The organism is Tenacibaculum sp. Mcav3-52 (assembly GCF_022347665.1).
GTDB lineage: Bacteria > Bacteroidota > Bacteroidia > Flavobacteriales > Flavobacteriaceae > Polaribacter > Polaribacter mesophilus.
In genome coordinates this window covers 115,344-210,001 of sequence record NZ_JAKRGE010000005.1, presented here as the reverse complement: position 1 = coordinate 210,001, position 94,658 = coordinate 115,344, and the positions used below count along the sequence as shown (strand labels likewise).

The 94,658-nt window shown below is 31.5% G+C and carries 87 protein-coding genes (1 of these 87 only partly in view); 30 read left to right on the top strand and 57 right to left on the bottom strand.

The features are described from left to right. The first annotated feature begins 421 nt into the window (after positions 1-421). A complete protein-coding gene (locus tag MHM83_RS13865; RefSeq protein ID WP_239180385.1) occupies positions 422-1,261 on the top strand; it encodes a helix-turn-helix domain-containing protein in 840 nt (279 codons plus the stop codon). 104 nt (positions 1,262-1,365) lie between these two features. Further along, the gene (locus MHM83_RS13860) at positions 1,366-2,616 is read left to right on the top strand and encodes a nuclear transport factor 2 family protein (RefSeq protein ID WP_239180383.1); all 1,251 of its coding nucleotides are present in this window, start codon (positions 1,366-1,368) and stop codon (positions 2,614-2,616) included. A 65-nt stretch (positions 2,617-2,681) separates the two neighbouring features. Here MHM83_RS13860 and MHM83_RS13855 read toward each other — a convergent pair whose 3' ends face one another. The 6 genes from MHM83_RS13855 to tsaD form a co-directional block, all read right to left on the bottom strand. Continuing rightward, complete coding sequence (locus MHM83_RS13855) at positions 2,682-4,313, bottom strand: pyruvate dehydrogenase complex dihydrolipoamide acetyltransferase (protein ID WP_239180381.1); 1,632 nt, start codon at positions 4,311-4,313, stop codon at positions 2,682-2,684. A gap of 3 nt (positions 4,314-4,316) precedes the next feature. Next, a complete protein-coding gene (pdhA, locus tag MHM83_RS13850; protein ID WP_047790615.1) occupies positions 4,317-5,312 on the bottom strand; it encodes a pyruvate dehydrogenase (acetyl-transferring) E1 component subunit alpha in 996 nt (331 codons plus the stop codon). 142 nt (positions 5,313-5,454) lie between these two features. Continuing rightward, positions 5,455-6,129 carry a hypothetical protein gene (locus MHM83_RS13845; protein ID WP_239180379.1) on the bottom strand — a complete coding sequence of 225 codons (675 nt, stop codon included), beginning with the start codon at positions 6,127-6,129 and terminating at the stop codon, positions 5,455-5,457. Positions 6,130-6,196: 67 nt separating this feature from the next. Then, complete coding sequence (locus MHM83_RS13840) at positions 6,197-6,862, bottom strand: M15 family metallopeptidase (protein WP_239180377.1); 666 nt, start codon at positions 6,860-6,862, stop codon at positions 6,197-6,199. A gap of 57 nt (positions 6,863-6,919) precedes the next feature. Further along, positions 6,920-8,773 (bottom strand): LTA synthase family protein, encoded by a 1,854-nt coding sequence (locus MHM83_RS13835; RefSeq protein ID WP_239180375.1) that lies wholly within the window; start codon positions 8,771-8,773, stop codon positions 6,920-6,922. 17 nt (positions 8,774-8,790) lie between these two features. Next, the gene (gene tsaD / locus MHM83_RS13830; RefSeq protein ID WP_239180373.1) at positions 8,791-9,819 is read right to left on the bottom strand and encodes a tRNA (adenosine(37)-N6)-threonylcarbamoyltransferase complex transferase subunit TsaD; all 1,029 of its coding nucleotides are present in this window, start codon (positions 9,817-9,819) and stop codon (positions 8,791-8,793) included. Positions 9,820-10,046: 227 nt separating this feature from the next. On the opposite strand from tsaD, the gene MHM83_RS13825 reads away from it, so the two are divergent. From MHM83_RS13825 to MHM83_RS13805, 5 genes are all read left to right on the top strand, one after another. Next, complete coding sequence (locus MHM83_RS13825) at positions 10,047-14,405, top strand: translocation/assembly module TamB domain-containing protein (protein ID WP_239180371.1); 4,359 nt, start codon at positions 10,047-10,049, stop codon at positions 14,403-14,405. A 13-nt stretch (positions 14,406-14,418) separates the two neighbouring features. After that, complete coding sequence (locus MHM83_RS13820; protein WP_047790619.1) at positions 14,419-15,342, top strand: DUF368 domain-containing protein; 924 nt, start codon at positions 14,419-14,421, stop codon at positions 15,340-15,342. Between the two features lie 33 nt (positions 15,343-15,375). Continuing rightward, positions 15,376-16,383, top strand: a complete 1,008-nt coding sequence (locus MHM83_RS13815; RefSeq protein WP_239180369.1) for a DUF368 domain-containing protein — start codon at positions 15,376-15,378, stop codon at positions 16,381-16,383. Continuing rightward, positions 16,364-17,125, top strand: a complete 762-nt coding sequence (locus MHM83_RS13810; RefSeq protein ID WP_239180367.1) for a shikimate dehydrogenase family protein — start codon at positions 16,364-16,366, stop codon at positions 17,123-17,125. Before MHM83_RS13815 ends, MHM83_RS13810 begins: the two co-directional genes overlap by 20 nt. An 86-nt stretch (positions 17,126-17,211) precedes the next feature. Further along, a complete protein-coding gene (locus tag MHM83_RS13805) occupies positions 17,212-19,056 on the top strand; it encodes a DUF349 domain-containing protein (RefSeq protein ID WP_073183411.1) in 1,845 nt (614 codons plus the stop codon). Between the two features lie 34 nt (positions 19,057-19,090). On the opposite strand, the gene MHM83_RS13800 is transcribed toward MHM83_RS13805, so the two are convergent. Both MHM83_RS13800 and MHM83_RS13795 read right to left on the bottom strand, forming a co-directional pair. After that, positions 19,091-19,474 (bottom strand): hypothetical protein, encoded by a 384-nt coding sequence (locus MHM83_RS13800; RefSeq protein WP_239180366.1) that lies wholly within the window; start codon positions 19,472-19,474, stop codon positions 19,091-19,093. 68 nt (positions 19,475-19,542) lie between these two features. Beyond that, positions 19,543-21,213, bottom strand: a complete 1,671-nt coding sequence (locus MHM83_RS13795; protein WP_239180365.1) for a M1 family metallopeptidase — start codon at positions 21,211-21,213, stop codon at positions 19,543-19,545. 91 nt (positions 21,214-21,304) lie between these two features. On the opposite strand from MHM83_RS13795, the gene MHM83_RS13790 reads away from it, so the two are divergent. From MHM83_RS13790 to MHM83_RS13775, 4 genes are all read left to right on the top strand, one after another. Beyond that, entirely contained in the window at positions 21,305-22,105 is an 801-nt protein-coding gene (locus MHM83_RS13790) for an SDR family oxidoreductase (protein WP_239180363.1), read from the top strand. Between the two features lie 125 nt (positions 22,106-22,230). Continuing rightward, on the top strand, positions 22,231-22,884 hold the full coding sequence (fsa, locus tag MHM83_RS13785) for a fructose-6-phosphate aldolase (RefSeq protein ID WP_047790625.1): 654 nt from the start codon (positions 22,231-22,233) through the stop codon (positions 22,882-22,884). Between the two features lie 65 nt (positions 22,885-22,949). Next, entirely contained in the window at positions 22,950-24,629 is a 1,680-nt protein-coding gene (menD, locus tag MHM83_RS13780) for a 2-succinyl-5-enolpyruvyl-6-hydroxy-3-cyclohexene-1-carboxylic-acid synthase (RefSeq protein WP_239180361.1), read from the top strand. A 1-nt stretch (position 24,630) separates the two neighbouring features. Further along, the gene (locus MHM83_RS13775) at positions 24,631-25,041 is read left to right on the top strand and encodes a hypothetical protein (RefSeq protein WP_047790627.1); all 411 of its coding nucleotides are present in this window, start codon (positions 24,631-24,633) and stop codon (positions 25,039-25,041) included. A 1-nt stretch (position 25,042) separates the two neighbouring features. Here MHM83_RS13775 and MHM83_RS13770 read toward each other — a convergent pair whose 3' ends face one another. Then, the gene (locus MHM83_RS13770) at positions 25,043-26,275 is read right to left on the bottom strand and encodes an alpha/beta hydrolase-fold protein (protein ID WP_239180359.1); all 1,233 of its coding nucleotides are present in this window, start codon (positions 26,273-26,275) and stop codon (positions 25,043-25,045) included. Between the two features lie 95 nt (positions 26,276-26,370). On the opposite strand from MHM83_RS13770, the gene MHM83_RS13765 reads away from it, so the two are divergent. The 7 genes from MHM83_RS13765 to ftsY all read left to right on the top strand — a co-directional run bounded on the left by MHM83_RS13765 (position 26,371) and on the right by ftsY (position 31,202). Further along, positions 26,371-27,210, top strand: a complete 840-nt coding sequence (locus MHM83_RS13765) for a 1,4-dihydroxy-2-naphthoyl-CoA synthase (protein ID WP_047790629.1) — start codon at positions 26,371-26,373, stop codon at positions 27,208-27,210. Between the two features lie 84 nt (positions 27,211-27,294). Then, positions 27,295-27,903: a fumarylacetoacetate hydrolase family protein gene (locus tag MHM83_RS13760; RefSeq protein WP_159509482.1), complete on the top strand. Its 609-nt coding sequence runs from the start codon at positions 27,295-27,297 to the stop codon at positions 27,901-27,903. 41 nt (positions 27,904-27,944) lie between these two features. Beyond that, on the top strand, positions 27,945-29,189 hold the full coding sequence (locus tag MHM83_RS13755; protein ID WP_239180357.1) for a competence/damage-inducible protein A: 1,245 nt from the start codon (positions 27,945-27,947) through the stop codon (positions 29,187-29,189). Between the two features lie 165 nt (positions 29,190-29,354). Further along, positions 29,355-29,594, top strand: a complete 240-nt coding sequence (gene rpmB, locus MHM83_RS13750; RefSeq protein ID WP_047790661.1) for a 50S ribosomal protein L28 — start codon at positions 29,355-29,357, stop codon at positions 29,592-29,594. Positions 29,595-29,621: 27 nt separating this feature from the next. Further along, positions 29,622-29,804, top strand: a complete 183-nt coding sequence (rpmG, locus tag MHM83_RS13745; protein WP_013070733.1) for a 50S ribosomal protein L33 — start codon at positions 29,622-29,624, stop codon at positions 29,802-29,804. A gap of 28 nt (positions 29,805-29,832) precedes the next feature. After that, positions 29,833-29,985: a DUF4295 domain-containing protein gene (locus MHM83_RS13740; RefSeq protein ID WP_073183390.1), complete on the top strand. Its 153-nt coding sequence runs from the start codon at positions 29,833-29,835 to the stop codon at positions 29,983-29,985. 263 nt (positions 29,986-30,248) lie between these two features. Further along, positions 30,249-31,202, top strand: a complete 954-nt coding sequence (gene ftsY / locus MHM83_RS13735; protein ID WP_047790632.1) for a signal recognition particle-docking protein FtsY — start codon at positions 30,249-30,251, stop codon at positions 31,200-31,202. Between the two features lie 48 nt (positions 31,203-31,250). Here the strand turns inward: ftsY and MHM83_RS13730 are convergent, their stop codons facing one another. Further along, positions 31,251-31,850: a nitroreductase family protein gene (locus MHM83_RS13730; protein ID WP_047790633.1), complete on the bottom strand. Its 600-nt coding sequence runs from the start codon at positions 31,848-31,850 to the stop codon at positions 31,251-31,253. Between the two features lie 95 nt (positions 31,851-31,945). Here MHM83_RS13730 and MHM83_RS13725 point away from each other — a divergent pair, with 95 nt between their 5' ends. Continuing rightward, positions 31,946-32,302 carry a winged helix-turn-helix transcriptional regulator gene (locus MHM83_RS13725; RefSeq protein ID WP_047790634.1) on the top strand — a complete coding sequence of 119 codons (357 nt, stop codon included), beginning with the start codon at positions 31,946-31,948 and terminating at the stop codon, positions 32,300-32,302. 245 nt (positions 32,303-32,547) lie between these two features. Next, a complete protein-coding gene (locus MHM83_RS13720) occupies positions 32,548-34,059 on the top strand; it encodes an amidase family protein (protein ID WP_239180355.1) in 1,512 nt (503 codons plus the stop codon). Positions 34,060-34,105: 46 nt separating this feature from the next. Here MHM83_RS13720 and MHM83_RS13715 read toward each other — a convergent pair whose 3' ends face one another. Both MHM83_RS13715 and MHM83_RS13710 read right to left on the bottom strand, forming a co-directional pair. Beyond that, the gene (locus MHM83_RS13715) at positions 34,106-35,209 is read right to left on the bottom strand and encodes an SMP-30/gluconolactonase/LRE family protein (protein WP_239180353.1); all 1,104 of its coding nucleotides are present in this window, start codon (positions 35,207-35,209) and stop codon (positions 34,106-34,108) included. Positions 35,210-35,276: 67 nt separating this feature from the next. Further along, a complete protein-coding gene (locus tag MHM83_RS13710) occupies positions 35,277-35,852 on the bottom strand; it encodes a Crp/Fnr family transcriptional regulator (RefSeq protein WP_239180351.1) in 576 nt (191 codons plus the stop codon). A gap of 152 nt (positions 35,853-36,004) precedes the next feature. On the opposite strand from MHM83_RS13710, the gene rimO reads away from it, so the two are divergent. Together rimO and MHM83_RS13700 are read left to right on the top strand one after the other, a co-directional pair. Further along, entirely contained in the window at positions 36,005-37,357 is a 1,353-nt protein-coding gene (gene rimO / locus MHM83_RS13705) for a 30S ribosomal protein S12 methylthiotransferase RimO (RefSeq protein ID WP_239180349.1), read from the top strand. Between the two features lie 43 nt (positions 37,358-37,400). After that, a complete protein-coding gene (locus MHM83_RS13700) occupies positions 37,401-38,159 on the top strand; it encodes a diphthine--ammonia ligase (protein WP_239180347.1) in 759 nt (252 codons plus the stop codon). Here MHM83_RS13700 and MHM83_RS13695 read toward each other — a convergent pair. The 6 genes from MHM83_RS13695 to MHM83_RS13670 form a co-directional block, all read right to left on the bottom strand. Continuing rightward, positions 38,148-38,531, bottom strand: coding sequence for a DUF6122 family protein (locus MHM83_RS13695; RefSeq protein ID WP_206337276.1), 384 nt, complete (start codon positions 38,529-38,531; stop codon positions 38,148-38,150). The genes MHM83_RS13700 and MHM83_RS13695 overlap by 12 nt on opposite strands. A 4-nt stretch (positions 38,532-38,535) precedes the next feature. Next, complete coding sequence (locus MHM83_RS13690) at positions 38,536-39,096, bottom strand: PAS domain-containing protein (RefSeq protein WP_053056780.1); 561 nt, start codon at positions 39,094-39,096, stop codon at positions 38,536-38,538. Between the two features lie 30 nt (positions 39,097-39,126). Continuing rightward, positions 39,127-39,891, bottom strand: coding sequence for a TIGR02757 family protein (locus MHM83_RS13685; RefSeq protein ID WP_047790641.1), 765 nt, complete (start codon positions 39,889-39,891; stop codon positions 39,127-39,129). 1 nt (position 39,892) lies between these two features. Next, positions 39,893-40,444, bottom strand: coding sequence for a CPBP family intramembrane glutamic endopeptidase (locus MHM83_RS13680; protein ID WP_047790642.1), 552 nt, complete (start codon positions 40,442-40,444; stop codon positions 39,893-39,895). A gap of 45 nt (positions 40,445-40,489) precedes the next feature. Beyond that, positions 40,490-41,152 carry an ABC transporter ATP-binding protein gene (locus tag MHM83_RS13675; RefSeq protein ID WP_047790643.1) on the bottom strand — a complete coding sequence of 221 codons (663 nt, stop codon included), beginning with the start codon at positions 41,150-41,152 and terminating at the stop codon, positions 40,490-40,492. 88 nt (positions 41,153-41,240) lie between these two features. Then, the gene (locus MHM83_RS13670) at positions 41,241-43,775 is read right to left on the bottom strand and encodes a DUF5916 domain-containing protein (protein WP_239180345.1); all 2,535 of its coding nucleotides are present in this window, start codon (positions 43,773-43,775) and stop codon (positions 41,241-41,243) included. 243 nt (positions 43,776-44,018) lie between these two features. Between MHM83_RS13670 and sucC the strand changes: the two genes are divergently transcribed. Then, a complete protein-coding gene (sucC, locus tag MHM83_RS13665; protein ID WP_239180343.1) occupies positions 44,019-45,215 on the top strand; it encodes an ADP-forming succinate--CoA ligase subunit beta in 1,197 nt (398 codons plus the stop codon). Between the two features lie 101 nt (positions 45,216-45,316). Here sucC and MHM83_RS13660 read toward each other — a convergent pair whose 3' ends face one another. From MHM83_RS13660 to MHM83_RS13635, 6 genes are all read right to left on the bottom strand, one after another. After that, complete coding sequence (locus tag MHM83_RS13660) at positions 45,317-45,940, bottom strand: hypothetical protein (RefSeq protein WP_239180341.1); 624 nt, start codon at positions 45,938-45,940, stop codon at positions 45,317-45,319. A 32-nt stretch (positions 45,941-45,972) separates the two neighbouring features. Further along, complete coding sequence (gene uvrB, locus MHM83_RS13655) at positions 45,973-47,961, bottom strand: excinuclease ABC subunit UvrB (RefSeq protein ID WP_239180339.1); 1,989 nt, start codon at positions 47,959-47,961, stop codon at positions 45,973-45,975. A gap of 65 nt (positions 47,962-48,026) precedes the next feature. Beyond that, positions 48,027-50,639: a T9SS type B sorting domain-containing protein gene (locus MHM83_RS13650; protein ID WP_239180337.1), complete on the bottom strand. Its 2,613-nt coding sequence runs from the start codon at positions 50,637-50,639 to the stop codon at positions 48,027-48,029. Between the two features lie 11 nt (positions 50,640-50,650). Further along, positions 50,651-53,500 carry a T9SS type B sorting domain-containing protein gene (locus MHM83_RS13645; protein ID WP_239180335.1) on the bottom strand — a complete coding sequence of 950 codons (2,850 nt, stop codon included), beginning with the start codon at positions 53,498-53,500 and terminating at the stop codon, positions 50,651-50,653. 50 nt (positions 53,501-53,550) lie between these two features. Continuing rightward, the gene (locus tag MHM83_RS13640) at positions 53,551-54,399 is read right to left on the bottom strand and encodes an ABC transporter permease (RefSeq protein ID WP_239180333.1); all 849 of its coding nucleotides are present in this window, start codon (positions 54,397-54,399) and stop codon (positions 53,551-53,553) included. A 9-nt stretch (positions 54,400-54,408) separates the two neighbouring features. Then, positions 54,409-55,305, bottom strand: a complete 897-nt coding sequence (locus MHM83_RS13635) for an ABC transporter ATP-binding protein (protein ID WP_239180331.1) — start codon at positions 55,303-55,305, stop codon at positions 54,409-54,411. A gap of 192 nt (positions 55,306-55,497) precedes the next feature. On the opposite strand from MHM83_RS13635, the gene MHM83_RS13630 reads away from it, so the two are divergent. Next, positions 55,498-56,031, top strand: a complete 534-nt coding sequence (locus MHM83_RS13630) for a hypothetical protein (RefSeq protein WP_239180329.1) — start codon at positions 55,498-55,500, stop codon at positions 56,029-56,031. 67 nt (positions 56,032-56,098) lie between these two features. Here MHM83_RS13630 and MHM83_RS13625 read toward each other — a convergent pair whose 3' ends face one another. The 8 genes from MHM83_RS13625 to MHM83_RS13590 form a co-directional block, all read right to left on the bottom strand. Beyond that, complete coding sequence (locus MHM83_RS13625; protein WP_047789269.1) at positions 56,099-56,797, bottom strand: response regulator transcription factor; 699 nt, start codon at positions 56,795-56,797, stop codon at positions 56,099-56,101. A gap of 11 nt (positions 56,798-56,808) precedes the next feature. Next, complete coding sequence (locus MHM83_RS13620; RefSeq protein ID WP_047789268.1) at positions 56,809-58,374, bottom strand: sensor histidine kinase; 1,566 nt, start codon at positions 58,372-58,374, stop codon at positions 56,809-56,811. A gap of 109 nt (positions 58,375-58,483) precedes the next feature. Continuing rightward, positions 58,484-59,074, bottom strand: coding sequence for a dephospho-CoA kinase (coaE, locus tag MHM83_RS13615; RefSeq protein ID WP_239180327.1), 591 nt, complete (start codon positions 59,072-59,074; stop codon positions 58,484-58,486). A gap of 1 nt (position 59,075) precedes the next feature. Further along, positions 59,076-60,005 carry a hypothetical protein gene (locus tag MHM83_RS13610; RefSeq protein ID WP_047789266.1) on the bottom strand — a complete coding sequence of 310 codons (930 nt, stop codon included), beginning with the start codon at positions 60,003-60,005 and terminating at the stop codon, positions 59,076-59,078. A gap of 81 nt (positions 60,006-60,086) precedes the next feature. After that, positions 60,087-60,407 (bottom strand): preprotein translocase subunit YajC, encoded by a 321-nt coding sequence (yajC, locus tag MHM83_RS13605; protein ID WP_047789265.1) that lies wholly within the window; start codon positions 60,405-60,407, stop codon positions 60,087-60,089. Beyond that, positions 60,407-60,874, bottom strand: a complete 468-nt coding sequence (locus MHM83_RS13600) for a DUF1573 domain-containing protein (protein WP_047789264.1) — start codon at positions 60,872-60,874, stop codon at positions 60,407-60,409. Before MHM83_RS13600 ends, yajC begins: the two co-directional genes overlap by 1 nt. A 39-nt stretch (positions 60,875-60,913) precedes the next feature. Continuing rightward, positions 60,914-61,852 (bottom strand): transcription antitermination factor NusB, encoded by a 939-nt coding sequence (nusB, locus tag MHM83_RS13595; protein WP_159492470.1) that lies wholly within the window; start codon positions 61,850-61,852, stop codon positions 60,914-60,916. 77 nt (positions 61,853-61,929) lie between these two features. Then, positions 61,930-63,030: a Glu/Leu/Phe/Val family dehydrogenase gene (locus MHM83_RS13590; RefSeq protein ID WP_239180325.1), complete on the bottom strand. Its 1,101-nt coding sequence runs from the start codon at positions 63,028-63,030 to the stop codon at positions 61,930-61,932. A 155-nt stretch (positions 63,031-63,185) separates the two neighbouring features. On the opposite strand from MHM83_RS13590, the gene MHM83_RS13585 reads away from it, so the two are divergent. Both MHM83_RS13585 and MHM83_RS13580 read left to right on the top strand, forming a co-directional pair. Beyond that, positions 63,186-64,940: an ABC transporter ATP-binding protein gene (locus tag MHM83_RS13585; protein ID WP_239180323.1), complete on the top strand. Its 1,755-nt coding sequence runs from the start codon at positions 63,186-63,188 to the stop codon at positions 64,938-64,940. 82 nt (positions 64,941-65,022) lie between these two features. Then, positions 65,023-65,385: a PUR family DNA/RNA-binding protein gene (locus MHM83_RS13580; RefSeq protein ID WP_047789260.1), complete on the top strand. Its 363-nt coding sequence runs from the start codon at positions 65,023-65,025 to the stop codon at positions 65,383-65,385. A gap of 379 nt (positions 65,386-65,764) precedes the next feature. Here MHM83_RS13580 and MHM83_RS13575 read toward each other — a convergent pair whose 3' ends face one another. From MHM83_RS13575 to MHM83_RS13565, 3 genes are read right to left on the bottom strand one after another with little or no spacing between them, the layout of a single operon-like run. Then, a complete protein-coding gene (locus MHM83_RS13575; RefSeq protein WP_239180321.1) occupies positions 65,765-66,802 on the bottom strand; it encodes a chorismate-binding protein in 1,038 nt (345 codons plus the stop codon). Continuing rightward, the gene (locus MHM83_RS13570; protein ID WP_239180319.1) at positions 66,799-67,650 is read right to left on the bottom strand and encodes an alpha/beta fold hydrolase; all 852 of its coding nucleotides are present in this window, start codon (positions 67,648-67,650) and stop codon (positions 66,799-66,801) included. The genes MHM83_RS13575 and MHM83_RS13570 overlap by 4 nt, the downstream gene beginning before the upstream one ends. Before the next feature lies 1 nt (position 67,651). Further along, complete coding sequence (locus MHM83_RS13565) at positions 67,652-68,068, bottom strand: PaaI family thioesterase (RefSeq protein WP_239180317.1); 417 nt, start codon at positions 68,066-68,068, stop codon at positions 67,652-67,654. A 58-nt stretch (positions 68,069-68,126) separates the two neighbouring features. On the opposite strand from MHM83_RS13565, the gene MHM83_RS13560 reads away from it, so the two are divergent. The 3 genes from MHM83_RS13560 to MHM83_RS13550 all read left to right on the top strand — a co-directional run bounded on the left by MHM83_RS13560 (position 68,127) and on the right by MHM83_RS13550 (position 70,009). Continuing rightward, on the top strand, positions 68,127-68,627 hold the full coding sequence (locus tag MHM83_RS13560; protein WP_239180315.1) for a plasmid pRiA4b ORF-3 family protein: 501 nt from the start codon (positions 68,127-68,129) through the stop codon (positions 68,625-68,627). Between the two features lie 3 nt (positions 68,628-68,630). Next, on the top strand, positions 68,631-69,251 hold the full coding sequence (locus MHM83_RS13555; protein ID WP_159616482.1) for an L-threonylcarbamoyladenylate synthase: 621 nt from the start codon (positions 68,631-68,633) through the stop codon (positions 69,249-69,251). Positions 69,252-69,340: 89 nt separating this feature from the next. After that, complete coding sequence (locus tag MHM83_RS13550) at positions 69,341-70,009, top strand: ceramidase domain-containing protein (RefSeq protein ID WP_173361064.1); 669 nt, start codon at positions 69,341-69,343, stop codon at positions 70,007-70,009. On the opposite strand, the gene MHM83_RS13545 is transcribed toward MHM83_RS13550, so the two are convergent. The 18 genes from MHM83_RS13545 to MHM83_RS13460 all read right to left on the bottom strand — a co-directional run bounded on the left by MHM83_RS13545 (position 70,001) and on the right by MHM83_RS13460 (position 89,496). Beyond that, entirely contained in the window at positions 70,001-70,999 is a 999-nt protein-coding gene (locus MHM83_RS13545; protein WP_173361065.1) for a glycosyltransferase family 2 protein, read from the bottom strand. The genes MHM83_RS13550 and MHM83_RS13545 overlap by 9 nt on opposite strands. A 160-nt stretch (positions 71,000-71,159) precedes the next feature. Further along, positions 71,160-73,001, bottom strand: coding sequence for a PLP-dependent transferase (locus MHM83_RS13540; RefSeq protein ID WP_239180313.1), 1,842 nt, complete (start codon positions 72,999-73,001; stop codon positions 71,160-71,162). Between the two features lie 225 nt (positions 73,002-73,226). Next, positions 73,227-73,595 carry a VOC family protein gene (locus tag MHM83_RS13535; protein ID WP_239180311.1) on the bottom strand — a complete coding sequence of 123 codons (369 nt, stop codon included), beginning with the start codon at positions 73,593-73,595 and terminating at the stop codon, positions 73,227-73,229. A 200-nt stretch (positions 73,596-73,795) separates the two neighbouring features. Next, entirely contained in the window at positions 73,796-74,611 is an 816-nt protein-coding gene (locus tag MHM83_RS13530) for an AraC family transcriptional regulator (protein WP_239180309.1), read from the bottom strand. 111 nt (positions 74,612-74,722) lie between these two features. Continuing rightward, positions 74,723-76,861, bottom strand: coding sequence for an amino acid permease (locus tag MHM83_RS13525; RefSeq protein WP_239180307.1), 2,139 nt, complete (start codon positions 76,859-76,861; stop codon positions 74,723-74,725). A 255-nt stretch (positions 76,862-77,116) separates the two neighbouring features. Continuing rightward, on the bottom strand, positions 77,117-78,142 hold the full coding sequence (locus MHM83_RS13520; protein ID WP_239180305.1) for an OmpA family protein: 1,026 nt from the start codon (positions 78,140-78,142) through the stop codon (positions 77,117-77,119). 254 nt (positions 78,143-78,396) lie between these two features. Continuing rightward, on the bottom strand, positions 78,397-78,951 hold the full coding sequence (locus MHM83_RS13515; RefSeq protein ID WP_239180303.1) for an HD domain-containing protein: 555 nt from the start codon (positions 78,949-78,951) through the stop codon (positions 78,397-78,399). Between the two features lie 97 nt (positions 78,952-79,048). After that, a complete protein-coding gene (locus MHM83_RS13510; protein WP_239180301.1) occupies positions 79,049-79,459 on the bottom strand; it encodes a hypothetical protein in 411 nt (136 codons plus the stop codon). A 99-nt stretch (positions 79,460-79,558) separates the two neighbouring features. Continuing rightward, on the bottom strand, positions 79,559-80,272 hold the full coding sequence (locus MHM83_RS13505) for a hypothetical protein (RefSeq protein ID WP_239180299.1): 714 nt from the start codon (positions 80,270-80,272) through the stop codon (positions 79,559-79,561). A gap of 263 nt (positions 80,273-80,535) precedes the next feature. Further along, positions 80,536-81,267 (bottom strand): GNAT family N-acetyltransferase, encoded by a 732-nt coding sequence (locus MHM83_RS13500; protein ID WP_239180297.1) that lies wholly within the window; start codon positions 81,265-81,267, stop codon positions 80,536-80,538. After that, positions 81,264-81,713, bottom strand: coding sequence for a DMT family transporter (locus MHM83_RS13495; RefSeq protein ID WP_047789591.1), 450 nt, complete (start codon positions 81,711-81,713; stop codon positions 81,264-81,266). Before MHM83_RS13495 ends, MHM83_RS13500 begins: the two co-directional genes overlap by 4 nt. A 51-nt stretch (positions 81,714-81,764) precedes the next feature. Then, positions 81,765-82,367, bottom strand: coding sequence for a Crp/Fnr family transcriptional regulator (locus tag MHM83_RS13490; RefSeq protein ID WP_239180295.1), 603 nt, complete (start codon positions 82,365-82,367; stop codon positions 81,765-81,767). 7 nt (positions 82,368-82,374) lie between these two features. Then, on the bottom strand, positions 82,375-83,319 hold the full coding sequence (locus MHM83_RS13485; protein WP_239180293.1) for an XdhC family protein: 945 nt from the start codon (positions 83,317-83,319) through the stop codon (positions 82,375-82,377). Positions 83,320-83,325: 6 nt separating this feature from the next. Beyond that, on the bottom strand, positions 83,326-83,832 hold the full coding sequence (locus MHM83_RS13480) for a hypothetical protein (protein ID WP_239180291.1): 507 nt from the start codon (positions 83,830-83,832) through the stop codon (positions 83,326-83,328). Beyond that, a complete protein-coding gene (locus tag MHM83_RS13475; RefSeq protein WP_239180289.1) occupies positions 83,822-86,083 on the bottom strand; it encodes a xanthine dehydrogenase molybdopterin binding subunit in 2,262 nt (753 codons plus the stop codon). The genes MHM83_RS13480 and MHM83_RS13475 overlap by 11 nt, the downstream gene beginning before the upstream one ends. Further along, on the bottom strand, positions 86,083-87,480 hold the full coding sequence (locus MHM83_RS13470; protein WP_239180287.1) for an FAD binding domain-containing protein: 1,398 nt from the start codon (positions 87,478-87,480) through the stop codon (positions 86,083-86,085). The genes MHM83_RS13475 and MHM83_RS13470 overlap by 1 nt, the downstream gene beginning before the upstream one ends. A 147-nt stretch (positions 87,481-87,627) precedes the next feature. Continuing rightward, a complete protein-coding gene (locus tag MHM83_RS13465) occupies positions 87,628-88,398 on the bottom strand; it encodes a zinc ribbon domain-containing protein (protein WP_047789597.1) in 771 nt (256 codons plus the stop codon). A 3-nt stretch (positions 88,399-88,401) separates the two neighbouring features. Next, positions 88,402-89,496, bottom strand: a complete 1,095-nt coding sequence (locus MHM83_RS13460; RefSeq protein ID WP_239180285.1) for a Nif3-like dinuclear metal center hexameric protein — start codon at positions 89,494-89,496, stop codon at positions 88,402-88,404. A gap of 101 nt (positions 89,497-89,597) precedes the next feature. Here MHM83_RS13460 and lpxK point away from each other — a divergent pair, with 101 nt between their 5' ends. After that, the gene (lpxK, locus tag MHM83_RS13455) at positions 89,598-90,629 is read left to right on the top strand and encodes a tetraacyldisaccharide 4'-kinase (protein ID WP_239180283.1); all 1,032 of its coding nucleotides are present in this window, start codon (positions 89,598-89,600) and stop codon (positions 90,627-90,629) included. Here the strand turns inward: lpxK and MHM83_RS13450 are convergent. From MHM83_RS13450 to MHM83_RS13435, 4 genes are all read right to left on the bottom strand, one after another. Further along, a complete protein-coding gene (locus MHM83_RS13450) occupies positions 90,626-92,611 on the bottom strand; it encodes a GTP-binding protein (RefSeq protein ID WP_239180281.1) in 1,986 nt (661 codons plus the stop codon). The genes lpxK and MHM83_RS13450 overlap by 4 nt on opposite strands. A gap of 36 nt (positions 92,612-92,647) precedes the next feature. Further along, positions 92,648-93,709: a mannose-1-phosphate guanylyltransferase gene (locus tag MHM83_RS13445; RefSeq protein WP_073183304.1), complete on the bottom strand. Its 1,062-nt coding sequence runs from the start codon at positions 93,707-93,709 to the stop codon at positions 92,648-92,650. 7 nt (positions 93,710-93,716) lie between these two features. Beyond that, a complete protein-coding gene (locus MHM83_RS13440) occupies positions 93,717-94,310 on the bottom strand; it encodes a SprT-like domain-containing protein (RefSeq protein WP_047789602.1) in 594 nt (197 codons plus the stop codon). A 140-nt stretch (positions 94,311-94,450) separates the two neighbouring features. Then, a protein-coding gene (locus MHM83_RS13435; RefSeq protein WP_159611820.1) for an SDR family NAD(P)-dependent oxidoreductase crosses the window boundary here: on the bottom strand, positions 94,451-94,658 show its end. Its footprint extends 473 nt past the window's final position; only the last 208 of its 681 coding nucleotides appear in the window; the start codon falls outside the window, past its right edge; it ends in the stop codon at positions 94,451-94,453.

Below are 94,658 nucleotides of genomic sequence, written 5' to 3'. Positions count from 1 at the left end.
TGATCTTTATTTTCGAGGGCATTATTGTAGTAAAAGCACGTTATACTGAATCAACTCACCTTATTGAATCTTCACTAAAGAAGATGTCACTATAGAAATGCCTACCGCGTAGTTTTTAATCCTTTTCCCGTTATTTTTATAATTATAAAAGAAGTAATTATACTAAATAAGATTTGTACATTGAAATTTGTTTTTTAATATTTACGTTTTAGAAATACGAAATGAGTTTATATAACGAAGTTTATTTTTTATTTGTTCTTTAGGGGTTTTTAATGGTTTTTTAGTTAGCATTTATTTTTTATTGCTAGATAAAACAAAGAGAGTATCTAACTTTATATTGGGATTGTTAGTTTTCTTTGTTACCATTAGAATAGGCAAATCAGTTTATACAATATTTACCCCCAAAGAAGAAAGAAATTTATTGCTCATACAAATAGGTTTATCAGCTTGTTTTTTAATAGGTGTTTCGCTATACTTTTACTTAAAAGCATCTGTATTTAAAAAGAAGGTGATTCCATTAAAATGGATACTTCATTTTCTTTTATTATTTCTAGTAGTAATTATTGTTGGTGTTATAAAGCCTTACTCAAGTAATATTCTTTTTTGGAACGCATATTTTGTTAAGTTTATTTATTTTGTTTGGGGTGTTTATATAGTATTATCAGTATTTATTTTAAAAGATATTTTTAGAAAGGTGTTTTCTAATGTAAGTTGTAACACTTCTGAAATATGGTTATTAGCTTTTTATATAAGTAGTTTACTAATTTATTTAGCCTATATAGTCGGTTACTTTTACTTTATAGGAACTGTTACTTTTTCAATAGTTTTTTATGGATTAATACTACTTTTCCTTTCAAAGAAAAATAGAGAGTCTATTTTTAAAGATTTACCAGAAAAATACTCTGCAAAAAAGATTGAAAGTAAAGAAGCTGATTCTTTAAAATTTCAATTAGATGCTTTAATGAAAGAAGAAGAGTTGTATAAAAATACAGCTATAAAACTGTCTGATATTTCAGTTAAAATAGGAGTGTCTTCTCATAAATTATCGCAATTTCTAAATGATAACCTTGGAAAAAGCTTTGCAACATTCTTGAATGAGTACAGAATTGAGGAGGCGAAGAAACTATTGAAAGAGAATCATAAAATTACTTTAGAAAATATTGGTTTTGAAGCTGGTTTTTCTTCAAAATCAAACTTTTATGCTACCTTTAAAAAGGTTGTTGGGCAAACTCCAGCTCAATATCAAAAGCAGTTTTTATAAGGTTTTTAGTACAGAATTATAATTTAGGACGCCTAAATTATAGGACATCATTAAAAAGGAAGATTGTTTTAAGAGGTTTGAATTCAAATTAAAAACCTTTTAAAATGAAATTTATATGTACAGCAGTAGTGTCTTTCTTTTTTCTGTTTAGTTTTTCACAAGAAAAAGAAGATACTAAAGGGAAACTTCTAGTTAGTATTTATGGAAGTAAACAACAGAAAGTAATTAACTACGGCAAGAGTTTTATGTCTGACGACCGTTTGTTTTATAAAAGTTTAAATCGTCCAGATGTTAATCTACCTCATTCTGATAAAGAATTGATTGAACAGACGCTTAATAATTATATTGAAGGAAGTTCTTTTAATAAAATGAATACTCTTAAAAACTCTTTTTACAAATATGTAACATTTTATTTAACAGGAAAAGATGGCTTTAAACAGTTTAGTACTGAAGAATATTCAAATTTTTTTTCATCAAACAAAAAGGGAGAGTTTAATGGTAGGACAGGAGAGATCATTTCAGTTGATATAACGAATGATATTGCTACGGCAAAAGTTGAAATCTTAATACCTAATCGTAAATGGAGGTTTGTAGATCTTTTTTTACTGAAGAAGTTTGCGAATAATTGGAAAATTATAAGTAAAACCGCAACTAGAGAAGCTTCTTATGAGACAGGAAATAAAATCTTATTTGTGGTTTCTAATACAGATTATTATGTAGGTACTAATATACCAACAGGAAATAGTTTTGATGAAATAGTATTGGCTTATAAAATGTTTACGGAAGCTGCGTTTAATATAGATATTATTAGTCCAAAAGGAGGTGCAATTCCTTTAAAATATGTGGATACATCTGAAAAGAATAAGAAAAAATACTTGTATGATAATGACTTTATCTATGCTTTAAAAACGACTAAAAAAACAACAGAAGTTCATTCGTCTAGCTATAAAGCAATTTATTATGTGGGAGGTGGAAGTGCTATGTTTAATGTACCTAAGAATAAGGAAATACAAAAAATAGCTATGGATATTTATGAAAAGCAAGAAGGTGTTATCAGTGCAGTGTGTCATGGTACTGCTGGAATTGTTTTTCTAAAGAAAAGTGACGGTGAGTATGTGGTAAAAAACAAGCGAGTAAATGGGTTTCCTGAAGATCATGAAAAGAAAGAAAAAGAATATTTTAAAAGTTTTTCTTTTTTAATAAGAAAAACAGTTGAAGATCATAGAGGAAAGTTCTTTTTTTCAGATGTAGCAGATGAACATCTAGAAGTGGATGGAAGGTTAGTAACTGGTCAAAATCCAGCGTCGGTACCTAAATTGGTAAGAGAGGTAATTAATATTATTAACTCCAAATAAAGTAGATTTGATTTCATAAAAAAAACTCACCAAAGGTGAGTTTTTTATTTATAATTTATTGAATATTAAGCTAACATTGTAACTGGATTCTCTAAATAAGTTTTTAAGGTTTGTAAAAACTGAGCTCCAACAGCACCGTCAACCGTTCTGTGGTCACATGCTAAGGTTAACTTCATAGTGTTTCCAACCACTATTTCTCCGTTTTTCACTACTGGTTTTTGTACAATTGCACCTACCGATAAAATAGCAGAATTAGGTTGATTGATAATTGAAGTAAAGCTTTCAATACCAAACATTCCTAAGTTAGATACCGTAAACGTACTTCCTTGCATTTCGTTAGGAGTTAGTTTTTTATTTCTAGCTTTTGACGCTAATTGACGAACTTCAATATCTATTTGATTGATATTCATGTAATCTGTATTACGAAGAACAGGTACAACTAAACCTTCAGGTACAGCAACGGCTACACCTATATTTATATGTTTATTGTATATTGTTACATCATCATTCCAAGTAGTATTAACTTGAGGATGTCTTCTCAATGCCATAGCAGAAGCTTTAACCACCATATCATTAAAGGATACTTTTGTTTCTGGCATCTGATTAATAATCTTTCTAGATTCAATAGCATTGTCCATATCTACCTCTATGTTTAAGTAGAAATGAGGAGCGGAGAATTTAGAATTAGCTAGTGCTTTAGCAATAGCTTTACGCATTTGAGAATTTTTAACTTCCTCTACAGATTCACCTGCTGCAGTAGTAAAATTAGTTACTGCTGATGGAGTTGTAGCTGAACTTGTAGCTACAGGAGCTTCAACTTTAGCAGCTGGACTATAGTTTTCAACATCTTTTTTGATGATGCGACCATTTTCTCCAGAACCTTTAATATCTGCTAAATTAATTCCTTTGTCTTTAGCAATTTTCTTAGCTAAAGGGGAAGCAAAAATACGTCCACCTTTATTATTTGATGCAGTTTCTACTGGAGTAGCTACTGTTTCTGTTTTATTTTCTTCAATTGCTTTAGGAGCTTCTTCTTGTTTTTCAGAAGAGTTGTTATTTAAAGTACCTGCTTTATGAGCTTCTACTAATGATGAAACATCAGTACCAGCTTCACCAATGATAGCTAATAAACTATCTACAGGAGCACTTTCACCTTCTTGAACACCGATATGTAACAAAGTACCTTCATTGAAAGATTCGAACTCCATTGTAGCTTTATCAGTTTCAATTTCAGCTAAAATATCACCTTCTTCAACTTTATCACCTACTTTTTTTAACCAAGAAGCAACGGTACCTTCAGTCATTGTATCACTTAAACGAGGCATGGTTACCACTTTTACTCCTTCAGGAATAGCAGTATTTGTAGATGTTGCTTTGGGCTCTTCAGTTTTAGGTTCTTCTGATTTTGTTTCAGCAGAAGCGGAAGTGTTTCCATTTAATAATGCTGAAAAATCTTCTCCTTCTTCACCAATAATAGCTAATAAACTATCAACAGGAGCTGTTTCGCCTTCTTGAACTCCGATATGTAATAAAGTTCCTTCATGGAAAGACTCGAATTCCATTGTAGCTTTATCAGTTTCGATTTCAGCTAAAATATCACCTTCTTCAACTTTATCACCTACTTTTTTTAACCAAGAAGCTACCACTCCTTCTTCCATTGTATCGCTTAAGCGAGGCATGTTTATAATTGTAGCCATAGTTTACTTAGATTTTATAAATGGATAATCTTCTTGTTCATATACCATATCATATAATTGATTAAGCTCTGGATATGGAGAATCCTCTGCGAATTTTTCACATTCCTTAACCATATCTTTTACTTCTTTATCAATTGCTTTGATCTCATCTTCTGTAGCGTACTCTTTTTCTTTGATGACATCTAAAACTTGAGTGATAGGATCTATTTTTTTATACTCTTCAACTTCGTCTTTTGTACGATAATGTTGAGCATCTGACATAGAGTGACCTCTATATCGGTATGTTTTCATTTCTAAGAAAGTAGGACCATCACCACGACGAGCTCTTTGAATAGCTTCATCTACAGCTTCAGCTACTTTGATAGGGTTCATTCCATCAACAGGTCCACAAGGCATTTCATAACCTAAGCCTAATTTCCATATATCAGTATGGTTTGCAGTTCTTTCGACAGAAGTTCCCATAGCATATCCATTATTTTCTACAATAAATACTACTGGTAATTTCCAGTTCATAGCCATGTTAAAAGTTTCATGTAAAGAACCTTGACGTGCAGCTCCATCACCAAAATAACATAAAGTAACAGCATCGCTACCTTTGTATTTATCTCCAAAAGCGATACCAGCACCTAATGGAATTTGTCCTCCTACAATTCCGTGACCACCATAGAAACGGTATTCTTTAGAGAAGATGTGCATAGAACCTCCCATACCATGAGAAGTACCTGTAGCTTTACCATATAACTCTGCCATAACACGTTTTGGATCTTCACCCATACCAATTGGTTGAACGTGATTACGATAAGCAGTAATCATTTTATCTTTAGTCAAATCCATTGCATGTAATGAACCGGCTAAAACAGCCTCTTGACCGTTGTATAAGTGTAAAAAACCTCTTACTTTTTGTTGAATGTAAACTGCAGCTAGCTTATCTTCGAATTTTCTCCAAAATAGCATGTCTCTATACCAATTGATATAGGTTTCTTTGGTGATTTTCTTCATTATATACTTAGTTGTTTATTTAAATGTTTGTTTGCTTTACTTATTACAAAACGTAGCTACAAAAATAAGTAGTTTTTAGTAATTTAAAAAAAGTTATTACTAAAAGTTGAAGAAAGGTTTTTGGAGAAGTGTAAAGGTGTAATTATTGTTCTTTAGCTACAATTATAGTGGCTTTAGCACCTGTAGCTAAATTCCACTCATTAGATGAAATTAACATACCTGCATCGTTATAAATTTTAAATGCGGCTGTGTTTGGACCAGAGGTACCTTGGTTTAAAGCTACAATTTTTATAGTGTTGATTCCTTTATCTAGAGGAATATTAAAGGACTGATAGCGTTGTCTTAGTATAAGGTTGCTAACAACAGGTACATCATTTATATAGATGGTAACCTTATCTCCGTCAGGATATTGATAATCCCTACAAATAATGTTAACACTTTTTGATTTAGTACTAAAACTCCCTAAGTCCTGATCAATAACAGGATACTGATACATTCCATTTATTTGTTTGAATGATTTTAAGTATTGTTCTTCTGCAATTTTAGCTTTAGTTAAGATTCCTTTATTTTCTAAATCTCTTTGAGCTTGTTTTTTTTGAAGTTCTTTTTGTTGTTCTTTATGTGCAGTTTTAAATCCATTGTTATTGTCAAAATCTAACGCTTTAGGTTTTTTTACTTCTTTAACAGGTGCAGTTATAACACCAAAAGCAGAATTTCCCTTTTTTTTACCATTAACAGAACCATCCATTTGTGCAAGAACATTGGATGTAATGCTACATAAAAAAATGATTACAAGTGTTGGTATTATTTTCATCATTGTAAATAAATCTAAGCAAATATAATGCCGATTTTTAAATGATTTTAAAATAAAGGATTAAAACTAGTTATTTTACAGGAAAATCAAAAAAGGTTTTAGGGAAAGGTTCTCCTCTTAGGGTAAAATGCCACCATTCTTTACTGTAAGGTCTAAAACCATGTTTACGCATCACAGTTTGTAATAGTTGTCTGTTCTTTTTTTGTTGTTTAGTAAGTTTTTCATAGGTGATATGAGATGAAACTCCAAAAAAGTCATACGGACTTCCCATATCTAACTCTTCGCCTGTTTCTAGGCGTATAATTGTTAAATCTACAGTGCTTCCTCTTGAATGACCAGATTTTGAAGAAATATATCCCTTTTTAAATAAATGACGTTTATTAACCTCAGGATAGTATTGTTGTTTCATTAATGTATCATTCATTACTCGAGCCCATTTTACAAAATGATTTACTGCTGTTTGAGGACGGTAAGCATCATAAATTTTTAAACCTAATTTTTGATTTGCTAACTCATCTTGGACTTTTTTTAAAGCTTTAGCAGTAGGGGTGGTAGCTATAAGAATATTTTCTTCATATCCATTAACAGGGACCCCCATAAAGTTGTTAGCATGACAATATCTTAATTCCCCTTGTATTGTAGGAGACACTTCTTTTATATATGTAAAACCTTCAGGTAATTTTTGAGACTGAATGCTTAAAGCGGCAAGTAAAAATAACGATAAAATCCATTTCATAGGGTAAAAGTAATGAAATGGATTTTAACAGTTTCTCTCTTAATGAAAGATTAACTTTTATTTATCTAAAAAATCTTGATAAGCGTTTTGACTAATAGCTCTTCCGAGAGAATCTAAAGGGTGGTAATTACCTTCTTGTATTACAGGTTTTTTGCTTACATAATCGTATACAAAGGTTCCGTTTTTAGAAACTGTACCAAATCCTTTATTAAACACATAATGTGCATATTGATTTTCAGAATTATTAAAAATATTTTTTCCAAATTGAAATTTTTCTGGATTACCTCCTAATATGTCAGTTAAAGTATATGCTAAATCACTTTGAGCGCTAAAATTATTAACAGTAATACCTGTTTTGTTGAGAGCACCACCTAACCAAACCATAGGAATTTGAAATCTTTTAGGGGAGTTAAAATAACCTTTGTGTTTAGGTAATGGATGTCCATGGTCAGATAAAATAATAACCAAAGTGTTATTCCACCAAGGTTGTTTTTTAGCTTTGTGAATAAACTTACCTATAGCTTTGTCTGTATATGCTTGTGCACTTCTGTATAAATTTTCTACAGAACTTTTACCAAATTTATATTCACCAGGGAACTCGTAAGGTTCGTGACTGGTTAATGTTAAAGCTACTTCAAAAAAAGGTTCTTTAAGGGTAGGGGAAGATAAATCTTTCATAAATCGGTCTAAAAAGATGTGATCATGCGCTCCCCATTTCGAATTCCAGTTTTCTTTGTCAAATTCAGTTCCATCAACAATTTTATCTATTTGACCATTACGTAAATAGGTAATCATATTTCCAAAATTACTATCCCCACCATAATAAAAACTAGTATTGTACCCTAATTTTTTCATCTCTTTGGTGAGTATAGGTAGCTTTCTTGCTTTATATGGAATTTTCATGATGCTTTTTGTTGGTTGAGGATAATAACCACTTAAAATAGCGGGAACTCCTTTATCTGTCCTGTCTCCATTTCCATAGAAATTAGTAAACAAAATACCTTCTTTAGCTAGTTTGTTTAGGTTTATAGTAACATCAGGTTCACCTCCTAATGCACCAACTGCTTTAGCAGAGAGACTTTCCCAAATAAGTAAAATGACATTTGGTTTTTTAGTATTTAAGATAGAATCTGTATTAGCTGTTAAAAGCTGATTTTTAGTTTTGTTGATGATGTTTTTAGCAATATCTTTTTTATAGTGAACATACGGGTTTTTGCCGTCGGTTTTATGAGTAATTGTATTAGCAAAGTTCCAGATAAAATTTACCGCAGCATGATTTGCAAACATATTTTTAGAGAAGTATACGTTACTTTGATTAATAGGAATGTTGGCAAAACCACCTCGTATAGGAATTATTAAGCTAGCAATTAGTAATAAAAATATAGGAGCTTCTAAAAAATGCTTCTTATTCAACTTTTTAAGAACTTTGTTCAATATCTTATTAAAACAGTAAATAGTAATTACCGAAAGTAATCCCCAAGCAAAAAGTCCGCCAACTAATTGTAAAGTACTTACAGAAGCCAACATTGCTTTAGGAGTATTAATGTAATTTAAGACAGTAACATCTATACGAACTCCCCAGAATTTATACAAGGAAATATCCGTTAACATAAACAAGTTAATAACTAAAAGAATAGGGAAAGTATACCCTTTAATAATATAACCAATAATTCTTCTAGGAATCCATATTGATAGCAAAATAATTAGAAAAGGAATAGCAGCCAAGTATGCAGCAAAAGAAAAATCTAATTGAATACCATACACGAATGTTTTTAGCGTAGTGATAAAACTTAATTCAGAGGTTTTATCAAAATAATATATTAAAAATAAAAGACGGGCAAGTAAAAAGTATACTACCCATAGAAAATAATATGTAAAACTAAATAAGATTCTATTTTTAAAATTAGTCATTCTAGTATGAAAAAGGTTTACTCTGTAACTTTTAAACGAGCTTTAGCTGTTACAGAAATATCTGAATAATCGTTGTTTAAATATTTTAAATACCCTGCAATGGCAATCATAGCAGCATTATCAGTGGTATACTCAAACTTTGGAATATATGTTGTCCATCCCCAATGTTTTTCAGCTAAAATTAAACGTTTTCGTATTTCTGAGTTAGCAGAAACACCACCAGCAATAGCTATGTGCTTAATACCAGTTTGTTTTATAGTATTTTTAAGCTTATCCATCAAAATTTCAATAATAGTGTATTGAATAGAAGCACAGATGTCATTAAGGTTTTCTTTGATGAAATTGGGGTTTTCTTTTACGTTTTTTTGAATAAAGTATAAGATTCCAGTTTTTAATCCGCTAAAACTAAATTCTAAGTCACCAACTTTAGGCTTGGTAAATTTAAAAGCTTTAGGGTTTCCTAATTGCGCATATTTATCAATTAAAGGTCCACCTGGATATGGCAAACCTAAAATTTTAGCAGATTTATCAAAAGCTTCCCCAACAGCATCGTCAATTGTTTCACCTAAAATTTCCATTTCAAAATGATTGGTAATTTTTACAATTTGCGTGTGTCCACCGCTAATTGTTAAACAAACGAAAGGAAAAGGAGGTATTCTACTTCCTTCTTCATCAATAAAATGAGCTAAAATATGTGCCTGCATATGGTTAACATCTATCAAAGGAATGTTTAACCCTAAGGCTAAAGACTTAGCAAAAGAAGTACCAACCAGTAATGAGCCCATTAACCCTGGGCCACGAGTAAAAGCAATTGCATTTAAATCGTTTTTAGTTATACCAGCTTGTTCAATAGCTTGTTGCACAACAGGAACAATGTTTTGTTGATGTGCTCTTGACGCTAATTCAGGAACTACACCACCATATTTAGCATGTACTTCTTGGTTTGCTACGATATTACTTAATACCTTTCCGTTACAAATTATTGAAGCACTTGTATCATCACAAGAGCTCTCAATACCTAAAATATAGATGTTTTTTGCACTCAAATCTTTTCTGATTTAGAGGACAAAAATATTGATATTACGTTAGATTTTAGTTAAAAAAAACATTTCTTTAAAATAAGGCAGCATTTTTGCTGTTTGCTGATTACTTTTGTTAAATAAGATTATAAATAAAGGAAGTTATTAAAAGATTAGGAAACATAATTGGTAAAATACTAAAGTATACAGTACTTTTTTTACTCTTGCTTTTTATTTTACTATCTCTCCCTTTTGTGCAAAGTCAACTTGCTAAACAAGCAACTAATTGGGTGAATAAAGAATTTAATACTAATATAGTTGTAAAAAAAATTGATTTGTCTTGGTTGGGAAGTGTCCAGTTAAAAGAAATTGAGATTAGAGACCACCACAAAGACACTTTAATATTTGTGAATAATCTAACTACTTCTTTACAAAATGCTAAACGTATATTAGAAAATCAAGTAGATTTAGGAGAAGCTTCTTTAAGTGGCGTTCATTTTTATATGAAAACATATAAAGGTGAAAAGAATGATAACATGTCTATTTTTATAGATAGTTTTGAAGACGGAAAACCTAAAGATAGTTTAGCTGCACCATTTGTTCTTAAAAGTGATAAAATTTCTTTAGATGATTTAACTTTTAAGTTAATGGATGAAAATAAACAAGACCCTCTTGAATTTGCAGCCTATAAAGCAGGAGCCGAATTAGATGATTTTTCTATTATAGGCCCTGATGTTTCTATGAAAATAAGAAACATGTACTTTACTGAAAACAGGGGAGTAAATGTATCAAACCTAGCTACCGATTTTACATATACAAAATCCTTTATGGATTTTAGTAATACAATTTTAGCAACAGACAATGACACAAAATTGCAAGCAGAAGTTAAATTTACCTATAATCGAAAAGATTTTGTAAACTTTAATGATAAAGTTAGGATAAAGGCTAAATTTCAAGAAAGTGTAGTCTCTGTAAGAGATTTAAACAAACTATATAGTGAAATTGGCGGACACGATTTTCTTTATATAAGTGGAGATATTGATGGTGTTTTGAACAATTTTAGTGCTAGTAATGTAAGAGTACACTCAAAAGGAGGTATGAGAATTATTGGAGACATGGGGTTTGTTAACGCAGTTAAAACTAGTAGGGGTTTTGTATTTGATGCGGACTTAGATAATCTTACAGCAAATTATTATCAACTAAGAAATGTACTACCAAATTTATTAGGAAGAACATTGCCAACAGAATTTCAAAGACTAGGAAATTTTACTTTGAATGGAATAGTAAGAGTAACTCCACAACAAATGGATGCTACAGTATCAGTAAAATCAGAAATTGGAACCGCAATTTCTGATCTTCAATTAACCAATATTGATAATATTGATAAATCTGAGTATACAGGAGAGGTAGAGTTTAAAAATTTTGATCTTGGAGTCTTTGCTAATGATCCTGTATTAGGAACTGTTTCATTAAAAGCGGATGTTAATGGGAGTGGGTTTAATGTAGATAATGTAAACACCATAATAATAGGAAAAGTAAGTAGTTTGTTCTTTAATGAGTATGAATACAAAAACTTACAAGTAAATGGACAGTTTCAAAATAAAAAGTTTGACGGTTTACTTAATGCGGATGATGATAACTTTAAGTTGAAATTTGAAGGACTAGCAGATTTTTCATCAGAGATTAACAAATTTGATTTTATCGCTGATGTTGATAGAATTGATTTAAAAAAGACAAATTTGTTTACCCGTGATAGTATTTCTGAATTAAAAGGGAATATTAATTTAAATATTTCAGGAAATACATTTGATGATATTATTGGTAAAGCAACGTTTAAAAACTTAATCTACACAAATCAAAAACAAAGTTACCCATTCAAGAGCTTTGAAGTAAATTCATCAGTAAAAGATAGTATAAAAACTATTGAAGTAAATTCATCAGATATTGTAAAAGGATCTCTTAAAGGTAAATTTTCTTTCGAAGAGTTGTTACCTATCACTCAAAATGCTTTAGGTAGTGTGTATACAAACTATCGTCCGCATGAAGTAGCGCCAAACCAGTTTTTAGATTTTGACTTTACAATTTATAATCAAATTATAGATGTTTTTTTACCAAATATTTCTATAGGAAAGAATACACGATTAAAAGGACGTATTAATTCAGATAAAAACTCATTAAAACTAACGTTTGAATCTCCAGAAATAAACGCGTATAAAAATATAATAGAAGGAGTGGTGTTAAGATTAGATAATAAAAACCCGCTTTATAGTACTCACTTAACTGCAAATAAGGTGAATACAAAATATTATAACATTGAGAAATTAAACTTGTTAAACCGTACCAAAAATGATACGCTATTCTTTAAGTCTGTTTTTAAAGGAGGAAAAAATTATGAAGAAAGTTTTAGTTTAGATTTTTTCTATACAATCAATGAACTTCAAAAATCTGTAGTAGGAATTCAAAAATCGAAGCTATATTACAAGGGGTTTGATTGGGAAGTAAATCCAAATGATGATAAAAATAACAAAGTAACATTTGATTTACAAAAAGATGAATTTACAATCAGCCCATTTATTTTGAAATCGGGAGAACAAAGAATCGATTTCAAAGGAGTTTTAAGAGATAGTACTTACAAAGATTTTCAAGCAGATTTTAATAAAGTTAAATTAGCTAGCTTTTTACCCCCTATCGATAGTTTAAAATTAGATGGTAAATTAAATGGACAATTAGCATTTAAACAAGAAAATGAAACGATAGCTCCAGTTGGTAATTTATACATAGAGAATTTTGACATTAATAATTATTCGCAAGGAAATTTGGCGTTAAATGTTACGGGAGATAATTCTTATGAAAAATACAATGTTAATCTATCTCTAGAAAATAAAAATGCAAAAAACATATCTGCTACTGGTGGAATTGATTTTTCAAAGGATAGGCCAATTATAGATTTAGATATTTACTTGAAAGAATATGATATTGCTGCTTTCAGTCCATTAGGAGAAGATGTATTGTCTAAACTAAGAGGAAAAGTAACAGGAGATTTTACAGCAACAGGTTATTTAAGAAATCCTGATTTTAAAGGAGTTTTAAATTTTGAAAATGCAGGATTAGCTTTTCCGTATTTAAATGTAGATTTTGATCTTAAAGGAAATACAAGTGTTGTTTTAGACAAACAAGAATTTATACTAAAAGACATAATCTTAGAGGATACAAAGTATCTTACACAAGGAGGTTTATCTGGGAGTATTGTACATCAAAACTTTAAAGATTGGTTTTTAAATTTTGATATCAATACACAAAATTTACTGATTTTAGACACACAAGAAACTGAAGAATCTCAGTATTATGGAACAGGTTTTTTAAATGGAGAAGCTAAAATTAGAGGGCTTACTAGCTTTTTAGATATTGAGGTTAACGGAAAAACAAACAAAGGAACTTTATTTGTAATTCCATTAAGTGATGTTAAAACAATTGATAATTACAAGTTAATTAGATTTAAAACAGGAGAAGAAGAAGAAGGAACTAAAGGAAAAGTTATTGGAGATATTAAAGGTCTTGACTTAAGACTTAATCTAGCCGTAACAAAAGATGCTGTAGCACAAGTTGTAATAGATAAAGTTTCAGGAAGTGAGTTAAAAGGAAGTGGAGAAGGAAACCTTAGAATTGATATTGATACACGAGGTAAGTTTAATATGTTTGGAGACTTTACGGTAGATAATGGTTTTTATAATTTTAAGTATGCAGGAATAACAAAACCCTTTATTGTACAAAAAGGAGGAACTATTTCTTGGAATGGAGATCCTTATGAAGCCGATTTAGATATAACAGCAGTATATAGAACCAAAGCAAACCCAGCACAGTTATTAGATAACATTAATTCAAATCGTAAGATTCCAATTGATTTATACACCAAAATTACAGGAGGTCTATTTAGTTCAAAACAAGAGTTTGATATTAAAATACCAAATGCAAACTCAACAGTAAGTTCTGAGTTAGAATTTATTTTAAATGAGAATGACTTAAACACTAAAATGCAGCACTTTTCATTTTTGTTAGCCTTCGGTACATTTTATAATCCAGATGCTATTGGAAGTAGTGCAAGTTCAGGAATTACAGGAACAGCTTCAGAAATAGCTTCAGGAATTTTGACAAATATGTTAAATAGCGATGGAAATAAATTTCAGTTAGGAGTAGGATATACACAAGGAGATAGAGGAGATGTAGACAACCTTAATTCAGACGATCAAGTAGATGTATCTGTATCAACGCAATTAAGTGATAGAGTATTGGTTAATGGTAAAGTAGGAGTTCCTGTTGGAGCTAATACACAAACCAGTGTAGTGGGAGAAGTAAAAGTAGAGGTCCTTTTAAATGAAGAAGGTAATTTAAGAGGTACAGTATTTAATCGCCAAAATGAAGTGCAATATTCCACAGAAGAAGAAGGATATACACAAGGAGTAGGGATTTCTTATCAAGTTAACTTTAATAATTTACGTGACTTGGGGAAAAAATTAGGGTTAAATAAAAAAGAAAAGAAGAAAGAAGTAAAAAAAGATACCTTAAAACCAAAGAAAAAAGGATTGATAAATTTTAAATCAAAAGAGAAAAAATAACCAAACTATTTTTATGAATAGAACTATTAAAGATTACTTCGTAATCATGTTAAAGGGAATTGCTATGGGAGCAGCTGATGTGGTTCCAGGTGTTTCAGGAGGTACCATTGCGTTTATTTCAGGAATTTATGAAGAACTACTAGGTTCTATTAGTAATATTAACTTAAAGTTACTTAAAACTTTAAAAAAAGAAGGTTTTAAATCAGCTTGGAAACAAGTAAATGGTAACTTTTTAGTAACTCTTTTTGTTGGAATTTTTATTAGTATCGTTTCGTTAGCAAAAATGATTTCTTGGTTATTAATGCACCATCCAGTTTTAGTATGGTCTTTTTTCTTTGGGTTAGTATTAGCAAGTGTTATTTACATAGCAAAACAAGTTACTCAATGGAATCTCGCTTCAGGAATTTTACTAATGTTGGGAGCTATATTAGCTTATTACATCACAACGCTAAATCCGTTGGTTTCAGAAAACTCTTCAATGTCATTTATGTTTTTAGCAGGGGCAATAGCAATTTGCGCTATGATTTTACCAGGTATATCAGGATCTTTTATACTAGTATTATTAGGAGCCTATAAACCAGTATTAGCAGCCGTAAACAACCGTGATTTAACAACTATAACAGTTGTTGGTTTAGGAGCGATTGTAGGTTTATTACTTTTTTCAAGAGTTTTAAAGTATCTGTTTGAAAACTATAAAAACCATACTCTCGTTGTCTTAACAGGGTTTATAATAGGGTCATTAAACAAAATTTGGCCTTGGAAGAAAGTATTGACATACAGAACCAATTCACACGGAGAACAAATCCCTTTTAATGAGTTATCTATTTCACCATTTTCCTACGATGGAAATCCACAATTAATGTATGCAATAATCTTAGCCTTAATTGGTTTTGCACTTATTTTATTGCTAGAAAAATTAGCAGTAAAAAAGCACTAGAAAATAACTAACTTAGCGTTCTAATCAAACCGCATGTATAAAGAGCGCACGCTATCACAAAAAATAACCCTTTTTTTAAAAGGCTTGATAATGGGAGGAGCCAACAAGGTACCAGGAGTCTCAGGGGGCATGGTAGCTTTTGTAATGGGGTTTTATGAAGAGCTTATTTATACTTTTCAAAGAATCAATGGTAAAGCTTTTAAACTGTTGTTTAATGGACGTTTTAAAAGTTTTGCAACCTATACCAATTTACAATTTTTAGTTTGGGTAATGGCAGGAAGTATGTTCAGCTACTTCAGTGTATCTCTTATTTTAGATTATTTCTTGAAAAATTACGAACTGTATGTATGGTCATGGTTTTTTGGAATGATTATAGGCTCTATTTATTATATATCGAAAGATTTTAGAGAATGGAAACTTAAAACAGTTTTAGGACTATTTATTGGAGCATCAGTTGGAATCTCTATTAGTTTTATGACACCCGCCACAGAAAATGATAATCTTTGGTTTGTCTTCTTATGTGGTATTATAGGAGTTTCAGGAATGACATTACCAGGACTTTCAGGCTCATTTATTCTTATATTATTAGGAAACTATGTTTTGTTGTTAGTAGATAGTGTAAATGTATTAGGCAATGTAATTACAAATCTATTGTCTGGAAACTTTGAAGTACTGAATGATCAAGTAAAAGTTCGTTACTTAAAAATTATAGGAGTTTTTACAGCAGGTTCAGCTTTTGGGCTTGTGTCTATTTCACATGTTTTAGGGTATGTTTTAAAAAGATGGCATGAAATTGTAACAGCAATTATTATAGGTTTTATTACTGGGTCATTAGGTGTTGTTTGGCCATGGAAAGAAACTATTTATAAAAAAGAAGCAGGTGTGTTTTTGCTTGATCAGAGTGGGAACAAAATTATAGAAAATTACCAGAGATTTATACCCAATTTTAACAATCAAGAAACATGGGTTTCTATAGGATTCATTATTATTGGAATTGCATTAATACTAATTATTGATTTTTATGACCAAAAAAGAAAATAAGCATTTATATGCTTTAGTAGGAAAGAACATTTCGTACTCATTTTCTCGCGGATATTTTACCGAAAAATTTGAAAAATTAGATTTAAAAAATCATGAGTATATCAATTTTGATATTCAATCAATACATGAACTACCTGAAAAAATAAAAGAAAATAAAAAACGCTTAAAAGGAATGAATGTTACGATTCCATATAAGTTAGATGTTTTTAATTTTTTAGATAGAATAGACAAGAAAGCTCTAAAAGTAGGAGCAGTTAATACTATTAAAATAACCAAGAAAGGGAGATTAAAAGGATATAATACTGATGTGTATGGGTTTAAAAAATCATTAAAACCATTAGTAAAGAAATATCATAAAAGAGCCTTGATATTGGGAACAGGTGGGGCATCTAAGGCTGTAGCCTATGTATTTGAAAGCTTAGGAGTGAAATATAAATATGTATCTAGAACTCCTGAAGGAAAAAAGCAAATCTCCTATCAAGATATAGGTAAAGAACTTATAGAATCACATTATATAATTGTAAATTGTACACCGTTAGGTACACATCCAAACGTAGAGAACTGTCCAGATATTCCATATAAATTTTTATCAGATAAACATTTATTATACGATTTAATATATAATCCGTCAGAAACTACTTTTTTACGTAAAGGTAAAGAGCAGGGAGCAACTATAAAAAATGGATTAGAGATGTTAGAGCTACAAGCAGAAAAAGCTTGGAAAATATGGAATAATAGCTAAAATTTTAAAAACTAAAATAAAATTTGCTATTCTCTAAGAATCCTTATCTTTATAATCTAAATCAAAGGAACTTAAACATTGTAGATATGTTAGAAAACAACGAAGAGAAAGTAGAAAAGCCAATCACAGAAGAGCAATCAAAGGTTAGTAGGGAAACTGAAAATGCAGTTAATGAAGTTGAAAATGAAGTAGCCAATGAATCTGAAAAAGCAGATGAAAAGCACGAAATACCTATGCTTGATTATGCTTCGATGGAGCTAGAAAAGTTGGTAGATGAATTAAAAAAATTACTAAAAAGCCATCCAATTCAACAATTAAAATCAAATGTAGATGCTATTAAAACAGCGTTTAACTCAAAGTTTGGGGCTTTATTAGCAAAGAAAAAAGAGGCATTTTTGGCAGATGGAGGAAATTCTATAGATTTTCAATTCTCTAGTCCAACAAAAACAGAATACAATAAGTTATTAGGTGAATATAAATCCAAGCGTGATGCTTACTATTCTCAATTAGAAAAACAATTAAAAGAAAACTTAGAGAGACGAAATAATTTAATTGAAGAGTTAAAGACTTTAATTAAAGATGCTGACCCAAAAACGATGTATAATGATTTTCAAGAAATTCAAAATCGTTGGAAAAGTGTTGGAGCTGTGCCTAAAACAAAGTATAATGATACCTGGAGAACATATCATCATCATGTAGAACGTTTTTACGATTTACTACATTTAAATAAAGACTTTAGAGAGTTAGATTTTAAACATAACCTTGAAGAAAAACTACGACTAATTGAAAGAGCAGAAGCTTTAAATGATGTAGAAGACGTTAATGTAGCTTTTAAAGAGTTACAAGAATTACATCGTATGTGGAAAGAAGATGTAGGACCTGTGTCAAGAGAACATAGAGAAGATGTTTGGGGAAGGTTTAGTGAAGCAACTAAAAAAATTCATGACAGACGTCATCAGCATTACAGAGAATTAAAGTCAAAGCATCAAGAAATGATTGATGCAAAACTAGCTGTTGCAGCAGAAATAAATGCGTACGATACATCAAGCAATAAAACACACAACGACTGGCAAAAAAGTATTGTAGAAATAGAAAAACTACGAAAAAAATACTTTGACATAGGAAAATTACCTTACAGTAAGAGCGAAGCTGTTTGGCAAGAGTTTAAAGCAGCAACTAAAAAGTTTAACTCAGCTAAAAATGCATTTTACAAGCATGAAAAAAGTGCACAAAACGAGAACTTAAGGAAGAAAATGGAATTGGTAGAGCTTGCAGAAAGCTTAAAAGATAGTGAAGACTGGAGTGAAACTACCAATACTATGAAGCGTATTCAAGCAGATTGGAAAAAAATAGGACATGTGCCTAGAAAATTTTCTGACGATATCTGGAAAAAATTCAAAAATGCTTGTAATTACTATTTTGATAGATTACACGCCCATAAGAATGAAGAAAATAAAGAACAATTAGTAGTAGTAGAGGCTAAGAAAGAATTTGTAGAGCAAATTAAAGTTGCTGAAATTTCTACCGAAGAAGATGTAGAAAAAGCCTTAGCAGATTGGAGAGCACTAGGAGCATTGCCAAGAAATGCACGTTATTTGGATGAAAAATTCAACAAAGCAATGGATGCACATCTCGATAAATTGGATATGAGCAGAATTGATATTGAAATGATGAAGTTTAAAGGCGTTGTAGATACATATTTAGCACAAGAAGACTATAGAAAATTAGATAGTGAACAGTTCTTTATTAGAAAAAAAATAGATGAAACTGTACGAGAAATGCAACAGTTAGAAAACAATTTAAGCTTTATTTCAAACGCTACAGAAGATAATCCTTTAGTACAAAATGTACGTAAAGGAATCCAAGAATTTAAAGACCAGTTAGATCTTTGGCAAGAAAAACTAGACTACTTAAAAAGATTAGATTATTAAAAACAATATAATAATCATTAAAAACTCGAGCCTTTTAAGGTTCGAGTTTTTTATTTGTTTTTTTAGTAAGTTGTTTGGCTACTTTGAGTTCAAAATTTGATAGAATGGTAATAATAAAGACTTCAACGATAATATAAATCCATCCTAAGTTAGTAATAGTTTTTCTATGAAGAAATGCTACTCCAATAGAAAGACAGCAATATAGTAGGTTTACAACTGCAATTCCTTTTAAAAAACATCTAAGATTATTGTGGTTTTTTCGGTAACAGTAAAAATCATACATAGTAAAGATCAAAGGAAAAACAGTTAGAAAATACAGACTAGAAGGAGGAATTCCTATGGTGCTTTCAAACTTTACTAACACAACACCCAGTAAAAAAGCAGATAAAAAAGCTCCAAAACCATCTATTAAAAACAACTTTTTAGGGTTTAGGATAACGTTTTTTAAAAGCTTTTTAATCATGAAAAAGATAAAATACAGTTGCTTTATAGAGGTTTTGAGTTTACATAAAAGTTTTTGTCAACCTCAATTGAGTCTCCTTTAATAGTTTTTGTTTGCCAATTATCAGAAGGTTTTAGTAATTCATCTTTTCCATCAACAGTTACTTTTATAGGCATATTAAAACCTCCAACAACATTATTCCAACGATATTTTAAGGTGTTGTTTTCAATAGTATACTCCAGCTCTGGAATCTTCACTGTACGTAAATATTGATCGAATACTTTACTTAAATCAATACCAGATTTTTCAATCATGTACTTTTCGATTTCTTGAGTAGTTACTGTTTTATGATAAAAATCAGCATTCAAACCACGTAAAATTTGACGCCATTTTTCATCATTATTAACTAGTTGACGAATTGTATGAAGCATATTAGCCCCTTTATAATACATGTCTCCAGAACCTTCATCATTAACATTATAATTTCCAATTATAGGAATATCATTTTGAATAGAACTTCGTGTTCCTATAACATATTCAGCAGAAGCTTTTTTACCATAGTAATAATCTAAAAATAAGTTTTCAGAGTAAGCTGTAAAGCTTTCGTGAATCCACATATCAGCAATATCTACATTGGTAATATTATTAGCAAACCATTCATGACCAGCTTCGTGAATAATAATAAAGTCGAATTTTAGTCCCCAACCAGTTCCAGATAAATCTCTACCTAAATACCCGTTTTTATATTGATTTCCATAGGTAACAGAACTTTGATGTTCCATTCCTAAATATGGAACTTCTACTAGTTTAAAGCCATCTTCATAAAAAGGATATTTACCAAACCAGTGTTCAAAAGCTTTCATCATCTTGGGAGCGTCTTTAAATTGCTTTTTGGCTTTTTTAAGATTGTCACGTAACACATAATAATTCATATCTAACGCTCCACCTTCACCTTGGTATTTTTCAGAAAAATGTACATAATCTCCAATGTTTACATTAATTCCGTAGTTGTTGATAGGATTATCAACAAACCAATGATAAGTAGTTGTATCGTCATTGTGTTTTTCAATATTACGTAAACGCCCATTAGAAACATCCATTAAATTTTTAGGTACACGAACACTAATTGCCATACTATCTACCTCATCATACATATGATCTTTATTTGGCCACCAAACACTAGCTCCTAACCCTTGACAAGAAGTAGCAACAAAGTGATTTCCATTACTGTCTTTTTTCCAAGAAAAACCACCATCCCAAGGAGCTCTAATCGCTTCTTTAGGTTTACCTTCATAATATACATCAACAGAGTTTACAGTTCCTTTCTTTTGAGGAGATTGTAGTTGAATAAAATGCGCATTTCCTTCAGAAATAACTTTTAGTTCTTTATTGTTTTGAGTCGCTTTGGTAATTTTTAAAGGAGGTTGTAAATCTATTTGTAAAACTTGATAAGGTTTTAAAACTTTATATTGTACAGTATTTTTTCCTTTAATAAACTTTTTGTCAGGATTAACGGTTACGTTAAGGTGATAATATGTTAAGTCCCACCAAGATCTTTCAGGCGTAATAGAACCACGTAAAGAATCTTGACGTGTAAACGTTTTATTTTTTGAAAATAACGAGGTGCTTTTTTGAGCGGTTGAAGAAGAACATCCAGCAATTAAAATTGCTAAAGATGTCATAAAAACAGATAAAGAAAACGTTTTTTTATACATGGTATTTGTTCTTGTAAGATAAAATGCTAAGATAAGTTTTAAAGTTTTTTTATTGAAGCTAACTTTAAGATATTTGCTTAAAATAAGAACAATGTCAAAAACAGTTTTCATTACAGGAGCTTCTTCAGGAATAGGAAAATCAATAGCTATCTATTTACACGATAGAGGGTTTAAAGTTTATGGAACAAGTAGAAATCCACAAAAAGTAACTACTCCATTTCAAATGGTAGCATTAGATGTAACTGACCAAGAATCAATAAAGAAAGCTGTAGAAGAAGTAATCACTGCTGAAGGAAAGATTGATGTGTTGATAAACAATGCAGGAAAAGGAATTACTGGTCCAATTGAGGATACACCTACACAAGAAATGAAAGATAATTTTAATACAAATTTTTTTGGGGTAATTGATGTTGTTAAAGAAGTGTTGCCTCATATGAGAAAACAGCAACTGGGAACGATTATTAACACAACTTCAATAGCAGGATACATGGGGTTACCTTTTAGAGGAATTTATTCTGCAAGTAAAGGGGCGTTAGAGTTGGTAACAGAAGCGTTAAGTATGGAGGTGAAAAGTTTCGGTATTAAGGTTGTTAATGTAGCTCCAGGAGATTTTGCTACGAATATTGCTGCAGGAAGGTATCATACACCTGTTTTTGAAAACTCTGCTTACAAAGAAAAATATGCTGAAAACTTAGCATTGATGGATGCTCATGTTGATTCTGGTGCAGATCCAATACTAATGGCAGAGGCAATCTATAAAATTATTGAAAACAAGAACCCAAAAATTCACTATAAAGTTGGTGGATTTATGGAGAAATTTTCAATTGTATTAAAAAGAATTTTGCCTGATAAAATTTATGAAAAATTACTAATGAATCATTATAAATTGTAAATTCGCAGAAGATTAGTAATTAAAGAAAAATCAAGGTATAAAACATTGTTTTATATGTTGTTTTTATAGAGAGTTGAACTCGCAAAACTCAAGAATTAGAACACAACTACATAATAAATATACAGATGAAATTTTTTATTGATACAGCTAACTTAGATCAAATAAGAGAAGCACAAGCTTTAGGTATTTTAGACGGGGTAACAACAAATCCATCGTTAATGGCTAAAGAAGGAATAACAGGAGAGGGGAATATTATCAATCATTACAAAGCAATTTGTCAAATTGTAGAAGGAGATGTTTCTGCTGAGGTAATTTCTACTGATTTTGATGGTATGGTAAAGGAAGGAGAAGCGTTAGCTGCTTTAAACCCTCAAATAGTAGTGAAACTACCTATGATTAAAGATGGAATAAAAGCGTGTAAATATTTTTCTGATAAAGGAATTAAAACCAATGTAACTTTAGTGTTTTCTGCTGGTCAAGCATTATTAGCAGCAAAAGCTGGAGCAACATATGTATCACCATTTATTGGTCGTTTAGATGATATTTCTACAGATGGTTTAAATCTAATAGCTGAAATTCGTCAGATATTTGATAATTATGCGTTTGATACTGAGATTTTAGCAGCATCTGTACGTCATACAATGCATGTGATTGATTGTGCTAAAATTGGGGCTGATGTTATGACAGGGCCTTTAAGTGCAATTGAAGGATTGTTAAAACACCCTTTAACAGATATTGGTTTAGCAAAATTTTTAGCAGATTATAAAAAAGGAAACTAACCAACGAAGTTGGCTTTAGTATTTTGTCATTCCCGCGAAAGCGGGAATCTCATTTTTTAAAAGATATGTACCCAAAAAAAGAACTCGCACAATTAGTAGTTTCAGCATGTAATCAATTTGATATTGATACCGTTGTAATTTCTCCAGGCTCTCGTAATGCACCACTTACTGTCGGATTTTCAAATCATCCAGAAATAGAAACATTAAGTGTGGTAGATGAGCGTTGTGCTGCCTTTTTTGCTATGGGAATAGCACAACAAAAGCAAAAACCTGTTGCCATTGTATGTTCGTCAGGTTCTGCTTTGTTGAATTATTATCCTGCGATAGCAGAAGCTTTTTATAGCAATATTCCGCTAGTTGTAATTTCAGCAGACAGACCCAAGCACCTGATTGATATTGGTGATGGACAAACCATTCGTCAAGAGAATGTGTTTAAGAACCATATTTTGTTCTCAGCTAATTTGATTGAAGAAGAAAGTCAGTTAAAAAATAATATCAGTTTATTAATTGAGGCATTACAAACTTCAATCACTCAAAAAGGACCAGTTCATATCAACGTTCCGTTTGATGAACCTTTATATGAAACACTTGAAAAATTAGATTCGGTCATTGCGAACAAAGTGAAGCAATCTTTTGAAAAGATGAATGTCATTTCGAGCGCAGTCGAGAAATCTTTTGATTTAGAAAAAATAGCTTCTATTTGGAATTCTTCAGTCAAAAAAATGATTTTGGTAGGAAGTCATTTCCCAGATACTGAACTTCAAAAAATATTGAATGTATATGCAGAAGATACTTCTGTTTTAGTGTTAACAGAAACTACCTCAAATATATACAATTCTAAGTTTATCAATAACATAGATAAATTAATCTCTAAGTTAACTGAAGAAGAATATAAAGAGTTGCAACCTGAAGTATTACTAACTTTAGGAGGAATGGTAATTTCTAAAAGAATTAAACAGTTTTTACGAAAATTACAGCCAAAACATCATTGGCATGTTGATGAGTTAAAGGCGATGGATACATATCACTGTTTGTCAGAATTTTTACAAGTAAAACCTGTAACCTTGTTAACAAGTCTTTCTAAGGAAAAGAAAAATGTTGAAAGTAGTTATCAACATGCATGGTTACAAGAAAAAGAACAAAGAGCTGTAAAACATGAAGAGTATTTGAAAGATTGCGAATATTCAGATTTAAAATCTTTTGAAGTTATTTTAGAAAGTATCCCAGATAACTCGCAAGTACAAATAAGTAACAGCTCAATTATTCGATACTCACAATTGTTTGATGTAAACTCTACGCTAAAAGTATTTTGTAATAGAGGAACAAGCGGGATTGATGGAAGTACAAGTACAGCTGTAGGAGCAGCATATGCCTCAAAAAATCAAACAATATTTATAACAGGAGATTTAAGTTTCTTTTACGACAGCAATGCATTGTGGAACACAAATATTCCGAAGAATTTTAGAATTATTATTTTAAACAATGCAGGAGGTGGTATTTTTAGATATATCCCGGGGCCATTAACAACAAATGCTACGGAGTACTTTGAAACACCGCATGATTTAACTGCAGAGCATTTATCAAAAATGTATGGTTTTGAATATGTTCAAACAAAAGACTTAAAGAGCTTGCAAAATAGTTTGATTTCGTTTTATGAAGAATCGGATCAGCCAAAAATAATGGAGGTTTTTACTCCAAAAGAAATAAATGACGTAGTTTTAAAAAACTATTTTAAAAACTTATAAAATGGAATTAAAAGAAGGTGATAAGGTAGATTTAGTAATTGGTGTTCAAACCGCTTTAGGTTATTCAGTATTAATTAATGAAGCATATGAAGGCTTATTGTATAACAATGAAGTTTTTAGTGATGTAGAAGAAGGAATGCGAACAATAGGTTATATTAAAAAGATACGTGAAGATGAAAAAATTGATGTATCACTACGACCGCAAGGATTTAAAAATGTAATTGATTCAGATGTTGATATAATCTTAAAAAAGCTAGAAGAAAAAGGCTTTTTATTGTTAACAGATAAAAGCTCTCCTGAATCAATTAAATTTCACTTGCAGATGAGTAAAAAAGCATTCAAGAGAGCTATTGGCAGCTTGTATAAGAGTAAAAAAATAGAATTACAAGAAGACAGAATAGTGTTAAAATAAACTATTCTTGTCCTTCTTCTTCTTCAATAATTTCCTCGTCATTATTTTTAATTTCTTCTTTCTTTTTAGTTTCCATTAAATCGTTTACACGTTTAATGTTTTCGTAAAAAGCATTTGCATTAGGATCAGAAGGATCCATTTTTCCATAAGCAGCTTTGTAGTAAAAATCTGCCTTTTCGTAGTCTTTTCCAAGTTCATGGTATTTACCTATATAAAAATCACCCATATGAGAATCAGGGTATTTTATCATTACAAAATCCCCTAAAACTCTCAAGTAATCACCATCTTGTCTGTCAATTACAATATCTTCAATAACAAAAATGTCATCTAAACGAACATTTAAGTTAGAACCGTATAGATACTGAATATCTAGATATTTTTTTTCCACATACTTAATTGCATCTAAAGGAGCCAAATCTTTAACATTAGCTTCGTACTCTTCTTTAGTAATTTTAGAATATAAGCTAAACATTTGTGTAAAAGCTCTAGGAATAGTTTCTCCAATTATAGCTAAATAGCTTGGAGAAGAATCAAATTCATCAAAAACAACATTAAAGTTTTTAGCTTCATAGGATGTTAATAACGTTTTAATATCACTAAATCGATTATATTGATTAGTGTCAATGTACTTTTTGTTATTACTTGTATATAAGAAGTAAGTGTTATCTATAGAACCCAGTCTGTTAAGAGAATAAGACTCCATAATAGCGGGAGCAAACTGAGGAAAATCAGGAGTGATACAGATATAAGAATTAAAAATAGGTTTTTCATCTTTTAAGTAGTGAGTAATAAAATTAGCAGCTTTTCCTTCACCTATAATTGTCATAAAAGGAGAAGTTCTAAAGTTTCCTTCCATAAAAGGAATTAACTCATGTTTAATAAAATTAAAAAAATGTACCCCTGAACTGGTTAAGGAATTATTAGAAGGTATTATAGAAATATCTTTTCCATAAGTGTTTTTCATATCAATACCTACTACAATTTGTCTGGGTGCTTTATCTACATTAGCATAAAGTTTAGCATTACCTACATATAAATCAAAAAGATACTCGTCACCTAAAACAATAGCTAGAGGATAATTAGTAGTTTCATCTACATCATAGCCTTTTGGAAGGTAGATTTTTACATTTCTATCTTTTTCTAATTCTTTTGAATTGATTTTTTGAGTAACAACTTTTTGAGAAAAAAGACTAATACTAATTAATAGGGTAAATAATAAATATACTTGTTTCATATTTAGGGGTAAATTATATCGTTCAAATATAGAAAAGAAAAATAAAGTTATTATGTTATTTTTGTACAACTAAATAACGACAATATTTTAAAATTATGATACAACCAGACTGGAAAGTTGCCAAAGAGTACGAAGATATTACCTATAAAAAGTCACACAACGTTGCAAGAATAGCATTTAATAGACCCAATGTACGTAATGCGTTTCGACCAAAAACTACTTCAGAGTTATTGGATGCGTTTCATGATGCACATGAAGATACGAATATAGGAGTGGTATTGTTGTCTGCTGAAGGGCCATCAACTAAAGATGGAGTTTGGAGTTTTTGTTCTGGAGGAGATCAAAATGCACGTGGACACCAAGGTTATGTTGGAGATGATGGTTACCACCGTTTGAATATTTTAGAAGTACAGCGTTTAATACGTTTTATGCCAAAAGCAGTAATATGCGTGGTTCCAGGTTGGGCTGTAGGTGGCGGACATAGTTTGCACGTAACTTGTGATTTAACTTTAGCGAGTAAAGAACATGCTATTTTTAAGCAAACTGATGCCGATGTTACTTCGTTTGACGCAGGTTATGGTTCAGCATATTTAGCTAAAATGGTGGGGCAAAAGAAGGCCCGTGAAATATTTTTCTTAGGAAGAAACTACTCAGCACAAGAAGCGTATGAAATGGGTATGGTAAATGCCGTAATTCCACATGATGAGCTAGAGCAAACAGCTTTTGATTGGGCACAAGAAATTTTAGCAAAATCACCAACTTCAATAAAAATGTTAAAGTTTGCAATGAACTTAACGGACGATGGAATGGTAGGGCAACAAGTATTTGCAGGAGAAGTAACTCGTTTAGCATATATGACGGATGAAGCCAAAGAAGGACGTGATGCGTTTTTAGAAAAACGTAAGCCAAACTTCCCTAAAACGTGGATACCATAACTGATTGATAATTTTAAGAATTATGAATTACGAGTTAGAGGTTTTTAATTCGTAATTCTAAAATCATAATTCGTACTTGAAGAAATGAAAATAATTTGTATAGGACGTAATTACGCAAAACACATAGAAGAGTTAGCAAATGAAAGACCAGAAAACCCGGTAGTTTTCTTAAAACCAGATTCGGCTATTCTTCCTAAAAAAATGCCATTTTTTATTCCTCCGTTTTCAAATGATATCCATTATGAGGTGGAAGTATTGGTAAAAATTAATAAGGTTGGAAAGCACATTTCTCCAAAATTTGCTCATAAATATTATGACACTGTAGGCTTAGGGATTGATTTTACTGCGCGTGATGTGCAAGCACAATGTAAAGAAAAAGGATTGCCTTGGGAAAAAGCAAAAGCTTTTGATGGTAGTGCTATAGTAGGAGAGTTTTTTCCGAAAGAAGATTTTGACTTAGAAAACTTGTCTTTTCAATTACAAAAGAACGATGAGGTTGTACAAGATGGAAATACCACTAGTATGTTGTGGAAAATTGATGAGTTGATTAGTTACGTGTCGCAATATTTCACGTTGAAAAAAGGAGATATTATCTTTACAGGAACACCAGCAGGAGTTGGAAAAGTGGCAGAAAATGACATTTTAACAGGAACTATTGAAGGAAAACAAGCTTTTCAAATTAAAGTAAAATAAAATATATCCCGCTTCGGCGGGATTCTTTTTTAGATATATACATGAATGCAGAAATCATTACGATAGGAGATGAAATTCTTATCGGACAAATTATAGATACCAATTCACAATGGATTGGTCAAGAACTTAATAAAATTGGAATTTCGGTATATCAAATCTCCTCAGTCCAGGATGAAAAACAACATATTTTAAATGCGTTAAAAGAAGCAGAAAGTAGAGCAGATATTGTGATAATAACTGGGGGGTTAGGACCTACAAAAGATGATATTACTAAAAAAACAATTGCTGAATATTTTAAAGATGAAAAGATTATTGAATATCCAGAAGTAATTGATAATATTAAATATCTATTCAAAAAAGTTAATCATCCGTTCAACGAAATACAGAAGTATCAAGCGCAGCTTCCTTCGAAAGCAACCTTATTAATGAATCGTTTAGGAACTGCACCAGGAATGTGGTTCTATGAAAATAATACTGTTTTTGTATCTCTTCCGGGAGTACCATATGAAATGAAAGGGTTAATGAAGTATCATGTATTGCCTAAGCTACGGTCTACTTTTAAATTGCCATTCATTTTACATAGGACAATTATGACGGTAGGTACAGGGGAAACAATTATTGCAGAAAGAATTTCTGATTGGGAAGAGAGTTTACCTAATTTTATAAAGCTAGCCTACTTGCCATCTTATGGACGTGTTCGTTTACGTTTATCAGCTAAAGGAAAAGATAAAGAGGTATTAGTGAAAGAGATGGAAAAGCAAGTTGCAGCATTATATATGCTAATACCAGAAATTATCGTTGGAGATGATAATGAAACATCTTTAGAAAAAGAAGTGGGTAAACTGTTAAAAAAACATGGGAAAACTGTTGCTACAGCAGAAAGCTTAACAGGAGGGAAAATAGCGTCAACCATAGTTTCAGTTCCAGGAGCATCTTCATATTTTATGGGAGGATTCGTTACGTATACAGCAGCTTTAAAAGAACAACTACTCAATGTTTCTAAAGAAGTTATTGATAAATATACGGTAGTAAGTAAAGAAGTAGCTTTAGCAATGGCAAAAGGATGTTTGGAGAAGTTACAAACAGATTACGCGATAGCTGTAACAGGAAATGCAGGTCCAACAACCGATCATAATGATAAAAGTGTAGGATTGGTATATATTGGTATAGCAACTAAAAGTGGAGTAGATGTTTATGAGTTTAATTTTGGGGAGCCAAGAGAAAAGGTAATTAATAGAACGGTAACCAAATCTTTAGAACTTTTACAAGCTGCCATATTAAAATAAATTAGTATTTTTGCAGCCGTTACGCTTCCAAATAGGTTAGATGCTGAGCCTAGTTTTGAAAAGATTAAAATTAATTAAAATTTAATCGAGAATATTTTTGTGCAGTAAATTAAAATGCATAAATTTGCACCTCGTTTAGAAATAACACTAAAAACTGTCAAGAAGATGTCTAGAGTTTGTGAATTAACAGGAAAAAAAGCGATGGTAGGTAACAATGTATCTCACGCTTTAAATAGAACTAAAAGAAGATTTAACGCTAATTTAATGACTAAGCGTTTCTATATTCCAGAAGAAGATAAATGGGTAACTTTAAAAGTATCTGCTTCTGCATTAAAAAATATTAATAAAAAAGGAATCTCTGCGGTTATTAAAGAAGCTAGAGAAAAAGGTTTCTTAACTAAATAATTCCTTACTAGATAAAATTTTAGAGAGATGGCAAAAAAAGGAAACAGAGTTCAAGTAATTTTAGAGTGTACTGAGCACAAAGCTTCTGGTCAACCAGGAACTTCTCGTTATATTACAACAAAGAACAAAAAGAATACTCCTGATAGAATGGAATTAAAGAAATTTAATCCAATCTTAAAGAAGATGACAGTTCATAAAGAAATTAAATAATAAGCTACGGCGTAAACTTTAATATAAAATGGCAAAGAAATCAGTAGCATCGTTACAAACAGGTTCAAAAAGATTAACCAAAGCTATCAAAATGGTAAAGTCTCCAAAATCAGGAGCTTATACATTTGTTGAAGCTATTATGGATCCAGAAAGCGTGAATGACTTTTTAGCAAAAAAGTAATTCTTGTATACAGTTTAAAGAAAAGCTACTTTCATTAGAGAGTAGCTTTTTTTATATTTGACAGTCTCAAGTTTTTTGAATACGTTAAAGATTTGGGAATTATCCTAGCAAGTCGGGCTTTCGGCAGTCGCTTCCCGAAGTATCGGGAGAGCTTTAATAAATGCCTCAATCCTTAACACTAAAGCTGTGGAACAATGACAATTTGACTGTATTAGTAAAATGGTATAGTTTTTAACCTATGTAAGCGATTATAAAATTTAAAAATGAGTTTTTTTAAGAAAATCTTCTCTAAAGAGAAAAAGGAAACCTTAGACAAGGGATTAGAAAAAACCAAAACAAGTTTTTTCTCTAAATTATCAAAAGCAGTTGCTGGTAAAGCTAAGGTTGATGATGATGTATTAGATAATTTAGAAGAAGTATTGGTATCGTCTGATGTAGGAGTAGAAACTACCCTGAAAATAATAGATAGAATAGAAGAACGTGTATCTCGCGACAAATATTTAGGAACAGAAGAGCTAAACCAAATTTTACGTGAAGAAATAGCGGGTTTATTATCAGAAACCAATACTGGTGACGACACCGATTTTACTATTCCAGCAAATACGAAACCTTATGTGTTAATGGTTGTAGGTGTTAATGGAGTAGGAAAAACAACTACGATAGGTAAACTAGCTTCACAATTTAAAAAGAAAGGGTTAAAAGTTGTTTTAGGAGCAGCGGATACCTTTAGAGCCGCAGCAATAGATCAGCTACAAGTTTGGGCAGATAGAACAGACGTACCAATTGTAAGACAAGAAATGGGTTCCGATCCTGCCTCTGTAGCTTTTGATACAGTTCAATCAGGTGTAAATCAAGGAGCAGATGTTATAATTATCGACACTGCAGGACGTTTACATAATAAAGTAAACCTAATGAATGAGCTAACAAAAATAAAACGTGTAATGCAAAAAGTAATACCAAATGCACCACACGATGTATTGTTAGTGTTAGATGGTTCAACAGGACAAAATGCTTTTGAACAAGCAAAACAATTTACGAAAGCAACAGAAGTAACTTCGTTAGCAGTAACTAAATTAGATGGTACCGCAAAAGGAGGCGTTGTTATCGGAATTTCAGATCAATTTAAAATACCTGTGAAATATATTGGAGTAGGAGAAGGTATTGATGACCTACAAGTATTCAACAAACATGAATTTGTAGATTCGTTTTTTAAATAGAAAAACATAAGTAAATAAAAAAACTCCCAATTTGGGAGTTTTTTTATTCTAAACAGTTTCAATAACCTTGTTAAAAGCCAATCTCGATTTAGGTTTTCTGTCTGGTTGATTAAAATCCTCTTCATCTCTATAGCCAATAGCCACAGCAACAACAGTTGCGTAATCTTTGTTGTTTAAAATTTTGTCATAATTTTCTGGTTCAATACCTTCCATTGGAGTGGCATCGATTCCCATTTCAGCACAAGCACTTAAAAAAACTCCTAAAGCCAAATATACTTGTCTGTTAAACCAGGCTTTAATTTCTTCTTCAGGTTTTGGCTTTATAAATTCTTTATAATAACCAACAGCACCCTCAGGGAGCTCTTCTTCAATTTGTTTTTCAAACAAATCAATATCATTAATTCGATTAAAAACAACAATGGTATCACTTTCAATAACCTTGCTAGTATTTAACCAAGATACTTTTGAAAGTTGTTCTTTAGTATCAGTGTCAGAAACAAAAGTGAATTTCCATGGTTGGCTATTTATTGAAGAAGGACTTAATTGTAAAACCTGTTGTAACTCTTTGATTTTTTCTGATTCAATTTTTTTTGAAGCATTATATTTTTTTGTTGTATAACGTTGCTGCATTGATGTTATAAAGCTCATATTCTATTTTTTAATTAAACTATAAAAATTATAGTATCAAAAGTAAGTATAGTTTTTTATCTTTGCAATAACGGTCAAAAAGGATAGTATAAATTATGGAGGTACAAGAATCTAAAACACTTAAGTTTAAAGGAAGAGAGTTCCCCTGCTGTACGAGTCTTACTATGGGAGTTATTGGAGGGAAATGGAAAACAGTAATTCTTTTTCATTTAATAAAAGGAACGCTTCGTTACAGTGAGTTAAGAAAAGAAATTCCAATGGTTACAGAACGAACTTTAAGTTTACAGTTAAAAGCCTTGGAAGAAGATGGTGTAATAAAAAGAAAAGTGTACACCTCAAAACCACCATTAAAAGTAGAGTATTCTTTAACTGATTTAGGAAAAAGTTTAATTCCTATAATTCAGTCTATCGCAGACTGGGGAGATTTTGCCGTAACAAACCATTCTAAATAATAATTTCCGTATATTATCAACTATTAGAGTTTAGATAATAAGGCAGTTTTGTTATCCTAAATAAAACTTTTCAATTTTTATAATTACATTTGATTATCAAATATTTGACCAATGAGAAAAGCTACTTTTTTATTATTAACTCTTCTATTTATAAGTGCATGTAAGCAAAAAGCTGTAAAGGTATATTTTAAAGCTATGATGAATCATCAGAAATAGAAAAACAGCAAGATCACGAGAAAAAGAGAATGCAGTTTAAATTACTTCAGTCTCATTTTTTAGATTTAAATAAAGAACTCAAACCTTTTGAAAAGGAGCTATCAAGATTTTCAGAAGAAGAATATCAACAACTAAAGCCATTAATTTTAGAAAAAGATATTCCAACTATTCAAAAGAGCATAACAAATAAAAAACTCACGTACGAAAAACTAACATTATTCTATTTATATAGAATACGAAAGTTTGAAAGTGATAGTACAAAGTATTTGAATGCAATTATATCTCTAAATCCAAAGGTATTAGAAGAAGCAAGAGCAAAAGATAAAGAATCAAAAGAAGCAAATGAATTTTCCTTGAATGGAATTCCAATTTTGATAAAGGATAATATTGATGCCGCAGGAATGATAACGACTGCTGGAGCTGTAGTTTTACAAAACAACTCAACTGACAAGGATGCTTTTATTGTCAAAAAATTAAGAGAAGCGGGAGCATTAATTTTAGGAAAAGTAAACTTAAGTGAATGGGCATACTTCTTTTGTGAAGATTGTCCGTTAGGGTATAGTGCCACTGGAGGGCAAACCTTAAATCCTTATGGAAGAAAAGTTTTTGAAACAGGAGGTTCTAGCTCAGGAAGTGGAGTTTCTGTAGCAGCAAACTATGCCGTAGCTGCTGTAGGTACAGAAACAGCAGGGTCTATAACTTCACCATCAAGTCAAAACTCAGTGGTTGGATTAAAACCAACAATTGGTGTTTTAAGTCGCTCAGGAATTGTTCCGATTTCAAGTACGTTAGATACTCCAGGTCCGATGACTAAAAGTGTCGTAGACAATGTTATTTTATTTGAAGCGATGCTAGGAAAAGATAATGAGGATGCTGCTTCTTTAGAAATAGAAGATTTTAAACCTAAAGAATTACTTAATGAAAGCTACACAATCCAAGGAAAAAGAATAGGAGTGCTAAAACCTATTTTAACAGATTCTATTTATAAAGCAAGTGTAGAAAAGTTACAAGAAGCTGGTGCAGAAATTATAGAGATAACTCCACCAGAAATTTCGTTTGATGGATTTATTACGCTGCTAAATATAGATATGAAACATGATTTACCTGAATACTTAGCTACTCACGGAAACAAAAAGCTAACAGTGAAAAATATACAAGATGTGGTTGAGTTTAATAAAAAAGATTCTACAAAAAGAGCTCCTTACGGACAACAGCTATTTGAAGGAATAATAAAAGATACGACTAGTTTAGCTCAGTTAGAGGTGGTAAAAGATAGTCTAAGTTATAATGGAAAGAAATTTTTACAAGCTTTAAAAGCCCAAAATTTAGATGGTATTCTATCAATTAATAATTATCATTCTGGTATTGCAGCAGTAGCGAAGTATCCGACATTAACAGTTCCTATGGGATATAAAAACTCTGGAGAACCTGTTAGTTTAACGTTTATAGGGAAGCCTTTTACTGAAAAAGAATTATTGCAGCTAGGGTATGCTTTTGAGAAACTAACGAAAGCAAGAAAGACTCCAGTTGATTATCATTAATAGGACTACATATAAAATAAAAACTCCCAATTCGGGAGTTTTTATTTTAATTCTCTAATTTGTATTTTCCAATATAACCAGACACATCTCCGCCGAGATAAAGATATCCATCATGCTCTTCAACAGAACTAGCTTCTGACACAACTTTACCAGTCGTGTCATAATAAGTTTTTAAAATCTCTCCATCAGCACTCAAATGCATAATCATTCCATAGCGAGCTACTTTAGGTTGTAAAAATAGAGGAAGACCATATACTAACTTTTTTACAAGAGGTTTAGAGTGTATTTCATCTAAAGAAGAATCTCTTTTAGTTGAAAAACCAAGCCAAAAACTACCATCGGTTCTTCTAGAAACTCCATTAGGAAAACCAGGTAGGTTATCAAGAAAAATATCTGTTGTTCCTTTATTACTGCCTTTTAACCAGTATCTAAGAATTCTATATTTAGCCAAATCTACCATTAACACAAAGTCATCCTTTTGAGAAACCGCAACACCGTTTCCGAAATAAGTACCCTCTATAAGTGTTTTTACTTCTTTGGTTTTCGGATTGTAACTATAAAGACCTCCATCAGGTTTAGCTTCCATTAATAGTTTCCAAATATGTGTTCTACTAAAAGGAATTTTAGAAGAAGTATTGGTAAAGTAAATAATCCCATCAGAAGCAATGTCTACATCATTGGGGATAAGAAACTTGTTCCCGTTTTCATCTTCACTTGCTAAAGTGGTAATTTTTCCTTTTTTATCTACACTAATCAACCCTCTTTCTAAGTCACAAGCAATTAGATTTTGATTGCTGTCAAAATGTAAACCAGCAACCCAAGATTCCGTATTACAAAAGACAGAAACTTTTCCCGATGTGTCAATTTTTAAAATTCTACCATCTGAAAAGTCTGTTTCAGAAATATGAACTCCACAATATAGATTTCCTTGTTTATCTATGGCAATATCCTCAGGCCCATACCAACCGTCTAAATCGATGTGTTGAGTTGAGCTTAGTAGTTCATTTTCATGAAGCGCGCCTACTAATTTAGGAGGTGTAGGAGGAAACCAAGCTTCTGGATTAATTGAACATGATTTAAAAGTAACACTGGTTATAAAAATGAGTAAGATTAATAATGTAGCGTATTTTACTAATGATGCAATTTTCATTGTATTTGTTTTTATAATTTATAAAGACAAAGAAAATGACAGTAATTTATTTCTATCTTGACAAATGTTAGGAAATAGTAACTTCTTTTCGAATCCTACTCAAAGATTCGGCAGCTATACCAAGAAAGCTTGCGATTTGGTATTGAGGAGCTCTTAAAACAATTTTTTTATCATAGTTTTTAATAAAGTCTAAATACTTTTTTTTAGCCGATTTTGTTTGCATAGTTAGAACTCTTTGTTGTGCACAAAGGTGATTTTGCTCAGCTAAAACTCTACCAAACTTCTCAAAGTTGGGAGATTCTTTATATAATTGAGTTAAACTTTCAAAAGAAATTTTATAAACTACGCTATCTTCAATAGCTTCTAGAAACTCAAGAGAAGGAGTTTGGTATATAAAACTATCAAAAACTGTTATAAACTGGTTATCGCAAGAAAAATAGGTTGTAAACTCTTTATCTTCTATATTTTTAAATGTTCTAAAAAAACCAGATTCAATAAAGTATAAATCCTTAGCTTTTCTCCCTTCTTTAATAACTAATGTTTTTGATTTATACTCTTTTTTTTCTAATTGATTATAAAATGTTTTAAACTCATTTTCAGTAAGTCCGATTAAGTCGTATAATAATCTTTTGAGTTCGTTCATTTTTTAATAAGAGGTTAACGTAGTTTGTAAACATACAAGTTTCTTAATAACGAAGTTACCGAAAACAAGGATAAGAATCAAACTAATTTTTAGGGGTTTAAAGTTAAATAAGTTCAATTAAAACGTATCTTTGCACACCGAATTTTTATAGTATGCGTACCAAAACAACAAAACAAAACAAAATTAATGTAGTTACTTTAGGTTGCTCTAAAAACGTTTACGATAGTGAAGTGTTAATGGGGCAGTTAAAAGCTAATGGTAAAGAAGTGGTTCATGAAGATGAAAATGACGATGGAAATATTGTAGTAATTAATACGTGTGGTTTTATTGGTAAAGCCAAAGAAGAAAGTGTAGAAACTATTTTACACTACGCACAGAAGAAAGAAGAAGGTGAAGTAGATAAAGTGTTTGTTACGGGGTGTTTAAGCGAACGTTACAAGCCAGACTTAGAAGCTGAAATTACCAATGTAGATCAGTATTTTGGTACACACGATTTACCAAATTTGTTAAAAGTTTTAGAAGCAGACTATAAGCATGAGTTAATTGGTGAGCGTTTAACAACGACACCTGAACACTATGCCTATTTAAAGATTGCAGAAGGATGTGATCGTCCGTGTTCGTTCTGTGCCATTCCGTTAATGCGTGGTAAGCATAAATCGACACCAATTGAAGATTTGGTTACAGAAGCAACGAAATTGGCAGAAAAAGGGATTAAGGAAATTATGCTAATCGCACAAGATTTAACCTATTACGGATTGGATATCTATAAAAAGCGTGCTTTAGCAGATTTATTAAAAGAATTAGTAAAAGTTGAAGGTATAGAATGGATTCGTTTGCATTATGCCTTTCCAACTGGTTTTCCGATGGATGTGCTAGAAGTGATGAAGAACGAACCAAAGGTTTGTAATTATTTAGATATTCCGTTACAGCATATCAATACCGAAATTTTAAAGTCGATGAAGCGTGGTACAACGCACGAAAAAACGACTTCGCTGATTCATAAATTTCGAGAGGCAGTGCCAAACATGGCAATTCGTACAACATTAATTGTTGGATATCCGGGAGAAACTGAAGAGCAATTCCAAGAATTAAAAGACTGGGTAGAAGAGATGCGTTTTGAACGTTTAGGAGCTTTTGAATACTCGCATGAAGAAAATACAGGGGCCTATGTTTTAGAAGACGATGTACCTGCGGATGTAAAGTTTAGAAGGGTGAATGAAATTATGGAAGTGCAGTCGCAAATTTCTTGGGAATTAAATCAGGAAAAAATAGGAAAGACTTTTAAATGTTTATTTGATAGAAAAGATGGTGAATATTACTACGGACGTACCGAGTTTGACTCACCAGATGTAGATAACGATGTTATTGTAGATGCTCGTGAATATTATACCAAATTAGGAGAATTTATTGATGTTGAAATTTTCGATGCAGGTGATTTTGACTTACATGGAAAACCAGTAGTAAAACAAGAAAGACCAGTTCCTTTAAATCAAAAGAGAAAATAAAATCAAACCTGCGCAATGCAGGATTTTTATGCATATTTGTCGCATGAAAAAAGCCTATTTTAACTGGAGTTCAGGAAAAGATTCGTCATTAGCATTGTATAAAATTTTACAACAAAAAGAATACGATGTACAAAAATTGATTACAAATGTAAATCAAGATTATCAGCGTGTTTCAATGCATGGTTTACATGAGGATTTACTGAATGCACAGGCTGAAAGCATTGGTATTCCGTTAGAAAAAATATATTTTCCAGCTGAGGTTACAATGGATTTATATAATCAAAGAATGAAAGAGAAGACTGCGGAGTTAAAAGAAGCAGGACTTGTAAATGGTATTTTTGGTGATATTTTTTTAGAGGATTTAAGAGCGTATCGTGATTCGAAATTACAAGAGGTTGGAATTACTGGTGTTTACCCACTTTGGAAACAAGATACAAAAGAATTACTTAGAGAGTTTTTAGATTTAGGCTTTAAAACAATTACTGTTTGTGTGAATGCAAAATTGTTAGGAGAAGAATTTGTAGGGAGAGTTATTGATGAAGGTTTTATTAATGAACTTCCTGATGGAGTTGATGTTTGTGGGGAGAATGGAGAGTTCCATACGTTTTGTTATGACGGTCCTATTTTTAAGAAACCTGTGGAGTTTGAAATAGGAGAGAAGGTATTGAAATCGTATACGTTACATAAAAACGATGATGACAATTGTTATCAAGATTCAAAGAAAACTAAGAAATTAGAAGAAACGACTACTAAAAACTATGATAGAAGTTTTTGGTACTGTGATTTACAGCTAAAAAAGTAATTTATTTATAGCTTCTAATAGTCTTTGAGCAGGAGCATTCTCTAGGCAAGAACTACAAGTATTGTACATAAACAAACAATCGATAAAGTCGGTTAGCATATGTAATAATAGCCCTAAGCCAATAATGTTGTATGGTCTTTTAAAAAAAAGTAAAATAACATACACTCCAATAGCATAGTAGGAATGAAATAGGTGAAACCCAAAACTACATCGGTTTGGGTCAAATATAGGGCTTGCTAATAAGTGATCTATATCTACTAGCATAGTTGCTAGTAGTGTTATAGCAACTTTTATCCAATTTTTTTTAAAAAAGAAGAAAGCGATAAAAACAGGAAATCCGAAATGTAAAAAATAATGGATGAATTGTTGCACTATGCTAAGCTATTTCTTTTTCTAAAGCTAAAAAATGAGTAACTTCTGTAGGGCTGTTTTTATATAAAGGAATGATATATAACTCACACTTGTAGTAGGACTTATCTTTTCTATAATTAACAATAATATCTTTAAAAGGTTTCCCTTTTAATAATTTATTTCTAATTCGTTTTCGAGTACTTTCTTTTGTCTTTTCTCCTTGAAAAAAACGTCCAGTTTTGTTAATAACAAAATCAATATCATATCCAGTCATTTTAGAGAAGCCATCGTTAGCCCAAATAATTTTTTTTGTAACATCTGTTAATACAAGCGCTTCATAATAGTTCTCGTTTAAAATAGAAGTTATGTTATTTTTCCAGTTGTAGTTTTTACGTAAGTTTTTTAAAACATTAATATCATTAGAAACTGTTGAACTCATAAATAACTGTTGAATTCCCCAACTTAAAATATTTATACTTTTTTTGGAAGCGAGTGTAAGATTATTGGCTATTTTAGAATACTCATCATTAGTTAAGTTAGATGTATAAATATCAAGAGACATCATTTTGTCAAAACAGTTTTTCATACTAATATAATTTTTTGTAAATGTAAAAAATTAAAACTTTTCAAATACACCTAAACCAAAAAGGGCAAAATCATATTTCACAGGATCCTTTTTATCAAACGTTCTTAAAGTAAGATCAAGTTCTTGAATAGCTTTCCAATCATTTTGCTTCCTAGTAAGTATTTTTAGTTTTCTAGCAATATTTCCTGTGTGAACATCTAACGGACAATGTAAGTGTGCTGACGAGTGTGTTTTCCATATGCCTAAATCGACTCCAGTGGTATTATCGCGAACCATCCAACGTAAAAACATATTAATTCTTTTAGATGCAGAGCCTTTTAAAGGGTCAGAAACATGTTTTAGAGTTCTTGGTTGATGAGGGATTTCAAAAAAAACTTGTTTGAAACGATGTATAGCATGTTGGTAATTATCTGCTTTATCTTTTGGTTTTAAAACAGCTTCTAATCCCCCATGATTCTGATAGATGTTTTTTAATGCCTGAACAAAGAACTTAAAATCATCGGCATTAAATGTTCTGTGTACAAATCCGTCAAAATTAGCTAAATCTTCTTCAGAATGATTGAGAACAAAATCATAAGGAGAACTTCCCATTAAATCCATCATTTTATGGGAGTTGTTAATAATCATTTTACGATTTCCCCAAGCAATAGTTGCTGCTAAAAAACCAGCAATTTCAATATCTTCTTTTACTGAAAATTGGTGTGGAATTTGAATAGGATCACTATCAATAAAATCAGGATTGTTGTACTGTATTACTTTTTCGTCTAAAAACTCTTTAAGCTCCTTTTTGTTCATTTTATGCTAAATCTCCTGCAAAACTAAGCAAAACAAAGAAAGCATTATAGCAAGCGTGTAATAATATACTCCACCCTAAGCCAAAACGAACTCTAATAAATCCTAAATAACCGCCTAAAATAGTTTGCGGAGCTACTAGTATTGGAGCTAATAAAAGTACGTTTGTGGTAATACCAAAATTGGTTAAGTGTACCAAACCAAAAAGTATAGCAAAGACATAGAAACTTATTTTAAATGTTTTCTTACGATGAAATAAAGTAATGGGAGCTCTAAAAAATAATTCTTCAAACAAAGGAGCCAAAATAATTGCTAAAAAAGCAATAAACCATTTAGGGTGTTCTTTCAATAATTCTTCCATGGCATGTTCATTCATATTTACCCAACCCAATTCTTGAATAAGGATAAAAAGAGGAGATAATACAGCACCTGTTATAATACTTATAATAAGTAAATGAAAGAATTTTTGAAATCGATATGAAATATCTTGGTTAGTATCTTTTTCTAAAACAGGATTTTTTAAATAGGTAATGAGCTCTTGAAAAGTTTCTTTCATGGAATTGATTTATTAGTTAGTAGCAAGAAACTTTAAATAGTTACACTATTCAACAATAATTCCGTCTTTCATTGTAAGTGTTCTATCAGCCATTTTTGCTAATTCTTTGTTGTGTGTAACTAATACAAACGTTTGGCCAAACTCATCACGTAACTTAAAAAACAGTTCATGTAAGTTTTTTGCTGAGGTTGAATCCAAGTTTCCAGAAGGTTCATCTGCAAAAATAACAGAAGGTTCGTTAATTAAAGCTCTAGCAACAGCAACACGTTGTTGCTCTCCTCCAGAAAGCTCGTTAGGTTTGTGGTTTTCTCTATGTGATAATCCTAAAAAGGCTAGTAATTCTTTGGCTCTTTTTTCGGTTTCTACTTTTCCTTTTCCTCCGATAAAGGCAGGAATACAAACGTTTTCTAAGGCAGTAAACTCTGGTAACAACTGATGAAATTGAAAAATGAATCCGATATGTTTATTTCGGAAAGCAGAAACTTTTATATCGTTTAAATCTTTTATAGAAACACCATCGACCAATAATTCGTAGCTCTGATTTTTTAAGGGCTTATCTAAAGTTCCTAAAATTTGTAATAAGGTTGTTTTTCCTGCTCCTGATGGACCAACAATAGCGACGATTTCTCCTTTTTTTATATGAAGATCAACGCCTTTTAATATTTCTACCTCTCCGTAATGTTTGTGGATGTTTTTAGCAACAATCATAGTGTTATTTTCTTAGTACGAATGTATAAAAAAGAAATCAGATAAACTTTAGAGCTCACCTGATTTCAAATAATAAATGAACGAGTATTTAAATTATATTTTTGATGTTGTTGTAATCGATAAAATAAACCAATCGAACAGAGAATCTATGCTGCATACTTTGGTCAAAAAGTTTTGAGATGTTATCTTTAAAATCAATATTAGCCGGAGCAAAATCATGATCAGGCCTTATTGAGTTTCTGTAGAAAAAAATCAATTGACTACCAGGAGCAAATTGCCATTGATAGTTTAAGTCTAAGTTCCAGCTATTAAAGTTTTTATCGTGTTCTCCTTGATAATTATTTGAAACAAGTTCTCCATTATCTTCATTCAAACTATAAAATAGACCTAAATATGGAACTTTACTCCAATTATGCCTAAACGATAACGACGCTGCTGATTTTGTACTAAATGTGTATTTTCCAGTTAATGAATTGTCATAAGTATCCCAATCTCGTTGCCCGAAAATAATGTGATCTTTTAAAGAAGCTAATAAAGGTTTTTCTTCTACATCATCTTTATCAATCTTTGTAACATACCCTTGACCGTTATTGGTTTTGCCATATCTAAAACCATAAATCAAAGAAAACTTATTAGTGAAACGATATCTAGGAGAAATTCTAAACCCATAATCTTCTTTAGGGTTGTTTTTGTAAAAAGTATAATACCAATCGTAGTCTATTGCAAACTTTTTTCTATAATCAGTAGACCCCCAATGATTTACATTTAGCCTTTCAGGTCTGTTAAAAAAAACTCCACTAGTAGTTCCTTGTCTAGGTTCAAAAAAATCTTTTCGTTCTGTGCTATAATTCAAGTTTCCTCCAAAACTGAATCGCTTTTTTGTATCAGCGCCAAAAGATAAACTAACATTTGTACCTACATACGTTCCTGGATTGTGTAAGAAGTTAATATCATAAAAAACATTAATTCTATAATTATTGAATATTCCTTTAGGTTTTAATAATCGATAGCCAACAAAACCATAAATAGCTTGTTCGTTGTTGCTAAAAAGAATCCCCATATCGTTAGGGTTGTAGTCTTTATTTTCAAAATTATATCCAATTTCTCCACGCCAATTCCCTGAATGTTTACCTATACTGGTATCGAAAGTGTACCCCGTATTAGGGTTGTCTTCATCGTCAGAGATACTACTCATTTTAAAACTTCCGTCTATATTATACCTACTTTTTTTATCCTCAACATGCCATAGAAGTCCAGTAACATTAGCATCTCTAAATCGTCCATCACGAGTTACATTGGTATTAATTAAGGTAATAGATGAGTTTTGATTAAACTGTTGGTCTAACACCATAATATTGTAATTAGAAAACGGATTAACTGTAGTTTTATAAGTACTTACATTGCTAATAGTATCTAATCCATTAATTGTTTGCTTAGTTCTTTCAACAGTAGCTTCTGTTTTTTCAGTAATGGCATTAAAGAATCCTATTCCTAAACCACCTTTGGTTCTTCCAGATATTTTTATGGCGTTTAGCATTTGAACTTTATCAGGAACATCTATAACTTCATCATTTATTTTTTTTCCATTAATAAACTCATCATCGTCTTTTCGTTCGTTAGAAAATTGATCTATTGGTCGTCCTCCAATTCTTCTTGAGTAAAACAAATTACCTTTACTAAATAGTTCTGTTCCTTCAGTAAAAAACTGACGTTGTTCTGTAAATTGCTGCTCAAAAGGACCGAGGTTTAAGGTAACATTGTCAAAACCTACTTGGCTGAAATCAGGAATTAAAGTAGCGTCTAAGGTAAAGTTTTCGGTAATACCATACTTTACATCCATTCCTACACTCCAATCAAAGTCTGTATTTCCATCTTTAGTGGTCGTAGTTGCTGAGGCATACGGATAAAAGTTTAATCGGGTAGGAGGTTTTATATTGGTGAAGTTTTCATATAAACCATCATATTGAGTCCAATTCCCTTGTTGATTATCAATATGGTTCCATGTAAATTGAGCATTTAAATTGAGCACTTTTCTGTGGTAATTGATTCCCCATGATTGAACAGGAGTATTAGCAAAACGCAAAGCTCTATAAGGGATTTTCATTTCTACAACCCAAGAATCTTGATTAATACTAAAATCGCTATCCCATACAGCACTCCAGTTAAAATCTTCATTTCCGTTAGAGACTTTTGAGTCTGCTTGGGCTCCTGAACTGGTTACTATAAACTCAAAAGGATTTTGTCCGTCATCGTTAGGGTTAATAGTTATTAAAAAGAAATCGCTGTTACCAATATTGTCTCTGTTAGTAAACTCTGCAGGTATTTTAGATGGTTCAGGATCGTACATTTTAGCACAGATATAAATAGCATTATCATCGTATACTAATTTTACTACTGTTTTATGGGTGTCAGGTTCTGCTTTTCCGTTATCAGGACGCAACATTACAAAATCTTTTGCGGCTGGAGTATTTTTCCAGGCAATGTCATTTAATTTTCCGTCAATTTTTGGAGGGGTATCTACACGTACTACATTTAGTTTTTTTCTGTTTTTATTAATGGTTTGGGCGGTTGTAACTTCAATAAAGAAGAAACAAGTTATAATAAATGCTAAAATCTTAAGCATAATTTATTGATGTATAGTGTTAGTTGTTGCGCTAAATTATTATGATTTGGATTAATAAATCATAAAATCATGTTAATTACAGTAAAAACGTGTTAAAAAAAAGAATGTTAAAAGTTTAAATGTTAAAAAAATAGTAGAATGAAAATTAAATAAAACTTGATTTAATTATAAATTAAAGTACAAATTATAAGGTATTATAAATTGAATTTGTATTTTTGTTCGACTTTTAAAAATTCATATCTAATGAACTTACACGAATATCAAGGTAAAGAAATATTAAGCAGTTTTGGCGTTCGTATTCAACGCGGAATTGTTGCAAATACTCCAGAAGAAGCTGTTGAAGCAGCAAAAAAATTAACAGAAGAAACAGGTACTGGTTGGCACGTAATCAAAGCTCAAGTACACGCAGGTGGTCGTGGAAAAGGTGGAGGTGTTAAGTTAGCTAAAAACTTAGACGAAGTAAAGAGCATTTCTGATGATATTTTAGGAATGATGTTAGTAACTCCTCAAACTTCAGCAGAAGGAAAGTTAGTTAACCAAGTGTTAATTGCTGAGGATGTATATTATCCTGGTGATAGTGAGCCAGATGAATTTTATATGTCAGTTTTATTAAACCGTGCTACGGGTAGAAACATGATTATGTACTCTACTGAAGGAGGTATGGATATTGAAACTGTGGCAGAAGAAACTCCGCACTTAATTTTTACTGAAGAAATTGATCCAGGAACAGGATTATTACCTTTTCAAGCTCGTAAAATTGCTTTTAATTTAGGTTTAAGCGGTGGGGCTTTAAAAGAAATGGTAAAATTTGTTACTGCTTTATATACTGCATACATCAAGTCTGATTCTTCGATGTTTGAAATTAACCCAGTATTAAAAACATCTGATGATAAAATTATGGCAGTAGATGCTAAAGTATCGTTAGATGAGAATGCATTATATCGTCATAAAGATTATGCAGCAATGCGTGATTTACGTGAAGAAAATCCAATTGAGGTAGAAGCTAAAGCTGCAGGATTAAACTATGTAGATTTAGATGGTAATGTTGGATGTATGGTAAACGGAGCTGGTTTAGCAATGGGAACTATGGATTTAATTAAGCAAGCAGGTGGTGATCCAGCTAACTTCTTAGATGTTGGTGGTACTGCAGATGCACAACGTGTTGAAACTGCTTTCGGAATCATTTTAAAAGACCCTAATGTAAAAGCTATCTTAGTAAATATTTTTGGAGGAATCGTTCGTTGTGATCGTGTTGCTCAAGGTGTAGTAGATGCTTATAAAAATATGGGAGACAAAATTAATGTGCCTATTATTTGTCGTTTACAAGGAACAAATGCTAAAGAAGCAAAAGAATTAATAGACAATAGCGGAATGGAGATAATCTCAGCTACTGAGTTCCAAGAGGCTGCTGACAAAGTAGGGGAAGTTTTAGGTGCTTAACTTAAAGCTTTTTTTAATTAATTCTTAGTAATATATTTAAAAACCTCACTGTTACAGTGAGGTTTTTTGTTTTAAACAAAGAGATTTAAAGCTTCAAAAGTTTACCTACTTAGGAAACCTATTATTTCTGGTGCATAATATTCTCCTCTAAATGTAAAATAGTTCCCATTAGGTTTAATAATGATATAACTGTAACAAGGATATTGGAATTTAAAGAACGCTTTTTCTATAATTGACTCTTTATCTGCGTACCAAGAAAAGTAACCACTAAAGTTATTAACTGTACGTGTATCTTTAAAAATAAAAAACTGATATATATGTTCTTTATTCTTTAATTTTTGAACGAAACGCTTAAAACTTTTAATACTAGCAATGCTCCAAGGATTGTTAGGAATACAGCAGTTGTCTTGCTTTGGGAAATAATTAATAATAATAGTTTTTGATGAGTCAATTTCTTTGTTAGATAAAAAGAAAAGATATTTTTTTATTTTATTATGGGTATTGATATCAATTCTCCCATATTTTCTTTGAGCAACTTTTATTAGGATTGTTGTAGTTGAATCTTTTTGTGTTTTGAAATGAAAAAAATGCTCATTTTTTTCGTTTGAAAAATACGCTTCTTTAGTGAGTTTTATAGAATTTTCATTAAGAAAAATAGTATCTTTCAATTGAGCATAAGCACCTAAAGTAATTATAGTAAAAAGTGAAGTTAAAAATTTTTGCATTTTTTCTATAAAAATACATGATTTTTATAGAATCACAATTTTTCTTTCAAAACTTCAATTTCATCACGTAATTGCGCTGCAACTAAAAAGTCTAAAGCTTTGGCAGCTTCTTCCATTTGTTTGCGTTTGTCGCGTATACGTTTTTCTATTTCTTGTTTTGATAGGTATTCTAAATCTTGCTCTGCAGCTTTTTGTGTGGCATTATCGTAATGATACGAAGTAATCGCGTTTTTAGATAAAGTATTGTCTATCCTTTTGTTGATTTGCTTTGGTGTAATTCCATGTGCTGTGTTGTAATTAATTTGTTTTTCGCGTCTACGAGTGGTCTCGTCAATGGTGAGTTGCATGCTATTGGTAATTTTATCTGCATACATAATTGCTTTTCCATTTACGTTACGTGCAGCACGACCTACGGTTTGTGTTAACGAACGGTGTGAACGTAAAAAACCTTCTTTGTCAGCATCTAAAATAGCTACTAAAGAGACTTCTGGAAGATCTAATCCTTCACGAAGTAAGTTTACTCCAATGAGTACATCAAACAAGCCTTTACGTAAGTCTTGCATAATTTCTACACGTTCTAAGGTGTCAACATCAGAATGAATATAACGACAACGTACTTGAATACGAGTTAAGTACTTGGCTAATTCTTCTGCCATACGTTTGGTAAGTGTGGTAACCAAAGTACGTTCGTCTTTTTCTATACGAATTTGAATTTCTTCAATTAAATCATCAATTTGATTTAAACTCGGTCGAACTTCAATTTCAGGATCTAACAGTCCTGTAGGTCGAATAACTTGCTCTACAAATAGACCTTCGGTTTTTTGTAATTCGTAATCAGCTGGAGTTGCCGAAACATAAATCACTTGATTTTGCAAGTCTTCAAATTCTTCAAACTTTAATGGACGGTTATCCATGGCGGCAGGTAAACGGAATCCGTATTCTACCAAGTTTTCTTTACGACTTCTATCTCCACCGTACATAGCGTGAACTTGTGGTACAGTTACGTGACTTTCATCAATCACCATCAAATAATCATCAGGAAAATAATCTAACAAACAGAAAGGTCGTGTACCTGCTTCTCGACCGTCTAAATAACGAGAATAATTTTCAATTCCTGAACAATATCCCAGCTCACGAATCATTTCTAAGTCAAATTCGGTGCGCTCTTGTAAACGTTTTGCTTCTAGATGTTTACCGATTTCTTTAAAGTAATCTACTTGTTTTACCATATCTTCCTGAATTTGATGAATGGCATTTTGTAGTATATCTGGAGAAGTTACAAATAAATTGGCAGGATAAATATTGAGTTTTTCTAAACGTGTAATAATTTCATTAGTTTTTATGTCAAAGGTCTCAATTTCTTCGATTTCATCACCAAAAAAATGAATTTTATACCCATTATCTCCATACGACGGATAAATGGTAACCACATCACCTTTCACTTTGAAAGTTCCACTTTTTATTTCAATTTCTGTACGGGCATATAAACTGGTTACTAAGCGATGTAAAAATTTGGTGCGAGAAATTTGTTGATCAACTTCAATCGTAATCACATTCTTTTTAAATTCAGTAGGATTCCCAATACCATACAAACAAGATACCGAGGCTACCACCAATACATCTCGACGTCCTGAAAGAAGGGAAGAGGAAGTACTAATTCGCAAGCGTTCTATTTCATCATTGATAGACAGATCTTTCTCAATGTACGTTCCCGTAACAGGAATATAAGCTTCGGGTTGATAGTAATCATAGTATGAAACAAAATACTCCACAGCATTGTTAGGAAAGAACTGCTTGAACTCAGAGTATAATTGAGCAGCTAAGGTTTTGTTATGGGCTAAAACAAGTGTTGGTCGATTTACTTCTGCCACTACGTTGGCAACAGAAAATGTTTTTCCTGAACCAGTAACACCTAAAAGTGTTTGGTACTTTTCATTAACTAAAATCCCATTAGCTAATTGTTTAATCGCTTGGGGTTGATCACCTGTAGGTTTAAATTCTGAGTTTAATTCGAAGTTCATTCAACAAAAATACGGATAGCTTTTCAATTAAACTATCCGTATTTATTATCTGTTTGATTATAAACTTACTTTCTAATTAATGAAAAATGTCCTGTCTTTTTTCTAACTTTCCCATTAGAGTCTATCAATTCAGCATTGTACCAATAATCATTTGAAGGAAGAATAGTACCGTTGTATATACCATCCCAACCCTGACTATTTTTATCAGTAATTTCATTAATTAATTTTCCAAAGCGATTAAAAATTTGAACTTTAACAACATCATAGTAATCATTATCGACACCTAAAACTTTCCATGTATCAAAATGTCCGTCATTATTTGGGGTGAAATGACGTTGAAAATAGATAGTTGAAATCTGATTAGATGTAGTAATTCCACATCCGTTACGATCTCTAATTGAAATAGAATTTAGTCCAGGAGGAATATTGGTAAATGTGTATGATAGATTTTCATCTCCTTTAACAAAGTCACTAAGGTTTGTACTATTTAAAGCAAACTCATAATCACCAATTCCGTCCACAGTAATTTCAATTTTATTATTATCTGGATTATCTTGATCGTCAATTGATTTAATATTTATGACTAAGGCTTGATTGGATTCTTTTACAAAGAATGTATTATATCCCATACAATTTTCCGAAATGTTAGGATGACTTCTATAAGCTTCAACTTTATATTCTCCTGAAGAATTAGCATTGTATATAGCTGATGTTTCTCCAGAGAGTAATTTTCCATTTAAATACCACTTGTAAGTGTCAGCAGTATTTCCTGAATCAGCATTCAAAAGGGTCGTATGTGGTTGAGGATTTAACCTTGGGTTATCAACGCAAAGAATAATATTATCAGGGTTTCCTTGAGGAACAGGCAAATCTATAACATGTAGGGTAAACTTACCGACACTTTCGCAAGCGTTGTTATTTTTTGATATAATTCTTACAAATACTTCTGTGTTATTAGTAAATAAATCATCATCATATGGAGGTAGAATTTTGTTTGTTTGTAATGAGGCATCGTTTGCTGTTCTATAAAACTCAATAGAATGGGTGTTACTTGTTAACGCGCCATTTGATTTTGTAATAATATCATTCTTTTTTATATCAAAATTAAAGAATGTGTTTTGACTACCTATACTTTGAGTAGCATTAGGGTTAGAAGCATTAATGTCTAGTTCACAAGAATACATGTCGTCAAAAGTATCTAGACCAGATGAGTTAACAACTAAATCTAAGCTTCCTGTATTGAAGCACTGTGTTGTATTATTTATAATTTTTACAAGTAGTGTTTGGTTGAAAGATGAAGTGTTAGTGTAATTTTGTGGTGATGTTATTGGTCTGTTATTGTCAAAATCAGTTTGATCGTTAAAAAAGAGAACAGTCACATTTGTATCGTTATTTGATAACTCTGCTTCTTTACTCTGTAAGTTAAATGTAGTAAAACCATCAGCAGGATTGTTGTCAAAATCACATTGCTGATAAGGAGGTAACATAATAAATGAGGGAACAGGATTTATAATTAGATTAAAACTAGTTGAAGTATTTAAGCATCCAACATTATTCTCAACTCTAACAAAAACAGTTTGAGTATTTTTTGAAAAATTAGTATAAAGAGAGTTTTTGTTAATAGGGTTTAAGTTGTTTTGTGCATCTGAAAGACTATGATAGTAGTTTATGGTATGTGTATTTGGGTCTAACATACCTAAAATTTCATTATCTTTTGAAGAGAGTAAAAAAGAACTATATAAACCATCGGTATTGCTTCCACTATCAGTATCATCACATACAATATAATCTGATGGAGGAGTAACATTAATATTGTTGTTTACAATAATATTATAATCGGTTACAGAGAAACATTCTGATTTTATGTTTGTTAACCGTATAAATATTTTTTGAGGATTGCTTGTGTTTTTAAAGGTATTTGGATTTGGAATAGGGTTTGTGTTAGTTTGAGCATCATTATTACTCAAATGATAGCTAATTTTAACATCTGTTTGACCGTTTAATATTAGATTGTCGTTGGTAGTAAGGTCAAAATTAGTGCTATTATCGAAAGTACCATCGCTGTCACATTCTTCCAAGTCGTACGATTGACCAACTGTCGGAGGATTGATTGTTGGAGGCTTGTTAAAAGTAGCACTACCAGTCCAATCAATTTTGAAACTACTATTACCTATAGGCCTATCAATGACCAAAAAATAAGAATCATTATCGTTTACATTTAATGAACGAACAAAGCTATTGCCTTGAGGGCCTGGGCCTTCAGAGACATCTGTTTCAGATGCTCTAATACCTGTTAGGTTATTTCCTTGGTTACTTGCTGCTGGGTTTGTAGTAGAACAGCGTATGGCTTGACCGATGTTTCCACAACTTACATTTGGTCCAAAGATAAAAAAATCAAAATCGATATTAATATCTGTATTATGACTACCATTTGAGTTGGTAGGAGTAAGTGTAAAACCTAATGTTCCTCCTTTATCAATTTTAATTTTAATCCATAAACTATTATTTTCTTGGCTAGAGCATGTATTTGAACCTGAAAGCTCTTGAATACCTACACCGGTAGCATTTAAGTTTTGAAAACCACTGTTACCGCAAACTACGATTGCATCTGAGCAATCATTTTGAGCAAATACGTGTAAGCAAATAAAAAATAAACTAAAAAAAAATGTCTTTTTCATAAATGTGTAAATTATTTCCTCAGTAAAGAGAAATGCCCTGTCTTTTTTCGGGTTCTTCCACTTTTATCAATTAACTCAGCATTGTACCAATAGTCGTTTGAAGGAAGAATAGTACCGTTGTATATACCATCCCAACCCTGACTATTTTTATCAGTAATTTCATTAATTAATTTTCCAAAGCGATTAAAAATTTGAACTTTAACAACATCATAGTAATCATTATCGACACCTAAAACTTTCCATGTATCAAAATGTCCGTCATTATTTGGGGTGAAATGACGTTGAAAATAGATAGTTGAAATCTGATTAGATGTAGTAATTCCACATCCGTTACGATCTCTAATTGAAATAGAATTTAGTCCAGGAGGAATATTGGTAAATGTGTATGATAGATTTTCATCTCCTTTAACAAAGTCACTAAGGTTTGTACTATTTAAAGCAAACTCATAATCACCAATTCCGTCCACAGTAATTTCAATTTTATTATTATCTGGATTATCTTGATCGTCAATTGATTTAATATTTATGACTAAGGCTTGATTGGATTCTTTTACAAAGAATGTATTATATCCCATAAAAGGGGAAGTGATGTTTGGGTGAGTTCTATAGGCTTCAACTTTATATTCTCCTGAAGAATTAGCATTGTATATAGCTGATGTTTCTCCAGAGAGTAATTTACCATCTAGATACCATTTGTATGTGTCTGTAGCATTACCTGTATCGGCATTTAATTCAACTGTATGTGGTTGAGGGCTTAGCCTTGGGTTATCAACACATAGGATAATGTTATTTAAATTACCTTTAGGGATAGGGATTTTTTCTACAAAAAATTTAAAATTACCAACTGCTTCACAAGATGTAGCTCCTTTATTTGAAATTCTAATATATACATCAGAATTGTTGGTAAATAAGTCATCTTCGTATGGGGGGATAATTTGATTTATTTGTAAGGAAGCATCTTCTGCTGTTCTGTAGTATTGAAAATCGTGAGTATTTTCTGATAGGGACCCTCCTGAATTATTAATTATTTGTTGCGTCTTCAAAGAGAAGTCAAGAAAACCGTTATTAGTACCAATGCTAAATTTGGCATCAGGATTGGATGCATTTTGATCTAATTCATGGATGTGTTCATCGCTATAATAAGTTAATCCCGTTGGGTTTACTTGTAAATTAATAATATCCGTTTGATAACATTGAGTAGTGTTATTTGTAACTTTTACTGTTATAGAGTGATTTATTGCTGTTAAATTAGTGTAATTATTTTTGTTAATTGGTGATGAAAAACTAGTGTCTGACGTTTCAAAAAAACCTATTGAAAGATTAGAAGAGTCATCAACCAATAATGTTTCCAAAAGCTTAAGATTAAAGGTAGTAAACCCATCGTAACGATTATTATCAAAGTCACATTGTATATAAGGTTGAATCGAATTAATTGTAGGTTTTGGTTCAAATGTTATTTGGACTTTACCAGTGAATGTTTTTTTACAGTAAGAATTAGATTCTATTTTTATTTCATATAAACCACTTCCAAAATTAGTGTTATCAACAGTTAATATTCTTGTCTTGGCTATTTCTTTTCCATCTTTAAACCATGTATAGGTATCGTTAGGGTTATTTTTTTCTGGTTGAATTTGATAACTTTCTCCAATACAAAAAACTTGGTTGCTATTGTTTAAAACCTCATTATTAGCTAGATTGATTAATTTTACAGGTGCAAAAAACGACTGAATAAAAGGAGGTAATCCTTGTGAAGACATGGCGCCACCCAAGTTTATAGCGTTTGAAGTATATTGAATATCAGTAGCATTATCTTCTGGATTCTCTATAACTCCCAAATAGGATCTATCTGGAATGGAAGCATATATCTTTCCGTTTGGAGCTAATTGTAAAGCACCTCTATAACCTTGCTCTTGATGGACTTGAGTTTTAGTTTGTGCGATGTTAGCATCTAATAAATTATATTGAAAAACTCTGAAAGAGTTACTGTTTTCATGATATAAAGAAGAGTATAGTTTTGTAGATTCTTGAGAAAACTCAACACCATAAGGAGAACCATCAGTTGGACCACTTGTAAGAATTAGCCCGTTAGAAGCTACTTTACCTGTTGCGTTATCAAAATCGTATAAAACTAATTTTCCACTTCCATCATTTGTAAAGTCAGCAAGAGCTACTTTACTTCCATCTGGAGATGTTTTTAAATATCCTCTTTTATCTCTTAAATAGTAAGATGAAGATGAGGTAATAGGGTTTGTAGAGTCCACTCCGTTTTTATCAATTTTATAGGCGTAAAAAGTATCTTGTACGATAGATAAAATCCATATTTCTCTACAGTCTTTTCCTTGAACAGCTGTAACTTTTTCAGACCATTCTCTATCCCGCCCATTGGAAAGGTTTATTGGTCCAGAAATAACTTCACCTCCATTACCTTTAGAAATATCAATAGTATAAAATTTAAATCCTGGATTATTTGGGTAAGGAAGGTTACCAATAAAATCTGTTCCTACAGTAAAAATATAATAAAGATTTTTATCTTCAGGGTTTGGAATAATTAAACCAGACTGTGAACTTGAAGGGTTACCTTGCAGGTCATTAGCTAAATTACCGTTTGAGTAACGCATTAGTTCATGGTTTTTCGTCCAAGCATTAATACCATCTGAATAAAATAATAGATTCCCATTTTCGTCAGAAATAGATGAACAACCTTCATCAGTTTTCAATAATCCATCATTTAAAGCTACCGGACTTCCAGAGTTAAAATCGAGCCCTGCATTATTTCCAAAATACCAAACATTTGCTTCTTTTTGGCTATAAAGTGATATAGAGACAATAATAAAAAACGCTAGAAGTAGTTGTTTTTTCATTAAAATGAATTTAATTATATAAATAAAACAACTAAACTACATAAAACCCTCTATAAATCTCGTTTTTTTAACAAAGCATATGATGAGTAAATAAAAATAGCAGTCCAAATTAATACAATAGCTATATTGAAAAGGCTAACAGAATAGTCTTTAGTGAAATTTTCTCCTATTTGATTAGCTACTGATTTTACTGCACCTAATCTTGTAAATGGTTCTTTAATTAAATTAGCCATAGACTCTAGCGGGAAAAATTGCATGATTGAGTTTACAGCTTCCTCAACCCCCGTTTTTACGTTTCTAAAAGTCCAGTATAAATATCCTTTAATTAAACTTTCAACAATTAACCAAACAATCATGGCAGCAACAGCAAATGCAGAGCGTTTAATCAAGACACCTAAAAACAACCCAAAGGAGAAAAAGCCTAATAATTTTACGAAGAAAGCGAATAAATAATCTAAGTCTGAAAATATAATGGCTATTTCATTAAAATCAGAATATACAGCTCCAAGAATTAAAGAGACAATAAAAACAAAGATGGTTGAAATAAAAGCAAAAGCTATAACGGTATAAAATTTTGATAGAATAAATTCCTTTTTACTTAAACCGTCTATTAAGTTTTGTTTTAACGTTTTATAACTGTACTCGTTCGCCATCATGGAAACAATAACTAGTAGTAAAAAGAATTTAAATATGGCAGCCATATATGTGTTAAAGTGCCAGATATACGGAAAATTAAAAATTCCTTGTTCAGCTAAATGAAATTTAATGGGGCCAATATCAAACTTTATTGCTGCAATTAAAGCAATAGAGGTTAATAATGCGAAATAGATAATTGAAAGAACTTTACTAGCTCTGTTATATTTTAATTTATGAATTTCTATATTTAAAAGTCGTAACATGGTGTAAGTTTATTGGTTGTTGGTAAGGTCTAAGAATTGTTGCTCTAAACTAGGTTTACGTTTCACTAAGTGAGAAAGAGAAATTCCTTTGTCAAATAAAAATGTATTAATTTCTGAAGCAGATAATTCTGAAGCTAGACTAGCTACTAAAATTCCATTTTCTTCTTTGATGTTTCCTATTGCTGGATGATTTTCTAAAAGCTGAGTAAGTGTTTCTTGATTATCTGCTTGAAGTTCAAAAAAACCATTGGAAGCAGTCATCTCATCAACTCTACCGCTATATAATTTTATACCATTTCTTATTACGACTACATGAGAACATACTTTTTCTACTTCATCGAGTAAGTGAGAGGCTAGTAAAATTGTAGTACCATTTTTAGCAATTTCTTTAATTATTTGACGAATCTCGTGAATTCCTTGTGGGTCAAGTCCGTTTGTAGGTTCGTCCAAAATCAAAATTTCTGGATCATTTAATAGGGCAGAAGCGATAGCTAAGCGCTGTTTCATTCCTAAAGAGTAAGTTTTAAACTTACTATTTCTACGTTCAAAAAGATTAACAATCTTGAGTTTTTCTTCAATTTTATCGTAGGAAACTCCTTTAATTTTACAAATTAACTGCAAGTTTTGAACGGCGCTCATGTAAGGGTAAAAATTAGGGCGTTCAATGATAGCTCCTACTTTTTTTAATGCTTCATGTGTAGATAAGTTTCCATTGAACCAGCTAAAACTCCCTGAGGTTTTGTTTACTACATTTAAAATAATACCTAAAGTAGTAGATTTACCACTTCCGTTAGGTCCTAAAATTCCGTACACTGTGCCTTTTTGTATATCGAAGGAAAGATTGTTTACGGCATGAACTTTTCCGTATTTTTTATCGAGGTTTCGAATAGATAAAATTGTTTCCAAGCTATTTTGGTTTTTGTTGATTATATGTATTTGACGATTGATGTAAATTATTGTTACAATGTATAAAAAAAGTAGTAGAAAATAGTTTAAAAGGAAAGTTTAGCTTTTTAGAAAAATGCATGATATATTCAGAAGTAAATTTAACTAGATGCTTTAAAACTAAGGTAGTTTTGCATGTCAAATTATACAATTATGAAAAAAATAAACTACTTATTAACAATTATTTTAACAACTGTTTTTTATGTAAGCTGTTCATCTGATGATGTTCAAGAAACACCAAATCAATTTATAATTGAAGGTGAAAATTATTCGATAGAATCAATTTTGGTAGAGAAATTCATGAAAGGAGATACGCCTTCTGTATTCTTACACTTATTGAATGTTACTGAAGAAGATATAGAAGCTGCTCGAAACTCTGGTACAGCTTTAACTGAGGTGGATTTATTTACAATTACTGTTCGTGATAAAGGCTTAACTTCAAAAACTTATACAACAGACAGTTTATGGTATGAATTTATGACGGATGGAGAGTTTTTAGGAGAGTATGATAATGAGCAATTGTTAATGGAGTATGAAACAGGAGATGAAGTTACTTTAACTATAAATTCAATTAATGAAACTGATATTTCATTAGAATTCAAAGTTAAAAAGGCTAATGGAAGTGTAGTAACAGGAAGTTATAACGGAAAGTACAGTACTGTTGATAAATCATTAGAGCGTAGTTAGAAAACAAATAGGATAGATAATAAAAAAAGCTTAGGGTTTACCTAAGCTTTTCTTATTTAAAATGACATTATTTGTTATCAATTAACCTAAACCCTTCACCATGTATATTTAAAATTTCTACATTTTCATCATTCTTCAGGTATTTACGAAGTTTAGCAATGTATACATCCATACTACGAGAAGTAAAATAGTTGTCATCTCGCCAAATCTTTGTCAACGCCAATTCACGTGGCATTAAGTCATTTTTATGCACAGCTAACATTCGTAAAAGTTTACTTTCTTTAGGTGATAACTTTTGAGGTTCTCCACCTTTATATATTAAATGACGTAGTTTAGAGTTAAAATCAAAAGACCCAATTTTAAACTCAAATTCATCACTGTCGTTTGTCTTTTCTGTTTCTTTACGTTGTAAAATTGCTTTAATTTTATGTAATAAAACTTCAGAATCAAAAGGTTTATTTAAGTAATCGTCTGCACCAACTTGATACCCTTTTAAAACATCTTCTTTTAATGTTTTTGCAGTTAAGAAGATAATAGGAATTTCTTTGTTAGTTGAACGAATGTCTTCAGCTAAAGAAAAACCATCTTTACGTGGCATCATTACATCTAAAATACATAAGTCATATTCTGCATTTTTAAACATAATTAAACCATCTATTCCGTCTTTAGCATGTGTAACATTGTAATCATTTAATGCTAAATAATCTTTAAGAACTGTTCCAAAATTAGGATCGTCTTCTACTAATAATATTTTTTTACTCCCCATTTCTTAATATTTTATATTAATGGTAATTTAACTGTAAATGTGCTTCCTTTCCCTTTTTCACTTTCAACGTAAACGGTACCTTGGTGACTGTCTATGATTTCTTTTACATAAGCTAAACCTAATCCATGACCTTTTACATTGTGTATATTCCCTTTATGTTCTCTGTAAAATTTATCGAACACATACTTTTGAGCATTTCTGCTCATTCCTATACCTTCGTCTTTAATCTTAAAGATAAAGTATTTATTTGTGTTTTCAGAAAATACATCTATTTTAGGTGCACTTTCAGAATATTTTAAAGCATTTTCCAACATGTTAACAACTACATTTGTTAGGTGAAACTGATTACCAAGTACTTCAGAAGAAATAGCTTTGAGATGCGTTGTAACACTTCCTTTTTTATCATCAGTTAATAGTTGTATATGTTCAACAGCTTCTTCAATTATATCGTGCATGTCTACTGCATCCTTACTAATTTCTATTTGATTTTTTTCTAACCTTGAAATTCGTAATACATTTTCTACCTGCCCGTGCATTCGTTTGTTTTCATCACGAATCATTTGAACATACCGTTTCACCTTTTCTTCATCTGATATAATTCTTGGGTTTTTAATAGCATCTAAAGCCAAGTTTATGGTAGCAATAGGTGTTTTAAACTCATGTGTCATATTGTTAATGAAATCTGTTTTTATTTCAGAAATCTTTTTTTGGCGAATTAACTGATACAATGAGGTGGAAAAAGCAGCAATAATAATTCCTATAAAAAATAAAGATAGTATCAATATTTTCATCATACCTGATAACAGGTTCTTTTTTTCATTAGGAAACTTAACATATAGCTTATAATTGCTATTTCCGTCTTCATCTTCTAGTAAAGGGTAATTAATATCCTCTGGTTGTATATTAAAATACCCAGATTTTAATTGAGTAGCTAAACCATCTTCATAAACAACATATTTAAAATCTTGTGTAATATTCATTTTAGCAAACTCTTCCTCTAAAGTATTACTTAGCTCCTTATTACTTATTCTTTGATTAATAGGAAACACAGCTTTACTTCTTCTAAAAGCATGTTCCATAACTTCATCATTCCATGTGTTATATGTTCTGAAAGAAGAATAACGATTTTCGTCTAAAAAAGGTTTAAAATCTTTGTTTTCAGATTTTATTATTTGTGAAAAATAAATATCTTCTTTTCCTGAGTAACGTTTTATAATGATAGAATCATTATCAACAAACTCGTTAGGCATTTTAATACTTTCTTCTAAAATAGTACTACCAAATGAAAACTTTTTTTTACTTACAGTATCAACTTGTTGAAAAAGAAAAGTTGTTATTTCTGCGTCTGTTCTGAGTTTATTGTTTTCAAAATAATCTTTATAATTTTGCTTAAATTCTAAATACTCTCTTTCCTTAATATTTTCGGAGGTACGAGCTAAAGCAATTTTTACATTATTTTTAAATTGTTCCTTTTTATTTTTAATAGCATCATTTATCCAATATACTTGAATGGAGATGATACCTATTAGAGAAATACTCATTAAAACAACAATGAGAATAAAAATTTTCTTGCCCATTACTCAAAAATAAATTAATAAATTTTAGGCGTATAATCTTTTAACTTAGATTAACAAACTTACTATAAAATTAAGACAATTTTAACACAAAAGGTTATTGAAACGTAAATTATTTTCTACTTTTTGTTAAATAATTATGGATTTTTAATACTTCATCTTTTGTTTTTAATAGTGAAATATTGTTAATTAAATAATTAGATTGTAGTATTTTTTTTGTTTCACTCCATTGGTTTTTAATTCTATTTTTTACCTCTTGTATTGTAGTCCTATCTCTTTTGATAACGCGTTCAATTCTTATATGCTCTGGAGCGGTTACTGTAATTATTTTATCACAAAAAGAGTCACTTCCGTTTTCGAAAAGAATTGCATTTTCGTATAATATATAATCTTTAACACTATTTTTTTTTAAGAACTGTTGCAAATGTTTGTTAACAGCAGGGTGTACAATGGCATTAAGAATAGCTAACTTTTTCTTGTTATTAAAAACTATTGAGGCTAAATAAGACCTATTTAGTTTGTGGTTTATATATACTTCCTCCCCAAATTCAGTGATTAATTGTTCTTTTATTCTTTTTGATGTGTTCATTAACTTTTTGGCTTCATCATCAGCAATATAAATAGCAATATTTTCAAATTCTGAAAAGATATTAATTACAGTAGATTTTCCACTACCAATTCCTCCTGTTAAACCTATTACCATGCTATTTGTATATTAAAAAATCAACTTTTTCTGGAACTATCCTCACTAAATCTACCGTTTTAGGGATGTCTTTTATTTTAGGAATAAGATAGTTTATTTCTTTTTTTTTAGATTGTAAATAATCACATTCAACTATAAATAAATCGGAGGTAATGTCATTAAAGTTTTGCAAGCCCACTTTGTATATAACCTTAACCTTTTTGGGGAATATATTAATTCCTTTGGGTGCATTTTTAACAAAAATAGGAACTTCAATTTCACCTTCTGTAAATTTATCAACAGCAATGTTAATTTGTGCAGTAGAATGACTCAATTTAAGCTTTAAGTCTTTGGGTAAAATAATAGAAGAATTGATACTAGTATTTTTAGATAAGTTTTCTAATGTAATGTTTTTTAAATTTAAAAAATTAGTCTCAGTAACATAGGCTTCATCACCAGAGATTAAAACACTGTCAGGTACAATTGTTATGGGTTTAGAAAAGTCATATCCTAGCTGAAAAGAAATGTTTAAATTTGGTTTTAAGGGAACTTTTTTTGAGCTGAGAAAACCAATTTTTAAAGGAATGGTGTCTTTTTCTATTTTAATTAATTCAATATTTGATTTTAGTTGTTCTTGAATTTCATTAAAAAGGTTTTTCGATAAAAAATAGTAATTTGTACCCCTTTTTTTTGAAGCTTTTTTTAGGTCTAGTTTAATGGGGGTATGGTTAATACTAGTAATTAAAAGATTGTATCCACTACTTTTTAATTTTAAAGGAATTTTTTTTATTGGTGTTTCTATTAATGTTTTTTGTTGCGGAAGTTGTGTGTATTCAATATCATATACTATAGTTGTATTATACTCCTTTGATAAATTAATAAGCAACCAGAAAAATATAGATACGGTTAAAAAGCCAAAAAATGTTTTAGGTATGTTAAATTTTGTTTTCAAGAAATTGTTTATTAGTGCAATCTACTAAAAAAAGAAAAAAGTGGGCTCTTAAGCCCACTTTTTTTATAAAATAAATCTCTTTTATTTTTTAGCTTCTGAAGTATGTTTTTTACTCATTTCCATAGAAATGGCTGAACGTTCAAACTTTATTTTACCAGCTCCTGTTTCAATAGTAACGGTGTTATCGGTATCATTAATTTCTACAATTTTACCATGAATTCCACTGGTGGTAACTATTTTAGCTCCTTTTTTAATTTCTGCTTGAAATAGTTTTTCTTTTTTTTGACGTCTCATTTGTGGACGAATAATTAAAAAGTAAAAAACAGCAATCATTGCTACAAAAGGAAGCATATTCATTAAGCTTTCTTGAGAGCTAGCTTGTAAGAAGATAGTTTCGAACATTATGAGTTATTGTTTTTTGGGGTTACCATTCCAGAAATTTTAATAATTTCTCTTCCTTTTTCTGTGTTGGTAGTTAAAGTAATAGATTTAGATTGTTTGTTAACTCTACCATTGGTATTGAAGCTAACTTTAATATTTCCTGTTTTACCAGGAGCAATAGCTTCTTTTGGCCATTCAGGAACAGTACAACCACAAGATGCCTGCGCATTTGTAATAATTAAATCACTCTTACCAGTATTTGTTACTACGAAAGTGGTTTTAACAACTTCACCTTCGTTAACAGTACCAAAGTCAAATTCTTCTTTATCGAAAGAAATCACAGGAGCTCCTAAACCTATAGAGCTATCTCTTTTTTCTGCTTTTTCAAGATTTTCTTTTTTAACTTTTGATGAAGCATTCCCCTGTCCGCACGAAACTAACATTCCTGCAGAAACAACAAATGCTACCATTACTGCTATTTTCTTCATTTTAAAATATTTTTAGTTTGATGTAAAAATACTAATTTATTATAATAAACCTCTACCTATTTTAACCATCTTATTTGAACTTAGATAGTCTTTGGCTAATTTATCTAAAACTCCATTAATAAAGTAACCACTTTTGTTTGTTGAATAATCTTTTGCTAACTCAATATATTCATTTATGGTAACTCTACTTGGAATTGAAGGGAAGTGTAAAAATTCTGTAATAGCCATTTTAATAATAATCATATCAATATCAGCAATCCTATCAGCTTCCCAGTTAGGAGTTTTCTCTTTAATGTCCTCTTCGTATTTGTGTTGATGTAACATTGTTTTTGTAAACAAATCAGAAACAAAAACTTTATCATCATTGTCTTTATACAAACTACCTAATATGAAAGGCTTATTTGCTTTTTGTTTGTTTAAAGATTTAAGAATCCAAGTATTTACAAAAGGAATATCATCAACCCAAGAAATCATTTGATCTTCAAAATAATCAGCTAACTTTTCATTAGGGGCTACTATATCTCTAAAAAAGTCAATGACAAAGGCTTTATCTATGTTGTAAGAGTTTTCAACAGTGTCCATGTACTTTTTGTAAAGGTCACTTCTTTGTAATTCATCTAATAAGATTTTTACATACTCATCATCAAGGTCCCAATAATTAAGCTTGTTAAGCTCAACATACCCTTCTAAACTTACACTTTCATTAAGTGAGTTTAAAAGTTTATTGTCTATAAATTTTGTATTTGGGTTGAGTTCCTCTTTTGTAGCTAGTATTTTCTTTTTAGAAAGCTCTATTCTCTTACGAGCTAATTTTTGTACTTCAACTAATAATTGAAGGTTTAAAACGTACAAATCGTACATTTTTTGAATGCTGTGTTTTAAGAATTTTTCTTCCTTAACTAAATCATCGCTATGCGATTGCTGCATCGCATAAACCGACTGCATTACTTTAACACGAATATGTCTTCTGTTAATCATTCTAAAGAACTTTAAAAAAAAGAGCGATAGAAACTATTTCTAACGCTCTGCAAAAGTAAAACTTTTTTATTTTTTATCTAGCTATTTTGCTCTTTTTTGCGAGCATCAATTCTTGCTTGTGCAATATTGAAAGCAGCTTGATGTGTAGTGATATTCTCTTTTTCTGATAAATTGAAAATTTCTAATGTAGTATTGTAAATGTTTTCAGTTCTTTTTAAGCTTTCAGCTTTATCGTAACCAACAACTTCAGCATATACATTAATAATTCCACCAGCGTTAATTAAGAAATCAGGAGCATAAGCAATTCCCTTTTCCTTTAACATTGTACCGTGTTTTAATTCATTTGCTAATTGGTTGTTAGCAGCACCTGCAATTACCTTAGCTTTTAATTGAGCGATACTTTCATCATTAATAGTAGCACCTAAAGCACATGGAGCGTAAATATCAACATCTAATCCAAAAATGTCATTTCCTAACACTACGTTTGCACCATATTTTTTACTTAATTCTTCTAAACGAGCCTCGTTAATATCGTTTAAAACAACTTGTGCTCCTTCGTCAGTAATGTGCTTCACTAAAGTTTCTCCAACATGACCAACACCTTGAACTAATACTTTTTTACCGTCTAAGTTCTCAGTTCCAAACTTGTATTTAGCAGCAGCTTTCATTCCCATGTAAACACCATAAGCTGTTACAGGAGAAGGGTTTCCAGAACCTCCAATACTTTCAGAAACACCTGTTACATGTGGAGTAACTTCACGGATTATATCCATATCACGAGTTTCCATTCCAACATCTTCAGCAGTAATATATTTTCCACTTAAAGAATTAACAAACTCACCAAATTTACGCATTAAAGCGTCATTTTTTTGAGTTTTAGCATCACCAATAATAACTGCTTTACCACCACCAAGGTTTAATCCAGTAATAGCAGACTTGTATGTCATACCACGAGACAAACGTAATACATCATTTAAAGCTTCCCATTCACTTTTATATTGCCACATTCTAGTACCTCCTAAAGCAGGTCCTAAAGTTGTGTTATGGATACCGATAATTGCTTTTAAACCTGTATCTTCGTCGTTGCAAAAAACGATTTGCTCGTGATTGTCAAAAGATAACTGACCAAACACTGGGTCATTCTTAAGATCTTTAGTATCAATGATTTCTGATGTCATTTGTTTTGTTTTTTAATTTGAGATGATTTGGACAATCTCAAAAATTCGAGGGCAAAAATAAGAAATCGTTAAAACATAAGCAAAAAAAGAGGTCTCAATTAAGGTATCTTTAACAAGACCCTTTTATAAAGTTTAATTTTTATAATAAAATAGAATTGAAAGCATTACAATACTTAAACAAGTACTTTGTTAAATACAAATGGAGGTTATTATTAGGAGTTTTTATAACTGTATTAGCTAAAATATTTACATTAAAAGTGCCTAATTATGTGTTAACTTCTTTAAATGTTGTGGAAGATTATCAATTAGGTAAAATAACTGAAATATCAGAAGTTAAAAGTATCCTTTTTACAAATATTTTGCTTATAGTAGGGGTAACACTGTTAGGTGGTTTCTTTACATTCTTAATGCGTCAAACTATAATTGTAATGTCTCGATTAATAGAGTTTGATTTAAAAAATGAAATTTATCAGCAATATCAACGACTGTCACTTAATTTTTACAAACAAAATAGAACTGGTGATTTAATGAACCGTATTAGTGAAGATGTTTCTAAAGTTCGTATGTATTTTGGACCAGCCATCATGTATTCATTAAATATGTTAGTGTCTTTTGCAGTCGGTTTTACTCAAATGTATGCAATATCACCAAAGCTCACCTTGTATACAATGATACCTTTTCCTGTTTTATCAGTATCAGTATTTATTTTAAGCAAGCAAATTAATAAACGAAGTACAGTAGTTCAGCAATACCTTTCAAAATTAACAACGTTTAATCAGGAGTTTTTCTCTGGTATTAATGTAGTAAAATCATATGCAATAGAAAGCGCTGTGATTAATAACTTCGATACGTTGGCAGATGCTAGTAAAGATAAAAATATAAACCTATATAAAGTACAAGCGTTATTTTTTCCATTAATGATTTTATTAATAGGAATTAGTAATATCATTGTTTTGTATGTTGGTGGTACTTTATATATTAATGAAGAAATTAAAGTAGGAGCCATTGGTGCTTTTGTTATGTATGTAAATATTTTAACATGGCCAGTAGCTGTAGTTGGTTGGGTAACTTCAATGGTGCAGCAGGCTGAAGCTTCTCAAGAAAGAATTAATGAATTTTTAGAACAAGTTCCTGAAATTGAAAATGCAAATGAAGGAGAAACTATCATTGAAGGAGATATTGAGTTTAATCATGTTTCTTTAGTCTATGAAGACACAAATATCACAGCGTTAAAAGATGTAAGTTTTAAGGTAGAAAAAGGAGAAACACTAGCAATATTAGGAAAAACAGGAAGTGGTAAGTCATCTATAATCAACTTAGTTTCACGTTTGTATGATACTACAGGAGGGACTGTATTAATGGACGGAAAAGATATTAAAACCTGCAATTTATATGACATAAGAAACCAAATTGGTTTTGTGCCGCAAGAACCGTTCTTGTTTTCAGATACCATTGAAAACAATATAAAATTTGGAAAAGAAGATGCTACAGAAGAAGAAATTATAGAAGCAGCCAAAAACGCGGTTATACACGATAATATTATTGACTTTAAACAAGGCTATAAAACTATTTTAGGAGAGCGTGGTGTTACGCTTTCTGGAGGACAAAAACAAAGAACTTCTATAGCAAGAGCTATTATAAAAGACCCTAAAATTTTAATTTTTGACGATTGTCTATCAGCTGTAGATACTGAGACTGAAGAGAAAATTTTATCAAATTTAGAAAGAGTTTCTAGTGATAAAACAACGATAATAATAAGCCATAGGGTATCATCTGCAAAAAATGCAGATAAAATAATAATATTAGATGAAGGAAAGATTATTCAGCAAGGTGTTCACAATCAATTAGTAAAAGAAAAAGGGTATTATAAAGATTTATACGAACAACAGCTTTTAGAAAAAGAAATATAGCATTTCGTATTGTCAAGTCAAATATTTTGTTAGATTTGTTGAGAAAATTTAAATAACCAACTATTATTTTAAGTAACGAATTATGAGCGAGAGAGTAGAACAAGAGGAAATCTTTTCACAGGTTTTAAGAGCAGGAAGAAGAACATATTTTTTTGATGTTAGATCTACAAAGGCAGATGATTATTATTTAACAGTGACTGAGAGTAAGAAGTTTACTCATGATGATGGTTCTTTTCATTATCAAAAACATAAAATTTACTTATATAAAGAGGATTTTAGTGATTTTAAAGAGATGTTGAACAAGGCAACAGACTTTATTGTAAACGAAAAAGGATCTGAAGTTATAAGTGAACGTCATCAAAAAGACTATAAAAAAGAAGAAAACGTAACTACAGAAGTAGCTTCTACAGAAAGCTTTACAGACGTTTCTTTCGACGATATTTAACAGAAGAAACTGTTATGCATAACTCTAAACACAAGTGATATTACTTGTGTTTAGAGATGATAATGTGCAGAAAAAAATCAATTCAAATTCAATTTACACTTAGAAAACTGCCAATTGTTGCACAGCAATTGGTGGTTTTATTTTTTACATAAGCGATTTTATTTTGTTTGGTAGTTTTGATGCGAATTCAACCAGCTGCTTATAAGTTAAAGTTCTACCCACTCTACTATTAAGTTTGTCTTCACGCTGGTTAATCCTAAGTAATTTTTGTTTCATAGGAAAGCGAGTTTTGAGTTCACCTAAATATAATAAAAAAAACTGAATTTCAGCAGGTTATGTTTGTTTTGGGGTAAAGTATTTTGTAGAGTAGGTGTTTTTCCTATAAAACTTTTTTCATAGTAGTAGTTTTTGCTACTGTTTCTTGCCATTCTTTTATAGTATTACTGTCGTTTGTAATTCCACCTCCAACATAAATATACACAGTATTGTTAGAAACCTCCATACAACGAAGATTAACAAATAAATGACTTTCCTTATTGTTTGTATTCAATTCTCCTAAAAAACCTGTATAAAAGCTTCTATGATAGTTCTCATTATTTAAAATAAATTGTTTTGAAGCCTCTAAAGGCATTCCACAAACGGCAGGGGTAGGATGTAAGCTTTTGATTAAAGAAGCAGTATTCGTTTTTAACTTTCCATTAATAATGGTTCTTAAATGGAGTAACTTACCCGCTTTTATAGTTTCAATACCAGATGTTGTAATGTTTAAGGAAATATCAGATAACCTATCAGTGATGTAGTCAGTTACAAATTGTTGTTCTTCTAATTCTTTTGGCTGCCAAGTAACATTAGTTGTGCCATTGTAAACTTGTGTTCCCGCTAAAGCCATAGTAGTAAAATTTTTATCTTTAATACTAACTAAAGTTTCTGGGGTAGCTCCTAACCATAACCCAATTTTAGGATGATACCAAACATATACAAAAGCTGTTGGGTAGTTATTCAGAAGTTTTTGAAAAGTATTAATAAGGCTGAAATCTGATAACTCAATTTTTTCTTTTCTGGAAAGAACTACTTTTTTAAACTGCTGATTTTTAATAGCGGCTATTCCTTTTTCAACTAGTTGAATGTGGTTCTCTTCGGAAGCTGTATCAGGAGCGTGATTAGTGTTGTTAGTTTGAGTATCGTCAATAGTAACTTTTTCTTCAACATAAGTAGATTGATTTCTAGGAATTAAAATAGCTTTTTCTCTGCTGTCAAACGGAGCAAAAATAAATCCACTCTCATTATAATTTTCAGAAGTAATTACATCGTTGTTTTGTTGAAACCACCCTTTAATTATAGAACTGTTAGGCTTTCTGTAAGTAACAAAAGGTAATTCTTTGTTGAAGGCTTCTTTTATGTTTAAAAAAATACTCAATCTAATTGTTGTATTAAATGTTCTTTAATCGTGTCAAATTTACTCCAAATAAATCCATGACTAGCATCAGGAACGCTAATTAACTCAAACTGATTTTCAGGAAACTGTTCTTTTAAAAATAAAGAGTTTTCAAAAGGTACAATCCAATCATTAGTTCCATGAATACTTACTATGTTGTTAGGGGTAGATTTCCAGTTGTTTTCAAATAGTTGTAAATCTTGTTTATGAGATAACTTTTCTTTGCTCGCTTCTTGCCATATTGGAGGAACCAACCATCGAGTAATTTTCCATTTATATAAATTTAAAGACCATGGCATGGGTTCTACTTCACTATATATAGCAGGAGCCAGCAAAATTACTTTTCTAACTTTTTCTTGTATAGCTAAGGCAATAGGTCCTCCATAAGAATAACCTACAAGAATCGTTTTATCGGGGTTAATATCATGTAAAATATTCTTTAACACGTCACGCTCAAAAGCAATACTTTCTTGAACCGGATTTTTGTCTTGATAATTGTAACCAATTCTGTCATATGAAATCATATTAGCTTTATTAAGCAATGCGCTATCCTTCATATATTTTACAAAATCGGTAGAAGAACCTATCGTTCCGTGAACAAAAACCAGTGTAGGTAAAGTAGTATCTTTTATGATTGAAAGTTTTCTGTACTCAAACCCTTTAAAGTTTTCATAAGTAAGGACAGGAGTAGCAGAGCTTCCTGAAAATTTTTCAAGTACTTTTACATCAGATTTAGGAGCAGAAAAATTCCAGAATAAATAATATAAAACAAGGAAAAGCACAAAGAGAGCAATTCCAACGGTTTTTAAGATTTTTTTTAGCAATTTCATGCTATTGTTTGTCTAAAACAATATTGGTAATCTTACAAAGTGAAATCAAGTTATCATCCTCATCAACAATTCTCACTTCCCACAAATGTGTAGTTCTACCTTTGTGAATCGCTTTAGCAGTAGCAAAAACATGTCCTTCTCGCTTGCTTTTTACATGATTGATGCTTAACTCAATTCCTTTTACAATTTTAGAAGAGTCTCTTAAGAAAAAAGCAGAAGCACAACTACCAACTGATTCAGCCAAGGCAGCTGTTGCCCCACCATGTAGTAATCCATAAGGTTGATGTACTTTAGGGGTCACAGGCATTTTAGCAGTAATAAAATCATCTCCTACATCAACAAACTCTATTTCTAAAGTTTCCATCAAGGTGTTTTTGTTGTAACTGTTTAAGACTGTAAGAGATGCTTGCTTATTCATGGTAACTAAAAATTATCACCCAAAAATACGTATTTTTGTACTGACAAAAAATGATAGAATGTATAAAGTACGCGTAATTTTAGATACGAAAGAAGATGTAATACGAACCCTGTTAGTAAACGAAAAAACTTCGTTAGAAAACCTACACTTTGATATCGCAAAAGCGTTTGGTTTTAACGGACAAGAAATGGCGTCTTTTTACCGTACCGATGAAGATTGGAATCAAGGCGAAGAAATTCCACTATTTAATATGTCAGAAGCAGGAGATGGAATTTCAATGGCAACATGTATTTTACATGAAACCTTACCAAACCAACATGATAAGTTAATTTATGTGTACGATTTCTTACAAATGTGGACGTTTTATGTAGAGGTAATAGAACAGTCTAATGAAGAAGTTACTGAAACAAAAATGATTTTATCTGTAGGAGAAATGCCAGAGGAAGCCCCAGAAAAAGAATTTAAAGCAGAAGATCTTTCAAAAAATATAGATGATGAAATTGATGATGAATTTAATAACTTTGAAAGCCTAGACGATTTTGACTTTGATAATTACTAAGCTATGGCACAATTTATAAAACTGTATAATGAGAACCCCAATCCAAAAGAGATTGAAAAAATTGTAAAAGTTTTACAAAATGGAGGGTTAATTATATATCCAACCGATACTGTTTATGGTTTAGGCTGTGATATTACCAATACTAAAGCACTAGAAAAAGTAGCAAGAATAAAAAAAGTAAAGCCAGAAAAAGCCAACTTCTCATTTGTTTGTAACGACTTAAGCCATTTATCTGATTACGTAAAGCAAATAGATACTGCAACTTATAAAATTTTAAAAAGAGCTTTACCAGGTCCATATACTTTTGTGTTACCTGGTAGTAATTCACTACCAAAAGCTTATAAAAAACGAAAAACAGTAGGTATTCGTGTACCCGATAATAATATAGCAAGAGCCATTGTAGCAGCTTTAGGAAATCCGATTGTATCTACATCTATTCATGATGAAGATGAAGTATTAGAATATACAACCGATCCTGAATTAATTTTCGAGAAATGGCAGAATATTGTTGATATCGTGGTTGATGGAGGATACGGAGACAACCATGCATCTACTGTAATCGATTTAACAACCGATGAACCAGAAGTAATTCGTGAAGGAAAAGGAAGCTTAGATATTTTGTAATAATAAAATAAGTTTAGTTGAAATCTTACAAAACCACTTTTTAATTAAAAACACAATCCCTATCTTAGTACAGAATAGAAAAAGGATATATGTTTTTACTGGATAGATTCCCCAACGACAGCGGACCAATATATCAAGAAACCATAGCAGGCAGATTGCCTGTTGAGCCTTTCAATACTTTTAGCAACTTAATTTTTATTGTTCTACTGATTTACTTCGGAAGAAGAATTTATCAAAACCCTAAACAATACCCATTTTTTTTGTTTGCCATTCCAGTAATATTCATCAGTTGGATAGGTGGTACCATGTTTCACGGTACAAGAAGTCATGAATTTTGGTTGTTGTTAGACTGGGTTCCTATCATGATTGTATGTTTAGGAGCTATTATTTATTTCATAGGAAAAATTAAAAAGAAATGGTGGGAACGATTAGCGATAATTGTAGCTATACTTTTAGTGTCTATTTTTCCACGATTTTTACCAATACCTTCAGGATATAGAACATCGTTTGGATATGCAGTAACAGCATTTGCTGTAATAACCCCGTTAATATGGTATGCTTATAAGACCCGTTGGAGAAATGTAAAATACATTGTATATGGAGGAGCAGTTTTTGGAATAGCTTTACTATTTAGGACATTAGATAATAAAGTAGTTGTATTGCCCATGGGAACGCACTGGTTATGGCATACTTTCGGTGGAATAGCAGTTTTCTTTTTACTCTATTATATCTATAAGGACGAGCAAAAATTAACGTAATTCGGTAAACTTTTTCCTTCCTTTAGCATAATACTGCCAAACCGCAGATGTGTGCTCGTAGTAATTTGGTTTTTTAGGAGATTCTTTTCTCTTTTTTATGAATTTAGGAAGATGCATATAAAAACTAAAATGAGCTTTTAAAATAGCAAATAAGTGGTTAGGTTTCCCTTCCAATAAAAATTTAACACTAGCCAATCCGTCTAAGATTAAACGAGAAAAAATAATTGGGAATAATTTAGCAGAGGGTAAGTTTTTAACTAGGTTGAGTAAACTATTCCTGAAGTTTAAAAAGGTTTTCTTCGGGTTTAACGTGTCTAATGTAGCCCCACCTACGTGATATACAGTGGATGCTCCTACATATTTTATAGTATGCTCACTATTTTTAGCGCGCCAACACAAATCAATCTCTTCTTGATGCGCAAAAAAATCTTCATCAAAACCTTGTAGTTGATGAAAAACTTCAGAGCGGATAAAAAAACAAGCTCCAGACGCCCAAAATATTTCAGTAGTATCGTTAAATTGTCCGTTATCAGTTTCTAAGTCACTAAACAAACGACCACGACAATACGGATATCCAAAAGCATCAATAAAGCCACCACCAGCACCTGCATATTCAAACTTCGATTTATCTTTAAAGTCTAAAATCTTCGGTTGGATAATCGCCGTATTAGGTTCCTTTTTAAAAGTATCAATAATGGGAGTTAACCAGTTCTTGGTAACCTCAATGTCAGAATTTACCAAACAATATACATCTGCATCAATATGTTGTAACGCATCGTTGTAACCTTTTGCATAACCACCATTTTCTGAGTTCTGTACAATTTTTACAGTAGGAAAATGTTGCTTTACAAATGCAATAGAATCATCTGTAGAAGCATTGTCTGCAACATACACTTCAGCTTCTTCTGAACTAAAAGTTATGACAGAAGGTAAAAATTGCTCAAGCAACTTTTTTCCGTTCCAGTTTAATATGACGATAGCTATTTTCAAGACGGTAAATTTACAGTTTATAAATGAATTTTGTAGATCAAAAAGAATCATCTCGACCGAAGGGAGAAATTTATTAATAGAGAAATTCCAATCGTTAAGATTTAGTTATGCTGAATCTTTTTTGATTTCTCCCTACGGTTGAAATGACGTTTTGTGGTTCTTAGATACTTTTTACAAAATCAAGGAAAACTTTTTTATGAAGCGCTAAATCCATATTAGGAGAAAGTGCTACACGAGCAATATAATCTTTATCACCTTCTTTGGTAGTTCCTTGGGTTGAGGTTGCAGGAATTGTCCAGTAACAACCTTTTAACTGTCCGTAGCTTACACAATACTTACTTTCATTCGGAATTTCAGTAATCATTAAATTGATAAGCTTTAAGTTTAAGGCTCTTTTATAGGCTTCTTTTTCTTCCACAGTATTCCCTTTGGTAGGAAGGTCTAACGAAAATACTGATGGTGTAAATCCTTGCGCAGCTAGTTCTTCTGAAACAAAATTGATTTTAGCACCAGGTAATACTTCATGAATAAAGTTTACAAATTCACGTGTATTTTTATAAGCATCACTAATTCGTTGCGTCATCGAAGGCATTTGTGCAGCTAATATTTCGTATTGAAGCGGTGTAGCCTCGTTATCGCAAATATGTAAGTGTTTTTCTATTTTTTTGATTAACGCGTTGGTTGTTTTATTTCCAACACAGTATCCAGCAGTACATTTTCCACCACTAGGGAATTTAGATCCACTAGCAAACGAAATAGTTCTAATATTGGCTAACATGTCTGTATCTCCTAAAAAGTGAACATTCGGACAGAAAGTTTGGTCTAAAATAAACACAGGATCAACGGCTGTTTCACCCGTTGGAGTCGTACGTTTTTTACTTAAAACATCTCTTAAATCGGTAAGGTTAGGTACTTCTACTCTTGGGTTGGTCGGAATTTCAGCAATGATATACGGAACCGCATCTTGTGCTGCAATGTTGGCTAATACGGTATCAATGCTCTCTACCATGTCGTTGTCTCCATCAACAGGTAAATCAACAATGTCTACGTTGTTTAAACAAGCAGCAACACGTCTCGCTTGGTCGTTTGTACCACCATAACAGTTTGGAGGCACTACAATTTTAATCGTTTTTCCCTTATGGTTTTCAAGAGCATCGTCAATCAATCCCATTAAAATGGCGTATTGTATTGAAAGTCCACTTGAAGCTACTAACGCTTTTGTGCTGGTATTGGTAATCTCATTGATGAGTCTCTCAACCTTTGCTTTGTTTTGTGCTACGTCAGTTACTGTAACCTCATACGGCTCATCGATAAGGCTTTTCAACGCTTTTAATGAATTAGCAGGAGTCATGGCAATAGTTTCTCTTCTTCTTACATGTTGAATGTCTGAAATATAAGAATCGTTTTGCTCTCCGTTTACCAATAAAAAGCTTCCTAATTCTGTGTGTGTGTTGATGTAAAAATCAACGTTTGGTACAATCGTAAAGTTGCAAATAGCTTCTTGTTCAACAATCAATACGGTACTAGCATCAAATTCAGGAATAGCTTCAACACTATCCACTTTTTTTAGTTCAAATTGATATCCGTATACATTTTTAATTACTTCAGCATCAAAAAAGCTAGGAATTTCATTGGTATACACTATTTGCGTGTTTTTATTAGCAAATAAATTCGCTCTTAACACAGCCAAAACAGGAACCGTTTGTGATGAAAAACTAATTACATTTGCTGCTTTAGTGTTGTATAGTTTGGCAATCGTCCACTCTAATACAGACGATAACGGATGCCCTAAACGAATATAATCGTATGCAGTTGGCAACTCGCTTAACGCTGAAGCAGTAGCATTGTTGTTTTTATACAAATCTTCAAACTGCTCTAAAAACTGGGTTTTGGCTAGTTTTTCTATATAAATATCCAGACGGTGCGTGGTTAGGTTTAACCAATCTGCTGGCATATTTTCTACAACATTTTTTATATAAGTATGTACGTTTTTGTCTTGCATTATAGGTGTCTTTTAATAAGATTGCAAGATACGTTAATTAGATTTTTTTAGAAAGGGGAGAGAATGGTTTTATAAAGGGAGTTTTACTTTCGTTTGATGTATGAGCTGTAGCTGACTTTATAAATTTATGGGTTGGTTTTCAAGACACTTTAATAAAAAGAAATAACGGTTTGAGTTAGTACCCAAGCCATTATTATTTCCCTTTATTGTTAGAAGTTTGTTTTTTTAATTTGGCGAATGAAGTCCAATTTTATTTCCTTCTGAGTCGAGAAAAATGGCAAAGTACCCGTTTTCGTCAGCGTGAGGTGTTTTAGGTATGATAACTTTACCACCATGTTCTTCTACTTTATCAATAATAGTTTGCAGATTGTCTCCACCATTAAGGTAAATAGTAACCCCACTTGCAGAAGGTTCATAACCTTCGCCTTGTATAATTACTCCTGTAACCATTTGACCTTCGTAAGGAAATACCCCCATTTCCATTTCTGGAAAATGGAATCTTTCAATTTCTATACCTAAAATTTCTTTGTAAAAATTAACAGCTCGTGTAATGTTGGTTGCAGGAATTTCAAAAATTGAGACATAACTTTTCATCTGTTGTGTACTTTTAGTGATTGATTCTTTAGATTGTGTTGTTTTAGAGATTGAAGTGCCTTTGTTTTTGCAAGACACAAGGCAAAAAAATAGGGTAATAATGGTAATAAGTGTGTTATTTTTCATTTTCGGTTTAGTATTATTGATACAAAACTAAGAGCAGAAAATTAGTTGAAATTGTAAAAATGCGACACCTTAGTTTATTTGTAAAAAAGGGTAGAAAGCTTCAAGCTTTCGTCAGTAAGAAACTCTTTTGGGTTTATTCCTGTAAATTCTCTAAAGTCTTTGATGAAGTGAGCTTGATCGAAATAGTCGCTTTTATAGGCAACATCAGTTAGGTTTTTAGACTTTTGGTTAAGCATCAATTTTAAAGCTGTTTGCAATCGAATTACTTTTCCTAACTGTTTGGGGCTTACTCCAATTTGTTTTTTAAAGTTTCTTTCAAGCTGTCTTCGTTTAGATAGGTTGTTTTCGAGGATTGAGTTTATAGAAACACTTCCGTTTGTAGAAAGGAGAGTATCCACAGTACTTTTTACTATTTTATGAATTGTTTTTTGGTTGTTGAACGTATCCAAAAGAAACTTTTCGATGATTTCTATACGTTGTATCGTATTTTCAGCGTTGGTTATTTTTTGTTGCAAACCATCTGCGGTTTCCTTGTCAAAAAGGAGATTCAAGGGTGTTTCTGTGCTTGCTAAGTTGTTGATTGGTCCAGAGATAAAATTAGCAAATCCATAAGGATAAAACCTAATGGCAAAAGTATTGACATAACCTGTTGGTTCAATGTAGAAAGGTTCAATTATTTGCCCTAATACCATTGCCCGTGGTTGAAGTATAAAGTTATTTTCGGAAGTGTATCGTTTTATATCGTCTCCAAGAATAAATGCCATTTCTATACAACCATCTGGTACAATTCGTTGTTTTTGTGGTTCGGAATGTATAGGTACTTCCAACGTCCAATAACAACTAATAATTGACTTTAAATTTGTATGTGGTTCGTATGTTTGGTAGTCCATTTTGTCGTTTAATCTTTTTCAGCATGAGATATGGTTTACCAAAGATATAACTTCTATCAGAAATATAAATTGATAACTAAGTTCAATAAAAATAAATAACCAAACCAAAAATTAAGAAGTCTCTTCAGTATCCAGTTTATCTATTTCATAACTCATATATTCTTTATACAGTTTTGCGATAGACTTGGTTTCTCCAAGTATGGTGAGTACATCATCTGTTAGTAAAACAGTTGAACCGTTAGGCGTAAACGTTTTGTCGTTTCTTTCAACCAAAGCCACTAAAACATCTTTTGGTAACTGAATTTCTTTTAGCTGTTTTCCAATCATGGTGTCTTGCGGAGTTCTTTCGAGTAGTTTGATGCTTACAAATCTCTCGTTTTGTAGTAAAAACTCCTTAATCTCTCTGTGGCTATTCATTTTAAGCAAGGTTTTTACGATTTGCTCTCGTTCTAAAATATCAAGAAGTCTCGATAGCATACGGAGTTGCTGTTTTGGGTTTTCATCAGAATTAATTAGAAAAGCACAGATTTGTATGGGCTTTTTAAACTCATAGTCTTCAGAGGGAAGTGTTCCTTCAATTGGTTTTTTAGAAATCACAATTTTCATGGATGGATGCGAAACACTTTTAAACTTGGCATGAAAAACTAAAATACCTGGTAAAGTGATGACAGATTCATCGGGTATAGACTGGAAAAATTTGTGGAGTACACCTTCTTTGTTGAGGTCTAACTCTCTACAAAAGTAATCGGAAGCGATATTTAAGACCTTGTCAAAGTTAGTGGTATCCTTAAGTATTTTTATTTTCGATGTAATTACGGTTTCATCAAACGGATCACCTTCACGGAGTCCTTTTTCTTTTAAAATGGTCATTAATTCATTTTCCAATTCATCGTATTGATGCCTCCCTAAAAGCGCAAACCAATGAAAAATAGCGCCTTCTCGTTTTACTTTTCCTTTGGAATAGAAATGATACCAAAGTACCCCAATAACAATAATACCAGAGGTAAAAAGCACTGGCATCCATCCTAAATAAATAATAAGGATGAATGAAATGATAATTCCGACAACTTGCATAAACGGATATAATGGAGATAAATACCCTGGATCGTATGATTCTATTTTACTTTTTCTAAAAACAATAACAGAGAAGTTAATAAAGATAAAAATCAATAATTGGAACGTACTCGCAAGCTTTACAATACCTTCTTCTGATAGTAGTAGAATGAATACAATAATTAATGCTGTAGTTAAAAATATAGCGACTATAGGACTTCCTTTTTTACCAATTCTAGCTAGAATAGCAGGAAACAGTTTATCGCGTCCCATAGCAAACGGGTATCGCGATGCAGATAATAGTCCTGCGTTCCCTGTAGAAGCAAAAGCAGCAAGTGCTGCTACCGACATTAATAAGACTCCCACATTATCGGGTAGCCATTTAAAAAGTTGTTCTGCAGCTGTAGCAGCTGGTGCTAATTCGTTGGCAAAGGCAGTAGGCTCAATAAGAGTTACCATAATAAAAACACCCAAACCATAAATTAATCCTGTAACGACTAATGAAAGTATCATTCCTAAAGGAATATTTCTTTCAGGGTTTTTAATTTCTTCTGCAACGCTTACTATTTGAGTGAGTCCTAGGTAGGACACAAAAACAAAACCTATGGTAGTAAACATCCCTCCAAATCCGTTTGAAAAGAAGGGGGTAAATTGTTTCTTAATAGATTCATTGGTGATAGTATTTGAGGTGAAGATAGAAAAAAGACCATCTGCAATAAAACCAATTAAAATGACTAATAGGAATATGACAAACACCTTTTGAAAAGCGGAGGTTTTTTTAGCCCCCACTAAGTTTAATGCCATAAAAAAAAGAGTGGCTATGATAGCAACTACCTTGGTAGGAACTTCCCAAAATATAGCGGCGTAAGCACCAATACCAATAATAGCAAAGGCTGTTTTTAGCATTAAAGCAAAATATGTACCTAGTCCGCCAATAGTTCCCATAAGTGGACCTAAGCTTCTGTCTAAAAAAAAGTAAGCACCTCCTGATCGTGGTAAGGCTGTTGATATTTCAGCAATACTAAACATGGTAGGTAGTATTAATACACCTGCAAGTAAGTAGGCTAAAAATACAGAAGGGCCTGTATAATGTGAGGCGATTCCTGGTAGTAAAAAGAAACCAGAGCTAAACATGGCTCCAGTACTTATGGCAAAAACATCAAATAATCCTAAGTCTTTTTTTAGTTTATTCCTCATGGCTTTTGTGTTTAAGGCTTATTATTAAGTGGTTAGACCATGAGAAGATATGAAAAAAATTACACTTTTTAGGTGCTATTTGGTTAAGGTAATGTTTGTAATGTGCTCTTTTAGAGGTTTTTTTGTTGCAAATACTAGTTTGATAGTAGAGAAGTACAGTTTTTATTGGGATGAGGTCCCAATAGTTTTTTATAAATTATAATATGTTGTGTTTTGTGTAAGCAGCAGTTTTTATACTGCTTACACGATATTTCTTTAAATTTTTCTTAGTTCAACTCTTCTATTTTGTGCTTTTCCTTCTTCTGTAGCGTTATTACCTATAGGTTTCGTGTGCCCAAAGCCTTTACTTTCTAGTCTTGATTCTTCAATACCTTCATCTACGAGTGACATAAGAACAGATTTGGCTCTGTTTTTAGATAGTTTCATATTAAAACCTTCATTACCCACATTATCAGTATGTCCTTCAATACTTATTTTTAAATTGGGATTTGTTTTTAACATTTTAGATATTTCACTCACTATTTCGTAAGAGTCAGCTTTAATTCTTGATTTCCCAGTATCGAAATTAATATGTAATGTAGCAAAGCCTTTAGTGTTTATTTCATTTATGATTTTATCTGCTGTTATTTTCTCTATTGTTTGTTCAAATTCTTTTGATTCCACAACTCCAATTTGTGCATTAGCCACATCAGAATAGATTTGAATTCCTATTTTTTTAGTAGGCGTTTTTAATACATACATACGAATAGGATGGTTTACAACATCTCCAACATAAAAATTATTAAAGTAAGTATAACGATCGTTTACGCTTTCTCCTTTTTGATTTACAAGTTCATTAGGTATTTTTCCTTCAAAAATAAGTTGAGCGCCAATAGCTGTTAAGTAGTCTTTAATACTTTTATCAAAATAGTATTGATTCCATTTTTGATTTCCATCCATCATAATTCCCATTTTATCTACTCGTCCTTCTATGTCAAAAAATGAATTACCGTCAAACATTTCAAGTTTGTGAAAGTCATAAGACTCTGTGCTGCTAGTATTTTTATTTACTAACATACCTTTTGGTGGTGTTATATAAGGGTATGCACCAATATCAACTTTAGATTCAATTATGTTTTTCCAAGAAAATTTTTTAGTGTTATTCTTTAATTCTTTTTTTTCTTTGGTTGTAACTTCATTATTAACAACTTCATCTAAGTTGTTTTTGGAAGTCTCTTTCTCATTTTTACATGAAATTAAAGTAATTATTGATAACAAACAGATTGAGTAAATTCTTTTCATTGTAATTCTTATTTAAGTTTGGCTTCTAATTGTTAATAACAGCTTTTATGTGCTTGTTAATTATGGAGTTAAATATAATATTTTTAAGTTTAGTTTAATGTTATTAATTATTTTAGTGGTTTTTTGAAGTTTCTTACATCTTCTTGAGATTGAAAGTAGGTTATATTTGTAATTAAGAGTTTATTACTACAGTTAAACATTATAAAGATTAATTTTATAGTTATTTCTCGGGAGAGTTTAATAATAAGTTATTCTTATTTAGTAGTATACTTTTTGTATTCAGCAATTTTATTTTCTAATCTTTTATTTAAATATTCATTCTTGTTATTTAGTGTTTCATTAATTACGATAGCTTCAGATAAATAGTGTTGAATTTTATCTTTTTTCCAATGTTTTGGTGGTTCTTGAAGGTTTGTAATTCTGTCTGCTAATTTTACCATTCCAACCTCTTTTTCAAGTTTGTTTATTCGGTTCAAGCTGTCTGTCATTTTCTCTTTTTTAGAATCTAGGTTTTTATCTTTAGTCAATGCTAGAACTCCATTAGCAACTTTTTCTCCAAACATGTTTAATAACTCCGAAAAGTCAGTATCAGTATCTTCTAATGTATCGTGGAGTAGCGCTAATTGAACAGCGTAATTCAAATCGAAATTGTTAGTTGCATTATATGCTATGATTATTTCCATAGCAACGTTAGAGATATGTAGCAAATAGTTGGAATTTGTACCAGGAACTTTTTGATTTTTGTGCTTTTCTCCAGCAAACTTTATTGCTTTTTGATAGAGTTCTTGTGTCATTTGAGGTGTATCCATTTAGAGAAGAGTTTTTTTAGCATAGTATATTATTGTTCAAGAGGATAAAAAGTAGTTGAGAACAAGCAATTACTTATAATAATTACTGTAAGTATCTCTATTTCGGGTTGATAAATAATATTTTTCGGTTAAACTCTTCTTCAAACTTATACAAAAAATCTAGTTCTTTTCCATATTCATCGTATTTCTCCCAAGGGGTTAACTTCTTTTCTGAGTCAAGAAAGCTTTTGATTTTTGCTAACACTTCTTTACGAAGCTGTTCTGGTATGGTGTCTTCGAAATTTTCAATCCGATTGTTTTCTTCATAATTAATCAAAACATTGTAAAACTCTAGTAGTTGATTTCGGAAGTTATTTTTTATAAATATTTCAACAGAAAATTCAAGATCAGATAATTCTGGTGGTATTGCTATATCAAATATTGGGGTTACAACTAAATATGGCTCTCCCCAAGAAAATTTCTTCTCTTCTAATGAGCATTTAGGTAGTGTATCTGTATCTATTTTCACTTGTTTTGATTGAGTTGACGTTTTGTTATTTATATTGAGTGGAGTTGGACGTAGTTGAATCTGCCGCAATTGTGGTTATATATTGTTGGTAATAGTTGTTTAAACCTTTGTAGGCTCAACTACTAATTTCCCTTCATAATTTTTATTCCAATTCAAAATAATAAATATTTTAAAATTTTTCTCTTTCATTTTCAAATCTTCATTCATTCTTTTGTATTCAAACTTGTTGTTCAATTCTTGTTTTATTTTCTCATTGAAGTTTTTTCTAGCGTTAAGGTTAAATGGTTTCATCCTTTTAACTTTAAAATTGGAATCTAAAATAGCTTCATAAATGAATGCTCCATTAATATTTTGCTCAAAAAGATTTGAGTTTAGTTTTTCTTTGGTTAACTGCCTTATATTCCGAGTTGTTTGCTGATAAATTCTTTTTTGAGTAATTTCTCTTAAAATAGATAGAATTTCTTTGTTTGGAATATTCCTAGCTAAACAAAATGAAGTTGCAAGAAATCCCAGTTCATTTTGGTAAGCAAAAATGAAATATTCAGAGTTCAATTCTGGTAAGAAACCACAAGAACTTCCTTCTTGACTTTCAATAAATAATTCAGCATTTTCATATCCTATAAACTGTTCTTTAACTTTATATTCAGCTTTATAAATTCCTTCAAATTTTTCTATTTTTTTTAAAGAGGTGAACTTTATAATTCCAACAAATTCAATTCCTGAAAGTGTATTAGTTAATCTCAGTTGAGAACAGCTACATGCAAAACTTGTATATGATGAAAATATCAGTAATATTAAAGATATCTTTCTCATTTTTTAATTATTGCCAACTAGTTATATATCTGTAATAAAATCACTAAAACAGCCTTAAATAGTAGAATAATTAGAAGGTATAGCAATTTTTACTCCTCCAAATATAAAAAAGTAAGATAAAAAAGTGCAACTTTTTTATCGGGTCAACACTTCCTGCCTAAGGGGAGTAACACTCCCTCGGTAAGGGGAGTGATGTTTCCAGCTTAAAGGGAGTAATACCAAACAAGTAAAAAGATAAAAGATTCGTATTGTGTAGAAAATTGTTAGTTTGTTGTATTGAGTATATAATTCTCCATTAAAAAGTCTAAAGAAAACCCTAGTTTTAAATACATTTCTTTAGCCATTTCTGAGGCTTGTAATGTAGCTAACGATAAATTCTGGTCAATGGCTTTGTTCAATGTATGGCGCATAATTTCGGTAGCAAAACCTTGTTTTCTTTTTTCAGGAATAATACCTAAACTGTGCAAGCCAGCAATCGTATTAGTAGTGTATAAAATTACAGTGCCTATAAGCTCTTGTTCAAAATAAACAAGGTAGTAGGGGATGGTTTCTTTAGTTTTTAAAATGGTTGCTGTGCTTATTTCGTAATTAAAGGCTTTAAAAAAAGCGTTGCTCCAAATGTCAGCTTCTTCTGTGTTTTCTACTCTTTTAAAATCGATCTGTCTTTGCGTTTCGAACTTTTCTTTTAGTTCTAAACTCATTCCATATTGTGTAGACTTTAACTGAATTTTAGCGTCAAGTTCCATATTATTTTCTTGACTTGATAGTGTAAATAAAGAAAATGTAAAATACTTATCTTCTCCTAACATTTGTAGCTGTACTTCTTTTAGTTGGTTTTCAGAAGGAGAGAGGTTAGTCCAAATTCTATTAGGCCATTGGGTATTTTCAATATAAGCGCTTTCAAAAGATGTTTCTTTATGATAGCCTTGATATGGAGCCGCAGCAGTTTTCCATAAAGAGGTTAAATTATTAATATTTGATACTATTTTTTTCATTTTGAGTTGATTAAAAGAATACTAATTGCCATGAAAATAATTCCAATACATTTTTTGGTAGTTATAGGCTCAACAGGTAGGTTTAACCAACCAAATTTTCCTGCGAATAACGAAAAAATCAATTGACCACATAAGCCAAAAGCAATCATTTTTGAAATTCCTAGCTTTGGTATGGTGTAAAAATAAAGAGAAATACCAATCATGCTAAAAAGTCCGCCAATAAACCATAAATACCAAGGTACTTGTTGCGCTATAGTTAGTTGAATACTTTCTTCTTTGAATAGAAATATGAATAAACATCCAAAAATAGCACTAGCTATAGAGGTGGCTATAACAGCAATAATAGGTTGCTTTACAATAGCACCTAATTGTGTGTTAAATCCTGCTTGAACAGCTAGTGAAACCCCACCAATAAAGGCCAAAAAGTATAAAAAGAATATTTTCATACTGCAAAGATGGAAAGGAAATAACACCTTTTTCTTTACATATGTTGATTGCTATACAGTTTTTTTTATGCTCTTACGTATTCGGCTTAATTGAGTAGGAGTGATACCTAAGTGAGAGGCAATATAGTGTAACGGTATTCTATTTTCTATGTTTGGATTAGCCTTTACAAAATCAAGATACCGTTCTTTAGCTTCTTTTAAAACAATATCAATTTCTCGTTTCTCTTTATCAATTACCCAGTTCTTTTCAAGATAAGCGATGTAAAAGTTTTGTAAATCTTGGTTTTCTCTAATAAGTTGTCTGTAGGTGTCATACGGAAAATTAATAATGGTTGAGTCTTCTATAACCTCTAAAGAAAACTGAGAAGGTGTATTAGTAAGTGACGATACGACTGAACCTACAAAGTTTTCTGCTAAAAAGATGTTTTTGTGGTATACTGTACCATCTTTATGTAAAAAACAAGAAACTACAGCCCCTTTGTAAAGTACATGAACGTGTTTTGATATTTTACCAAAAGGTAATAAAGTAGTTCCCTTTTTTAAATCATGGATTTTTACAGCCGAAAACAAAGAAGAAATAGTATCGTCACTTACCGTAGCATAACGATTAAAAACGTTTGTTAAAAAGGTTTTATATTCATTAGGTTGATTCATTATTCGTTTAGGTGTTTTTAATTTGAATAATTTGTGCCGCAATACTTACTGCTATTTCCTCAGGGGTTTCACTTTTTATAGAAAGCCCTATAGGTGCGTGAACTTTGTTTAATTCTTCTTGAGTAAATCCTTCATTTTGTAAAACTTCCCACATCGTTTGCAACTTTGCTTTGCTACCTAAAACTCCTAAAAATTGATAGTTATTTTTAATGAGTTTACTCAATACCAACTTGTCATCAGTGTATTTATTGGTCATAATAGCTACATAGCTTGAAGAAGATTCTTCTATGTAGTTTTCAATATCTTTATAATCAATAACCTGTTTTTTATGAGCAGTTTGGTTGTTTTCTAAAGTGTTAAGGTTTTCTCGATTGTCAAAAACCACCACATAAAAACCAAGTTTCACAAAGAGTTCAGAAACTGCAACGCCTACATGACCACCACCAACAATGTATAAGGTTTCTCTAAAGCCGATATGTTCTTTAAAACACCAATCTTCTTTAGAATTGATGTCATACTCAAACTGACTTTCTAGAAGATCAAGAGTAAAATCAAATAAGGAAGGAGATAAGTGTAATGTTCCTTTTTTACCGTGTTGTAAAGAAGAAATAATAGTTGAAATTATTGAAATATGTTTAGCATCTAAGCAATGAAAGGCCACTGTTTGTTCACCAGAACAAATCATCCCCGAACCATCTTTGATATTTCCTTTATGAATTTGTTTTTTGATGAATGTTGGCGGATTCTCTTGTTGTAGTAATTGTTTGGCTTCTTCAACAAGCGAAAACTCCATAACACCACCACCTACAGAACCATAAATAAAATCATCTTCAGCAATTAACATTTTAAAGCCTTTTCGACCTGGAGAACTGCCAAGGTTTTCAATTACTGTTAGGAGGTATACCTTCTGTTTGTTTTGAAGTTTTGTATGTAACTGTTGCCAAAATTCCATAAAAGCTTAGTTAAAAATGGTTTCGCTTAGGGCATAATAAATAGCCATTAGTGCAGAAAAAATAGCACTGGCTAAAAAACGCCAATCGAGTTTTACTTTATTTTGAATGATAAAATTAGCGATAAACGAAATAGGGATGTTTACCAAAAACGACCAACAAGCAACAATGAATAAGTTGCTGGTTATTTGTTCAAAATTTCCAGAAAACAACTTGATAAACAGTAAATGTCTAAAAATCCAAAGTGGATTAAAGTACGCAATCGCTAATATTGTTTTTGCAATGGTTCTTTTGAGTCCGCTATTGTTTGCTGTCTTTTTTTCTATCCAATTAAAATAATTAGGGATTTCAAAAGCATAAACAGTAGCACCAATAAGTACCATCCCGAGAAGTCTGTATATAGAAAACTCGTTTAGTAAAAGGGATGCAATGGTATCTCCAATGCTATAAATTAACGCGCCCTTAAATATATTCTGTTTGGTGTATTGTAGTTTGATAGGTCTTCTATTTTTCATACAATCCCATCAACACTTTTTCGGGTGTAAAAGGAGCGTGGAATTTTAATTTATAATTAGGGTTAAAGGTTTTTACCGCTTGCTGGATGGCAAAATAAGCCCCAATTCCATACATTAATGGAGGTTCACCAACCGCTTTCGATTTTTTAATAGCCATTTGATTTCCTTCCGTTTTTAACGGAATGGTTTCAACTGTTTTGGGAGCTGAAAAAATATCAGGAACCTTGTAGGTAGACAAGGCATTCGATAATAATCGTCCTTCATTATTATAAGAGATTTCTTCCATAGTCATCCAACCAATTCCTTGTGCCAAAGCACCTTCAACTTGCCCTAAATCAATGCCCATATTCATACTTTTACCAAAGTCGTGTACAATTTTTACGCTGTCAATTTCATAATTACCACGGACACAATCTACCGTAACGGTTGTGATAGCAGTACCGTATACATGATAGGCAAACGGATGCCCTTTTTCTTTGGTTTTATCAAAATGAATCACAGGAGTAGCATAATGTGCATTTTCAGATAGCGCCACACGACGTAGCATCGCTTCAGTAATTAAAGCTTCCCATGTTAGCTTTGATTTTTTATTATTTACAAAAACAGCATCTTCTTGAAAAGAGATATTTTCTTTTTTGGTAGAGAGTATGTCAGCGGCAACTTCTGTTAGTCGTTCAACTAACGAATTACAAGCCATTTCAGTTGCTTTTCCGTTAAGGTCGGCAGTTGAACTTGCTGCAGAAGGTGAAGTATTGGCAACGCGTGTAGTGTTCGTGGTTTCCAGTTTTACTTTATGAGGCGAAATTCCTAAAACACTTTGTGCTACTTGTAATATTTTGGTATTTACACTTTGTCCCATTTCTACTGCACCTGTAGAAACACCAACACTTCCATCTTGATAAATATGTACCAAAGCACGTGCATGGTTCATTGGGGTATTGGTAAACGAAATACCAAAAGCAATAGGCATTAATGAAATCCCTTTTTTGTAGCGGTCGTTCTTATTATTGAATTCAGCTACTTCTTGTTCTAACTGTTCAAGTTGATATTGCTCTTTTGCACTAAACCATGAGTTTTGTGCTTGTACTTCAGTAGCAATTTGTCCGTAAGAAAACTCATCATTTTCAGCCAATAAATTTGCTTCTTGTATTTCTCTTTTGTTGATGCCCATTTTATCAGCGGCATCGGCAATAGCACTTTCAATAACAAACATACCTTGCGGACCACCAAAACCACGGAAAGCAGTATTAGGAGGTAGGTTGGTTTTACAACTATACACGGTAGTATGTACATTTGGAACAAAATAGCTATTGGTAGCATGAAACAAAGTTCTCTCGGCAATTGCAGGAGATAAATCAGCTGCAGCACCAGAGTTTTGTAAAAACTCAGCTTCAAAAGCTTTTATTTTTAAGTCTTTGGTTAGTCCTATTTTGTAAAATGATGAATAGGGGTGACGTTTTCCTGTCATACGTAAATCGTCATGGCGATTCAGCATGTATTTAACTGGGCGGTTTAAGTGTTGCACAGCTACAGCTGCCATCACTGCCCAAGGAGTTGCTTGGTCTTCTTTACCTCCAAAACCACCACCTAAACGAATTACATCTACTTCAATTTTATGCATTGGAATACCTAAAACCTTGGCTGCTGTTTTTTGAACAGCGGTAGGGCCTTGAGTTGATGAGGTAATTTTTATATTCCCGTTTTCTTGAGGAACCGCATAGCAACCTTGTGTTTCGAGGTATAAATGCTCTTGTCCGTTCGAAAAAGTTTCGCCTTCAAATACATATTCACATTCGGTAAAAGCATTTTGGGTATTTCCTAAGTTAAATGAACGAGGAGCATTGATAAAACTACCTTTTTCTTTGGCTTCTTTTGCGGTTGTGATTACAGGAAGTTCTTCAATATCTATGGTAATTAAGGCTCTAGCTTTTTTAGCAATAGCTTCACTTTTTGCAACAATAAAAGCAATCGGTTGTCCCCAAAAATGGACTTCATCTTCTGCCCATAAGGGTTCATCGGGAATGATGCCTCCAATTTGATTTTCTCCTAAGACATCTTTATAGGTAAATATTTTTACTACACCTTCTAGCTCTTCTGCTTTTGAATAATCTACCGATTTGATTTTTCCATGTGCTTTTGGCGAGTCGAACACCAAGCCGAATAAGGTATCCTGTCTTAGCATTAAATCGTCAACAAATAACGATTCCCCTCTAACATGTGTAAAGCTGTCAATGTTTTTCATCGTCTTCATTAGGCAATCAATTTTTTAAGTTCTACATGATTTGGGAATAGTTCTAAAAAGTGAGCAAAAAATAATTGTCTTGCCAACAATCGCTTATAGTCAGCAGTTCCACGAACATCGCTAATAGGCGAAATTTCTGACTGTAAAATAGCTTCTGCTTCTTTTATAGTTTCAGAATTGATTGTTTTTCCTATTAAAAAGGTGTTGGTATCGGATAAATATTTTGGAATAGCGGCTACACCTCCTAAAGAAAAATGTGCATCTGTAATTGTGTTATTTTTTAGTGTAATTCTTCCTGCCGAATTTACACTAGCAATATCTAAATGTGTTCGTTTGCTTACTTTCTCAAAATTGAAAAAGTCTTCTGCTTGTGGAACTTTGAATTGTATTGATTGTAAGATTTCACCTTCGTGTAAATCATACTTTTTATAGTCTTGATGAAATTCTTGAAATGGAATTTGTCGCACGTTTCCATCTTCTTTTTGAATGGTTAAGGTTGAATTTAATGCTAAAAAGAAAATAGACATGTCGCCAATAGGAGAGGCGTTTACAAAGTTACCACCGATGGTTCCCATGTTTCTGATTTGCTCAGAAGAAACAAGTTTCAAAAATTGTTTTAGTTTAGGAAAGAGGGTTTGTAATTGTTTGCTTTCTGCTATTTCGGTCACTGTTGTATTAGCACCTAGTGCACAAAATCCTTCGGTAAAAGAAATTTCTTTTAAAGCGTTTTTATCGGTTAATAAATGTACATCTTCTTCCGCCATTTTATCAGCATGCTGTACATAAATATCGGTTCCGTTAGCTACTTTTATTCCCGTTTTTTCAAAGGTTTTTGGTTGTATTTGTGCTAATTTTTCAGGGATAGTTTCAAAATAATTAGGAATAAAACCTTCTTTGATTAGCCAGTCGATTTGATGGTTCTTATCTTTTTGTTGTAGTTTTTGTTCTATTTCAAAACCAGCTTTTTCAATCGATTTATATCCTGTGCAACGACAAATGTTTCCGCTGACAGCATCGTTACAAGAAGTTGTTTGTTTACTGTCAAGAGCATAACCAGTCATAGAAACCACAAATCCTGGTGTGCAAAAACCACATTGTGTCGCATAATTATCGGCCATTGCTTTTTGAACGGTATTCAGTTCTTTTGGTAAATTGATACCTTCTACCGTAACGATATGTTTTCCGTTAGCATTCCCTAAAGGAGAAATACACGAAGTTATACTTTGATAGTTAAGGCTACCGTTTTTTTGTTCACCGATTAGAACGGTACAAGCACCACAATCACCTTCACGACATCCTATTTTTGTACCTTTTAACTGTTGATGTTCTCGAATAAAATCGAGTAGGGTAATACCAGCGTTTGCTGTAGTTTTTATTACCTGATTATTTAATATAAATTGTATCATAAGCAGAATGCAAGATACGAAAATGTAACGTTAGGTGAAAAGTGAGGAGCTTTGATTTTTAATTGTCACTAATTTTATTATCAAAACTGATAGCAATAAAAAAGCCTCCAAATTTTTGGAGGCTTTTTATATATTTTAAGAAAAATATTAAGCAAATAAGCTGTCTATTTTTTCTTTTTCTTCTTGTGCTAAAGCAGGATCTACTAAAATACGACCACTGTGCTCGTCAATTGTAATTTTCTTACGGTTAGCAATCTCTAATTGTACCTGTGGTGGAATAGTGAAGAAAGAACCTCCTGCAGCTCCACGCTCAATAGCAACAACAGCTAAACCGTTTCTTACTTTAGTTCTAATTCTTTTGTATGCCGTTAATAAGTGCTTGTCAATAGATTGAGAAAATTCTTCAGACTTTTCTTTTAATAATTGCTCTTCTTTCTCAGTCTCTTTTAAGATAGCATCTAATTCACCTTTTTTGTGAGCTAAATGTGCTTCTTGCTTAGCTAATTTTTCTTTGGTGTTATCAATAACCTCTTTCTTTTGAGCAATTTTAGCTTTGTATTCTTTAATTCTCTTTTCAGATAATTGAATTTCTAGCTCTTGGTACTCAATTTCTTTAGATAAAGAGTCGAATTCACGGTTATTACGAACATTTTTTTGTTGTTCTTCGTATTTAGTAATTAAGTTTTTAGATTCTTCAATCGCTAACTTTTTGTTACTAATGTCAGTTTCTAAATTTTTAACATCCTCAGCTAAATTAGAAAGTCTCTTGTTTAATCCGGCAACTTCATCTTCTAAATCTTCAACTTCTAAAGGTAATTCACCGCGAACGTTTCTAATCTCGTCAATTCTAGAATCGATTAACTGTAAATCGTATAACGCTCTTAATTTTTCTTCTACCGTTACTTCTTTTTTTGCCATCTGTTAAATATAGTGTATTGGATTTGTACTCTTTTCGCTTAAAATAATTGCAAAAGTACTAAATTTTTTGCTAAGATAATCAACTAAAAGGTTTTTTGTAAACTGCTCGCTTTCATAATGTCCTACATCTGTAAGTAAGATTCTTTTTTCAGCTTTAAAAAATTCATGGTATTTAAAATCAGCACTTATATAGACATCTGCACTTGCTCGTATGGCATTTTTAATAGCAAAACTTCCTGAACCTCCTAGTACTGCAACTTTTTTAATAGGTTTGTCAAGTAATTCTGAATGTCGTACACAACCAGTTTTAAAGGTTTCTTTTACAAATAATAAAAAGTCTTTTTCATTCATCGCCGAAGGTAGTTCTCCAATCATTCCCATACCGACGTTTTGGTTTTGGTTATCTAAGATAATGACTTCGTAAGCAACTTCTTCATATGGATGGTTTTTAAAGAGAGCGGAAAGTATTTTTCCTTCTAAATAAGAATCGAATGTTACTGTAATGCAGGTTTCTTCTTCAAACATCAATTTACCCTTTTCACCAACAGTAGGGTTTGAGTTTTCATTGCCTTTATAACTTCCTTTTCCTTCTACATTAAAAGAACAGTTATCATAATTACCAATATTACCTGCGCCAGCTTCAAATAATTTTTCACGAAGATTATTAGCTTCTGCAAAAGGAACATAAGTAGTTAGTTTTTTTATGATTCCTTTTTTTGGAATTAAGGTTTTCATGTTTTCTAATCCCAAAACTTCTCCCATTTTAGCTGAAACTCCATTATTAACATTATCTAGAGCGGTATGTGTAGCATAAATAGCAATATTGTGCTGAATAGCTTTCAGCACAACACGTTCTACATAATTGTTACCGTTAATTTTTTTTAATCCGCTAAACACAATTGGATGAAAACTTACAATAAGATTACAGTTATTAGCAATTGCTTCATCTACAGTTTCTTCAAGGGTATCTAGGGTAACTAAAATTCCTGTAACTTTAGTACTGTAATTACCTATTAATAAACCAACATTGTCAAAATCTTCAGCATACGAAAGCGGAGCTAATTGTTCAATGTAGTTGGTGACGTCTTTTATTTGCATTTGGGTAAGTTTCAAAGTATTAATATAGCAAAGTTACAAAGTAGAAAAATGAAAATAAAAGTATCCTGTAGATTAATGCTTAAATTATTACTTTTGATGTAATGAAGCTACTTCGATTTTTATTATTTCCGTTTGCTGTTTTGTATGATGTAATTACGAGGATTCGTAATTGGTTTTTTAATGTAGGTATTTTAAAATCTACTTCTTTTGATATTCCTGTAATTGCTGTTGGTAATTTGAGTGTAGGAGGAACAGGAAAATCTCCACAGATTGAATATTTGATACGATTACTGAAAGATGATTATAATACTGCTGTTTTAAGTCGTGGATATAAACGTAAAACAGAAGGATTTCAGTTAGTAAATGACAAACATACTGCAGAAGATGTAGGTGATGAACCTTTACAGTTTTATAAGAAGTTTAAAAAAGATGTTACCATAGCTGTGGATGCTGATAGAACTAATGGAATTCAACAGTTGTTACACCACAATAATCCGCCAGAAGTAGTGTTGTTGGATGATGCTTATCAGCATAGAAAAGTAACGGCGAGTAGCTATATTTTACTAACCAAGTATAACGATTTATTTGTAGATGATTTTGTATTGCCTACAGGGAATTTGCGAGAAAGTAGGAGAGGAGCTAAACGGGCTAGTGTGATTGTGGTTACGAAATGTCCTGAGAATTTATCGAAGACAGAACAAGAAAAGATAGTGAGAAAACTCAATCCGAAGCCATATCAAAAAGTGTTCTTTACAACGATTGCTTACGATGAGAATTTAAAAGGAACAAAAGAGTTAACAATTGATGATTTGCAGGATAAAGAAGTTTTGTTAGTAACAGGAATTGCGAATCCGACTCCTTTATTGAATTTTTTGAAAGAAAAGAAAGTAAGTTTCAAGCATCTAAACTTTCCTGACCATCATAATTTCACGAATCAGGATATTACAACTATTAAGAAAAACTTTGATGAATTGCGATCTCAAGAAAAAATTATACTAACTACCGAAAAGGATTATATGCGTTTAGAAGGAAAGGTTGACTCTCTTAATTATATCTCTATAAAAAGTCATTTTATAAGAGAAGAGAAAGCTTTTAATTCTTTAATGTTGGATGAAATAAAGAAAGTGAATTAAATTACTCGTTCGTCAGCTTTGTATGCGCCACGACGGTGTAATATCCATTGAGCTTCATCCAGTGGATTTACTCCTTTAAAGTCTCTCGATTTTCCTTCTCCTTCAGGGCATACATCATAGCCATGAAAAACCATTCGTAAACGTATACGACCACTACAAATAGTATTCAATTTAATACTTAAATCTAAAGAAGTGGCTACGGGAATTGTTCCTGTAAGATGCAGCATTTCATTTTGAAAAGAAGGGGAGTTAATAGTAGCTCTTCTTGTCGTAAGTTCTGAAATAATTTTACTTAAAAACTCTTCATTGGTTTTTATTTCAAAGCGAACTAACGGTTCTAGTAAATGTGTTCCGCCAGCTTGTAAACCTTTCATAATTCCCATTGGAGTAGCTAAATTAAAATCACCAGGTCTTGAATGAACATTATGATCTTCTCCTTTAATCAATGTTATTTTTATATCGGTAACTTCCCAACCGAGTAAACCTTGTTCTAAAGCCTTCGGAATAGTCCTCGCTATTTCATTTTGATATTTATTATGAATATCGTTTTTAGAAACAATAGATTGATAACTAACACCAGAATTTAAAGGAGCGGGTTCAATCAAAAAAGTCATAATTGCCCAACAAGGCTTAGGCATCCAATAACAAACATAACCTTCTGCAGCTTTGCTTATGGTTTCTTTGTAAACAATTTGAGGTTCTGTAAAAGTAGCAGGGATTGAAAATCGTTCTAATAAAACATGTGTAAGTACTTCAATTTGCATATCTCCCATTAGTAATAACAACAGTTCTTTTTCGGGTTTATGCCATTTGAATTGTAGCGTTGGATCTTCTCTGTCTATGATTTGTAAAGCCTGCGCTAAAGCATTGTAATCTTTATTGTTATCAGGTATCACTTGTACACTCAAGACGGGAGTATTTAATTCGGGGAGCTTAGGAATTCCTTCGGGGCTGCCAAGAATATCTCCTGTTTTTGTATCAACAACACCTGTAATAATTCCTATATCACCTGCTTTAATAGTAGTGTCTATGTGTTTGGTATGATGAAAAACCTTCGATTGGTTTATTTTAGTTTCTACGGCTTGGGTATGATTGTAAATAACAGACTTAGAAGATAACTCACCCGAAAAAACCTTTACATGTGCCATGACACCATGAGTTTTATGATGCTCTAACTTGTATACATAAGCAGAAGTTTCTTGTGTGGCAGTATTCTTATCTGGTTTAATGAAACTTGTTAAACCATCTAATAGCTCTTTTACACCAATGTTGTTTTTAGCAATTCCTGTAAATACAGGTGAAATCAAAGCTTTGGAAGTGTTTTTTACAATAGTTTTTATATAGACATCATCAGTAATGGTGTGACCATTTAAGTATTGTTCTAACAGGTTTTCATCGGTTTCAATTAACTCTTCTAAAATGGCTTCTTTTTGTTCTTTGGTAGCCGAACTATTATGAAAAATGGGATTAATACAAGCAGTGTCCAATCCTTCATGATGACTGGTATAGATAGACACAGTTTTAATTTGAAGCTCATCTTTTATTTGTTCTAAAACATTCTCTGTATCTGCTCCTTGTCGGTCAATTTTATTAATGAAAATTATTGTAGGAATTTTCAGTTTTTGCAAAGCATCTGCAATAGTTAAGGTATGAGCTTGTACACCTTCAACAGCTGAAATAACTAAAACAACAGCATCTACCACACATAATGTTCTTGCAACTTCACTAGAAAAATCTACGTGTCCAGGAGTATCTATCAGATTGACTTTGGTGTCATTCCAAATAAAAGAAGTGGTAGCTGCTTTTATGGAAATTCCACGTTCTTTTTCCAGTGCTAAACTGTCAGTAACAGTAGAACCTTTATCTACACTCCCTATATTTCTTATAGCTCCTGTATGGTATAATAAATGTTCGGTTAAGGTAGTTTTACCAGCATCAACATGTGCTAAAATTCCTATGTTAAGAGTGTTGGAATATTCCATTAATCAGTAATATCTTATAAAGATAGAGGTAGTTTGTTAAAATTGCTCTTTTGCTTCAGTTCGTAGTTGTTTAATGTCTTGTTCGTCTTTACGTGGACAAATAACTAATACATCATCTTTTTCTACAATAATAAAATCTTGTAATCCTTGAACTACTACTTTTTTACCATTTTTAGTACTAACCATATTCCCGTTGGCATCTTTAAAAATAGTTGTAGCTCCAACTGTTGCGTTTTGATGAGTGTCTTTATCAAGTTTGTTATATAAAGAACCCCAAGTACCTAAATCATCCCAACCAAAATCTACAGGGAGTACGTGTACCTTTTCAGAGCGTTCCATAATTCCGAAGTCGATAGAAATATTCTCGCACTTCTCATAGTTGCTTTTAATAAAATCATCTTCGAAATTAGTGTTGTACACGTTATCTTCGGTTTCTAAAATGTTTACCATTTCAGGAAGATGTTTTTTAAAGGAATGTAAAATGCTAGAAACAGACCAAACAAAAATACCAGCATTCCATAAATAGTCGCCACTCGCTAAAAACTGAGTAGCTTTTTCTAGATTAGGTTTTTCGGTAAACGTTTGTACCTTTTTTATTTCAGAAGTATTTTCTTCAAATTGAATATAGCCATACCCCGTATTTGGGTGATTCGGTTGTATTCCTAGAGTCATTAATATGTCTTCCTTTGAGCAAGCGTTAAAAGAAGTTTCTATGTTTTTAAGGAATTCGGTTTCGTTTTCTATCCAGTGATCTGATGGGGCTACTAACATCACAGCATTTTCATTTTGCTGACGGATTTTTAATGCAGCATATAAAATACAAGGAGCTGTGTTGCGCATTGTAGGTTCAAGAAGTAGTTGTTCTGAGCTAATCTCAGGAAGTTGTTTTAATATTAATTCTTTATAACGTTGATTCGTAGCAATTAAAATATTCTTAGAAGGAACTAATTGATTGATCCTGTAAAAGGTTTTTTGTAATAAAGATTCTCCAGTTCCTAATAAATCATGAAATTGTTTAGGATTGTTTTCTGTACTTACAGGCCAAAGACGAGAACCTACGCCACCAGCCATAATTACTGCGTAATAATTATTCTTCATAAGAATTTTAAGTTTTTATTAATTCAATTTCTGCGTTTTGATTGAATAAGTAGGTTTTTTTATTGTTTAAATTTAAGCATTCATAACGAGTTCTTCGTTTATTTCCTCTCTTATATAAAATATTTTTAAATTTAAAAACACTCCCTACAGGCACTTCAAATATAAAATGCTTTCCATTTTCTGCTTTACCTCCTCGTAGAGCTAACGATAAGTTTGTATCGGTATCTGTACTGGCTTTTGGATTTTTTAAATAATTGGCTAAATATGGCAGAATATTTTTTGGATAAATTTCTGGCTGTAAAAAAGGTAACATTAAATGTTGAAAAACTGTTTTCCATTCTTTACCATGAGGTTGTACTCTTCCAAATTTTTGATACGTAACATGATGTGCAATTTCATGAATTAACGTCAGTAAAAATTGATAAGGGTTTAAGTTGTTATTTACTGTAATTTGCATGTGACCATTTGGTAAGCGACGAAAATCACCATGTTTGGTTTGGCGTTCACTTACTATTTTCAAATTGATTTTATGCTCAATAATTAAATATTCAACTAATGGAATTGCTTCTTTGGGGATGTATTTAATTAGTGTTTTTTTCAAAAGTCAGTTCGAGCGGTTTTTATTTTGAAATAAAATGAAAAAATAAAAAATTGTATCGAGAATTAACTAATACTTCTAGATACAATTTTCTTTTCAGTTATGTTAAACGAAAATCATTAAAAGTGATACACGTTATTTTATTATGGAGTAGAGCTTGAAACCTGTAGCACTTTTCCGTTATAATATTTATTACCAGTTAAAGCAAAATCAAAAATATAATTAGCCATTTCTTTAGCAGATAATGGAGCTTCATAACCAGGGAAAGCCTCTTCTAACATCTCTGTTTGTACAGCGCCTAAGGCTAATACATTAAAAGCTATTTGTTGTTCTTTGTATTCTTCTGCTAAT

Excerpts from the sequence above, each read along its gene's own strand:
- MHM83_RS13795 (WP_239180365.1), bottom strand. The coding sequence starts at position 21,213 with ATGTATAAAAAAACGTTTTCTTTATCTGTTTTTATGACATCTTTAGCA.
- MHM83_RS13725 (WP_047790634.1), top strand. The coding sequence starts at position 31,946 with ATGGAGGTACAAGAATCTAAAACACTTAAGTTTAAAGGAAGAGAGTTC.
- MHM83_RS13480 (WP_239180291.1), bottom strand. The coding sequence starts at position 83,832 with ATGAAAAATAGAAGACCTATCAAACTACAATACACCAAACAGAATATA.
- yajC (WP_047789265.1), bottom strand. The coding sequence starts at position 60,407 with ATGTTCGAAACTATCTTCTTACAAGCTAGCTCTCAAGAAAGCTTAATG.
- MHM83_RS13570 (WP_239180319.1), bottom strand. The coding sequence starts at position 67,650 with ATGAAATTGCTAAAAAAAATCTTAAAAACCGTTGGAATTGCTCTCTTT.
- MHM83_RS13720 (WP_239180355.1), top strand. The coding sequence starts at position 32,548 with ATGCAGTTTAAATTACTTCAGTCTCATTTTTTAGATTTAAATAAAGAA.
- MHM83_RS13520 (WP_239180305.1), bottom strand. The coding sequence starts at position 78,142 with ATGAAAAGAATTTACTCAATCTGTTTGTTATCAATAATTACTTTAATT.
- nusB (WP_159492470.1), bottom strand. The coding sequence starts at position 61,852 with ATGATTAACAGAAGACATATTCGTGTTAAAGTAATGCAGTCGGTTTAT.
- MHM83_RS13770 (WP_239180359.1), bottom strand. The coding sequence starts at position 26,275 with ATGAAACAAGTATATTTATTATTTACCCTATTAATTAGTATTAGTCTT.
- MHM83_RS13755 (WP_239180357.1), top strand. The coding sequence starts at position 27,945 with ATGAATGCAGAAATCATTACGATAGGAGATGAAATTCTTATCGGACAA.
- MHM83_RS13805 (WP_073183411.1), top strand. The coding sequence starts at position 17,212 with ATGTTAGAAAACAACGAAGAGAAAGTAGAAAAGCCAATCACAGAAGAG.
- MHM83_RS13640 (WP_239180333.1), bottom strand. The coding sequence starts at position 54,399 with ATGTTACGACTTTTAAATATAGAAATTCATAAATTAAAATATAACAGA.
- MHM83_RS13535 (WP_239180311.1), bottom strand. The coding sequence starts at position 73,595 with ATGAAAAGTTATGTCTCAATTTTTGAAATTCCTGCAACCAACATTACA.
- MHM83_RS13600 (WP_047789264.1), bottom strand. The coding sequence starts at position 60,874 with ATGAAGAAAATAGCAGTAATGGTAGCATTTGTTGTTTCTGCAGGAATG.
- uvrB (WP_239180339.1), bottom strand. The coding sequence starts at position 47,961 with ATGAACTTCGAATTAAACTCAGAATTTAAACCTACAGGTGATCAACCC.
- MHM83_RS13815 (WP_239180369.1), top strand. The coding sequence starts at position 15,376 with ATGTATAAAGAGCGCACGCTATCACAAAAAATAACCCTTTTTTTAAAA.
- MHM83_RS13530 (WP_239180309.1), bottom strand. The coding sequence starts at position 74,611 with ATGGACTACCAAACATACGAACCACATACAAATTTAAAGTCAATTATT.
- MHM83_RS13630 (WP_239180329.1), top strand. The coding sequence starts at position 55,498 with ATGAAAAAAATAAACTACTTATTAACAATTATTTTAACAACTGTTTTT.
- MHM83_RS13580 (WP_047789260.1), top strand. The coding sequence starts at position 65,023 with ATGAGCGAGAGAGTAGAACAAGAGGAAATCTTTTCACAGGTTTTAAGA.
- MHM83_RS13730 (WP_047790633.1), bottom strand. The coding sequence starts at position 31,850 with ATGAGCTTTATAACATCAATGCAGCAACGTTATACAACAAAAAAATAT.
- coaE (WP_239180327.1), bottom strand. The coding sequence starts at position 59,074 with ATGGTAATAGGTTTAACAGGAGGAATTGGTAGTGGAAAATCTACTGTA.
- MHM83_RS13540 (WP_239180313.1), bottom strand. The coding sequence starts at position 73,001 with ATGCAAGACAAAAACGTACATACTTATATAAAAAATGTTGTAGAAAAT.
- MHM83_RS13840 (WP_239180377.1), bottom strand. The coding sequence starts at position 6,862 with ATGAAATGGATTTTATCGTTATTTTTACTTGCCGCTTTAAGCATTCAG.
- MHM83_RS13760 (WP_159509482.1), top strand. The coding sequence starts at position 27,295 with ATGAAAATAATTTGTATAGGACGTAATTACGCAAAACACATAGAAGAG.
- MHM83_RS13855 (WP_239180381.1), bottom strand. The coding sequence starts at position 4,313 with ATGGCTACAATTATAAACATGCCTCGCTTAAGCGATACAATGGAAGAA.
- MHM83_RS13715 (WP_239180353.1), bottom strand. The coding sequence starts at position 35,209 with ATGAAAATTGCATCATTAGTAAAATACGCTACATTATTAATCTTACTC.
- MHM83_RS13550 (WP_173361064.1), top strand. The coding sequence starts at position 69,341 with ATGTTTTTACTGGATAGATTCCCCAACGACAGCGGACCAATATATCAA.
- MHM83_RS13820 (WP_047790619.1), top strand. The coding sequence starts at position 14,419 with ATGAATAGAACTATTAAAGATTACTTCGTAATCATGTTAAAGGGAATT.
- MHM83_RS13445 (WP_073183304.1), bottom strand. The coding sequence starts at position 93,709 with ATGAAGAATAATTATTACGCAGTAATTATGGCTGGTGGCGTAGGTTCT.
- menD (WP_239180361.1), top strand. The coding sequence starts at position 22,950 with ATGTACCCAAAAAAAGAACTCGCACAATTAGTAGTTTCAGCATGTAAT.
- lpxK (WP_239180283.1), top strand. The coding sequence starts at position 89,598 with ATGAAGCTACTTCGATTTTTATTATTTCCGTTTGCTGTTTTGTATGAT.
- MHM83_RS13505 (WP_239180299.1), bottom strand. The coding sequence starts at position 80,272 with ATGAGAAAGATATCTTTAATATTACTGATATTTTCATCATATACAAGT.
- MHM83_RS13490 (WP_239180295.1), bottom strand. The coding sequence starts at position 82,367 with ATGAATCAACCTAATGAATATAAAACCTTTTTAACAAACGTTTTTAAT.
- sucC (WP_239180343.1), top strand. The coding sequence starts at position 44,019 with ATGAACTTACACGAATATCAAGGTAAAGAAATATTAAGCAGTTTTGGC.
- MHM83_RS13495 (WP_047789591.1), bottom strand. The coding sequence starts at position 81,713 with ATGAAAATATTCTTTTTATACTTTTTGGCCTTTATTGGTGGGGTTTCA.
- MHM83_RS13710 (WP_239180351.1), bottom strand. The coding sequence starts at position 35,852 with ATGAACGAACTCAAAAGATTATTATACGACTTAATCGGACTTACTGAA.
- MHM83_RS13650 (WP_239180337.1), bottom strand. The coding sequence starts at position 50,639 with ATGAAAAAGACATTTTTTTTTAGTTTATTTTTTATTTGCTTACACGTA.
- MHM83_RS13525 (WP_239180307.1), bottom strand. The coding sequence starts at position 76,861 with ATGAGGAATAAACTAAAAAAAGACTTAGGATTATTTGATGTTTTTGCC.
- MHM83_RS13685 (WP_047790641.1), bottom strand. The coding sequence starts at position 39,891 with ATGAACAAAAAGGAGCTTAAAGAGTTTTTAGACGAAAAAGTAATACAG.
- MHM83_RS13500 (WP_239180297.1), bottom strand. The coding sequence starts at position 81,267 with ATGAAAAAAATAGTATCAAATATTAATAATTTAACCTCTTTATGGAAA.
- MHM83_RS13700 (WP_239180347.1), top strand. The coding sequence starts at position 37,401 with ATGAAAAAAGCCTATTTTAACTGGAGTTCAGGAAAAGATTCGTCATTA.
- MHM83_RS13460 (WP_239180285.1), bottom strand. The coding sequence starts at position 89,496 with ATGCAAATAAAAGACGTCACCAACTACATTGAACAATTAGCTCCGCTT.
- MHM83_RS13560 (WP_239180315.1), top strand. The coding sequence starts at position 68,127 with ATGTATAAAGTACGCGTAATTTTAGATACGAAAGAAGATGTAATACGA.
- fsa (WP_047790625.1), top strand. The coding sequence starts at position 22,231 with ATGAAATTTTTTATTGATACAGCTAACTTAGATCAAATAAGAGAAGCA.
- ftsY (WP_047790632.1), top strand. The coding sequence starts at position 30,249 with ATGAGTTTTTTTAAGAAAATCTTCTCTAAAGAGAAAAAGGAAACCTTA.
- rpmB (WP_047790661.1), top strand. The coding sequence starts at position 29,355 with ATGTCTAGAGTTTGTGAATTAACAGGAAAAAAAGCGATGGTAGGTAAC.
- MHM83_RS13470 (WP_239180287.1), bottom strand. The coding sequence starts at position 87,480 with ATGATACAATTTATATTAAATAATCAGGTAATAAAAACTACAGCAAAC.
- MHM83_RS13690 (WP_053056780.1), bottom strand. The coding sequence starts at position 39,096 with ATGAAAAACTGTTTTGACAAAATGATGTCTCTTGATATTTATACATCT.
- MHM83_RS13450 (WP_239180281.1), bottom strand. The coding sequence starts at position 92,611 with ATGGAATATTCCAACACTCTTAACATAGGAATTTTAGCACATGTTGAT.
- MHM83_RS13565 (WP_239180317.1), bottom strand. The coding sequence starts at position 68,068 with ATGAATAAGCAAGCATCTCTTACAGTCTTAAACAGTTACAACAAAAAC.
- MHM83_RS13670 (WP_239180345.1), bottom strand. The coding sequence starts at position 43,775 with ATGCTTAAGATTTTAGCATTTATTATAACTTGTTTCTTCTTTATTGAA.
- MHM83_RS13515 (WP_239180303.1), bottom strand. The coding sequence starts at position 78,951 with ATGGATACACCTCAAATGACACAAGAACTCTATCAAAAAGCAATAAAG.
- MHM83_RS13675 (WP_047790643.1), bottom strand. The coding sequence starts at position 41,152 with ATGATTGTTGCTAAAAACATCCACAAACATTACGGAGAGGTAGAAATA.
- pdhA (WP_047790615.1), bottom strand. The coding sequence starts at position 5,312 with ATGAAGAAAATCACCAAAGAAACCTATATCAATTGGTATAGAGACATG.
- rimO (WP_239180349.1), top strand. The coding sequence starts at position 36,005 with ATGCGTACCAAAACAACAAAACAAAACAAAATTAATGTAGTTACTTTA.
- MHM83_RS13465 (WP_047789597.1), bottom strand. The coding sequence starts at position 88,398 with ATGGCAAAAAAAGAAGTAACGGTAGAAGAAAAATTAAGAGCGTTATAC.
- MHM83_RS13835 (WP_239180375.1), bottom strand. The coding sequence starts at position 8,773 with ATGACTAATTTTAAAAATAGAATCTTATTTAGTTTTACATATTATTTT.
- MHM83_RS13790 (WP_239180363.1), top strand. The coding sequence starts at position 21,305 with ATGTCAAAAACAGTTTTCATTACAGGAGCTTCTTCAGGAATAGGAAAA.
- MHM83_RS13810 (WP_239180367.1), top strand. The coding sequence starts at position 16,364 with ATGACCAAAAAAGAAAATAAGCATTTATATGCTTTAGTAGGAAAGAAC.
- rpmG (WP_013070733.1), top strand. The coding sequence starts at position 29,622 with ATGGCAAAAAAAGGAAACAGAGTTCAAGTAATTTTAGAGTGTACTGAG.
- MHM83_RS13475 (WP_239180289.1), bottom strand. The coding sequence starts at position 86,083 with ATGAAGACGATGAAAAACATTGACAGCTTTACACATGTTAGAGGGGAA.
- MHM83_RS13625 (WP_047789269.1), bottom strand. The coding sequence starts at position 56,797 with ATGGGGAGTAAAAAAATATTATTAGTAGAAGACGATCCTAATTTTGGA.
- MHM83_RS13645 (WP_239180335.1), bottom strand. The coding sequence starts at position 53,500 with ATGAAAAAACAACTACTTCTAGCGTTTTTTATTATTGTCTCTATATCA.
- MHM83_RS13485 (WP_239180293.1), bottom strand. The coding sequence starts at position 83,319 with ATGGAATTTTGGCAACAGTTACATACAAAACTTCAAAACAAACAGAAG.
- MHM83_RS13680 (WP_047790642.1), bottom strand. The coding sequence starts at position 40,444 with ATGAAAGAAACTTTTCAAGAGCTCATTACCTATTTAAAAAATCCTGTT.
- MHM83_RS13660 (WP_239180341.1), bottom strand. The coding sequence starts at position 45,940 with ATGCAAAAATTTTTAACTTCACTTTTTACTATAATTACTTTAGGTGCT.
- MHM83_RS13620 (WP_047789268.1), bottom strand. The coding sequence starts at position 58,374 with ATGGGCAAGAAAATTTTTATTCTCATTGTTGTTTTAATGAGTATTTCT.
- MHM83_RS13740 (WP_073183390.1), top strand. The coding sequence starts at position 29,833 with ATGGCAAAGAAATCAGTAGCATCGTTACAAACAGGTTCAAAAAGATTA.
- MHM83_RS13555 (WP_159616482.1), top strand. The coding sequence starts at position 68,631 with ATGGCACAATTTATAAAACTGTATAATGAGAACCCCAATCCAAAAGAG.
- MHM83_RS13765 (WP_047790629.1), top strand. The coding sequence starts at position 26,371 with ATGATACAACCAGACTGGAAAGTTGCCAAAGAGTACGAAGATATTACC.
- MHM83_RS13860 (WP_239180383.1), top strand. The coding sequence starts at position 1,366 with ATGAAATTTATATGTACAGCAGTAGTGTCTTTCTTTTTTCTGTTTAGT.
- MHM83_RS13775 (WP_047790627.1), top strand. The coding sequence starts at position 24,631 with ATGGAATTAAAAGAAGGTGATAAGGTAGATTTAGTAATTGGTGTTCAA.
- MHM83_RS13845 (WP_239180379.1), bottom strand. The coding sequence starts at position 6,129 with ATGATGAAAATAATACCAACACTTGTAATCATTTTTTTATGTAGCATT.
- MHM83_RS13590 (WP_239180325.1), bottom strand. The coding sequence starts at position 63,030 with ATGACATCAGAAATCATTGATACTAAAGATCTTAAGAATGACCCAGTG.